The following is a 115,343-nucleotide window of genomic DNA, read 5'->3' as shown; positions in this document are numbered from 1 at the left end:
GTGCCTGCTAGACCAACTGCGCGCGCACCGCGTCCACCGTGCGAATCGGCGATAACCAAATCTTCGTCGCCCAAAGTGCGCGGGGCGCCGTCGAGTGTACGCAGGATTTCCCCAGCTTTCGCGCGGCGCACGATCAATGGCGCAACTGTTTTGTTGAGGTCATAGGCGTGAAGCGGTTGCCCCAGATCGAGCATCACATAATTCGTTGCATCAACCACCAGTGAAATCGGGCGCATACCAGCCGCCGTGAGCCTATCTTGCATCCACTGTGGCGACTGCGCACTGGCATCAATACCACGCACAATGCGCGTGACGAAACGTGAGCATCCAGGCACGCCGTGAATCGGAGCGTCGTCGGCAATCTCAACAGCGAAACCCTCGTTATTTACTGCAGGCACATTCTTTGCCGCGGCAGATTCCAGCGCAGGGTCTGTAAATTGAGCGCCCGTGGAATGGGAATACTCACGAGCCACGCCGCGCATCGAGAAACAATAGCCACGATCAGGGGTGATGTTGATTTCCAAGACTTCATCGTTAAGCCCAAGGAAACCGAGCACGTCACTACCGATGGCTGGAATGCCGCGCTCGCGTGCTTCGTCGTCGTTATGCGCAAGCACAATAATTCCATCGTGGTCATTGCCCAGGCCAAGCTCACGCTGCGAGCAAATCATACCGTCAGAAATGTGTCCGTAAGTCTTGCGAGCTGCAATCTTAAAATCGCCAGGCAGCACGGCACCAGGCAGCGAAACTACGACGTAGTCACCCTCCACGAAGTTATGCGCCCCGCAAATAATTCCGCGCGATGGCAGTTCAGACGGCTCTTTCCCCTCACCAGGTGCATCGTTATGCACACCGACGTCGACGCGGCAGTAATTGATGAGCTTTCCGTTGGATTGTTCGTTCTTTTCGAGCGTCAATACCTTGCCGACGACGATCGGTCCAGTTACTTCTGAACGGTGGATCGTCTCTTCTTCCAAACCTACCTTTACCAGTGCAGCAGCTAATTCCTCAGCACTGAGATCCGCAGGCACGTCAACGTGCTGACGCAGCCAATCTAGTGGAATACGTGGCATCAGTTTCCCCTTCCCGTGGTGCTGAATTGCAAAGAGAACCGAATATCGCCCTCAACCATATCGCGCATATCCGCGATCCCATGCCGGAGCATCAGCGTGCGCTCAATACCCATACCGAATGCAAAACCGGTGTATTCATCTGGATTAATACCCGCATTGCGCAAAACTTCAGGATTAACCATGCCGCAGCCTCCCCATTCAATCCAGCCTGGACCGCCCTTCTTCAATGGGAACCACAAATCCATCTCCGCTGATGGCTCAGTGAATGGGAAGAACGACGGGCGCAAACGCGTCTTTGCTTCCGGGCCAAACATTGCCTTAGCAAAATGGTCAAGCGTGCCTTTGAGGTGCTCCATCGTCAATCCTTTATCAACGGCAAGGCCTTCAATCTGGTGGAACACTGGCGTATGAGTAGCGTCGAGCGCATCAGTGCGATACACCTTACCTGGGCAGGCAATATAAACAGGCGCTCCGCGCGAAAGCAGCGTGTGCGACTGCACAGGCGAGGTGTGCGTGCGCAGTACCAGCCCTGGTTGCGCGGCGATCGGCTGTGCAGATTGAGACTCTGAGCTCACGTGTTCCACGCCTGCCACATAGAAAGTATCTTGCATCTGCCGCGCTGGATGATCAGGACCGAAATTGAGCGCATCGAAATTAAACCACTCGTGTTCAACTTCTGGACCTTCAACAACGTCCCAACCCATTCCGATAAAGAAATCCGAAACGTCCTCCAAGAGCACATTGAGCGGATGACGTGCACCAAGAGGCGCTCGGCGCGTAGGCACAGTCACATCGACCGTCTCTTCAGCGAGCATACGCGCCTCATTGAGGGCTTCGATGCGCTCAGTGGCTTGAGCTAAAGCACTGCTGATTTCTTTTCGTGCAGCGCCTAAGAGCTTACCTGCCGTAGGTTTAAGCTCTTTGTCCAAATTTTTGATTGCCATATTGGCGCGCGTGATTGGCGCAGCATCACCCATATGGCATAGACGAGCTTCTTTGAGCTCATCTAGGCTGTTGGCAGCATCGAATGCAGCGCAGGCTGAGCGCACCGCTGCTGCGATTCCCGTTTCGTCTAATGGACTGAGATCCATGATTACCTTTCACATAAACGTGACATTTCGGAGTAATAAATAATCCATACCTGCACTAGTCTACCGAGCTATAAGCCAACACGCGAAGCGCGTTCATTTCGTGATTGTTCTTTCCCTTTCGCGCACATAGATGCACACATATGGTTAGAAATCTTACGATTGTATTTATGAGCACTGCATTGTTTTGTGGACTAACCACCATCGACGTAACCCAGCACGTGACGGAAGTTCCACAGGCTAATCAAAAGATTGTTTCGCATCAAACCCTGCTTGATGTGGGAGGTCCAGCCGCAAATGCTGCTCGCACTGCCGCAGCTCTTGGCGTCCCTGCTCGTTTAGTGACTCTGCTGGGCGACACTCCCCTCGCACGTCTGGCCCTGGAAAAGCTCTTTGCTGAGGGTATTGAAGTTATTGATCTTGCTGCGGATTCAGAGTTTCCAGTGTCCACCGTTTTTGTGGACGACGCCGGAATGCGCACCGTCGTCTCGCGCAACAATCCCAATCGGAAATTTCGCAACCCTGACGTCTCGATTCTCGACGACGTCGTAATCCTCGAAATCGACGGCCACCTGCCACAGCTGCAAAAATTATTTGCGGAACGTTGTAAAGACGCCGGTATTCCGGTTATTTTTGACGGTGGCTCGTGGAAAGCGGGAACGGAAGAACTCTTACCGCTCTCTACGCACGTTATTCTTTCACAAGATTTCGTGCACCCCGGCTCTACTCAAGAACTCACCTTTGATTATTTGCGCGGCTATGATTTTCAGCTTCTCGCGCAGTCTGCCGGAGAGCAACCAGTACACGCCATTGCTGGTCAGCAAGAGGTACAGATCCAAGTTCCGCGCGTTGCTGTGAAAGATACCCTTGGCGCAGGCGATGTGTTGCATGGCTCTTTTACGGCTTTTCTCCCCCAAGCCTCAAATCCGCTCACTGCTTTGCGAGAAGCAATCGCTTTTGCAAGCAAATCTACGAAATACAGCGGAGTTCTGGGCTGGCTCGATGCGGAGTCTGAGCTTTAATAAGAATCAGAATCGCGCTTTCTCCCAGGCAATAAGCCTATTTCTCCCAGGTATCACGCCCATTTTCACACGTAACACTGCAGCACGTAACGCGATGCCACTATCCGTATTATCGCAACTGCCCTGTTACCGCAACCGTGCACGTTATCGCGCCTGCGCCTGCGCAGACGCATAGAGACACAAGGTCGTAGCCATAGCCACATTGAGCGATTCAGTGTGCCCCCACATAGGCACGGACACAATATAATCAGCTAATTTGCGCTGCTCATCCGTAAAACCGTGCGCTTCATTGCCAACCAACCACAAGGTTCTCGCCCGCAAATCTAGGCCTTCTACCGCGCGACCCTCAAAATGTGCTTGGCAAGCGGCGTCGGAAAGATCATTGAGCTTGTACTGGCCTGCGCCGTCGGCAAGTAGAACAATAAAACCGTGCGCGTGAGCACGCTCCACGACGTCACCAGCATGTTCGTCTTCAATAATCGGAAGATGAAAAACCGAACCCACCGAGGAACGAATGACTTTCGGATTGCTCGCGTCCACCGAACCATGCCCAAGGACGACGGCGTTCGCTCCCGCTGCGTCCGCGGAGCGAATAATCGTGCCCACGTTTCCGGGATCGGAACCATTGACCGCCATCACAAGCAATTGCGACTGTGCAAAGATCTCATCAAGGTCTGGCTCGTCGGCAATATTCATCACGGCAAGAATTCCTTGTGCGTCCGAACTGAGTCGGTTACACAATTCTTCGCTAAGGATGTGCGTATAAGGATCGTGCCGCTTCAAAAGCTCGTCAATATCCCGATGAGCATTGAGAGCAGCGTTAGTGGCATAAACGTCTCTGATCAGCTCAGGAGCAAATTTCAGCAGCTCACGAACAGCCTGCGGCCCCTCAACTACGGCTTGCACATAACGGTACCGGTTTGAACGACGAAACAGCCCAAGAACTTTCTTGAGCTGTCCCGTCATTTCCTCTATATGATTACGAGGCATGTGCAGCTTTGAATTGTGCCAAAGTTGGCGCGTTGAGATCCTTTTCAGAAATCTGCGAACGATCATTCACATCAATAGGAAGCGGCCATTCGATGCCCAATTCTGGGTCGAGTGGCGTCAGTGCCGAACCCGGCATGCCTGGCTTCCACTCCTGGTCAAAGAAGTAGATGTACTCGGAATCGGCGCTCTCGCCTGCTGCTTGGAATCCGTTACACACGCCATTTGGAACGAGCACCATCACACCTGGCTTGATACGCACGGTTTCGACTGCGCCAAAAGTGGGTGAATCGGGACGAATATCAACGTATGCTCCAAAGACTTCGCCAGAAGCCACCGTCACGAGCTTAGTCATTGCTTCGGCATGTAAGCCGCGCACCGCTCCCCGGTGAGTCAACGTGTTATTGCACTGCTCGAACGAGGATACGATGCCGTTTTCTTTCAGCCAGGAAAAACGGAATAGCTCGCGAATCGTGCCGCGCTCGTCCGTGATCTGCTTCGGTGTGATGATCTTAAGACCATCAATCTTGCTTTCTTTGATGCTGGCATCAATAATCTCAACCACGTTTTCTCCTTGAGTCTCGTTGTTCGCCTACAATTCTCGCACACCTAGTGGCGAGTTCCCAAAGGTACACTCAGCTTTCGCGGTATTTTTTCTCGATCTCATCAGTAATCGCACCTGCGTTGATAAGGTCGCGCAGCATGTAGGCCGAGGGCTTTGGCTTGCGTTCAAGAGTTTCACGGTCAAGATAGACGACGCCGAAACGCGGTTCCATTCCGTCAGACCATTCCCAGTTGTCTACGAAGCACCAGTGGTAATAACGCTCGATAGGCAAGTTGCTGCCAAGGATTTCTTTCAAATGATCAAGAATAAACGAGCACCGGAATTTTTCTAAATGCGAGGAATCTCCGTTATCCGCCGTGCCGTTTTCAGTAATCCAGATGGGAAGTCGGTAGCGTCCATAGAGCTCACGTGCCGCAATCGCTACTCCTTGTGGATAGATTTCCCAGCCCAAATCGGTTGTGGGAACGCCTGGGAATACGCCGTCGTCAAGACCTCTTACGGCAGTGCGGGAGTAGTAATTAATAGCGATGACGTCGCAGTAGCGGCCAGGCTTGATACCCACCGGTTTCCCGAGGAAGCGTCCAAATTTCCCGCTGAAAAAGGCTTCTTCGATTTCACGATGAAATAGCTGCTCATTTATGCGCGTGAAGATCTGGTGCAAGGGATTCTTTGGATTGAGAGGTGCGAAAACGCGCCGATGATGGGCGAAACCTACGCAAGCGACGCGCTCTCCGGCGTCGATCCGCTCGTGAATCAGCTGATAGGCCTTGATGTGGGCAACTGCGAGATTTCGCAGTGTAGAACGCAAGTTTTTCCAGCTCTTGCCATTAACAATAGGGCCGTAGTCGAATAAGTACGCCTGAGTGGCGTAGACGTTCGGCTCGTTTATAGTGATCCAGTCACTCACCACTGGTCCGAGATACTCGAGCACGCGCTCCACAAATTCAATAAAGTAACGAATATTTTCTTGCTTGTTGAATGCCCCTAGTTCTTCAAACCACAGCGGGTGTCCAAAATGGTGGAGCGTCACCAATGGATGAATTCCCTTAGCAATAAGATCGTCAATCTCTTCCCGATAACGCGCCAGCGCGGCGTCGTCAAACGCTCTAAACTCTGGCTCAATGCGCGCCCAATCCACACCAATACGTGCCGTTTGCAGATTGAGATCAGCCATGATCTGGTTGTCTTCGCGCCATCTGCGCCAGTGATCTGTGGTGGGATTCGGACTGGTGCCATCGGCCACTTTACCTGGGGTTTCAGCCCACACATGCCACGTTGAACGCGGCAACGAACCTTCAATTTGCAGCGCTGCCGATCCAATACCAATCATTATATTTCCAAGTGGATAGGTGTGTTTTCCCAAAATATTTCCTCGCTAACAGCTCATATACAAGCGCACCTTTGCGCCAAGATTCTGTCCATTTTGCAATATTGTAGCAATTTCGAAAGCTTAGCGCTCGGTTTTCTCGCTGCACTTCATGCCTATGCGTATGCTCAAGGGAGCAGAGCAGGTGCTTAGGATAACTGCACATAGGTACAAAATGCGCTACGAGTGCAAACTACACACGGGCACAAAACTGCGTACAGATACGAATATGCACGCAAATACGCAAGTATGCACGCATACGAAAGTGGCTCGAAATCCTCAGATTTCGAGCCACTGCCAGATCAAGTAACCGCTCAGGCTACAGGTGCGTTGACGTCCTCAGGCAGAGCCTTACGAGCCATTTCAACGATTGCAGCAAATGCTGGAGCATCGTTCACAGCGAGCTCAGCGAGCATACGACGATCAACCTCGATACCTGCAAGCTTAAGGCCTTGCATGAAGCGGTTGTAGGTCATACCATTTGCGCGTGATGCAGCATTGATACGAGCGATCCAAAGCTTGCGGAACTCGTTCTTGCGCACCTTGCGATCGCGGTAGTTGTACACCATTGAGTGTGTAACTTGTTCCTTTGCCTTGCGGTAAAGGCGCGAACGCTGACCACGGTAGCCTGATGCGCGCTCAAGCGTAGTGCGACGCTTCTTCTTGGAATTTACGGCGTTCTTTACGCGTGCCATCTTCTATTTCTCCTTGTTCCTAAAGCTTCTTCAGCGACCCAGCAGCTTCTTAACCTGCTTCACATCTGCACGTGCTACCAGCTGATCCGAGGACAGACGGCGAGTGCGACGCGATGACTTGTGCTCAAGAAGGTGGCGCTTACCCGCCTGCTCACGCATGAGCTTTCCCTTGCCGGTCACGCGGAAGCGCTTCTTAGCTCCGGAGTGTGTCTTCATCTTTGGCATTTTCATGCTCCCTCTAGCTGCTCAACGCAGCAATAAGTACTCCTCATGGGAGTGTGTTCGTGTTTGCTTTACCCGAAATTACTCAGCGTTAACGTCGTCGGCTGGTGCTTGCTCGCCGTGTTCCGTTTTGCCTGCAACGCGCTCGTTATTCTTTTGAGCGCGGCGAGCTTCGTTCGCACGGCGGTTTTCCCGCTCTGCTTCACGACGACGGCGCTGATCCGATTTAGCTTCAGACTTACGTCGAATCGGGGCAAGTACCATGACCATCGCGCGACCATCTACTCGTGGAGCTGATTCCACAATGCCGTTTTCTGCAGCATCTTGTGAAATTCTTTCCATCAAGCGCAGACCTTGCTCTGGTCGTGACTGCTCACGCCCACGGAAGCGCAATTGAATCTTGACTTTGTCTCCACCATCAAGGAATTTGAGGATTCGCTTGAGTTTGGTTTCGTAGTCATGCTGGTCAATCTTCAAACCGATACGAATTTCTTTTAGCTGTGTATTGGCCTGATTACGACGTGCATCTCGTGCCTTTTGGGCTGCCTCATACTTGAATTTTCCGTAGTCCATCAGCTTCGCAACTGGCGGCTTGGCATCTGGGGCAACCTCTACAAGATCGAGATTAGCTTCCTGAGCGAGACGCAGCGCGTTTTCAATACGAACTACTCCGACTTGCTCGCCACCTGGGCCAACAAGACGCACTTCAGGCACGTTAATTCGATCATTGACTCTTGGCTCGTTGATAATTGCTCCTCTAACTTCGAGTGCGACGCGCACGGAGTCCAGAGGGCATACGGCGCTAACCGTATTTCCAAAACCCGGTTCCTAATCGAGTGGAACCCAGGTGGGATTTCTCCGCTTGCGTTCCGGCAATCTGCCGGTCGGTCGGATATAACACTACCAGCACAGACGAGATTCACCAAGAATTTAGCCACATTTAGCGTTCACTTTGCCGTGAGTTTCCCCACTGCCCCACACTGGGAGCTTCGCATGCACGCTACAGTCGCTACCTCAGTGAGTCTCAGGCACCGGCGCTACTTCCAGCACGTCAAGGCGTGAGCGCACGTAGTCGATCTCTTCGATCCCTCGCAATAACTGCGAGATAGCCATTTTGGCATGCTCTAAAGCAGTACCTTGTGGCACATGCACATACACTTGCGCAATATTTGCAGGCTGCGGGTGCACGCTCAACCTCCACGAGTACCCGGCCTGAGCTAGGTACTGCTCTAAAAGGTCCACAATTTTCGGATCGTGCCACGGCGCTACCCATTCCACTCTAGCTGCCAGCGAAATCACAGCAGAGCGCCCTAAACACATCTGGTGTGCAGAACCGGGGTCAAGCACGATCAATCCCCCAGAACGCCGCACTGCTAGTTGCGCCAGTTCAGAAGCTCGCAAAGGAGCGGGTCGAGCCGCAGGCGCAAATTCAGCCAAGGCTTGCGCACTGGTAAACATCGGCGTCGCCTGCCGCCCTCCAGGAAAATCTACGAGCACGAAATCTTGGGAGTCCACGCTGCGCGGATCTGGTCTTTTTTCGTGTGGTATCACCGAACCATCACTGGTTCTTCCTGGGTGTTCGTGCGGGAAAACCGCCATAAAGACTCGATCCAAGCAGCTCACAAGACGTTCAGCACGAAAACGTAGCTCTGCATCCAAGGCTTGCGTCACAGATTCAGTGCGCGCACCGTCGTCGCCTGCGAAAGGATTGGGAGCTAATAAACGATCAATATCAGGCAAAAATCCTATCCTTCTGCAACAACGAGAGCTTGTTCTAGAGTCATTTTTCCAGCGTATAAGGCTTTTCCAACGATAGCACCCTCCACACCAACGTCGGTCAGCTCACGCAAAGCGCGCAAATCTTCTAAGTCAGACACTCCACCGGAAGCGACCACCGGGCGATCCGTCGCCTGGCAAACCCGCCGCAGTAGCTCCACGTTTGGCCCGCGCAAGGTACCGTCTTTCTCAACGTCAGTGACGACGTAACGCGCGCAACCGGCGTCGTCCAGACGTTGAAGCACCTCCCACAGATTTCCGCCCTCAGACGTCCACCCACGTCCAGCAAGCGTTTCGCCACGCACGTCGAGACCGACGGCGATCTGCTCGCCGTATCGTTCAATGGCACGAGCCGTCCACTGTGGGTTTTCGAGCGCCGCGGTGCCAAGATTAACGCGCGCAGCGCCAGCTTCAATAGCGCGTGCCAGCGAAGCGTCATCGCGAATACCACCTGATACCTCGATATTCACGCCCTGCACATCGCGTACGATTCGCGCCAACAGCTCGTGATTTGATCCGCGCCCGAAAGCCGCATCGAGGTCAACCAGGTGAATCCAAGACGCTCCTGCAGCTATGAAATTTGCTACTGCTTGCGCCGGATCGCCATAGGACTCTTCCGTGCCAGCTTCCCCCTGGAGCAACCGCACAGCCTGGCCATTCACTACGTCAACGGCCGGCAGCAATTGAAGTTTTTTCATGAGATTCTCTCTTAGTAGTAGCCGAGTCAGTCTTTCCCAATGCCTTGTCACAAGGTCTTAAGCCAGTTTTCGAGCAGGTGCAAGCCAGCATCAGCCGATTTTTCCGGATGGAATTGGGTGGCGCACAATGCACCGTTTTCCACAGCAGCCACAAAATCCCCGTAATGATTGGCATAAGACACGATCGGCGGCGCAAAAACCTCCGCTTCATCAGCCATCTGTGCTGCGGGATCGCTTTGCACCGCATAGGAATGTACGAAATAGAAGCGTTCATTCTCAATGCCAGAAAATAAGGCAGAATCATTGCCAGGACGCACCTGCGACCAGCCCATATGAGGAACTACTGGAGCTTCAAGTATATCCACGGACCCGCGCCACTGAGCTAATCCGTCATGCGCCCCAAATTCTGTGCCACGGTCAAACATAATTTGCAAGCCCACGCAGATACCAAATACCGCCTGGCCGCCGGCCAGCCGCCGTTCAATCATCCGATCAGCTCGCACAGCGCGAATTTTGTTCATCACTGCCGCAAATGCACCCACACCGGGCACTACCAGCCCATCGGCGTTCATGACCAGCTCTGGTTGAGCGGTTAGTTCAACGTTGGCACCTACATGTTCCAGTGCGCGCACCACCGAGCGCACGTTGCCAGTATCGGCATCCAACACCACAATCTTGTGCATTTAGTCGTCGTCTCCAGTGCGGTCGTTCCCGAAAAATTGATTTTGTAGCTCGGGCGGTAGCTCGCTGGTGTGGAGAGCTCCTTTGAGTTCAGCAACTGGCGCAGCTCCCAAGATTATCTGTTCAATGATTGGATCGAGTGAATTGAGCAGTAATCCAGGTGCGATTTCGTCTCCCAGTTTTTGATCAATCACTCTCCGTGCCGTAACCAGGCCAGATACGCCCGGTTCCCCACCGACGTCGTCGCCCAACTCTGCGCTGATAAGCACCACTCCGTAGCCTGGCGCCATTCGAGACAGGTGCGCCGCAATCGCGGTAGGCTCGTTCGGATCTTGAGTGGCATCCTGGGGGTGCGTTCCTGCCGCGCTTTGTGAAGTCACGTCACCTCCGAATTCAGGATCGCCGCCCAGAAGTTCTGCGATATCCCAGTCATCAAAAGTCGGCACCGGAACGTCACGAACTACGATTACTCCCGAATGGGTTTGCAATACGTGCACATCCACCTTATGTATTGCCAAAATTGCTGCCACAACCTCTGGCTTATCAAAAGGTGTGAGCACCACAATACGTTTACGTGAGCTCACAGCGCACCTTTCGTTGACGGAACGCCCTCAACGCGATCATCGCATGCCACAGCAGCGCGCAAAGCTCGCGCAAGTGCTTTGAACTGCGCTTCTACAATATGGTGCGGGTCGCGCCCATAGAGGAGTTCGATATGCAAGCAAATCCCGGCGTTGTAGGCCAAAGACTCGAAAAAGTGGCGCGTCATGGAACCGGTGAAATGTCCGCCTATCAAGTGATATTCCTGCCCGACTGGCTCACCGCGATGCACCACGTATGGCCGCCCTGCCACATCGACGACGGCGCGTGCCAGAGCTTCGTCGAGAGGAACGAGAGCATCGCCAAAACGGGCAATTCCCGTTTTATCGCCAAGTGCTGTTTGGAGAGCTTGTCCAAGGCAAATTGCCGTATCTTCAACAGTGTGGTGCACGTCGATATGAACATCGCCCTTAGCCTGAACGCGCAAGTCGATCAGGGAATGTTTACCCAGCGCAGTGAGCATATGGTCGAAGAATGGCACGCCGGTATCAACATCGGTGCGCCCGTGCCCATCGAGATTAATTTCTACCGAAATCGCCGACTCGGATGTTTCTCGGGCAAAACTCGCAATCCGCTCACTCATGGTTGCGCCTTTCTCAGAATTCCTTGCTTTTGTATAGTGCTAGGTTAGCGTTTTCAGTTTACATGTGGTCGACATGCGCCTTGTGCAGCGCCGAGAGGAAACGTTCGTTTTCGGCTGGCGTACCAACGCTCACTCGTAACCAGCCGTCCGGCCCAACTTCCCTAATCAGCACGCCTTCGTTAAGTAAATCTTGCCATGTTTGGTGACGATTAGCGATTTTGCCAAAAAGCACAAAATTCGCATCTGACAGTGCAATCTCAAAGCCCATTTCTTGCAATGAGTGAGCTAGTGAGTCGCGGTCGGCGCGGATTTGTGCCACTTGCTCCATCAATGCTGATCGATTTGCCAGGGCTGCTGAGGCGGCGGCCTGCGTGATGGCGGAAAGATGATACGGCAAGCGCACGAGCATAATCTGCTCAATGATCGATTTTGCCGCAACCATATAACCCAATCGCAATCCAGCAGCACCGAAGGCCTTCGACATAGTCCTCGTAACAATGAGGTGCTCGTAGCGCTCAAGCAGCTCTAAGGCACTAGGCACACCTGCTCGTCGAAATTCTGCATAGGCTTCGTCGACCACGACGATCGTCGCGGTGCGGCGTGCAGGAACGCCGTCGTCGTCAGTAACACAGACGTCGGTATCGCGCGTCACCGCATTGTCTCGCGTTGCGGCGCGCCGTGCAGGAACGTCGGCGGTCATGAGCGGACCAGACTCGCGTGTGAGCTCGAGAATTTCACGCAACTCAGCTTCGCTTAACGCGGTACCGGTTGGATTGTTTGGTGAGGCAAGAAAGACGACGCTCGGGTGGTGAACGTCAAGCACTCGCCGTATTTCGTCAAAATCAAGTGAGAAGTCCGGTTTGCGCGTGCCAGCAACCCACGTGCTGAATGAATCGCGTACATATTCGGGATACATCGAATAACTGGGCAAAAAACTTGCCACCACACGCTGCGGTCCAGCAAAGGCCTGCAAAATATGCATCATGATCTCGTTGGAACCATTAGCAGCCCAGACCAAATCGGGGGCAATTCGCACGCCAGACTCCTCCGCAAGGTAATCAGAGAGGTCGCACCGAAGCTTTGAAAAATCGCGGTCTGGGTAGCGGTTGAGATCTTTTATGGCCGCGGTAACGGAAGCACTGATCGCCTCGCACAGATCGCTTGAGGGCGAATATGGGTTTTCGTTCACATTAAGACGCACGGGTACGTCGAGTTGTGGAGCGCCATACGGTGATTGCCCACGTAGATCGGCACGGAAGGGCAAAAATACGTCCCGAGTTGGGTTTGTTTCTTGCTCCAAGGTAAGCCTCCCCTTGCTGGTATTAATTGAAAAAACTCAATATTTTCGAACTATGAACAATGTTAGCGCGTGTAATAATTGCGTGGATGACAATACAGATGTTGAGACTTTGGAAGTCATTGAGGCTCAAGACGGTGCGATGAATTCGCGGCTCAACTGGTTGCGTGCCGGAGTGCTCGGTGCCAACGACGGTATTGTGTCGACCGCTGGTCTGGTAGTTGGCGTTGCTGGTGCAGCCGTTAATTCCCACGCCCTTTTCGTATCTGGCGTGGCGGGTCTTGTTGCAGGCGCGCTATCAATGGCTGCCGGTGAGTTTGTGTCTGTTTCTACACAGCGCGATTCGGAACGGGCAGCGCTTGTACGGCAACGTAAAGCTATTGCGAAAGATCCGGTTGGTTCACAGCGCAGACTGGCTGGAATTATTGCCGGGCATGGAGTGTCCAAGTTTTTGGCAAGTCGTATGGCAAGTGAGTTGAGTCGTACAGATCAAGACGCCGAAGCTGCGCATGCTCGCTTTGAATTGGGCATCGATCCAGATGAGCTTACGAATCCTTGGCATGCTGCGCTTGCCTCGATGGCAGCCTTTGCGCTTGGCGCGATTATCCCGCTGCTTGCTATTTTGCTTAGCCCTACGCAGTGGGCGGTAACTATCACGGTGATTGCTGTGAGCGTTTCTTTAACGATCACTGGAGTGGTATCGGCAAAACTCGGCGAAGCCCCAGTGATACCCGCAACGATTAGGAATATTGTGTGGGGCAATATCGCCATGATCGTCACATACGGTATTGGTTCTTTGGTGGGCGGTTTGGTGCCAGCATAAAGGACTCAACCAACTCTGCTATGACGAACTACACTCGACCGATTTGCCGCTTTATTGCGCCAAATCGGTCGAGTCGCAATCATCTAAAACTGGTTGCTGATCCGCACTTCCAACGACTGCGCATGCGCCGGTAAATCCTCGTCCACAGCAACCGCAGCCAAAGCTGGATACATTCCACTCATCGCCTCGCGGGTGTATTCAATTTCCTGCACTGGCTTAATAAAGGCCATCACGTTGAGCCCCGCAGCAAAACGAGCAGTGCCACCCGTAGGCAGCACATGGTTCGATCCCGCCATATAGTCACCCAATGGAACCGGCGAAAATGCGCCAACGAAAATCGCACCTGCATTATGAATCTTCTGCGCCACGTCGCGCGCCTGCGCGGTGTGAATCTCTAAGTGTTCAGCGCCATAAGCATTAGCAACCTGCACCGACTGCCCCAAATCACTTGTGATAACCACACCAGACTGCGGTCCACTCAAAGCCGTACGCACACGCTGTGAATGCTTAGTCTGCGCAACTTGCTGCTCTAATGCTTCCTCTACCTTGGATACTAAATCGAGCGAATGAGTAATCAGTACCGAAGCAGCGCAAGGATCGTGCTCAGCCTGAGAAATTAAATCAGCAGCCACATACTCGGGGCATGCCACTTCATCAGCAATAATAGCGATTTCCGTAGTGCCAGCTTCGGCGTCAATTCCCACCACGCCATGCACTGCACGCTTCGCCGCCGCCACATAAATATTGCCTGGTCCGGTCACCACATCTACAGGCTCGCACAGCACCTCGCCGTCTACCTGCACATCAGCACCGCGTGCGCCATAAGCAAACATCGCAATCGCTTGCGCCCCACCCACGGCATACACTTCCGAAATGCCCAACAGCTTACACGCCGCCAAAATTGTGGGGTGTGGCAATCCACCAAATTCTTTTTGAGGTGGCGAAGCCAAAGCGATCGTCTCCACGCCTGCTACCTGCGCTGCCACCGCATTGTGAATCACCGACGAAGGATAAACTGCTAAACCACCAGGCACGTACAGACCCACGCGCTTCACCGGAATCCATCGTTGGCGCACCACGCCACCAGGCACGATCTGCGTCTCTTGCGGTTGCGGTAACTGTGCCTCATGTCCACGGCGATTGTGGTCAATCGACATCAACAAAGCCTCACGCAGATCGGCGCTCAGCTCTGCCTCGGCGCGGTCAAGCGCCTCTTGTCGCACACGCAGATACTCAGGACGCACGCCGTCGAAACGCTCGGCCAGATCACGTAAGGCAACCGCACCGGCGTCGCGAACAGATTCAATAATCGGAGCCACTGCCTCCAAAGCACGCTCGATATTCAACTCTGCACGCGGCAAAGCCTGCGCAAGCTCCGCCTGCGTTAAGTTACGTCCGCGAAGATCTACCTGATTGAGCATCACAGTTACCTTTCCCTCACCGTATCAACGGCCGTACCAAATCTGCGGTCACGGTTAGCGTACCGGCAAATGCAATCCCACAGATGCCGACGATCAAAATCTGGCCACGGCACATCCACAAACATAAACTCCGCATAACTCGACTGCCACAACATAAAATTCGAAATGCGCTGCTCGCCACCAGTGCGAATAAACAAATCCACTGGTGGAAGCTGTGGCTGATAGAGGTTGCGTGAAATAGTCTCTGGGGTGATACGATCCGCTTTCAAGTCACCGCGTGCCACCCGAGCTGCAATATTGCGCACCGCGTCCGTCACCTCGGCCTGGCCGCCGTAGTTCACACAAAAATTCACGGTGATGACGTCGTTCCCCCGGGTGAGTTCCTCAGCTTCTTTCAGCTCTTTTATTACAGACTTCCACAGGCGCGGCTTCCTGCCTGACCACAGGATTTTCACGCCCCACGAGTTGAGCTCATCCCGACGCCGATGGATTACGTCGCGCGAATAGCCCATGAGGAACGCTACTTCTTGCGGTGAACGCCGCCAGTTCTCGGTGGAAAAAGCGTAAACGGACACCACCCGCACGCCCACTTCTATTGCGCCAGCTATCACGTCCATCAACGATAGCTCACCTGCTTTATGCCCCTCAGTGCGTGGCAAGTTGCGCGCATTTGCCCAGCGTCCGTTTCCGTCCATCACAATGGCGATATGCTCTGGCACCTGCTGGCGCTCCATCTGCGGAGCGCACTCACCCGATGAATGTGCTGGTGGAGAAATATAACTGGCGTTCATGAAATCAACCTACTATCTACATACTTCAAGGAGCGCACCTGCTTTTCCATATGCCACTGCAAATACGCGCTAATAATAGCACCAGCGCTCTTTCGGGTGGGTTCATCAGCGAGAGCCGCGATCTTCCAATCCCCTGAAATCAGTGCGCCGAGCAGCTGCCAGGTTTCGACGCTCGGAATAGCACAGCCCGCCGGGCGGCAATCGACGCAGACGGCACCGCCGATATGCACATTCAGCGCTTCATGCGGCCCTTCCACCCCGCATCGGGCGCATTCGAAAACTGCAAATTCCCATCCCGAATACTTCATCGCCCGCAAAATATAGGAATAGAGAATCAAATCTTGGTGGTGAGCACCGGTGGCCATCGCGTGAAGTGCACCGTGAAGCAGCAGGTACTGGGCAAGATCAGGATCGCCTTCTGAGGGCATCAGCTGATCAGCAGTTTCTAGCAAAGCGCTCGCAGCCGTGTAGAGATCATAATTCGTGATAATCGCGCGGTGATACTCATTGAGCGTTTCCACCTGCGTGATCACATCGAGCGTTCGCCCATAATAGAGCTGCACATCAACATGAGAAAAAGGTTCTAAGCGCGCCCCAAAACGTGATTTGGTTTTACGCACGCCTTTCGCAATGCCCCGGATTTTCCCGTGTTCACGCGAAAACATCGTGATAATACGATCTGCTTCACCCAAATCGTGGGTGCGAAGCACAATCGCTTGGTCACGATAGGTTTTGTTCATTTTTCTAGAATATCCCTAAATTGGCCAAAACACGGTATTTGAAATATCTTTTTGCGATGTTTCAATGCGGATTCGCTTAACTTTTGATCACCGTGTCACTCACGTGCCGCGCGCATAGCCACTCCTTAGCGAAGCGCCCGATTCACCGCCGACACAATCGCGTTAAATGCAGCGCGAATCGTAGAAGAATCTACGCCTACGCCCCACAAGATTTGGCCGCCGATATTGCACTCCACATACGATGCAGCCCGGGCGTCCCCACCGGCAGACATCGCGTGTTCCACGTAATCCAAAATCTCAATCTCAATGCCGAGTTGAGCAATGGCACGTACGAATGCATCAATCGGGCCATTTCCAGCCGCTTCAACCGTCCGATCTTCGCGCGCTGACTCATCTCCATCATTTAGCGCAACTGGCTGGGAAATCGTGACGGTCAAAACGGTCCGTGCGCCGTCGTCGTCAGCCCAAATATTGGTACCACGCAGCGCATACTTACCCCACGGCTGCAAATCAGGTGCCAGAGTGTACGGCAAGAACTCGTCGGTAAAAATACGCCACAGCTGGTCGGCGGTGATCTCGCCGCCAAAGCGATCCGTATAACGCTGCACGATTCTCGCCAACTCGATTTGCAAACGTCGCGGCAAATCCATGCCGTGCACGGCGGACATCAAATATGCAATGCCGCCCTTGCCAGACTGCGAATTTACCCGCACCACGGCCTCGTAGCTGCGCCCAACGTCTTGCGGATCAATCGGCAAGTACGGCACATTCCACACCACCGCGTTTTCATCGCCTCCTGCTTGGGCAACCGCTTTAGCTCGTGCTGCAAATCCCTTTTTGATCGCGTCTTGATGTGAGCCCGAGAACGAGGTATACACCAAATCACCAGCGTAAGGGGTGCGCGGCGGCACGTCCATATTCGTGCAGTGCTCTACCGTGCGCCGGATCTCGTCAATATTCGAAATATCGAGCTGTGGATCAACACCGCTGGAAAACAGATTCAAAGCCACCGTAATAAGATCGACGTTGCCGGTGCGCTCGCCGTGCCCAAACAGGCAGCCCTCTACCCGATCAACGCCAGCAAGCAAGGCTAACTCAGTGGTGGCCACACCCGTGCCGCGATCATTGTGGTTGTGGGCCGAAAGCGCCACGAATTCGCGCCGCGAAAGATTGCGACTCATCCATTCAATCTGATCAGCATAAACATTGGGCGTGCAGCGCTCGACCGTGGTTGGCAGATTCAGAATAATCTCGCGGTCGTGATCTGGTTGCCACACGTCCATCACTGCTTCGCACACTTCCAGCGCAAAATCCAGCTCAGTATCCACAAAAATTTCTGGTGAGTACTCAAATCCGGCAATCGTGGTATCGTCGAGCGTCTTTTCCATATAGGCGAGCACTTCTTGCGTGCCCGAGACCGCCAAGTGCTTCGTCTGCTCACGGTCATTATTAAAGACGACGGAGCGGAAAGTTGGCGACGTCGCGTTATACAGATGCACAGTGGCTCGCGGCAGACCCTGCAATGCGTCAATAGTGCGGTGAATAATCTCTGGGCGAGACTGTGTGAGCACTGAGATCGTCACATCTTCTGGGACGAGATCGTCCTGCACCAAGGATCGCACAAAATCCCAATCGGTTTGTGAAGCAGCCGGAAATCCCACCTCAATTTCTTTGATGCCAATGCCCACAAGCAACTGGAAAATCTTACGTTTTTGCTCGGGATTCATCGGCTCAATCAACGACTGATTGCCGTCACGCAAATCAGTTGAAAGCCACCGTGGCGCGCGAGTAATTCTATTATTCGGCCAGGTGCGATCTGGCAACGCTATCGGATTGGCATCAAGAAAATGTTGGTACTTTGAGATTGGCATCGACGAATTGCTCTGTGCCCGATTGAAACCTTGGGTTTTCATAACTCTCCTATATGTAGCTCGTTCGTGGATCGACGCCAGTTACCCGCGGAGAGGAGTCGATCTAGCGAACCTCGCCGCGGCGATTTAGAAGAAACATCCCCAAAATATACATATCTCTACCTTAAGATAAAATGCGCCGATAAGCATATTGGCTCAAATCGTGGGATATCTGCGGAAAGTAGGCGAATAGCCACGTAGGTAGTTGCCAAGGTTCAGGGCAATGGCCAGTACTTGCGCGATTGCCAGCATTCCGGCGATTGCCAGTATTCGGGCAAAAGCAAAATTTTGCGCGAGAGCGCGAGCTTGCGCTTTAGAATCCGAGCCGACCCAGCAGCTTTGGATTACGCTGCCAGTCCTTAGCAACTTTCACACGAATATCTAAGTAAACCGGACGACCCAGCAGGCGCTCGATATTGTGCCGTGCCTCTTGCCCAACTTTCTTCAGCCGCGCGCCCCCGGTACCAATCACAATACCTTTTTGCGAATCTCGTTCTACAAACACAGAAGCGTGAATAGCCAAAATCGGCTCACCTTTACCGCCAGCGCGTTCGCGTTCTTCCATTTCTTCAATGACGACGGCGATCGAGTGCGGAAGTTCGTGGCGCACGTCCGAAAGCGAGGCTTCACGAATCATTTCCGCAATCAAATCTTCTTCCGTTTCATCAGTAACTGCATCGCGCGGATAAAGCGGTGGAGACAGCGGCATTCTTTCCAAAAGCAAAGAAGTGAGCAGCTCGATTTGATCTCCCTTTACCGCAGAAATTGGCACAATTTCGGCAAAATCGGCATAAAACTCTTGTATCGAAATGAGCTTAGTTGCTAAGGCTTCTCGCGAAATTTTGTCGCATTTCGTAATCACGGCAACGATCGGTGCTTTTGTCTGCTTGACCAAATTCAAGAGGAAACGATCCCCAGGGCCGATCTTCTCATCCGCAGGCAAACACAGTGCCACACAATCGACGTCTGCCAAGGATTCGTGCACCATATCGTTCAAGCGCTCGCCGAGCAATGTGCGCGGACGGTGCAAACCAGGGGTGTCAACAATGATGAGCTGACCTTCTTCGCGATTGACAATGCCACGGATCACACGCCTCGTGGTTTCTGGTTGATTCGCAGTAATAGCGATCTTCTGCCCCACGAGCGCATTTGTGAGAGTGGACTTCCCCGCATTAGGACGCCCTACAATCGCGGTGAATCCCGCACGAAAATCCTCTGGCCACGAATCATTCATCAATATTTTCCTCTGGTGCTAGTGAAGCAATAATTGTTGCAAGACGTTTACGTCTGCCTTCAAAACGATCTGCTGCCAATTCTAAGCCCTGCACTTTCGTGCGCGAACCCGTAATCGGAACCCGACCCAAAGCTTTCGCAAGCAGACCACCGGCGGTGTCTACATCGTCGTCTTCAATACTCAAACCGAAAAGCTCGCCCAAATCATCAATCGGCAAACGTGCAGGTACACGGAACGTACCATCGTCCAGAGCCTCAACTTCTGGATGAGCCACATCGTGTTCATCAACCATCTCACCCACAAGCTCTTCAAGCAAATCCTCGATGGTCACTAAGCCAGCAATGCCGCCGTATTCGTCCACCACAAGTGCAATATGCACCGAATTCGCCTGCATCTCGTGCAAAAGCGCATCGACCATCTTCGTTTCAGGCACGAACACAGGCTTGCGCATCACGTCTGCCACGGTGATCTCTTTGGGATTGACGCGATGGTGAACGCGCCGAATCGCGTCCTTAAGATAAAGCACGCCACGCAGATCGTCCACCGAATCGCCAATCACCGGCACGCGCGAAAAGCCTGACCTCGCAAACAGCGAAAATGCCCGATCCACGGATTCATCCTCGCCAATCGAAATCATATCCGTGCGCGGAACCATCACTTCGCGCACTCGCGTGCGGGAAAGCTCGAACACCGAATGAAGAAGCGAGCGCTCGTCGTCTTCAATCGCTTCGGATTCTGAAACGCGCTCCACCATCAAAGCGAGCTGATCTTCGTTTTCGTTCTCTCGCTCTTCGTCGTCCACCGCTTCTCGACGACCCACAAACACGGCCGTGAGCTTAGTTAATGCCCACAAAAGATAATTGACGCTGCGGATCACTCCCAAGGGGTGTTTACGGCCAAAAGAACCAGGGAATATAAAAGACACAATCGCACTGCCAGCAGCAATAACAGCGAGTGAAAGCGCGAGCAAAAGCCAAAAATTTTGTGTGAAACGATTGAGAGCAGCAGCGGTGGAAATAGCGAAAATAGCAGCAAAAATAACGCGGGCGCCGTGGGTTGCCGTGATAGCGCAAACGCGCTCATGCACGATTTTCGCAATGTACTTACCGCCCACACCCTGCGCTGCAGCTTCAGCAGCTTCGGAGCGAGTTAGCCGATTGACCGCAGTCGCAATAACGCCCGTATACGACATCGCACACAGCGAGAGCACAGCAATAATAATTTCCACGCTGAGCGGGATCGAAGCAAAATCACTCACAGTACGTCACCTAATCAATGGTTGGCGCGATGTCGTCGATGTCGCCAAAATCGCGAATAGGCTCGTTCGGGTTTTGCGGTTTGCGAGCCAAAAAGCTCAAAAGCAAGCGGCGTTGCAGATCAAACATTTCTTTGCGCTCGTCCTCTTCCTCATGGTCATAACCGAGGAGATGGAGCACGCCATGCGTTGTGAGCAGCAGAATTTCTTCCATAGTTGCATGCCCAGACCGCAAAGCTTGCCGCGCAGCAACCTGTGGGCAAATCGCAATATCGCCCAAAATTCCCTCAACCGGCTCTTGCCCTGGCGGAGTTGGACGCAGCTCATCCATCGGGAATGACATCACGTCAGTTGGGCCTTCCAAATCCATCCATTCGACGTGCAGCTGTGCCATCGCAGATTCGTCAAGCAGCACAATGTTGAGGTCTGCCTGCGGATGCACGCGCATCTGGTCGAAAAGCCAGGTTCCTAATTCGGAGATTTCCTCCAGATTCGGAGCCGGCTCAAACGACGATTCATCATTAACTTCAATCATTGTTCATCATTCCATCGAGCATAGGCGTCAATAATATCGGCCACTAGGCGGTGACGCACGACGTCTGCCGAACCGAGTTCAGAAAACTTGATTCCATCCACTTCCCGCAAAATGCGGCGCACTAGTAGCAGACCCGATTGTACTTTACCGGGCAGATCAATTTGAGTGATGTCGCCAGTAACTACCATTTTCGAGCCAAAGCCAAGGCGGGTTAAGAACATCTTCATCTGCTCGGGAGTGGTGTTTTGCGCCTCGTCCAAAATAATGAAAGCATCATTGAGCGTGCGCCCGCGCATATACGCCAGCGGCGCTACTTCAATAGTTCCCGCTGCCATCAGCTTTGGAATCGCGTCAGGATCCACCATATCGTGCAGCGCATCGTAAAGCGGACGCACATAAGGATCAATCTTGTCGTTGAGTGAACCAGGCAAGAAACCGAGTGATTCTCCAGCTTCCACAGCAGGGCGCGTCAAGATAATGCGCGAGACTTCTTTCTTTTGCAAAGCAACCACTGCCTTTGCCATGGCAAGATAGGTTTTACCTGTACCAGCTGGGCCGATGCCAAAAATCACGGTATTTTCATCGATCGCGTCCACATAAGCTTTTTGACCGAGTGTTTTAGGCCGAATCGTCTTGCCGCGCGCCGTCAAAATATCGGCGTTGAGCAGCTCGGTTGGTCGTGTCATCCCGGATTTCGTCATAGAAATTGCCCGCTCCACGGCATCGACCGTCAGGTGCTCTCCCAGCGATACGACGGCGATCAGCTCCGAAATCAACTCAATAGCTAGATCGACGTTCGCCGCATCCCCGGTGATTGAAATCGAGTGCCCACGCACATGCAAAGTAGCAGGTGCAAGGCCTTTTTCAAGAACTCGCAAAACTCCATCGCTGTGACCAAGCAAGCTGATCATGGGAATTCTATCTGGAACGGTAACTGTTCGCTGTATGTGTGCGTCGTTCGTCATCAATTCAATCTTACCTCAGATCGCGAGATCTAAGCGTCACTGAAAGCCCGCAAAACGGCAATTGCCCACGATCCAGCCGTAGCGGATCGCAAAACGTGTTGACCAAGCAGCACAGTTTGCGCACCGGCAGCCGTAAACATCGCAATCTCCTCCGCAGTAATTCCGCCCTCCGGCCCCACAATTACACTCACATGAGCAGGCAGTAAGCGCATGCCTGTCGCAGTTTTTGAAGGACGCCCCTGCTCTGAGCGCAACTGTTGCAAGCTCTGCACTAAAGAAACCGTTGCTTCTTCATGACACACAAATACGAGGCCGCCATCTGCTACCCACTGAGCTATTTTTCCAGCTAGTTCGCGCGATTTGAGCACTTCGCTCACCACGGGCACATAAGATCGCCGCGATTGCTTGGCAGCCGCATCAGCCGTAAGCTGCCATTTTGCAGCTCCCTTAGCTGCTTTGCCAGATTGACTCCACGTAACGATCGCCCGCTGTGACTCCCATGGAATTACCTCATCTACACCAAATTCGGTAGACGTTTCCACAGCTTGCTCATCGCGCCCACCTTTAGCGAGCGCCTGCACCAAAGTAATCGCAGTATCGGGCCGAGATTCTTGCACTACCTCTCGAGCAATACCGGCGAGCTGGCTTTTCGCAACGTCATTGACTTCGATCCTCACCCGCAAACCTTGGGCGTTCACCACGTCAATAAGCTCCCCGCAGCGCGTGCGACGCACAGTGGCTGCGTGGCGAGCTTCCTCACCAGAGAGCACGACGACGTCGCCCACCTGGGCAAACGTCATGTTGCGGTCTATATACACAGGTAGCGTCACTGTATGCCGCCTAAATCAGCTGGATGCGCTGCCGACGACGCGGGCAAAAAGAGCAAAGAGAACGCATTTTTTCCAAGCATGAGTTAGATCCCCATAAACTTATCTTTCAGGCGCGAAAACACCGAACCAGTTTCAGAAATCATTCTTGCCCCTGGCGATTCTTCTCCGCGCAACTTAGCTAGCTGCTCAATCAAGGCGCGCTGCTCGTCGTCGAGCTTAGTTGGAGTTTTCACCTGAACGGTAATCTTAAGATCGCCACGGCCGCGGCGATGCAAGCGGCCAACACCCATACCGTCGAGCCGCACCTCCGTACCAGACTGCGTACCTGGTGCAATATGTACCTTTTGCTCACCATCAAAAGTATCGATATCAAGCTCAGTGCCCAACACCGCACTCGTCATCGGAACTTCCAGCGTGGCGTGCAGATCGTCACCGCGCCGCACAAATACCGGATCTTTCTCCACATAAACCTCAGCGAAAAGATCGCCTGGCATACCACCGGCTACACCGGCGTCTCCCTGCCCAGTGAGCCGAATCCGCATGCCCTCTTCAACACCGGCCGGAACTTTCACAGTGACTGACTTCTTCGAACGCACGCGTCCCTCACCAGAGCACTCCCCACATGGGGTGACGATCTGCGTGCCGTAACCTTGACAAGCACCGCAAGCGGACGTCGTCATCATCTGACCGAAAAGCGAATTGGTGACTCGCTGCACCGAACCTGAACCGCCACACTGTACACACGTCACCGGTTGCGTGCCCGGCGCCGTCATCATGCCCCGACACTCCGGGCACTCAGCAGCAACATCAACAGTGATGGGTTTATCTACTCCGAAGACGACGTCCTCCAGAGTGAGATTCATGCGCACGAGCGAATCGGCACCGCGCTGAGCTCGAGAAATTGGTCCACGTTGAGCTGCGCCACCGCCGAAAAAGGTTGAGAAGATATCTTCAAAGCCAAAGCCGCCTGCCGCCCCGGCGCCCCCACCACGCAACGCATCTTCGCCGCCCATGTCGTACATGCGCCGCTTTTCTTCATTAGAGAGCACATCATAAGCGCTGGTCACATCTTTAAAGCGCTCTGCACCATCAGGGCCAGCCACATCTGGATGAAGTTTACGCGCTAACTTGCGATACGCTTTTTTGATATCTTCTTGCGAGGCGTCTCGCGACACACCAAGGATTTCGTAGTAGTCGGCCACTGAATGCTTTACCTATCTTTACTGTTGTTCTGTCTGTATTAAAAATCTGATCTTGTGCAAAAGTCTTGCTAGTTTTGCCGCAAAATCTCCGACAAATACGTCGCAATCGCATGCACACTCGATATCGCGCCTGGATAATCCATCCTCGTTGGGCCAATAATTCCCAAGCTGGCAATCGTCTGATCTGCGGTATTGCCATAGCCGGAGGACACAATTGACGTTTCAGCCAGCTCCTCGGCATCGTTTTCCTTGCCAATTCGCACATGCAGCCCTTCACCCTGCTTGGCCAGCAATTTCATCAACACCACTTGCTCTTCGAGCACGTCAAGGATCGGAGCAATCGAATTATGAAATTCCACGTTATAACGGCTGAGATTTCCGGTTCCAGCCACCACCACGCGCTCTTCAACCTCATTGAGCAGGGCGCCTTGCAAGACATCCACAATCTTTCGAGCAAAATCCTGGATATGCGCTGGACACTGCTCAAGAAGTTTAATTGCAGCTGAACCCAAAGCCTTTAGTTGCAGTCCGGTTAAATGCTCGTTGATAGCCAGGCGCACATCATCGAGAGTTGCATCATTGACCGGCTGCGTATGCTCGATAGTGCGTTGCTCCACACGCCCTGCATCAGTGATCATCACAATGAGAATCAGCCGTTCAGTGAGCGTCACAAGTTCAACATGGCGTAATGTGGTACGCCGTAAAGACGGATACTGCACTACCGCAACTTGTTGAGTGATCTGCGCCAAAAGCCGCACGGTGCGATCTAAAACGTCGTCTAAATCCACGGCTTCGCGCAAAATTCGCTCAATAGCGAGCCGCTCACCAGCAGAAAGAGGCTTTATCTGCGCCAGCGAATCAACAAAAGCTCGGTATCCAGCATCAGTTGGGATGCGACCAGCAGATGTGTGAGGTTGCACGATTAGTCCGGCTTCTTCCAGCTGCGCCATATCGTTGCGGATCGTGGCTGGGGAAACGTGTAAGCCGTGGCGTTCCACCACCGCTTTTGATCCCACAGGTTCCCTCGTGGAAACGTAATCTTCCACGATTGCGTTGAGCACGATTCGACGCCGTTCGTCTGGTGTTCCCATCAAGGTCCCCCTTTCAACGTCCCACAGTTTCACAGTTTCACAATTCCACAGTTTCACAAACAAGTTTGAGCAATTACCCAAGCTCGGCAATAACCTGAACATTGCACTCAAAGTATCCGAGTGCTAATTCTACGCTTTTCTGACCCCAACACGCATCTGCGCAACGTCCGATTGGTCACCCCTTTTTCGCGTCCGGTGATTTAATCTAGTGTGGTGAACTCAAGATTTACCAACCGCCACCCCTCAGGGCGCGAAATTCATCGACACCAAGACGCCGAGGCACCCGCACCGATTTTCCGCAATGCGAACGATCGCTATGGAGACGACGTTCTCACAGCTGATCCCTTACGCAAACCAAAGCCCCGCCAGATTCACGCTGAAGTTGGCTTGCTTTTAGAGGACGTTCAAACTGGCTACGTTGGTGAAGTAGTTCGCGTACACAAGGTCGCAGGACAGTGGCAGATGGTGCTCGAAGATGGAAACTTCAAACAGCGTTCCTTTCCACTCGGCCCCGGTTTTTGGCTTGAAGGCCAGCCCGTCGTCGTCATCGAACCGAAAGCGCAGCCACAACGAAACGGATCGCGGCAATACAACGGAACGCAGCCGCGCGTCGTCGCAGGAAAATACGTCACTGCATCGGGATCATTGCACGTCGAACACAAGGCGAGGGTGGCACGCCCATCTCGAATCTGGGTTGAGGGCAAACACGACGCCGAGCTCATTTCGAAAATATGGGGTGAAGATCTCGCTTATGAGGGAATCATGATCGAAGAGCTGTTTGGAGCCGACCACCTGATGGACGTGCTCAAGGTATTCTCCCCCTCAGACCAACACCGCGCAGGAGTGCTGCTCGATCACCTCCTGCCCGGAACGAAAGAATGGCATATTGCCCAAGAAGCAATGAAACTTCCGGGCGTGCTTGTGCTCGGCCATCCGTATATTGACGTGTGGCAGGCCGTAAAACCGCGCACTATAGGCATTTCGAGCTGGCCAGATGTGCCGCGCGGTGAGGATATAAAAATCGGCACTCTCGCACGGCTCGGTTGGGTGCACGCTGACGCGCACGACGTCGGGCTCGGCTGGCAGCGCATTCTCGATTCGGTAAAGTCCTATACCGATCTCGAGCCGGCGTTGCTCGGCAGAATGGAAGAGCTGATCGATTTCGTGAGCGCCGGGCTATAGGTGTTAAAACCGCAGCTATTGACGCAGCACCCAGCGCTATAACTTCACGATCTGCGCCAGCGCACTTTTAATCGTTTTAATCTCCGCAACCAATTCTGAATCAAAGTCCTGAGCTGGAATAATTGCACTTGCAGTATTGCCATTGGTATAGATTGCTACCACGTTTGCCTGGGAGTTTGCCCATTCCAGCAGCGCAGAATCTTCGTGCAGCTCAGCTGGGCTTTGCGTGGTATAAAAACTCCAGCGCTTTTGTGAGGCTTCGAGTGGCTGCGACGCTTTTACCGGCATCGGCGTCGGCATAAAACCAACTGGAAGCGTAAATGAATCGGTAACGCAAAGGATTTGCCCGAATGTTTTCTCACTGCCGTCTGCCAAAAGTGGCGAATCCACGGTGATAACTTGATATGCGTCCTGCTCACCAACAAGAACACGCGCACTTCGCCAGTTCTGAGCAGAGCGTCCACTCATAGCATCATGAGCAGCGGCATTGACCAAAAAGGGCCACAGTGAAACATCTGGCTGTTCACCAATGAGGAATAAGCGCGCGTCTTTCACGATATCTTTGTGCGAAATCTTCTCTTTGCGTAACTGTGCAATGAGTCGAGTACGCTCGTCCCAAGCGCCGCGCGTCTTCGGTGAGAGCCCAATAAAGAGCGCCCAACCTAAAGTTCCTGCAAAAAGCACGATCAGCAAGACTTTTATGTACATATCGCCCATAAGCTTCTCAACTCCTCATATCTGTGCGAATATTGCGCTGCGTGTGGAATATTCTTATTACCAAAGCTCACGAATAACAGTATCGGCAAGTAAACGCCCTTTTTGGGTGAGCACAATTTTTCCGCTCAAAGCTTGATGTGGATCAATCAGTGCGTCGCTCATCAACCCCGCCACCACGTGTGCAGGCGTGCTGGTCGGAACCTCAATGCCACTCGAGAGCCGCACGCCCATCATAATGTGTTCCTCCCGGCGCTCTACCTCGGTAAGAATCTCGCGTCCAGCTGCTGGACTCGCAGGTTGATCGTCAGCGTTGGCACTCAAACGCTGAGCGTACGCCAAAGGATGCTTCACATTCCAAAAGCGAGTTCCATTGATATGCGAATGTGCACCTGGCCCGTATCCCCACCAGTTGTCATTGCGCCAATAATGCATATTGTGCTGGCATTCTTCCCCGGGCTTTGCCCAATTTGAAATCTCGTACCACTGTAGCCCCGCCGCAGAAAACCGCTCATCAGCCAACACGTATTTATCTGCTAATTCTTCCGGATCGGGTTCGTAAATTTCCCCGCGCCGCAACTGTGCACCCATCTTCGTGCCCAGTTCAATCGTCAGTGCATACGCCGATATATGCGCTGGTTCAAGCGCTAAGGCAGCCTCAACGGATTCCTCCCACTGCTTCATGGACTCCCCCGGCGCACCATAAATCAGATCGATCGAATAGCGCAGGCCAAGCTCTTGTGCCCACGTTGCGACCTTTTCAACTTGCCCTTGGGTGTGAGCGCGATCAAGGGTGGCCAAAACCTGGGGTTCTGCCGATTGCATACCGCAAGATATCCGGGTAAATCCGGCGTCCTTGAGCTGGGCCAAATAATCTTTGGTCAACGTTTCTGGGTTTGCTTCGGTTGTAACCTCTGCCCCTGCAGCCAGTGCGAATACGCTCGTCAAGTCGTGAAAAATACCTAGCAATTCGGACGCCGGCAGCATCGTCGGTGTACCGCCACCAAAAAACACTGTGCGCAGCGGGCTACTTTGATCGCCTACATCTAAAACTCGCCGGGATAATTCGATCTCTTTGTACAGCGTTTGCCGAAAATCAGTAAGCGCAGCGCCTTTTCCAAAGTTGAGATTCGTGTAGGTGTTGAAATCGCAATACCCACACCGAACTCGGCAAAAAGGTATATGAAGATAGGCCGAAAAACCTCCACCGACGTTCGGTTCAGGCAATGTACCATCAGCAGGAGCTGCTTCACCCTCAGGAAGCTCAGCCAAGTTGTGCCATTCCACGCCGCGAGCTTGGCGGACGTTCACCACCACGATCTGCGAGTACTGTTTCCCCACGGGCGACGGCGCTCACCCACGGATCCTCAGGCACCTCGGCGTCGTCAATACCCAGGTTGTTACGTACGGCGACGACGTCGTGGACGGAGCGATTCGCTTCCAGACCGCGCTGTTCAAAACGAGTCATCACTCGCTCATCAAACCGTGGCGCAAAGCCGCCCTGGTAAATACCTTCATCGGTAAAATCAATGTTTTGACCAGCATAAGGATTTCTAAACCACGGCGATTCAGCAACCACATCTCGCATCTGCCAAGCGTAGTTATCCCAGTCCGTAGCCATTCGCCAAATGCCCTCAGGTGGCAAAACCGCAGCTACTGTATGGGCGAAAGCCGGTGAAACGATCCTGCGTTTACGATGTTTCTTCTTCCGCCACGGATCCGGAAAGAAAGTCCACACTTGTGCAGCGTACTGACGCTGAGCGTCGTCGCCGCGAACACCGAAAATAATCGGCAAGGCTTGAGCAGCGTCCAATTCAGCGATCTTTACGTTGTCTAATTCTGCGCGCGACACCGCATTTACGCAGCGTGCAACCCCTGGCGCCCAAGCTTCAAAGGCCAAAAAATCCCATTCGGGGTGAAGTGTGGCAGCATGAACTAGCTGCTCTCCAGAGCCCGGCCCGACTTCCACCACAATTGGCGCTTCCCTGCCAAAAACGGCAGCCAAATCGATACGAGAGTCGGCCGCAATCGTTGCTTGCCCAATACCTTTTTCAAACGGGAGCAGGTACTTCTCAGCGTGTGCTTCCATGACTTTTTCGTACTTATCGCCTAGGCGCTTTCCACGCAGCGAAAAAGACATAATACGCCCGTAATTCACCGGCTGTGTTTCGTTATCAACCACTTACTTCTTCTTACTCTCTGGCATTTCAGAACTAAGAGCTGCCACGAAAGCCTCTTGCGGCACGTCGATTCGACCAATCGACTTCATGCGCTTCTTGCCCTCTTTTTGCTTCTCAAGCAGCTTGCGCTTACGGCTAACGTCGCCACCATAGCACTTGGCCAATACGTCTTTGCGCAAAGCACGAATCGTCTCACGAGCGATCACTCGTGAGCCAACGGCCGCCTGAATCGGAATCTCGAACTGCTGGCGCGGAATAAGCGTCTTGAGCTTGGCAGCCATTTCAACGCCATAGGAATAGGCGCTATCGCGGTGCACAATCGCGGAGAATGCGTCCACAGTTTCGTGGTTGAGCAAAATGTTGACTTTCACCAAATCTGCAGCTTGTTCGCCTTCTTCCTTATAATCCAAGGAAGCGTAACCTTTTGTGCGCGATTTTAACTGATCGAAGAAGTCCGTAACGATTTCTGCCAATGGGAGCTCATAGCGCAGTTCTACGCGATCTTCGGAAAGATAATCCATACCTTTCATATTTCCGCGTCGTTGCTGGCACAGTTCCATCACAGTGCCCACGTACTCTTTTGGAGTCAAAATTGTGGCGTCAACCAGCGGTTCGATAACTTCCTTGATCTTGCCCTCTGGGAATTCCGACGGGTTAGATACCTTGACTTCCTCACCAGCGTCAGTGATAACCCGATAATTTACTGAGGGCGCCGTGGCGATCAGATCGAGATCGAACTCGCGAGCCAAACGCTCCGTAATAATCTCCAAATGAAGCAAACCCAAAAAGCCGCATCGGTAACCGAAGCCCAGCGCCACAGAGGTCTCCGGCTCATAGGTGAGCGCGGCGTCGTTGAGCTTAAGTTTATCTAACGCATCGCGCAAAGCCGGGTAGTCTGATCCGTCGATCGGATATAAACCAGAGAACACCATCGGCTTGGGATCCTGATAACCAGAAAGAGCTTGGCCTGCGGGCTTACTCAAATCGGTGATGGTATCGCCCACACGCGATTGACGCACGTCTTTCACACCGGTAATGAGGTACCCTACCTCGCCCACGCCCAGGCCTTTCGATGGCATTGGCTCAGGTGAAATCACACCAATTTCCAAAAGTTCGTGTGTCTGCTTGGTAGACATCATCTGAATGCGCTGGCGCGGACGCAAATTTCCATCCACCACACGCACGTAGGTCACAACTCCACGGTAGGTGTCGTATACGGAATCGAAGATCATAGCGCGAGTTTCGGCATCGGCGTCGCCAACTGGAGGCGGCACCTCACCCACAATCCGGTCAAGCAGCACGTCCACGCCCTCGCCCGTCTTACCTGAAACGCGAATACAATCTTCTGGTTCACAACCGATGAGCGAAGCGAGCTCCACAGCGTATTTATCCGGGTTAGCTGCGGGAAGATCAATTTTATTGAGCACTGGAATGATGGCGAGATCATTTTCGATCGCCATATACAAATTGGCAAGAGTCTGAGCTTCGATTCCTTGCGCCGCGTCCACCAGCAGAATTGCTCCCTCACAAGCCGCAAGCGACCGTGAAACTTCATAAGAGAAATCGACGTGCCCCGGCGTATCGATCATATTAAGGGCATAGGCCGCACCATCAACAGTCCAGGGCATGCGCACCGCTTGCGACTTAATCGTAATTCCGCGTTCGCGCTCAATATCCATCCGATCGAGATACTGCGCGCGCATATCTCGTTCAGAGAGTACACCGGTGAGCTGGAGCATGCGGTCTGCCAGGGTTGATTTCCCGTGGTCAATATGGGCAATGATGCAGAAATTACGAATGCGATCTGCGGCAGTTGCTGCCGGCTCAATCTGCTTGATCTGCTCTGACGTACTTACAGGCACGGAACTCCTTAACTTATGTTTCTCAGGTATAAGGCTACCAGCGCACGCCATTTGCCCCGATCTTCACTGATGTGATTTTAGCATCCGCGCCGAACATCACTGCAAAACTTCGCGCTCCCACACTAGCTTCTAACACTAAGAGCAGTGCAAATGCTAGAATCTTTCTTGGTTTTACGCATAGTGCATATTCAACACATTTGCACGTTGAACGTGCCTTGCATGCGTTCAACGCATCTTGCGTGCGCAATATAACGTACACGATACGGCGAAGGAGCTAGTAGTGGCAGTATTCATGGACTCTTGGTCCAACCAAGACGGTCTTGACCGTGTGAGCAAGCTTTTTGCAGATCAGTTTGGAGGTGAGCCTGAGCAGGTTTGGGCAGCTCCTGGTCGAGTGAATATTATCGGTGAACACACCGACTATAACGAGGGCTTGTGCTTGCCTATCGCGCTCAATCACCGCACGTTTGCTGCCATTTCTTTTCGTCACGACGACGTCGTCCGCGTTGCCTCACGCCTCGATTCCGTCCATATCTGGGAGGGTAAGCTCAGCGACATCGGCCCTAACTCCCCCGATTCCTGGGCTTCCTATGCTGTTGGCCCAGCCTGGGCGCTCGGTGTGGCGCATGGTTTCGACGCCGCTATCGATTCGTGCGTACCGACGGGAGCTGGGTTATCGTCGTCGGCTGCTATCGAATGTGCGGTGGGCTCAGCTTTCGTACCAACCGAAACACAAGCGCAGCGCAAAGAGCTTGCAAGCGCTTGCGTAACCTCGGAAAACGTCGTTTCTGGTGCGGCAACGGGAGGTTTGGATCAATCTGCGTCGATGCTGTGTACGCAAGGAAATGCCCTCTACCTCGACTGCCGATCTTGGGAAACTCGCAGCATCCCTTTCGATATGTCCAAATTTGATCTCTCCCTGTTGGTGATTGATACGCGCGCCACACATTCTCTCAATGACGGCCAGTACGAAAAGCGACGCCGTTCTTGCGAAGAAGCAGCTCAATTACTTGGCGTAGATTCCTTGCGCGAAGCTACGCTTGATGACTTAAGCCGACTCGAGGGCGTGTTATTGCAGCGTGCGCGCCATGTGGTGACGGAAATTCAGCGTGTGCGCGACGTCGTCGCTCTTCTCGAAGCAGAACGCCCGCACGAAATCGGCCCGCTCCTCAACGCCTCTCACGCCTCACTTCGCGACGATTACGAAGTCTCGTGCGCCGAGTTGGACGTGGCGGTAGAAAGTGCCACAACTGCTGGAGCTTTGGGTGCTCGCATGACCGGCGGCGGTTTTGGCGGTTCAGCTATCGCTCTCGTTCCAAATTCGGCTTTCGACGCCGTAACGAGCGCAGTTGAAAAAGCTTTTGCTGATCACGGATTCGCATCGCCACATTTCCTACGCACTATTGCAGCTCAAGGAGCAGAAAGGGTCCAAGCATGAGTGCACTCGAACACGCCCGCCAAAAAATGATTGACGACGGCGCTGGTCACATCGCCGTGAAAGTCTTTGAAGAGTACTTTTATCAGCTCGAACAAGGCAGCACCGGATTGATTCCTGAATCGACTATTGAGCCACTCACCTCCGTTGATGATCTGACTGCGGTAGATATCGATCCACAAGTGGCTAAGAAAGCTCTGGGGCAAACCGTGTTCTTAAAGCTCAATGGTGGTTTAGGTACGTCGATGGGCTTGGCAAAAGCTAAATCCTTACTACCAGTTCGCGACGGTATGACGTTCCTCGACATCATCTTTGCGCAGATTCGCGATGCACGACGCCGCAGCGGCAAAGAAGTGCCGCTGATGCTCATGAACTCCTTCCGAACCCACAGCGATACTGCGTGCTTATTCCCAGACGACCTCAAAGTTGAGGGGATCCCAGTTGATTTTGTGCAAGGACGCGAGCCGAAACTATTAGTAGATTCTCTTGAGCCAGTTACCTGGCCACGCGATCCTGAGCTCGAATGGTGCCCGCCAGGGCACGGTGATATTTTCACCTCGCTTGCTCAATCAGACCTGCTCACCACACTGCTCGATCAGGGTTTGCGCTATTTCACCACGTCAAACGCTGATAACCTCGGCGCTTTCCCATCGGCACAGCTCGCTGGTTGGTTTAGCGAAAGTGGCGCCTCCTACACCCCTGAGCTGTGCACTCGCACTTTGGCCGATCTTAAAGGTGGGCATTTGGCACGGCGCAAATCCGATGGTCAGATTATTTTGCGTGACACGGCGCAAACCCCACCAGAGGATATGCATTTCTTTACCGATCAGTATCGCCACCCTTATTTCCACACCAACAACCTCTGGTTCAATATCGAGGCATTGCGTGACTTACTGCGGCGCACAGGCGGCGTAGTGAACCTGCCGCTCATTAGAAATAAGAAACACGTCGATCCAACTGATAAGACCTCACCTGAGGTATATCAGATCGAATGCGCAAGTGGAGCGATCGTAAGCTCATTTTCTGATTCGCGCCCGATCCTGGTGGGTCGCGAGAGATTTTTGCCGGTTAAGACCACCAATGATCTTTTTGCGATCCGCTCAGATAGTTACGATTTTGGTGCAGATGCGAGGCTGCGACTCAACCGAGAGCAGGCGCCAATTGCGCGACTCGATCCACAGTATTTCGCCATGATTTCAGATTTTGAGCTTCGCACGAAAAATCTTCCCTCTACGGCGAATCTCGACTCCATCGAAGTCACTGGAGATTATTTCTTTGATGGAACCGAGAAATTAGCGGGAGACGTGCACATCCACGCATAATCGTGGGAATATAGGAATATGGGTATTCCGCAAAAAATCATCGGCGCAGATGAAACAGTCGTGTTTCATCTGCGCGAGCACGTCAAAGCAATTTTGCTCAATATCATCGGTGCGATTGCCGTATTGATACTCGCATGTGCCGCTACCTATTTCTTGCCTGAATCGCGCCCGGCATGGGTGCTATGGCTGCTTTGGGTGGTAGTGGCAATTTGTGTGGGCGCGATCTTCGTAGTGCCATGGCTCAAATGGTATACCAGTACCTACACGATCACATCGCGCAGAATCATCACCAGAAGCGGAATTTTCGCCAAGACCGGCCACGATATTCCCCTATCGCGTATCTCAAATGTGAATTATGAACTCGACTTCATAGATCGCTTTTTCGGTTGTGGCACACTCATTTTCGAAACGTCAGCCGGAAATCCCCTTGAGCTAAAAGATATTCCGCACATCGAAGATATCCACGTGCGTTTGACTGAAATGCTCTTCGAGTCACCGGACAACACCAACTATCGAACAATCGAGGATGAATGAATCTCCAGCCATTCTTCAAACGCCTTATTACCAATTTAGGTAAGAGCCTCATACGCGAGCTGACGCGCAAGCGCTCCACTGGAAGCGAATCCTCTCGCAACTCCCAGACGACGCGCGGTGCCGCACGCAAGCCGGTCACACCGGCGTCGTCAACAGAAGGGAACTCCTCGGAGCTCAGACAAGTGAGGCGCTGGAACATTGCGAAGAACGGTCTGCCGAATTTCGAATATAGGCCAGATAACGACGCCGTGCCCGATCCTGGCGAAGTAGTCTGGACGTGGATTCCCTATGAAGAGAATAACGGTGAGGGTAAGGATCGCCCAGTATTGGTTGTGGCTGTAGTCGGAGAAACTGCTATCTGCGCACAAATGACTTCCAAAGATCATGCACACAGCTCGCTTTACCAGGACGAATACCATCGGTGGTGGCTCGATTTAGGCAGTGGAAACTGGGATCGAGACAACCGCGCCTCAGAAGTACGTCTCGACATTCTCTGGCAAGTTCCGTTTACCGAAGTACGTAGAATCGGCGGATTTCTCGAGAAAAATCGCTATTTGCGAGTGATCGCAGCTCTCAAGGAGATTCACAAATAATCGCGAGAGAGCGCACGTGACGCGTTGCACCAGCATCTGGTGTGGTATTCGTTGGAATTACAGGAAAAAGCTGGTAGAGTTTTCCATTGGACTTTGCACCTGGTCGGGTCGCGAGTCCGGCCTGATCCATAACCACGGGTGTCCCCACGCCTGGCAGTCCGGAGATGGCAACCTCTCACCGACCGTATCCGTTCGCATCTGCGAAAAATCGAAAGAGTTAAACAGTGGCAAATATTAAGTCCCAGAAGAAGCGTATCAAGACCAACGAGAAGCGTCGTATCCGCAACAAGGCCTACAAGTCTGAGCTAAAGACCCTCGTTCGTAAGACGCGCGAAGCTATTGCTGCCGGTGATGCTGAGACCGCTACCGCGGAACTGCGCATTGCAAGCCGCAAGCTGGACAAAGCTGTATCTAAGGGCATTATCCACAAGAACCAAGCTGCTAACCGCAAGTCAAAGCTTGCCAAGCAGGTTGCTGCTCTTGGAGAGAAAGCCTGATTCGATAACTTTCCGTTGGCTGAGTCTTCGACTCTCCTAACGCGAACTCTGGTGAGGGTGGTACGGAACGTTCCGTACCACCCTCACCAGTATCTTGAAACTGATATTTGCGCAACAAACAGTGGCTTCATGATACGCACTAGCTGGGCAGAGCCCCGATGTTCACTGTGCCTGACGCGCTTCCCAAGCGGAACGCACCATATCCGCTAGTGTATGGCGCATTTTCCAGTTGATATCGCGTGCAGCAGCTTGCCCATCAGCCACGATACGAGCAGGATCGCCAGGGCGCCGAGCAGCAATAATGGGATCAAAATCTATTCCGGTAACCTGTGCGATCTCGTGCATGATCTGCGCAACCGACGAACCTTCGCCAGAACCAAGGTTATAGGCCGGAAGTAAATCTTTCCCAGCTTCTAAAGCTTGCGCAGCGGCAACATGTGACACCGCCAAATCAGCGACGTGAATATAATCGCGCACGCAAGTGCCATCTGGGGTTGGATAGTCATTTCCGTTAATTTGAGGTCGCTCACCAGCTAATAAACGGTCAAACACAATTGGGAATAGATTGTGTGGACTGCGATCATACACGTCAGTACCAGCCGAACCAACCACGTTGAAATAACGCAAATTCGTATAGCGCCACTGCGGATCAACCGCCCGCATATCAGCCGCAAGCCACTCTCCAATGAACTTGGTCTGCCCATAAGGCGATTCCGGTGCGAGTGGGCAATCTTCGGTCACCATGTCCACCTGAGGAGTGCCATACACAGACGCTGAGGAAGAGAAAACGTAGTTGTGCACACCGGCGTCGTACATCGCTGACAACAGCGAAACGAGACCCGTAACGTTCTGATTGTAGGTATGCAGCGGCCGTTTAACTGATTCACCAGCATATTTGTAGCCAGCAATCGACATCACACCAGTGATGTCGTGCGTTTCAAATACCTTGGCCAACCGATCGTCGTCGAGGATTGATCCCTCTACAAATGGCGTATTATCGGGCACAAACTGGCGCAGTCCAGTGGAAAGATCATCATAAACTACTACGTCCATGCCAGCGTCGTGAAATGCCCGCACAACGTGAGCACCAATATACCCTGCTCCTCCAGTAACCAACCACGCCATCTCAATTCACCTTTCGCTTCGTTGCGTGTGCATAACATCGCTGATCAACACGTCATTTGTACCTTACAGTAAATACCATAGCCCACGTAACCAGTATCTATAGAATCGGTCCACGATCAACGGAATTAAAAATATGGGAGCTTCGATCGCTAGTATCGAAACTCCCATATTCTCGCTGGTTCACTATAGCGCAGCGATTATCTGCTCAACCGTTGCTTTAGCGTCGCCCAAAAGCATCTGTGAATTCTCATTGAAGAATAATGGGTTCTGCACGCCTGCATAACCGGCATTACCCATCGAACGCTTAAAGACGATCACATTCTTCGCTTCCCAGACCTTGAGTACCGGCATGCCAGCAATAGGCGAACCAGGCTCCTCAGCTGCTGGATTAACGGTATCGTTTGCGCCGATCACCAGCACGACATCGATATCAGCGAAATCGTCATTCACTTCGTCCATTTCAAGCACGATATCGTATGGCACCTTGGCTTCGGCCAAAAGCACGTTCATATGCCCAGGTAGACGACCCGCAACAGGGTGAATACCGAAAGTCACTTCAACGCCCTGGGCACGCAAACGCGAGGTCAAATCCGCAACTGGATACTGAGCCTGGGCCACCGCCATGCCATAGCCAGGGGTAATCATCACTTTGCGCGCATCTTTGAGCATTTGCGCAACGTCCGCAGCCGTCGTCTCCCGATGCTCGCCATAATCACGATCATCAGTACCGGCAGCGCCGTCCGTACCAAAGCCGCCCAAAATCACCGAAACAAACGAACGATTCATAGCCTTGCACATGATGTAACTCAAATAAGCACCCGAGGAGCCAACCAGAGCACCCGTAATAATAAGCAAGTCGTTGCTCAGGGTGAAGCCAGCCATCGCAGCAGCCCAGCCAGAGTAGGAGTTGAGCATCGAAACCACCACAGGCATGTCTCCGCCGCCGATAGCAGCTACTAGGTGCAGTCCGAGGGCCAGCGCAATAATTGTGAGAAGAATGAGCGGAATCAGCCCCATGCCGATTGTTCTTGTATGAGCAAACCAGATAATGAGGCCGATGCTCAGCACAATTGCACCAAGATTGAGCCAGTTGCGGCCAGGTAACGTCAGCGGCGCCCCTTTAATCCGAGCCGAGAGCTTCAAGAAAGCCACAATAGAGCCCGTGAGCGTCACAGCGCCGATAAATACAGCTAGACCGACTTCTCCCATGTGGAACGCATTTTCAGGGCTATCAGATCCTGGCGTGATGAAAAAGGAATTATATCCAACCAACACCGCAGCAAGACCCACAAATGAATGCAACAGCGCGATGAGCTCTGGCATTCCCGTCATTTCCACGTTCTTGGCCTTGTAGATGCCAACCGCACCGCCGATTCCCATTGCCACAACGATCAGGAAGAACGACATCATCGGTTCATTGTCAAAGGCGATGACCACCAGGATTGTTGCCAGCAGAGCAATTCCCATTCCGACGACGCCGAAAAGGTTACCTCGACGCGCCGTCTCCTGTTTGGAGAGTCCAGCCAGCGCAAGAATAAAGAGAAGAGCTGCACAAACGTATGTCAGCGATTGAAAATCAATTGAAAACTGCTGAAAAAATGAAAGGGTACCCATGCTCAGCTCCTCTGGAACATCTTAAGCATTCGATGAGTTACCGTGAATCCACCGAATACGTTGATTGACGCAACGACAATTGCGAAGAACGTTAATACCTTCACTGCCACCGAATCCGCCGGAACTTGCAACAGCGCACCTACCACGATGATTCCCGAAATCGCGTTAGTGACCGACATAAGCGGAGTATGAAGCGAATGAGTCACTGAAGTGATCACATAGAATCCCACCACCACAGCGAGCGCGAACACAATGAAGTGGCTGGTCATACCCGCAGGCGCCGTCATGATCAAAGCTGCGAATATCGCGCCAGCAACGATCATCCACCAGTTTTTGGCGATCCAGCTCTTTTCCGGTTCGGGTTCCACCTGCGCTGCCGGTTCTGTTTTCTTAGCCGCCGGAGCTGCAGATACCTGCACTGGCGGAGGCGGAAAGAGAATATCGTTATTGAGCGTTACCGTCATTTGGCGCACGACGACGTCGTCCAGATCCAGGTGTAGCACGCCGTCCTTCTCCGGCGTCGTCAGTTTGAAGAAATTGACGAGGTTTTGACCGTACAGCTGCGAAGCTTGTGCAGGAAGTCTGCCAGCCAAATCGGTATATCCCACGATAATGACGCCGTTTTCGGTGGTAATTACTTCACCCGGAACCGTTAGCTCACAGTTACCACCATTTGCGGCAGCCATATCTACAACTACCGAGCCAGGCTTCATATTCGCAATCGCTTGTGCATCAAGCAAAATCGGCGATTTACGCCCAGGAATATTCGCCGTGGTGATCACGACGTCGGACGCAGCCGCTTGCTCAGCGTAAAGCTTCGCTGCCGCCGCAGCCTGATCCGCCGTCATTTCCTTTGCATAGCCGTCAGATGACTCTTGGGCGGGAGCCGGAATCGCCACAAAATTTGCGCCCATCGACTCTACTTGTTCCGCCGTCTCTTGACGAACATCCGTAGCGTTGACGATTGCACCCATCGAATTTGCCGTACCGATCGCGGCAAGGCCAGCCACGCCGGCACCAATCACATAGACAGTTGCTGGCGGCATCTTTCCTGCTGCCGTGACTTGCCCGGTGAAAAGGCGTCCAAACTGTGCAGCCGCCTCAATAACAGCGCGGTAACCAGCGATATTGGCCATCGAAGACAGCACGTCCATCGACTGAGCACGTGAAATACGCGGAACCATGTCCATCGCCAAGCCCGTAATCCCCCGCTGTGCCAAAGCTTGCAGAGTTTGCTCATTACGGCCAGGAGCCATCCGTGCAACGAGCGTGGCACCGTTCCTCATTTTGTCTAAATACTCGGTTGGCGGAGTATCAAGGGCGAATACGATATCCGCATCCCAGACTTCGTCCGTCTCAACGATCTTTGCACCAGCTTCTTGATACAGATGATCTGGAAAACTCGCGCGATCACCAGCGCCTCGCTCAATCACTAATTCGTATCCGAGCTTAATCAGTTTTCCAACCGTATCTGGAGTGGCGGCTACCAATGCCTGCGAAGCATCGGGCTCACGCGGTACACCAATTTGCACAGTGTCTCCTAACCATGGATTGTGTGAAGCACTATAAAATCGCTTCATTTTCGCCACTTCTAAGGTTAGCCCAGATTTGTCTCTTTATCGAGATATTTTTAGCGCCGGTTGTTTTAGACCTGCCCAGAGCGAATTAACGAATACGCCGAGCGCGGCCGACCGCGAGAATTGCGCGCTCCACAGCGTATGCGGTATCGCGCGATCCACCCTTGACGTCGGCATCGGCGCGAGCGATCTCGCAAATTGCCTGAGCCAGCCCTTCAGCACTCCAGTACCGCAGTTCGCGCTTGGCACGATCCCGCTGCCACTGCCGCATCGTATCTTTCACACCCAGTTTCGAGGAGCGCTCGCCCAGAACCAATGCCATCGACCGGAATTTGAGAGCTAGTGAGGACACGATACTTACAGGCGAAGTGCCGGTAGCCATCGCATGACGAGCCAATTCGACAGCACGCCCCACATCACCAGTGACCAATGCATCAGCGACACGGTACCCATTCGCCTCTATACGTCCAGAAAAATACTTGTGGACGTCGTCGTCGTTAATATCTCCTGGGATATCCGCCAAAAGCTGGTTCGTAGCTGACAGCAACTCACGCAGATCAGACCCCAAGGCATCGACGAGTGCTTCGGCCGCGGATTTCGAAATCTTCCGCTTTTGTGCCGCAACATCTGCGCATACGGCATTTATCTTTGCAGCTGGTGAAGTCACTGCCTCAATCTTGATGGCCGGCACATGAGCAGCGTTAAGTTTATCGAGCAATTTCTTGCCACGCACACCGCCATTATGGCGGAAAATGACCACTACATCGGGCTCTGGCGACTCGATATAGCTGAGCGAATCAGCTAAAAATGCATCTGTTGCTTGCTCCGCATTAGGAATAACGATCGCCCTCGGCTCGCCGAACAAGGTGGGAGTCGTGTGTAGCTGCAGCTCTCCTCCGTTATACTCCCCTGCATCAAGCACCGAGATGTCAGTGTTTGGATCGCGAGCGCGCAGTTGTTGCTTCAGATGATCCGTAGCTCGCTCACCGTAGACGGGCTCACCCGATTGGATCAAAATTAGAGGTTTGAGTTCAAGAGAATCCCATGCTGCCATAGGTTTATTATTCCACGGGAATTAGCCTGCGTCGAAGCAGGAAGCTTCCACCTCGCCATGCCCAATTTTTATAGTTTTGCACTCGAGTGTTGTCAGATACATTGGCGCGTCCCAGATTTTGTGAGCTTCTTCTGTCGGATGTCCGTACGTGTTTTCGCCTACCGATACAAGGGTAATTTTAGGCTTATAGGCTTTCGCAAGACGCGCGGATTGGTCTTTTGCACCGTGGTGCGAAACGACGACGACGTCTACCTCACTGGCTTCGTTACTCAAGTCATCTTGTACGTCTTTGGGCACGTCACTGAGGATTACTGTGTGCAGCGTTGCCGTTTTAGCATCGATCACTAGAGAGTCTCTATTGGTGTTTTCTTCGCCACCACTTGCGCTGCGTGGATGAATTATGCGCAACCAATTGTGAAAGGACTGCCCTGCTTTCACACTTTGATAAGGGATATTGTGCCTTGTGATCGTACGCATTAAAGGTTCGGAGTTATAGAGCGGATAAGGGTTGGTGCTCAACCATATTTCTTTGACCTCGATCTTTCCGATGATGGCTGATGCTCCTCCAATATGATCAAGATCGAAATGACTCAAGATGAGCAGGTCGATGGTAGTGATGGAGTTGTCATTGAGGCAGCTGGCAATTTTGCTTGGGTCTTTGCCTACGTCGACGAGCACAGTATCTGAACTCGCGCGTAAGAGCATAGCTGAACCTTGCCCGACGTCGCATTGGATAATTTCCCAATCTGCGATTTGCGTTGGTGAAACCGGCAAGACAAGCTTGTGCACGCCTAAGATCGCTGCTAGAAATACCAACCCAAGAAAGGCAATCTGTGCCGGCGCTGCACCTCTCTGCCATGCAGTGATCGGAGTGATGAACGGAAGAAATTTGCTTTTAAAAGCAGCGTAAAAGCTTTGAGTTCGAAGGTGAATTTTGCGCCTAGTTCGCGTTCCTATGATTGCCTTGGCTCTCGCTCTGGTTCTTGGGCGTACTCGCGCTAGCCCAATGAGTCCGAAAAGAAGCAATAGATGGGAGAGGAACACGATGATCGTGGGTATATGCGAAGCAGGAAAGTACTCGATCACACCAACTACGTAGATGATCCATCGACTGCATATATATGCTCCCCACACGAAGAGAGTCGCAATGTGCGGTGCAAAGCTCACCACAGTTAATGCGGCTAATCCGCAAATAGTGAGGGGAGCTACCACTGGGGCAATCACCATGTTTGCCAACACTCCCCAGATAGACATACTCGATTGCATAGTGAAGATAACCGGAAGAGTCGATATTGATGCGATCAGAGGTATTGCGATGAGCTCAGCACACCACAATGGCATAATCACAGATATTCGCTGAGCTAACTGCGAACCTCCACTGACTATGCCGAAAGTGGCAAGCACTGAGAGAATAAAACCTATTTGGGTACTCAGCTGCGGATTGACAAAACACACCACAATAACAGTGGTAGCAAGAAGCGCTATAGCGTCTCTCGGGCGGCGCATTCCCACACCGAATACAACGAATAATCCCATGTAGAGTGCCCTGAGCACTGAGGCACTTGGCCCCACGATGAGCGTGAGAACTGTGATAGTCAAGGCTCCAAATATCGCTGCTAACCATGCGCGCCGCTGCCCAAGGACGCTAAAGACAGCTAGCAAGAGAATAGAAATATGCGAACCTGACACAGCCGTTAAGTGCGACAAACTCTGGTTTTTCATACTTCGCCGCATATCGTCCGACAGCTGCGAATCATCACCAAGCACAATTCCTTGTACTAAGGCGCTCGCATCTGTTTCTGAGGATTCAATGCCGGCTAACACATCGGCAAAATCACCGTGAATCCGGTTGATGAAAACGCTGATCAAAGATGGTTCACCATTGACGGAAATGTGTTCAGCTGCGATTACTAATTGGCACGTCTGCTTGCTCTTACCCATACGTATCTGACCGCGAACCCTTATTGGATCGCCAATATTAAAGTGTTGGTTAGCACCCGGTGAGATGCGCAGGCACGCACTTTGCCTCGACGCGCGTCCGTCGAGTTCAATGCTGGCAATGTTGTAGCTGCTAAATGCGCGCATCTTCCGTTCTTTGCCAGATATCGACGCTTGCACTGTAACTGAGGCGTTCTTTGTGGCAGCTTGAACTAAAGGATCTCTCTCTTGCAGATAGTTGTGAACTGAGTTGTTGCCAATCCCTATACAAAACATGCAAAGAGCCAGCACAGCAATCGATTTAATATTCGCTGTTATAGCGTGGTGATCGCGCGTTTGCTCAGGCCACAACGACGTCGTACCCTGAACAATCTTCCATGCCGCCACAGCGAGGGCAAATGCAGCGCCTAGAGCTATTCCAAGTAGCTTTAATGACGAAATACTAAAGTTGCCAAGATCAGTAATATCGGTGCCCACGATAGTGAGAAACCATAGTATTGCTGCTGGTAGTACTAACCGATAATCGTGCATAAGACGCGATCAAAGACTCAGGTATGGGCGCAATTTCTCAATGGTTTTTGCACCTATGCCACTGATTTCTCCGAGTTGCTCCACGCTGGTGAATTTCCCATGCTGCTTTCTCCACTGCACAATCTGTTGGGCAGTTATTGGCCCAATACCAGGTAAGGTATCGAGTTCTTGCGCGGTTGCCGAGTTGAGTGAAATCTTTTTGTTTGTTTGGGAGCCAGTTTGCGCACCTGCCTGAGAATTTCGTGCGGGTCCTCCGCTATCAGATCCGCCGTTATCCGATTCCCCACTCACAGATCCGCCTGAGCCAGTCGCGCTGCTATTTTCTGCTTGTTCCTCCCCCACGATGGAAATGTGGATATGTGCGCCATCCGTCACTGGCGCTGCAAGATTCACACCATTCATATCTGCGGTTGGGCTTAAGCCACCTGCGGCAGTCACTGCATCATTTATTCGGGCAGGTTCAGCAACTTTGACCACTCCTGGTCGATTCACCGCGCCAGTAACGTATACCACTAAACCGCCTTTATCCGTCTCGGTTTGAGACTGCGTATTGGATTCCTGTTCCGCTACTGCTTTTTGTTGCAGCGCGGGTATCTCTTGCACTGTGCGGTCATTTTGAGCCATTGCCCGCGCAATAGTAATGGCCATAGCTACAAAGAGCACGAACAAAAAGACCTTGAGCGCAGAGCCGGAGAGGACGAAACGTGCTTTTCGACCAGGTTGCGTCAATGCCGACGTTTCATCACCCAAGGCAGCTAAAAAGGCGCCTTTCTTGAAGCTCTTTAGTCGCTCTTGCGCTTGGCTGCCTGAAAAATCATCTTTCAGTTCTGAGTGTCTCGTGCGCGGGCTGCGGCGTTTTGGCGGCGTGCGGTGATCTAAGGTTACGACGTCGGGCGCGGCTGCGGCGTCGTTCCTTAAACGAGTATTATTCGTCGCTGTTATTCGCGGTGGTGGCTGATTCATGAATCTATTGTGAGGAGATATATTTATCGACGTCGCGCCCTCGCTGGGTTCTGTGGACTGCCCCTTCACTTCACATCTATGTGGACAAGATTGCAGCAACATTCTTTTTCTCTCGCCTCATCGTGATCCGCACAAGTAGACTGAAACCATGACTAATCCGCAAGATGCCGAACTGGCTCGACTCAAGGCAGAAGCCCTCGCTGCTCAAGCTGCAGCAGCAGAAGCACGTGCAGCAGCAGCGCAAGCACAACTCGAAGCTGCAATGGCGCAAGCACAAACACCCGCATCCGCTACATCAGAAACTCCAGCACCTGAGGCAGCGGCTGAAGCTGACGCTTACGCGCAGGTCATCAGTGAGGGATACACCTTTAGCTCAGCATCGATGACTATAGGGAGCTATTTGAGTAATGGCACGGTAAATCCGAATGTGCATGTGTCTTTGCCACTGGGAATGCTCAACCGGCACGGCGTCGTCGCTGGTGCTACTGGTACAGGAAAGACGCGTACGCTTCAGCTACTTGCAGAGGGACTATCAACAAATGGGGTGCCAGTTTTTCTCACTGACATAAAAGGCGACCTCACTGGGCTTATGGAACCTGGTACCGCGAGCGATAAACTCTTGGCTCGAGTAGCTCAGCAGGGGCAAGACTGGCAGCCAGCCGCCCATCCGGTCGAGTTTTACAGCCTTGGCGGTCAAGGAGCTGGGGTTCCAATCCGCACGAGCGTCACCGATTTTGGACCGATTCTGCTCTCGAAAGTGTTAGGGCTGAACGACACTCAAGAATCAGCATTATCGCTCATTTTCCATTGGGCTGATACCAATAAATTGGCGCTCATCGACTTGGGCGATCTCAAGTCTGTGGTGACGTACTTGAGTTCAGACGACGGGAAAGCCGAGCTCAGCGCCATAGGCGGAATTGCTCCTGCCACTGCCGGAGTTATTTTGCGTGAAATTGCGCAGCTCCAAGCACAAGGCGGCGACGCTTTCTTCGGTGAACCGGCCTTTGACGTCAACCATTTCTTGCGCACCACTAGCGAGGGCCGCGGGATTATTTCCTCCCTTGAACTGCCTGATATTCAAGGTCAATCGGCACTTTTCTCCACGTTTATCATGTGGCTTCTTGCTGAACTATTCCAAGAGCTTCCCGAAGTAGGCGACCTTGAAAAGCCCAAACTCGTCTTTTTCTTTGACGAAGCGCACTTGCTGTTTACTGATGCCACCAAGGAATTCCTCAAGCAAGTGGTGCAGACGGTGCGTCTGATCCGTTCGAAAGGAGTGGGTGTTTTCTTCGTTACGCAAACGCCAAAGGATATTCCCGACGACGTATTGGCCCAGTTAGGTGCCAAAGTTCAGCACGCATTGCGCGCTCACACTCCCAATGATGCAAAAGCCTTACGCGAGACGGTTAAAACCTTCCCAACATCGCCACTTGACTTAGAGAAGTTACTGCCCGCTTTGGGAACAGGCGAAGCTGTTGTGACTTTACTTGATCCCAAGGGTCGTCCAACTCCTGTTGCGCCTATCCGCCTCTGGGCGCCCAGCGCAAATATGGGAACAGCTAATCCTGACGCTGTAAATGCCAAAATTGTGGCTTCGCAGCTATATGCCCAGTATAAAGATGCGGTCAATCCAGAGTCAGCGACCGAATTACTCGAGGCGCGAATACAAAAACAGTCAGAACAAAAAGCCCAGCTTGAAGAGCTAGAAGAGCAAATCGCAACTGAAAAGAAAGCCGCCGAAGCTGAACAAAAGCGCATGGAACGCGAGGCGGCCGCTGAAGAAAAACGGACTGAGCGACGTCGTGACTCATTGATTGACTCAATCGTGCGAACTGCTGGACGCACAATCACACGCGAAATCACCCGTTCTCTCTTCGGAACTCGGCGTCGATAACTGTTGCGATACTTATGCCGGCGTTCATATTGATTGCGCAGGCACAAATGTTGGTTGGGGGGCTTTCACTGTGGTGAAAGCCCCCCAACCAACAACTTATTCAATCATTTAAGCCGCGCTCATACTCCATAAGTGAGCGTCGCCGTGAGCTGCCGAATACCTCCTGGTGCAAGTCGAACACTCGCTTTAGAATCAGCGCGATTAAAAGCATCGGGAAGATGCGATAACGGCTCAAGAGCAATCGAAGCCCGCGAATCACGCGGTAAATTATCTGCAGTAAAAACGTGTACAACTGGCGCATCAGCAGGTTCTTGTGTGAGAGAAACTCGCCCTTGACCAGCTAGGTCACGGATCGTCGTGACCACTACCCCGTCGTCGTCTGGGATTAAACCGCGGAAAGAAGTATCAAACTTCGTCGACCCCATGTAATCGACGATCACCGGCGCTTTCACACCTGCATATGCTGCTTCACCTGCACGCGGAATCAACGCCGAATCAACTAAGATCTTGGTGCGAGCCGGGATTTCAAGCGAAACATTGGAGATCGTCTTATTGCCTGGAAGCTTAATATACGGATGCCAACCTACTGCCAGTGGAATATCAGTTTCCGAGGTATTCCTTGCCGTGATAGTAACCGACAGATGTTCTTCGCCGTCTGCACCCGATTCGAGAGAGAAAGTCACCTCAATAGCAAAGCTGAATGGGTAGCCCTCTTCACCGGAAAACTCATAACCTAGCGTGAGCGTATTATTGGCATTGATCAGCGAAAAATCTTTATCAGCAACCAGTCCATGCAGCGCTTCACCATCTTCATTCAAGGCCAGCTCATAGCTAGAACCGTCAAAAGCATAGCGACCATCTTTGATCCGCCCACACCAGGGTGCCTGAATACGGCTACGAGAAGAAACCGTACCGCTCAATTCTTGCGCGGAGTGGTACCCATCGATAATCTCCACTCCGGCACGTGGCTGCCAAGAAATGAGTGTAGCCCCACGCTCTGCCACAATCGCACGAGCACCCGAACTAGCCTCGATACGCCATGCGGGCATTCCGTCAAAATCAGTTTGCTCAATATGCGCAATATGCGAACTAGCCATATCCGGTTACCTCCCCTAATACATCTTTAAGTGAACTCATTCTAGCTTACTGCATACTTTTTATACAGGGCGTTAAACGGTGGCCGCGTCCACCTATTGGACTCGGCCACCGTTGCAATGTGAAATATGTGCAGAAAATGAGAAGTATTCTTCTGCATTTAACGCTGAGCCTACGCCTCATTCCTGCACGCTACGGCACAATATTGACGAGCTTTGGAGCGCGAACTATCACCTTACGCGGCTCACCTGGAACAAAAGCACGCACGCGCTCAGAGTCCAAAGCCAATTTCACCAACGAGTCCTCGTCAATATCCGCAGGCACGTCAAGCCGGTCGCGCACCTTGCCTTGCACCTGAACGACGCAGATCACAGAGTCGTCGCGCAACAAGGATTCGTCCCAAACTACCGGGAATGGAACATGCGTGATCGATTCATTGTGCCCAAGCTTTGCCCACAATTCTTCAGCAATGTGTGGAGCAACTGGCGCTACCATCTTCACGATTGCTTCAGCAGCCTCACGTGGCACCTCGATTCCAGTGAGGTAATTATTGAACATAATCAACTTGGCAATCGCTGTATTGATGCGCATATTTGCATATTCAGTGGTCACATCAGCGATCGTGCGCGCCAACTGCTTAGCAGTTTCGCCTTCAACCGGCTTATCAACAACAACCAATTCTCCGGTGGTTTCATCGATGATATTTCGCCATAGGCGCTGGAGGAAACGCTGCGAACCAATAACTGCGCGAGTCTCCCACGGACGCGACACATCAAGTGGACCCATCGACATTTCGTACAAGCGGAACGTATCTGCGCCATAGAGCGCACACATGTCATCCGGAGTCACGATATTCTTCAGTGACTTGCCCATCTTGCCGTATTCGCGTTCAACCGGCTCACCTTTCCAGGTGTAGCTCACTTCACCTGAACCATCAGCTGACGGAACTTCCTCAACTTCATCGGCTGGCACATATTGACCACGCGCATCCGTATATGCATAGGCCTGCACATAACCTTGGTTGAACAAGGTATAGAACGGTTCACACGAGGAGACGTGTCCAAGATCGAAAAGCACCTTGTGCCAAAAACGCGCATAGAGCAAGTGCAGAACTGCGTGTTCGACGCCACCCACATACAGATCAGCACCACCAGAGCGCTTCCCCTCACGAGGTCCCATCCAATAAGCTTCATTTTCCGGGGAGATCAAAGCACTCTCATTGTTCGGATCCACATAACGCATCTCATAGAAGCACGAACCTGCCCAGTTTGGCATGGTATTCGTATCGCGCGTATAAGACTTCAAGCCATCGCCAAGATCAAGCTCAACATTCACCCAATCGCGCAAGCGTCCCAACGGCGGCTCTGGCTCCGAATCAGCATCGTCCGGATCAAAAGAACGCGGCGAATAATCCGGAGTGTCAGGCAATTCCACTGGAAGCATCGACTCAGGCAGCGCGTGTACCTGCCCATCGGCGTCGTAAACCACTGGGAACGGCTCACCCCAATAGCGCTGGCGGCTAAAGAGCCAATCACGCAAGCGGAACGAAACCGTTGCGTGCCCCAAGCCCTTCGACTCCAACCACTCAATAATTCTCGCTTTACCTGCGTCTTTATCGAGTCCGTTGAGGGAAACCTCATCGTTGGCCGAATCGATAATTAAACCATCGCCCGTCCAGGCCTCGTCGGTTCCAAAATCAGCAGGTGCCTCAATAGTGCGAATGATGGGCAGCTCAAACTTGGTTGCAAATGCAAAATCGCGCTCGTCATGCGCCGGAACAGCCATAATGGCGCCAGTTCCGTAGCCCATCATTACGTAATCACTGGTAAACACTGGGATTCGCTGTCCATTAACCGGATTGGTGGCAAAGATTCCAGTAAAGACGCCGGTCTTTTCCTTGTCCAAGTCGCTACGGTCCAAATCAGACTTCATCGACGCAGCGCGTTGATAATCAGCTACCGCTTGCCGTGGCGATTGAGCGCCGCCAGTCCATGCCGATTTCACATCCGCGGGCCACACTTGAGGGATATTCTCCTCCACCAACATCGGGTGCTCTGGAGAAATCACCATGAATGTAGCACCAAAAAGCGTATCTGGACGCGTGGTGAAAACAGTGAGAACGGCGTCGCCGCCCTCGTGGTGTGCACAGAAGTCCACCTCAGCGCCGTGAGATTTGCCAATCCAGTTGCGCTGCATCGAACGCACTTTGTCTGGCCAATTCACCATATCGAGATCACCGGCAAGACGATCTGCGTAGGCGGTGATGCGCATCATCCACTGGCGTAGCTCACGCTTAAACACTGGAAAGTTTCCGCGCTCCGAACGTCCATCCGCCGTCACTTCTTCGTTGGCCAGCACCGTTCCCAAACCTGGCGCCCAGTTCACAGGCGCGTAGTCAATATATGCCAGACGACGGGAATTAATCGCCTCATTGCGCTCAGCAACGCTCATATCCGCCCAAGCTTTGCCTTGCGGTGTCGGAATCGTGCCAGCAGCGTAACCCTCAATAAGTTCTGAAATCGGACGAGCGCGACCTTTCGTGCCCTCGATGCGACCAGGTGCATCGTCGTCGTACCACGAGTTGAAAATCTGCAAGAAAATCCACTGCGTCCACTTCATGTAATCCACATCAGTGGTGGCCAAGGAGCGGCGCTTCTCGTGCGAAAGTCCCAAACGACGCAGCTGCTTGCGCATATTGGCAATATTTTCTTCCGTGGTATCGCGCGGATGCGCACCCGTTTGCACAGCATATTGCTCAGCTGGCAGGCCAAAAGCGTCATACCCCATCGTGTAGAGCACGCTCTTACCTTGCATACGCTGGAAACGAGCCACGGTGTCGGTGGCGATGTAACCAAGCGGATGACCCACATGCAGGCCCTTTCCAGATGGGTAAGGGAACATGTCGAGGAGGAAATACGGTTCAGCAGATAGATCTTGAGCCGAATCGGCAAGGTCACCTACCGGATTGGGAGCATTAAAAGTGCCGTGATCATCCCAGTAATTTTGCCATTTAGCTTCGATTTCATTAGCGAGTTCAGCAGTGTATCGATATGGAATCGCTGCTGGTGCTACCTCGTTGCTCATAGTTCTCCTTGAGTTGTTCCAATATGTTTCCCATGATAGTCCAGCGCCGGCTTCGAATTCACATATGTTCACGTGTTGAAGCACAATTCACCAAGGCGCGAGGTATGTATGTCTGTTTTTCGCCGTTCTTACCCAATATACTGTTAGCCATGAGTATTTTTTCGAAGATCATAGACGGTGAATTACCTGGTAGATTCGTTTTTGCCGACGACGTTTGCGTCGCCTTTGCAACTATTGAGCCAGTTGCTCCGGGACACGTTTTGATCGTTCCGCGCCAAGAAGTAGATAAGTTTTCCGACCTCGATCCAGAAATTTTCGCTCGAATGGCAAACGTAGCCCAGATCATCGGTCGCGCTCAAGAACGTGCGTTCCATACCGAGCGCGCGGTTGTTTCGATCCTTGGCTTTGACGTGCCCCATACTCATATTCATGTGGTACCAGCCAATTCGCATGTTCCAGGTGAGCTCGGCAAGGCACAGGCAGCTCCTGCCGAGGAACTAGATGAGGCAATGACTAAACTGCGTACAGCACTCGTGGAACTCGGATATGCCGAGTTTGTGCCCGCACAAATGACGTCCCTGGTCAAGGCCTAATCCTCTAGCCAAGCCCTAAAAGCTTCAGAAAAGCAACTGCCAATCGGACCAGAACCAGACCACGAGCAGGGAAATCATCGCCGCGTACGCAATTGCAGCGATGACGAACCTGTTTCGGACGATGAATCGGCCAATTGGCTCACATGTCGCGCCCAAATGTCCAGCTTGTGCTGTGCGCCCCCAAATCGTAATACTCAGCGGAATCATACACAGCCATACCACCATGCAGAACGGGCAGATGGAATGGGCGATCACCAAGGATTGGTACATAAACCACAATACCCAGGTCATCCCCAGAAACATTGCGCTTGAAAGCGCAATCCATAGCATTTTATGCAGCTTCGAACCCGTCAAAAGCGATAGCGATAGTGCCAGGAGCGCTGCGAAGAACGCCACTCCGATCAGCGAGTTTGAGATGCCAAAGAGCACCTCGTTTTGCCAGGTACCAACCCATTTTCCGCAACCGATCAACGGATTTACATCGCATACGAGTGCGCTTTGTGGATTTTCAAGTTTGGCCTTTTCGGACATCATCAGCGCCATAGCCGCGATAAACGCGATGGCAGATGCAATAGTCATTATCCAGGCGGTACTGCGGTGTGCGCCGCCCTCGCGCTGATGTTCATCGGCATCACCACGCAACTGCGCAAGTCTGCGATCGATTTCTATCTCGCTCAATTCGTGGTTCATAATCTTCACCTATCGTCTAAATATGCTAAAACACCTCTTGAGAGGCAATTTATTGCGCCACTAATACTCGTATTTTGCGAAGATAACACCGTAATGCAAGAGGTTTTGCAAAAGAGAAAGCCGCAAAGACGATCTTAATTTCTTACATAATACAGAAAAATTGACGGTTTCACGCGGACTATTTGCCCAGGCTTTACGCCAAACGATGGACAATCTAGGCGCCACGCATTTTTTCTACGAGATCGCCAATGAACTGTGCCGTATCTTCCCAGCCTGTGACCGCGTGCGTCTCGATCCCCAATCGGAGCACCGGATAATCGTTACCGCCCTCATCGAGCCTATCGCCCACAAACAGCATGTCTGAAATAGGGATTCCCGTTTGTTTTGCCAGTTCAGAAATACCGTAGGCCTTATCGACACCTTTTCTTGTGATGTCTACCGAGGTCGATCCTCCCCCACGAACTTCGAGCTCTGGAAGTAAGGCGGCTACAGCTGCACGCAACCTTTCTTTCTTCTCCCCTGTTGGATCCCAAGCTTTCTTCGCTTCTAAAGGAGCTTCCTGGCCCAAGGCAGAGAATGTGATCTGCGAACCGCGATCTTCGAGGATATTGCCCCAGGTTTTCTCTTCCCAGAGTCCCAGCTCTTTAGCTTGTGTTTCGAGCGCTTCCAGCGCACGCGCGCGTTCGTCGTCGCTCAAATCGCGCACGTAAATTGGCGCCCACGCCCCCTGAATGTAACGCAAATAGCGCGTTCCACACGTCGGCATGAGGTGTAAATGCGCTAATTGTGCACTGTCTGCATCCAAATTATTGATGAGTTGCTTTTCAAACTGCTCAAAGTTCCCGCCCGAAATCACACACACTTGCGCAACCTCAAGCAGCTTCTTCAGCTCTTGCGCCATTTTCGGAGGCAGTGCAGATTTTGAAGGAGCTAGAGTATCATCGAGGTCAAAGGCTATGAGCTGGTAATTCTTCATGATTTAGGCGACTTTCTTTCGGTAGGCTCTAATCTGAGGTGCACCCCAAGCCTTTCGAAGTTTAGGATGAGACCACACATATTTCCAATACATGAGGATGCCATGGACGAAGCACAGGAACAACCGAGCGAGAATCCACGCACTGATTCAGCTGCTAAAACGTCATTTGAGCACGTCGAGCACACCTCCGATCTCGAGATTATTACTGCTCCCGACGACGTTCCAGAATTTCCCGGAGGGCTCGTCACAGTTCCTGCGGGAGCAAGTCGCGTCACGGCAGAAGTGAGAACAGCCGCTGCTTGGTCGTGGCGCATACTCGTGATTGGCGCTGCAGTCTATGCTGCTAGCTGGATGTTCATTACTTTCAGCACCTTGCTTATATCGCTACTCGTGTCGCTGCTCATGGCTGTCATCGCAGAGCCAGTCTCAAGTTGGCTCAAGAAGAAGCTCGGTTTTCCTCCAGCTGCCGCAGCTGCTGCGACTGTATTTGGTCTTTTCCTTATTCTCGCAGGCATTGTGGCCGGTTCAGGCACTGGTCTTTATCAAGGCTTCTCTGATCTTGGAAGCAATCTCGAAGAGGGCATTTCTTCTATCGTTCACTCGTTAAACGACACTTTCCCGAATGCCCAAGATCAAATTTCTCAGGCGTGGTCTTCTCTTCAAGAAACTCTCAAGCAAAATTCAGGCCAGATTGCTGGCGGCGTGATGATGCTAGGTTCATCAATCACCGAGTTCATCACCGGAGCTGTCCTTGTGCTTTTCACCTTGTTTTTCTTCCTCAAGGACGGAAGAGAAATCTGGCAATGGTTTGTGCGCTTGCTTCCAATTCCTTATCGCACAAACGCCAATGAAGCTGGAATTCGCGCTTGGGTGACCATCGGAAATTACACTCGTACCCAAGCGATCGTCGCTTTTGTGGACGCGCTGGGAATCGCTACTATCGCAGTACTTTTTAGCACGCCACTCCCGCTTGCATTCCCTATCGGCGCTCTCGTCTTTTTGGGTGCCTTCGTCCCGATCGTCGGTGCTTTCCTCTCTGGAGCAGTTGCCGTGCTAGTAGTGCTTGTTAATTCTGGCTCTATCTGGATGGCACTTGGCATGCTTTTGGGCGTACTTGTTGTGCAGCAAATTGAAGGTAATATTCTCCAACCGATTTTGCAAGGAAATGCATTGAATATGCACGCTCTGGCAGTGGTCTTCGTCGTCGCTGCCGGATCTGCCATGGCCGGTATCGTCGGAGCGCTGTTCTCGGTTCCTATCGCTGCTGCTCTCAACACCGCCGTCTTGTATCTCAAAGGACATGATACGTTCCCTTACCTCGATGAATGGGAAGATCGTCCTGGCGGCCCACGCCGAGATTTTGAGAGTTACACGGCCGAGTTTTGGCATCATTTCGATACAAAAGTAGCTCAACATCTCTCACCCAAGGAAAAACGGGCAGTTAAACGCGCTAAACTACCGAAACAGACCAGCACACAGTAATCTGTTCATACATGCTGCCTCCGCTGCGGTGGTAGTTAGTTTCAACATTCGAAGGGGAATAATATTATGGCAACACCACACATTGGTGCTGAAAAGGGAGATTTCGCTCCAGCTGTCCTCATGCCTGGTGATCCACGCCGTGCTGAGCGCATGGCTCATCTCTTGATGGACGACGCAAAATTGGTTACGGACGTGCGTGGAATCCTCGGTTTTACTGGCACAGTAAATGGAAAACCGCTCTCAATTATGGCTTCTGGGATGGGACAACCATCCCTGTCGATCTACGTCAATGAATTGTTTATGCATTACGACGTCGAGCGCATCATTCGCGTTGGCACCTGCGGTGGTCTTTCGCCACGAGTCAAGATAGGAGACGTCGTTATTGCTAACGGTGCACACTACGAGGGCGTGATCAACACGTATATTGCACCAAATATCCACTACTCAGCCGTTGCTGATTATCAGCTTGTGCGCGCCGCAGCTGACGCAGCCGCAGGTGATGAGCACGTGGTCGTTGGCCCAGTTGTGTCGCGTGATCGATTCTACGGTGTTGATATGGCCGATAATAAAGCTCTGGCAGACGCTGGCACAATGGGCGTTGAGATGGAAGCTGGCGCGCTTTACGGTCTGGCTGCTCAGTATGGCAAGCAGGCTCTGGCTGTACTAACTGTTTCGGATCATCTCTTCGACTCTTCTCAAGATATGAGTGCTGAAGAGCGCGAAAGCAATTTCCAGCGCGCTCTTAAGCTCGCCGTAGCAGCAGCTCACTGCTGAGATTTCATCGAAGCTACCTCAACATTTCTCTGCGCAAGTGTTGTGTGTGTCCGCATTTATCTCATACAAAGGAAATATGGCGTTGCGGTTATCTGCCAAGATAACCGCTATTCGCCGGCTTTTGTTTGTATTGATAAGCTGAATACCAGCGCACGGAAATACGCGCAGAAATAATCGAGAGACAATCGAGGAGCAATGAATCTTTCAGCAAGCCACGAGGATTATCTCAAGGCAGTGTGGATGATCTCGGAAAGAAATTCTGGACACGTAGCACCTAAAGACATTGCACAGCAGCTCTCGCTGAGCCCCTCGACCGTCTCAGAGGGCATCAAGCGGCTCGTCGCCATGGGACTCGTTTTACACGATCGCTATGGCGACGTGTCGCTTACTCCAGAGGGACGAACCATTGGAGTTGAGATGGTGCGCAAACACCGGCTCATCGAAACTTTTTTAGTTGATGAACTTGGCTATTCTTGGGATGAGGTACACACTGAGGCAGAGTCCCTTGAGCATGCAGTCTCGGATTTATTCATCTCTCGAATTGATGAGCGTCTAGGATTTCCACATCGAGATCCGCATGGAGATCCAATCCCCCGAGCCGACGGCACTACACATCCCGTGCGTACAGAGAATCTTGCACAGCAATGCGCCGGTTCACAAGCAATGGTAGTGCGGGTAGCTGATCATGACCCAGAATTGCTCACCTATGTTGCAGAAATTGGGCTAGTACCTGGCACTTCTTTTGAAGTTACGTCAGTGTCAAGCAGTCTTGGCCTGATGAGTCTTAACACTTCTGCGCGATCTGTTCAGCTCCCACTAACAGTCGCCGAACAAATCTGGGTTTCTGCACTGCCAACTGAGTAATTCATGCAGCCGAGTAATTTTTGCGGCTGAGCACTTTACGTTTCTTGATGTGCGAATGTTAAGACGATCTTCATTCGATCAGGGAAATCTGTGAACGGAAATTCTAATACTGCAATATTAGGTATGACAGTTTTCACATCAGCACTTTCAGAGAAATCTATGCCAGCATTTTTCTTGTAATTTGAGTTCGTATTCATACCTTGATTATGCAAGGCACCTCCTGCCAAAAATGCGTTCTCGCACGTCAAACCCGGTATTCAACCTCGACGTTCAGCGCACTGACTTCCATCGACAAAAATTTGTTCAATATGTGACATGCTCGGGACTAAAGTTGCACAATGCCTATCGGGCATGCGAAAGTAAAGTTGTTCATCCAGAGCAGCAGAGAGACTCGGCTCGAAGAAGCTGCAGCAACCCGTTGAGACGGGTGCTAATGCCGAGATCGATGGGAGTATTCATGATAGAGCTACACGACGTAACGAAGATCTACCCACGCAAAGGGCAAGATTCTGTAGTAGCACTTGATCACTTATCACTTTCGGTACCAGCTCGTTCTATTCATGGCATTGTGGGCGAATCAGGAGCTGGAAAGTCAACGCTTATTCGCTGTTTGACCGCACTTGAGCGTCCTACCTCCGGCTCTATCGAAGTTGATGGTCAAGACCTCACTAAGCTTTCGGAAAAAGACCTGCGTAAAGCGCGTCGAAATATTGGAATGGTCTTTCAAGGTGCAAATTTATTGGACTCTCGCACAGCCGGCGCAAACGTAGCATATCCCCTCAAACTTGCTGGTATTCCAACTGCCGAGCGCAAAGAGCGCGTCAAAGAATTATTTGACTTAGTAGGTTTGTCCGGGCGAGAAAGTTCTTATCCCTCTCAGCTTTCCGGCGGGCAACGCCAACGAGTGGGAATCGCTCGAGCAATCGCCGATGCTCCCGCTGTGCTGCTGGCGGACGAACCGACGTCCGCCCTCGACATGGAAACAACGGAACAGATCTTGGATCTGCTCAAAAGCGTTCGCGACCGAACCGGCGTCACCGTCGTCGTCATCACGCACGAAATGTCAGTCGTGCGAAAAATCTGCGACTCAGTCACTCTCCTAGATTCCGGAAAAATCCTCGAATCTGCGAGCCTTTCGGACGCAGTTGCCGAACCCGAGTCGGCGCTCAGTCTCAAACTCGTTCCGCTACCAAACGTGGATCAAAACGCGCTCTCCGGGCAGAGTGTTATCGACGTATTTTTCACGGCACATCCAGGCGAACCTGCAGGCTCTAAGGTCATCGGGCTCGGATCTCAACTTGGAGCTGATATTGCAGCCGGCCTTTTCGAGACGGTGGGCTCGACGCAGGTATCACGCCTGGCATTGACGCTGCCACATACGAAAGTGCCCGTAGCGCTTCAAGCTTTCGCTGACCACAATATTTATGCAAAGGTGCGTGTAGCATGAGCGGAATTTTTCACGTAACTCCTGCATTTATCATTGGCAGCCAACCGCTTTTGGCCGCTGATAACAGCTGGTTTAATAATCCAGCCATCAAGCAAATGTTGCTACCAGCAACAATCGAAAGCTTGCTGATGATTTTTGTGGCAACATTCTTTACGGTCGTTATCGGACTTCCGCTGGGTGTGATTCTTGCCGAGTCACGCAAAGGCGGAGTGATCCAAAACGTAGTGGTCAATAAACTGCTCGGCACGGTGATTAACCTCGGCCGCGCAATTCCGTTCATCATTTTGGCAATCGTTGTGCTGTTTGCGATTCGTGCACTGCATCTGCCCTGGTTGACGGCGATTGGCTGGCAAGCATTTACCATCGCTCTCGTCGTTTCTGCGATACCTTATTTCGCAAGAATGGTTGAGTCGAATGTGCTCGCCGTCGAATCTGGAAAAGTTGAGGCTGCTCAGATGATGGGGGCTTCCCGCTTCACTGTGATGTGGGGTGTCCTCGTGCGTGAATCTCTGCCTTCAATAATCCAATCGATCACGATCCTCACCATCACGATTATCGGTTATTCAGCGATGGCTTCCGCAGTTGGAGGCGGTGGACTCGGTGCACTTGCTATCAATTACGGCTATCAACGTTATCAGTTTGATGTTATCGTCATTGTAGTTGTGGTAATTCTCGTACTCGTCCAGATCATCCAGATGATTGGAGACATGCTCAGCCGGTTAGTGGATCACCGCTAAGGAACCGCTAACCGGAATCACAGCCAGGGCACCACTGTATCTGCTCTGGAAATCTAAATAGAAATGTTTTCACCCCTAGGGTGAAGTGTACCCACTAAAGGAAAAATCATGCGAAACTTCAAGAAAATTGCACTCATCGGCGCAGTAGCGGCTCTCGCACTTGGCGCTTGTTCCTCCACGGAAGCTAAGGATACGGCAGGAAAGGATGGCGACGGTGTCGTCACACTTACCGTTGGCGCCTCACCTGTTCCACATGCAGATATTTTGCGCTTCATTGACGAAAAGCTCGCTAAAGAGGCCGGAATCGATCTCGAAATCAAAGAATACACTGACTACGTACAACCAAATGTTGCTCTCGACGCCGGTGAACTGAATGCGAACTTCTTCCAGCACGTGCCTTATTTCGATGCTGAGGTCAAAGAAAAAGGTTATAAATTCGAGCATGGCAACGGTGTGCACATCGAACCATATGCGCTTTTCTCAAAGAAATATAAGCGTATCGATGATATCCCCAACGGTGCTCGTATTCTCGTAAATAACGATCCGTCGAACCAGGCGCGTGCGCTTCAATTGCTGGAGCAAAAGGGCTTGATTAAGCTCAAGGAATCGAAGAACCCAACCTTGTTGGATATTATTTCGAGCCCTATCAATGCCAAGGTCGTTGAATCAGAAGCACCAGCTATTCCGGTGCAATTGCCGGATGCCGATGCCGCTGTGATTAACGGAAACTTTGCGCTTGAGGCTGGTCTTGTGCCGTCCAAAGATGCACTCGCCATCGAATCCGGCGAGAATAACCCATACGCCAACGTGCTTGCCTGGAACAAGGATTCCAAGAAAGCCGAAGCAATCGCTAAGCTTGAAAAACTACTCCACAGCCCAGAAGTTGCAAAATTCATCAAGGAAAAGTACCCGAACGGTGAAATCATTCCGGCTTTCTGAGCAGATAATATGCCCGAAAGAAACAACTTATAAAGTTGCTTAATCGGCGGGTGGGGCGGATCAACAACGTTGATCCGCCCCACCCTTTCGTTTGAGCACTTATAATTTGAGCACTTTTAGTTTGACTACTTCGTGGCGTTCAAAACCTTTCAGCAGTCCAAACCTTTCAACGTGCCCGACCATTGGTTGCTATACTTTTCGGACGTTAACCGCCGCGTTTCATGCGCATATTTGTGGATAGCCTCAGGCTCGCCCTACGATCACCACTGCCCGAATTGATGCTGCTATCTCCTCAAGCGAGTGCTCGTTGGGATGGAGTCGCCATGCCAACCCGGCCATCAAAGCAGCACCTAACACACAGTTTGCCGCAATGGCAGGATTTATATCGGCAGCCACCGTTCCTTTTTCTTGCCCTTTAAAGAGAGCATCTTCAATGAGCCGAGAAATATTGCGGTGCCAGGTGCGAGTAGTCTCATACCACGATCGATCGGTGCGAAAGAATTCGGCAGCCAGCAGTTTCGCTGTTCTTTCCTGGTCACGCACCACAATGAGCAGCTCCGTGATCATGGTAGAAACAGCCTGCCAGCCCTCTTGCTCGCCGATAGATTGAGCGAGACGGTCTCGCATACTCTCGAGATAATAATTGAGCAAGGCATCAACTAATCCCGATTTCGAGCCGAAATTGTAGTAGATACTCCCCTTAGCTACCCCTGCAGCAGCAGCAATATCATCTACCGACGTAGACGAAACACTCTTTTCGGCAAATAACTCTAGAGCAGCTTCAAATACTGCTTCCCTAGTATCACCACGACGAGCGGTTCTACCATCGATTTGTTTTGCAGACATTGCGCTACCTTTCCTCATTAGTGCTCAGATAGAAAGTGCCGGATGGAGAGTATTGACGTTCCAGACCCGACGACGCGTCGTCGCAATATTGCTTATAACAACCGATGCCAAGGTCACTGAACCTAGTACTACGATAGCAACTCCGAGCCTAGTTTCCACTCCTCCAGTAATCGTTTCACGCAATCCGTCCACCGCGTAAGTCATGGGCATCCACGGGTGCACAACTTGGAAGAAGCGCGGCGTGACGTCCACCGGATAAGTTCCGCCAGCTGATGCAAGCTGCAACATGAGCAGCACAATCGCAATAAGCTTTCCTGGCGCCGCACCGAATACTGCTTGAATAGCGTGCTGCATCGTCAAGAATGTTATTCCGATAAGCATTGAGAACGCGATGGTTCCCAAAGCGTGCGTATAATTCACACCCACTGCCCAGTGCATCACTCCGAGCATGATAAGAACTTGCCCGGTGAGAATTGCGGCCGCTGGTTGCAAAACGGACGCCACGATACGCCAGCTTGGTGCCGATGTGAGCATCAATCGTGACGGTAGTGGACGCAAAAGCAACCACGTGATCAAGGATCCTACCCACAGAGCCAGCGACATGAAGAACGGCGCAAATCCCTCGCCCCACGAATCGGCTGGATTATTGTTGTGGTTTTCCAAGGCAATAGGCTGAGATATCGTGCTTGCCTGTACTTTCACAAGGTCCGACGACGCCGCAGGAATTTTCGCTGCACCCTCAGCGAGTTTGTTGGCGAGTTCGCCAGCACCGTCAGCTGCTCGTTTTGAACCATCAGCAAGCTGGGTGGCACCGTCAGCGAGGATCTGTGATCCATCGCGGAGTTTCTCTGAACCTTGAGCTAGTTGACCAGTAGCATCTTCAGCTTTTTGTGCTCCTGTGCTGAGTTTACCCAGGCCAGTGTTCAGTTCAACCGATCCTTGATTGAGGGCTTGAGCGCCGCTGGATAGCTCACTTAGTTTTTGTCCAAAAGTTTGTGCGCCTCCGAGCAGCTTCGCCAATCCGGTGTTGAGTGAACCGGCTCCCGCATCAAGTTTCGTCACAGCAGTGACTAGATTTTCGCTGGTCGTTGAGTTCGTTCCGGCATATAGCTGATCAACTCCAGGAACCAACTTGCTATCGACGGCGCTGCTCATTGCCGCCAACGACGGCGCCAAACCAGGCGTTTGTGCCGTGCCGTTAAGGCCATCTGAAAGCTGTTGTGCGCCTTGAGTTGTTTGGGCGATTGCCGCGCGGAATTTCGCTTCTGCTATTTGTTTGGTGAGCGGATCGCCATTTTCAAGAGCCGCGATGAGCGTATCGAGCGAGTTGGTCTGCATAGCGGACAATCCATCTGCCAGCGTTTTTGCGCCTGCTGCAAGTTTTTGAGCACCGGCATTTGCCTGAGTTAAGCTCGGCTGCAAACCTGGGTTGCTCGAATCTCCTGGCACACCGTGCACGCCGTAGTAGAGTTGTTTCGTACCGTCAGCGAGCATTTTCACTTTACCGAGCAACTGAGTGGTGCCGTTATGCAGGGCGGCCGACCCGTCGTTAGCTGTTGAAATTCCTGCTGTGAGCTGTTGAGATCCTTGCGCAAGTAGGCTCGCTCCCCCAGCAACTTTATTAGTACCTGTTACGATTTCGGCACTTCCTGCATGTGCTTTATCGAGACCTGTTTTGAGCTGCGAAGCACCCAAGGCAAGCTGCGAAGCACCTGTTGCCAAGCGTGCAGCTCCAGAGTTAAGAGTTTGCGCACCCTCAGCTAACTGGTTGTTTCCACTGTTAAGCTGCGTGACGCCGTCGCTGAGTTGAGCTGCACCATCGTGAGCTTGGTTGAGGCCGTCATGAGCTTGGCTCAGTCCATTCAGCATCTTGCTCGACACTTCTTCATTAACGGTAGCTGTTAAATGGGTGCGCAGCTCTTTCATTGCATTTTGACCTAAGATTGAGCCAAGCAAGGAGTTTGCATCGTTATAGACGACGTCGATTTTCGCTTGTTCTGGATTTTGTGTACCGAGTGAGACAATACTTGATGAAAAATCTTTCGGAATTTTCATCATGAAGTAGTATTTTCCGCTTTCGATGCCACTCTTCGCGTCCTCGTCATTCGTCACGGTAATATCGAGTGGTTGCTCTTCTTTCAGATGATCGACGACGTCGGAACCGATATGCACGCTTTCGCCTTCCGTCGTCGTCACTGCCACGTCGTCGTTAACAAGAGCGATCGGAAGATCGCTCAAACGCTCGGTTGGATCCCAAAACGCCCACACGTACATCGCGCCGTAAAGTAACGGAATAAGCAGAATGGCCAGGATAGCTGCGCGCGTAAGCGGAAGTCGAAAGAAACGCTTTAGTTCTGTTCCGTGTGTATTCCATGCAAACATTAACGTTCCTCACTCGAGTTGTTCAAAATGACGATATTGTGTGGCATATCTAAAGTGCCTCGCAAGGCTTCTTCCCCTGTTGCTGATGCCACGACAGTCACACCTGTCGAAGTCAAATTTTTGAGAGTTTCCAGCAAGATCGCACGATCGTTATCTTCGTGAAGCGAATCAAGATTGTCGACTGCTAGTATTTGGGGTTTAGCAATCATCGCTAGAGCAATGCGGAAAAGGAGATTATCTAGCTCGCTCAGCTCATAGACGAGGTCTTTTGCACGTGGTATTGGACGCGTGCCAAAGATCGGCGTCAACACTTCACGCACTTTGGCATCGTTGACCCTGGCGATATGAGTCCAGGCTCGGGAATGTATCGAAAGACGTTCACGAATGGTTGCCCCGATGGTCACTTGCTCATCAAGCTGATCAAGATCGTGGATTCCGATTATTTCGGATTCGTTTCGCACTGCTCGCATATCGTGTGGGAGTTCGTGTCCCAGCACGTGGAGCTGCGATTGTTCGGAAAGCTTGAGTCTGCCAGTGAGCGCTAGAAGTAAGGAAGTCCGGCCGGAACCGGCATGGCCAAGAAATAAGGTGAGTGTGCCCGGTTCAATGCTGAAGTCAAGTGGTTCGATAATGGCACCACGTGGACCATTGAGTAATACAGATCGCCCTTCGATCAGAGGAAAATTTTCTGATTCAGTCACGATTCTCTCCATCAAATTGTTTTTGTACTGACTAGTCAGTTCTACATTAGTGCGAAGCTCAGTCGCAAGTTTTTGTAATGTAGGAAACAATCTGCGTGTACTGCAACGGTCGAGCCACTATGCAAGGTGCACATATGGCTGGGGGTGGGGTGGCTTTCCAGCCACCCCACCCCCAGCAGGATTAAGATTCACGCCTACCAGCTGTTTGGCACAGCTGGTAGGCCACAACCTATTATGCGCTTATTCACCCATTCCAGATTGAATGAAATCCACAACAGCAGCAAGAGCTTCCTCTTTTTGCACTCCAGCGGCGCGCACATGCAAAACCTGCCCAAACGTAGCACCAAGAGACATCAAATCCATCATCGAATCAGCCTCAACTGGTTCACGTCCATCACAGCTAATCTCAATAACTGCATCGAATTCAGAGACAAGCTGAGCAAGTTTTCCAGCAGGACGTGCATGCAAGCCGATCTCGTTAACGATCTCAACATCAGCCTCGCAAGCATCAGATTCAGCCCCTCGCACGCTCGCCACGGACGAAACTACCGGCGTCGACGTCACTGAGGATTCGGCGTCGGAACACTCCCCATTACCGCAGCATCCAGCGCCAGGATTCGAAACCACTTCCTCCCCAACAGCTTGCACTTTGGCATTCAGACTCCCCTGAGCGAGCTTCACAACTTGCACCAAATCAGCGCCAGTCGCAGCAGCCACCACGCCCGCCGTAATGCCCTCAACAAAAGGAGCGGCCAAAATGCGAGCATCACTATCGAGCAGCTCAATCGCCGTCTGTGCGCTCATCACAGCTGAGCCCATATCGACGAAAATAACGACGCCGTCACCGCCGTCAACTTCTTCGATAGCGCTCATGATCTGGGTTGCGTCGGTTCCAAAACCGCCGTCGTCCAAACCTGCAGCTATTGCGATGCGCGGGGCATCAGCATGCACCATGATATTTGCCAAATCCACTGCAGCTTCAGCCAGCGCGCGCGAATGAGAAACAACTACGATACCGACGCTCATGCAACGACTCCCGCTAGTGCCTCGAAAAGCATGGTTGCCGACGTCGCCCCAGGATCTTGGTGCCCAATCGAACGATCACCGAGGTAAGAAGCACGACCTTTCTTTGCTAACATCGGAATCGTCGCATCGCGCCCAGCAGTGGCAGCTTCCAAAGCCTTGGGAGCACCAAGTGCCAGATCACCAGCAGCTTCCAAAGCCTCAATCGCAGGGGTCAAAGCATCGACCATCGTCTTATCGCCCAGCTCTGCCTTACCACGGCTAACCAAACCATCCAGTCCCGCACGCAGCGCACCGATAAATACATCGTCCGAAACCTCAGTTTGCGAACCCAGTTCCTTAGCTGCCTTCAAGAAGAACGTGCCATAAAGCGGACCTGACGTGCCGCCAACTTTGGACAGCATCGTCATACCCAAGCCTTTGAGCTGTGCTTCAAGATTCGCAGCGTCAGCCAAGGCCGGCACAGCGGCACTCATACCACGAGCCATATTTCCACCATGATCAGCATCGCCAATCGGTGAATCCAGCTCAGTGAGCATAGCTTGGTTTTCTTGAATGAGCTCGCCAAAACGAGTAATCCATGCGGTAACAAAATCAGTTGTAATCACGGTTTATTCTCCCCACCGCATTCCTGCGGTAACTACTGGTGCATCGAAGTACTTCACCATATCAGAGTCAGCCTTAAGGATCGTCAATGAACATCCCGCCATTTCAAGAGAGGTGATGTAGTTACCCACGAGATTGCGCGAAATCTTCACACCTGCTTCATCAAGCAACGCCTTGACCTCTGCAAAGACGATGTAGAGCTCAAGTAGCGGTGTGCCGCCCATCCCATTGACCATCACGATATTCTCAGAATCGGTGAAGTCCAGATCAGCAAGAATCGGTTCAACAAGCTGACGAGCGATGTCCTTAGCATTCGTGAACTTCTCACGGTGACGTCCTGGCTCGCCGTGAATACCAATGCCGATTTCCATCTCATCATCTGGTAGATCGAAAGTCGGCTTTCCTGCAGCTGGAACTGCACAAGAAGTGAGCGCCATACCCATCGAACGAACGTTATCAGCAACGCGCTGCGCAAGCTCAGCTACCTCATCGAGGCTCTTGCCCTCTTCAGCAGCAGCACCAACAATCTTTTCGAGCAGCACAGTGCCACCGACGCCACGACGACCCGCGGTGTACAACGAATCCTGCACCGCGACGTCGTCTGCCACCACAACCGTGCGCACCTCCACGCCCGTATCCGCAGCTAGCTCTGCCGCCATCTCGAAGTTAATAATATCGCCCGTATAGTTCTTGACGATATGCAAAACTCCTGCGCCGCCGTCTACCTCAGTAGTCGCTGCAAGCATCTGATCCGGCGTTGGCGAGGTGAAAACTTCCCCCGCGCACGCAGCATCGAGCATGCCCAAGCCAACATAGCCACCATGAAGAGGCTCGTGCCCAGAACCTCCACCCGAGATTAACGCAACCTTTCCGGCGTCTTTCTTTACCGAACGGTAAATGACACGATTCTCGTGGTCAACACGCACATTTGAATCAGACGCTTCAATTCCTTTGAGCGCATCTGCAACAACAGTATCTGGAGAGTTGATTAGTTTCTTCATGGTGAAACTCCTTTGTTGTGAAGAAAAACAACGGTCACGGAAATTATTTCACGACTAACACAAAATTGTGTTCGGACGTTCCCGCTATCTCAAGAATGCCTGAAGAAGCGAAATATTTCCACGTCAAAAAACAAAAATATCGAAAATGCCGACTGTCCCGAAAACTAAGATTGAACACACTTTTATCGGAATTCGACTCTACTTGATACTATTAAACAGCTAGTTACCAAATCCGAAATGCGCATTTTAATGTTCACCTGTCATACGAACATTAAGCTGCCGACACAGGGAGTTTTCATGCCGAATCAGGCGCCAATTACCACCATTAACCGAATTGCCGCATGGGGCGTACACGCTTTCACGCTCTCGGGCTTAATGTTTGCTTGCCTGGCAACGCTCTCACTCATTGATCGTGAGATCAAATGGATGTGGTTATGGCTCGGCATCGCCATGGTTATCGACGCCGTTGACGGTACTTTCGCTAGAAAAGCTCGCGTGCAAGAAGTGGTTACGTGGTTTGACGGCGGAATCGTGGACATCGCCATCGACTATCTCACCTGGACTTTTATTCCGGCAGTGTTTATGTATCTTTTCCTGCCGATGGGACCAAAACCACTGGCCATGGCGCTGATGATTCTTATTGTTGTATCGTCAATGTTCTGCTACGCCAATAAGCAGTGGAAATCTAACGATTACTATTTCGTGGGGTTCCCTGCCGCATGGAATATCGTGGCAGTTATTCTTTACGTGCTACAAACAAACTGGATGTTCAACGCCACCACGACTGTGGTTCTCGCAATCCTCACCTTAGTTCCAACCCACTACACTCACCCATTCCGAGTCAAAAAGCTCATGCCATACAATATCGCCGCAATTACGATATGGATTGGCACAGTAGCTGCACTTCTCGTCATGTATCCGAAAGCCCCAACCTGGCTACTGTCTTTGTTCTGGATCAGCGGCGGCTGGTTTATGCTCACTGGCGTGCTGAGAACTATTTTCGGGCAAGATCCTCAACCTCAAAAGAATCGCTAACTATCTGCGAAACTTTCTTATCTCTCCCCCACCGATACAATTCAATGGCAATAGCAGCCACAATAAAACCAATGACAATCACATTGACTATCGGCGGGTAATGCTTTCCGTTCGTCCAGAAATAAATATATGGCGCTACAAATGTCGCCATTGCCACCACGAGGCCTGCAAATCTCCTCATCCACGTGCGCCCGGCAAACATTTCAATGAGTGCCCAGGTATACGGAACAGCCGTAAAGACGTCCAAGGACCACAGCACCCATACATTCCCGTGGAAATGCGGCACAAAAACGACTGGTAATGCACGCAAACTCGAATAAATAAACACTACGAGATACGCGATAAATTTGGGCGATCGAAACATTCTAAAAAATAGCGATCTCTCGACGATATTCACCTCTGCTTGTTTAAGCAGAGAAAAATTCTCCGATGCGATGCCTTTCGAGTCGATCCCCTCGAGGTGGTTGCGCACCCATTCGCGTTGCGAATCAGTTCCGGAAAGAAGCTTCTTTAACAGTTTGTTTGGACTGACGACGACGGGCGTCACCAGCGACGCCGCAGGAAAACGATGCCGCAAATGCTCAGGTACCTCGAATGCATCACCGGCAATTCGCACAATATCAGCGCCAAGTGCAGCTTGAAGTCGGGTTATGTGTTCCGTCTCCACTACGGCCACCCACAACAAGATTCGCCGAGCCACCGCATATTTCAGTTCTTGTCCGATAGCTGCGCCGGTGGACGTGTCAAGATCCTCCACGTCATTGAGAATGTCCATTTCCACAACTTGCGCAGAGTTGAGCGAGCCGATTCGATCGGCCCCCGATTCGGCGACAATCACCTGCGGGTCGAAACGCACTTGTGACAGCAGCGGGACATCAACTATGGAGTAGAGCGTAAACACTCTCCTAGAGTGCCATAATTCTATTCTCAACTACAATCATGACCTGCCGTGTTTACCTATTCGCTTAACAAATCACATTCATGGCGCTGGCTGCGTGTTTGGTGTGCGGATGCGCGGATGCTGGTTCGCAGACGCGGGCTGGACGGCGTGCTTGTGCTACGGGTGCAGGTTGGACGGTGTGTTTGTGCTACAGGCACGGGCTGGACGGTAGGCTCGCATTTGGCTGCGGGTAAGGCGCCCACCCAAACCGGCACAATACGCGAAACGAGGGGTCTGAATGACCGTAATCATTCAGACCCCTCGATTTGGTGGAGCATAGGGGATTCGAACCCCTGACCTCTTCCATGCCATGGAAGCGCGCTACCAACTGCGCCAATGCCCCGCGGACTTGATTAATATTACTCAGCTAATCCAGGAATTGCCAATTTCTCGCTATAGGTTATGTGGTGAAACAGCTCACGTGGTTTGCGCAGCATACCACGTGAGCATCAGCCAATCTGGCATCTGCGAAGCCAGCAGCCGTCAGCGCCAGACGTTTTCCAATTCGTCGCTGGCCATCTCGCTTAAATTATACGAGCACAATCGCCACGGAGGATTTGCCCCTTCTCGCGGTTTCAAAACCGCCCACCGGCAGTTGTCAAGGCCCTGAATACCAGCCCATACACTCGGATTCATCCCCAGCAAGGCCATGATTCCATTGACGATCGAGCCACCATGAGCAACGAATATCAACGTCTGCCCATCAGCAGCGTCACGCACAGCGTCCTCAACGAGCTCTTTTACTCGTATACCGCAGTGTTCGCGAGTTTCAACTCCCACATCCTGCGGCTCATGGCCTGAACGCCACTGCTGCCACTGCTGTGGCCATTTATCGCGAATTTCGTCAGAGGTTAGCCCCTCCCACACACCGTAGCACCGCTCGCGCAATTGTGGTGTCACCTGCGGAATTATCCCTGTTAAATCACTGAGAAACTGCGCAGTCTCTCGCGCACGCCCCAAATCAGAGACGTAAATCTTATCTGGATTTAACTTCGCTAACTCCGGCGCCACCGTCTGCGCCTGTGACCGTCCTTTTTCATTTAACGGAATATCTGAAGAGCCTTGAATTCTTCCTTGAAGATTCAAATCTGTTTGACCGTGACGCCAAAATACAATCTGCTGTACCGGCACAAATTTTCCTTACTCAGTACCCAAATCCGAAAAATCAAAATACTGCGACATCGAAGATTCCTGATATTCAGGATCAGCCACGATATCAGCAGGCAATTCTATTTCTGGACAATCGCCCCACAGTTTCTCAAGAGCATAGAACTCACGATCCTCGTCTTGCTGCACATGCACCATGAGGTCGCCGAAATCGAGCAGCACCCAATGGGCTTCCCCATCAAGACCTTCTCTGCGCAAGCGGTCATGACCCGCTTTTTCAACAGCTTCTTCAACAGTATCAACGATTGCTCGCACCTGCCGTTCTGAAGAACCAGACACAACCAAAAATGCGTCAGTAAGCACGAGCCGTTCCGAGACGTCAATAGCGGTGATTGAGGTAGCTTTCAATTCTGCAGCAGCACGTGCAGCCACAATGGTCATGTCGATAGAGGTAGCAGAAGCGCTCACAATTGCCTTTCGTAGCAGGGGTATTTCTTAAGTTTTCTCAAAGTTGAAAAACGGTAGTGCCGACGACGATCGCTTGCGTTTCCGTGCCCATGGACAGGAACGACGTCGATACCCACGAGCCGACGAGGTATCCCACGAGTGCACCTATTGCGATAAGCAGGAGCAACCCAATCCAGTTGCGCTTCCCGCTTTCTTCATACACCAGCGATTCTTCCTCAACAGCTTCAGTAACTTCGGCTTTTTGTGAAGCCTCAGGCTCAATAACGGCTTCACTTTCTGCACTGGTCTCGCTCTTGATCGCAAGAGACTCGCCACTAACTGCATCATCTTTACTGAGAACTGCAGACTCTTCCTCTGTCGTATCCGGCACGGAGGTCACACTCTGCTGCGGTGCTGCGTCTTCTGAGTCTTGAGCAACGGCAGGCGAAACTTCTTCGGCCTTTTCATCGGCAGGTGCAGCATCAACTGGCGACACCAAGTCTGCTGCAGCCACCGCATCTGCCGGCGACGCCGCATCTACTTTGCTATCCGTAACCGAGATAACCTCACTGTCACGACGAGTGCGCTCAAGCAAACGTTCACGCAACGACCGCGGCTGCTTTGGCTCGTCGTCGTTATCAAAACGGTTGAAAACGGAAGTGCGGATAGGCTGGTCAGACGTCGAAACCTTTTTTGGCTCATCCGCCACAGAATTCGCAACACGCGATGCTGATTCAGCACTCAGAGCACTCGAGGCACTCTTCTCACTCAAGGCTTCATGCTGCGCAATTGAAACACGCTGCACAGGACTTGGAGACGGAACTGGACTCTTAGCCTGATTCTTATCAGTCTCACTGCGTGCATCATCTGTCTTGGCTTTAGCATGTGATGTTGGCGACTTAACCACAGCTTCGTCGCTGGATTCAGCACTTTTTACCCCAGCGCTACGAGCAGCAAACTCTTTCATAATCGTCTGCTCTGCAGTAGCGTTGCTACGCTCAGCCTCTCGCAGCTCTTTACGTGAGGGACGCCGGAGTCGCAGCTCAGCTGTTTCGCTCAGCGAGGGCGAGTCACTTTCACGCGCTGTTAGTTTCCCCAGCTCACGCAGCTCTTTTCGACTCAAACGTGGAGTCTCACTCATACCAGTTCCTTCCCAGTTCCCTCACCGCGAATCTCATCGTTGTCAACATCAGTATCTTGCTCACGAACCAGAGCTGTTGTAGTAGCCTGATCCTCTTTATATAAATGATACTTGTTTATGTGCTGAACTACCCCATCTGGCACCAAATACCACACCGGGCCTGCTGATCCGGCGCGATTTCGAATATCTGTTGAAGAAATAGCCATCGCCGGAACCTCCAATAAAGTGATTCCATTTTGTGGAAGTCCGGACGTATCCAGTTCATGACCTGGCCGATTTACCCCTACAAAGTGAGCCAGATTCCACAATTCGTCTTGATCCTTCCAACGCAGGATCTGAGGAAGCACATCAGCACCAGTGATGAAAAACAGCTCAGCATCAGGGTAGGCTTTTTTCAAATCGCGCAGCGTATCGATTGTGTACGTAGTGCCCCCACGGTCAATATCTACCCGCGACACCGAAAAGCGAGGATTGTTCGCAGTGGCGATAACGGTCATAAGATACCTGTGTTCAGCAACCGTCACTCGCCGGTCTTTTTTGAAAGGCTGCTCACCAGTGGGCACGAACACCACTTCATCGAGGTCAAAATGATGTTGTACTTCGGACGCCGCCACTAAGTGACCATGATGGATCGGGTCGAATGTGCCGCCCATAATGCCAATCCGACGCCGCGGATGATCCACCGTGTTGATTCCATCGCTAATCTCGGACATGCCCATCCCCTGTCACGATCCACATTGTGCTTGTGAGCGCCGTGAGTCCCATCGGCCCACGCACATGCAATTTTTGCGTGGAAATACCGATCTCCGCTCCAAAACCGAACTGCCCGCCGTCGGTAAATCGAGTCGAAGCATTAATCATCACTGCTGCCGAGTCCACATTATTGACGAACCGCTCAATAACTTTCTCATCTTGGGAGATGATCGCCTCAGTATGCCCCGTGGAATATGTCCGAATATGTTCGATAGCTTCTTCAACGTTGCCCACAATACGCACAGCGATCTCTTTAGCAAGATACTCAGTGTCCCAATCGCGGGCGCAAGCTGGGATAAGCTTCAGCGACTTTGGAGCCAAACGCACCGCTTCGACGTCAGCGTGAACCGTAACGTAATTTTTGGCAAATACGTCATAGATACGCGGCAAAAAGGCTTGTGCGACGTCGGCGTGAACCAGTAATTTTTCGGCCGCATTGCACACGCCCACTCGACTCAATTTCGCATTTTCAACGATTGCCACGGCTTTATTGAGGTCAGCATATTTGTCTACGTAAATATGACAGTTCCCGACACCGGTTTCAATAACTGGCACCGTCGCCGTTTCGATTACTGTTTTGATAAGTCCAGCTCCCCCACGCGGAATGATCAGATCTACCAGTCCACGGGCTCGCATGAGGGCAGTTGCTCCCTCGCGTCCAAATTCGTCAATCGTGTTGACCAAATCCGGATCCCCGCCACCACTGCGAATTGCCGTTTTCATCGAAGCCACGAGCGCTTCATTAGTGTGTATAGCTGCGCTACCTCCGCGCAAGACGACGGCGTTTCCAGATTTGAGTGCAAGTACAGCTGCGTCCACAGTCACGTTTGGGCGAGCTTCATAAATCATTCCGACGACGCCGATCGCCACACGTTTGCAGGTGAGAGCAAGTCCATTTGGCAACGTCGTTTCACTGAGGATCTCACCGACCGGATCAGGGAGTTTTATAACATCTCGCACCGATTGTGCGATTGATTCGATTCGGCGTTGATCGAGGTAAAGGCGATCAAGGAGTCCCTCACTCATACCTTGCTCACGACCAGCGAGCATATCGCGAGCATTAGCTTCTTCGATAAGCGGAGCATCTACAAGCAGCTGATGTGCAATTTGGGCGAGTAACGTGTTCTTCGCTTCGGTTGACATTGACCGCGCCGCAAAAGAGGCCGACTTCGCACGAGAAGCGATATCTCTAACTTGTCCATCAACTGGCAAGATGTGATCAGCTTGGGAGGTGATTTCTTCCATAGCTCAATTTTAGTGGAATACATGAATTATCTGTGCGTTTTAACTCATGATAAAGGTAACGAAGGATTCGCCTTTGATACGTCTACGAAAGGAAGCTATGGCTACGCTGGAAGTTACAAGTGAGAATTTTGCACAAACAGTTGAAGAAGGCACCGTGCTTCTGGACTTTTGGGCAGCATGGTGTGGTCCGTGCCGGCAGTTTGGACCAATCTTTGAAGATGCTTCGGAGCGTCATCCTGATATTAAATTTGGCAAGGTAGATACGGAAGCTCAAGCCGATCTCGCTCAGGCTTTCAACATCATGTCAATCCCAACTCTGATGGTTTTCCGGGACGGCATTCGCATTTACGAAGGCGCTGGTGCACTCGACAAGAACGCACTTGATGACCTAATTGAACAGGCACAAAATTTGGATATGGACGAAGTTCGCAAGCAAATTGCACAAAATGAGCAGTGAGCAAGATAAGAACTAATTTTCCTGAATCAATCCTGGTGGGGACGCTTTTCGTGGCGTCCCCACCAGTCTTTGGATCATTTTTATCAACAGCGCGAGATATTCACGAACAAAATGCACCGCGTATCAACATTACGCATTCTTATTAACAGCTCTCATTGCACCTATTCGAATACTATTTCGTGACATCTGTTAAGTAACGGCCTTAATATCCAAAATGCGCGCATTTTTCCTGATCATAGACTTTTGAGAATTCTTCCCTTTACGACACACGAACAATTCAATTGAAAATTCATCAACTTAACATTGCTTAATCACTTCCTTGTTGACAGTCTGATCACAACTTAAACGTGACGCTCCAATACTCAACGACGAGTCCACGTTTTTGCGACAGACGAATAAACACATACGAAATACAACGTTGTACGTTCGAAAACCGTAACTCTGAACTACATTTCGAACTCATAAGCGCAAGGAGATAGGTATGACCCATTCAGTACCTAACAGGACTGATATTCAAAGTGGCGACTCAAGCCGCATTGAAAAACTCACGAAAACCAACTTTGGCAAACTGATGCCGTTGCTCGTGATCGTGTACATCATCAGCTTCATCGATCGAACCAATATCGGTATGGCTAAAGAAGCACTCGGTGCTGATATCGGATTGTCTGCAGGAGCTTACGGCCTCGGCGCAGGACTCTTCTTCCTTTGCTACGCAGTGTTGGAAATTCCATCAAACCTGATCATGCACAAAGTAGGTGCACGGTTCTGGATCACACGAATCATGGTGACTTGGGGACTTATTTCGATGGCCATGGCACTCGTGTGGAACGACACCTCGTTCTACGTCCTGCGCGTCCTCCTCGGCGCTGCGGAAGCAGGCCTATATCCAGGCATTATCCTCTACATTTCTTACTGGTTCCCACAGAAATTCCGTCCGCGCGCTATCGGAATCTTCCTCCTTGGCGTCTCAATCGCTAATATCGTTGGCGCACCGCTAGCTGGTCTTCTCCTCCAAATGGATGGCCTTGGCGGCCTGCATGGATGGCAGTGGATGTTCATTCTTGAAGGCGCACCAGCAGTAATCCTCGCACTCCTCGTGTGGAAGATGCTCCCCGACTCACCTCGTGAAGCAAAATGGCTCACCGACGACGATAAGTCACTTATCGAACGAGTCATCGCATCCGAAGACGTCGGCGAAAAGTCGCAGCACAACGATCTGCGTTCGCTTGGTCCAGTTGTAGCCGATCCGATCATTTGGCTCGTTGTACTGGCATATTTCACGCATCAGATTGCTGTATATTCGCTGTCTTACTTCCTGCCTACCATGATCAAGTCCTACGACGCACACATGAGCACACTTACGGTCGGCTTCATTACCGCAATTCCGTGGATTGCAGCAGCGCTCGGCTCATGGTTCTTGCCGCGCTACGCCGTCGGCCTCAAGAAATCAAAGCTTATGGCATCGGCAGGATTCGTCACTGTAGCTGTCGGACTCACGATTGCTGCGCTCACGTCAACAAATATCTGGATCGCGGTAATTGGTTTCTTCATTGCAGCTTCGCAACTCTTCGTTATCCAGTCGATTCTCTTCACTTTCCCTCAGCAGCGCTTCTCGGGAGCAACTGCTGCTGCAGCCGTGGCATTCATGAATATGTGCGGATTGGCAGGAGGCTTCCTCGGCCCTACCGTCATGGGTTACCTTGAAGAATCAACCGGCAATAAGCTTGCAGGCTTGTGGTTCATCATCGGTGCTGTTCTCATCGGCTCCTTGCTCGTATGGGGACTGCGCTACCGCACTCAAACTGCAACGCGTCAGAGCAGCGAATCGCTCTAAAGCCAGAAATATCTGAATCTGGCCAGAAAACTTTGTTTGTGGATGGTATGAGATCGGTGGGCGGTAATGCGTACGCATTACCGCCCACCAGCACAATCAGCACCTATCGAACACCGTAGAATCACGAAGCTTGCCTCACCTCAAGCGATAAACAATGCTCTCTCAAGCTGTATGCATATTTCTATTGCCCATCAAAGGTGTGAAAATTACTCAATTTTGGAAGTTCATCGTCGATTTTAGTGCGCTCTTTCATCAGCGGCAGCACACCTCGCAAAACCGAAGCTAAATCGGTAGGAAGAGACGCAGGCACAAAAACGATACCGTCTGCTGCCCCAGTTGCCACCCAAGATTCGATAGCATCAGCCACATCATAGACGGTTCCGGTAACTGAAGAAATGCCGTCGAAAAGTGGCTTGTGGTTGATATCAGCGATCAGCACAGCGCGTTCTTGCGCAGCCTGGCGCGATGCAGAAATGACGATACCAACATCGACAAACACCAAAATTTCCCGCTGCTTCTTTGCCGCATAATCACGCAGCTGCGTGCGCAGTTTCTGCGCTGCCAACGGCTCTGCAGTCTTAACCCGCACAATATCAGCAAAAGCGGCAATCTCTTTGACGTGCCCGAGTGCAAAAGCTGGATCAGCAGTGATAACAGTGACCTTGACGCCAGCGTCTCGAGCAATTTGCGCCATCTTCGATAGCTCAGAAAAATCTGACGTTGCATTGACCTGTAATTCTAGCGAAGAACAGCGCTCATACTCCCCTGCCAGCGCTTGCGTGCCAGCTTCCACAAACTTCAACAGTGGAGGTACCTCAACAGAAATACCACCCGATGCTATATTGAGAAGCTTGGAAGCGGCCTTAACACCGTCCAATGCCCGGTCATGTTGCTGATCAGACGACGTATGAAAAGACCGGTTGAGCGTGACAAAATCTAAACCACCCTCCAGCGCTGCTTTCACTGACGAAGCGAGTCGCGGAAAATTCACATGATCAACAGCAACATCGTGCCCATATTCATCGAGCATTTCACTCGGCATAGCGCCGAGCATTGACAGATCAATCCCAATCCAAGCGGTGGCCACGTGGCGTTCAACCATGATTTCACCCTTAACAGGTGAAAGAGACTCATCAATGAAACAGTCCGCTGAAACAGGAAGTTCCAAAGTCATCTAGATCCTTCTCCCCATTTTCACTAGAAATAGCGCCCAATTTAATATGATTCTAGCAAACCAGATCGTCGACATGAATTATTGGACGCGGTGCCCGCCCTCGCTGTACACCGTCAACAAGGCCTGCAAACTCCTCAACCTCACCGTTCGAAAAAGCAACCATACCTACCGCAATACGTTGACCAGTGCTTTCACAGACTTCAACCATATCTCCAGCAGCAAAAGATCCGCGAACTGCCTTAATACCAACTGCCAATAACGACGCGCCGCCACTACGCAAGGCGTGCGCAGCGCCGTCGTCGACAATCAAAGTGCCACTAATACGCGCCGAATATTTCATCCAAAGCGACCGCGCGCTCGTCCGGCGCCCTCGTGGCACGAACCACGTTCCAACCTGCTCGCCCTCTAATGCGCGCCGCAAAGAATCAGTGGAAACCAGCAATGTTCCGATCCCACCGGCTGTTGCAATATCTGCCGCAGCAACTTTCGTACGCATTCCACCAGTACCAACGTCGGACCCCTTGCCTGTAATACGCAAATTCTCGAGCTGAGCCATACTCAAAACTTCGCTGATGAGCACCGAGTCAGGCAGATTCGGTGGGCCTGAAAACAGCCCCTCCACATCGGTACACAGTACCAACGCCGTCGCATCTACCAAATGAGCTACCAACGCAGCGAGCCGATCATTATCGCCAAAGCGCAGATCGTCGGAGACTACCGCGTCGTTTTCATTCACAATCGGCACAACGCCATGATGCAATAACCGTTTCAAAGAGCCTTGCGCATTAGCATAATGACGACGGTCAATCACGTCGTCCGGAGTCAAAAGTACCTGGCCAATCGTGATCCCATAACTAGCAAACTTGGTCGCATAGGCGTGCATCAACCGCGACTGCCCTACCATCGCCGCAGCTTGCTGATCGCGCACATTTTTCGGCCGCGAATTGAACCCGAGCGGCTTGATACCCGCTGCAACCGCACCAGACGATACCAACAGCACTTCCTGCCCGCGCGCACGCGCAAGAGCGACGACGTCCACCAGCTCAGCGAGCCGAGTCTCATCGAGCGAACCATCCGGTGCCGTCAAAGAAGAAGAACCAACTTTAATAACAATCCGGGAAGCGGCACCGAGCAGCTTCCGATTGGACAATAGCGGCTTCATAATCTTTCTCTATCTCAACTACGCCAGCTCAATATCGCTGACTCCGCGGTTCCACCGCCCGGCAAATCCCGCAATCGCAAGAATGACCGGGACTTATTCGTCGTCTGAATTCGGATCAGTCCAGTGCCCTGCTTCGCGTTCCATCCACAGCTCTTGACGAGCAGCCTCTTTCGCATCCATCATCTCGTGATAAGCAGCTTTACGCTCTTTACGCGTTGCACGCTGATTCTCCGCCAAACGCAGATCCGTGCCACGCGGTCCGAGTAACTCTGCACCAGCAGACATCATCGGCTCCCAATCGAAAATCATTCCATCAGTCTCAGAGCCGATCACGACCATATCCCCTGCACGCGCTCCGGCTGCCGTGAGCTGCTTTTCAATTCCCAGCATATTGAGACGATCAGCAAGGTAACCCACCGCTTCGTCGTTTGAAAAATCGGTCTGATGCACCCAGCGTTCAGGTTTCACGCCACGAATCTGATAGAAATCTTGCCCGTCCTTGTGACGCTTAGTAATGGTGAATCCAGAAGATTCTTGACCAGAAACAGGACGAATAATCGGGCGTTCTTCGCGCTGCATAGCCTCGTTTTCACGCTCACGAACTGCCTTGATAATAGTGGCTAAACCAAATCCGAGCTCTCGCAGTCCTTCGTGTGAAACCGCTGAAATCTCAAAAACAGGAAGTTTACGCGCTTTGAGCTCATCTTTGACAAAATCTGCAAGCTCACGCGCCTCCGGCACATCCACTTTGTTGAGCACAATAACTCGTGGGCGCTCCATGAGCGGGATTCGACCCTCAATCGGTGGAATCTGCTGTGAATACGCCGCAAGTTCAGCTTCAATCGTATCCAGATCAGAGATCGGATCGCGGCCCGGCTCTAAAGTGGCACAATCAAGCACGTGCACAATCGTCGCACAACGTTCAATATGACGCAAAAATTCGAGACCTAAACCTTTCCCCTCCGAAGCACCAGGAATCAGACCAGGTACATCGGCAATGGTGAAACGCAAATCTCCGGCTTCAACCACGCCGAGATTCGGAACGAGCGTAGTGAAAGGATAGTCGGCAATCTTAGGGCGAGCAGAACTCATTGCCGCGATCAGCGAGGACTTTCCCGCCGATGGGAAACCAACAAGCGCCACATCAGCTACGGATTTCAGTTCGAGCACGACGTCGAGAATGTCGCCCTCTTCGCCAAGCAGGGCAAATCCGGGGGCTTTGCGCTTTGGCGAAGCGAGCGCTGCATTGCCCAGACCGCCCTGGCCACCCTCAGCGACGATATATTCAGCACCAATGCCGACCAGATCAGCCAGAATATTGCCGTCACGATCTTTGACCACCGTGCCATCTGGAACGCTCACGTAGAGATTTTCACCGCGCTTGCCATGGCGCATATCTCCTGCACCAGGAGCACCATTTTCTGCTTTCAAATGTGGGCTGTGATGAAGATGGAGCAGCGTCGTCTCTTGACCGTCAACGCGCAGGATAATATCGCCACCGTGCCCACCATTGGCGCCATCAGGACCACCGAGCGGCTTAAATTTTTCTCGGTGCACCGAAGCGCAACCGTTGCCGCCTTTTCCTGCTTCGAGGTGGAGCGTTACGCGATCTACAAAGCTTGCCATTCTTCAATCCTTAAATATAAAACAAGGGGCGGAGAGCACTGCCCTCCACCCCTAGAGTTTTAATCGACCGTTTCCGGTCAATTCAATCGCTCAGGCATCAGCCAAAACGACGTTAACAACCTTGCGATCACGACGAACACCGAATTCCACGGTTCCCTCTGCGAGCGCGAAAAGGGTGTCATCCTTGCCGCGGCCAACATTGGCACCCGGGTGGAAGTGGGTACCGCGCTGACGCACGATGATCTCACCAGCGTTGACGAATTGACCGCCAAAACGCTTCACACCGAGTCGCTGGGCATTAGAGTCGCGACCGTTATTCGAGGAGCTGGCGCCCTTCTTATGTGCCATGTTTCCTGACCTGCTCTCTTACTTTAAGCTCGTTGAACGGATGATCCCGAAGGACCCAGATCACTTAATGCCGGTGATCTTAAGACGGGTCAGCTTCTGGCGATGACCCTGGCGCTTGCGGTAACCAGTCTTGTTCTTGTACTTGATGATGGTGATCTTTGGACCCTTCTCATCGCGAACAATTTCAGCGGTAACCTTAGCGGAAATACCATCGGCGGCAGTGGTGACCTTGTCACCGTCGACGAGCATGATCGGCTCTAGCTCGACCTTGTCGCCAGCTTCGCCTGCCATCTTGTCCACAACGACGATAGATCCGACGGACACCTTCTCCTGGCGGCCGCCTGCCTTCACAATCGCGTAAACCACGTTCTGCTCATCTCTGTCGATACGGCTGCATTCACTAGTGGAATGCACTTGAAAATTTATTGGCACGAAACAACGCGCCGACACACCAGCTTACTTAGCTTCACCATAGAGAACAAGCTCAGAAAGGGCGATAATCGCCACATTATCAAACTTGCACTCCTGGCAAAGTTACCAAGCCAATGTTTTAACTAGCCCAGTTTAATCAAAATTAGTCTTTTTTGGAAACTGGGAAGCTCATTATTGCCGATGTTGGCGACGTGCTGGGCGTAATGATCCCCGACGACGTGACCCTCCTACGCGTTCGAGCAGCAGGTTTGTCGCTCGAAACCGTCGAAGTTTCCTTGGTCACTACCGGCTTCTTCCGACGCCCGTTTCCTCGCTTTTCCTCAGTTGCACCCGTCTCCTGTGCCGACGACGTCGCCACGGGTGGTACAGTCGCCGCAGGTGCCGCAAGTACACCTGGAGCGTTATCGGACGCTGGAGCTGGCGCATCTTGTGCCGACGACGTCTGCCCTGTTCCATTCACCTCTGCACTAGCTGATCCAGCGCGACGAGACGCACCCTGCGTTTTCCGGGTGCGCTCTTTGGACTTAGTCTCGCGCTGTTTACGCTTTCCACCTGAGGCTTTCTCAGCGGACGAATCTGACGCAGGCACACTTGTGATGCCGTCAGAACTGCGCTCAGTCTCGCCTGCACCGCCAGGGCGGTTACCGTCGTCTTCATGTTTGTGCGCAGCGGCAGCAGCGATCGAGGCCAAAGCCGCTTTTACTTCAGCTTGCTTTGGATCAGGCACAGCTTCGGTTTTGGCCTTCTTATGAGGTGCTTTGCGAACCTCGGGTTCACTATCTGCGCCATCGCCCTTTTCAACCGGGTTATCGTGTGTGATATACCCACGCCCTTCGCAAACCTGGCAGGTGGTAGAGAACGCCTCCACAAGCCCTTGCCCGACTCGTTTACGAGTCATCTGCACAAGCCCAAGTGAGGTAACTTCGGCTACCTGATGGCGGGTACGATCACGCCCCAGACATTCAATAAGGCGGCGCAAGACCAGATCACGGTTCACTTCAAGAACCATGTCGATGAAATCGATAACGATAATTCCACCGATATCCCGCAAGCGCAGCTGACGCACGATTTCTTCAGCAGCTTCAAGGTTATTACGTGTCACAGTCTCTTCGAGAGTTCCACCAGAACCTGTGAACTTACCAGTGTTGACGTCAATGACCGTCATCGCCTCAGTTCGATCAATAACAAGCGATCCACCTGAGGGCAGGAAAACTTTCCGATCAAAAGCTTTCGCAAGCTGTTCATCTACTCGGAAAACCGAGAAAATATCTTGCTTTTCTTCCCAATGCACGAGGCGGTCTTCCAATTCTGGCGAGAGCTCATGCACGTATTCGTAGATCGTATTCCACGTGTTGTCGCCCTCAACTTTCAAAGCGTTGAAGTCCTCGTTGAACACATCTCGAATAACGCGCACTGCAAGTTCAGGCTCACCCTTGAGCAAAGACGGAGCATTCTTAGTGCTCTTTGCCTTGGCTTGAATGTCCTCCCACGTCTTGCTCAAGCGCTCCACATCGTTGCGCAGTTGCTCGTCGCTAGCTCCCTCCGCAGCAGTGCGCACAATCACTCCATGCTCCGGTGGCACTACTTCCTTGAGAATCTTCTTCAAACGCATGCGCTCTTTTTCAGGGAGTTTACGCGAAATACCCGTCATAGCCCCCTGCGGCACGAGCACCAAATGGCGTCCTGCTAAAGTGATCTGCGCTGTCAAACGTGCGCCTTTGTGACCAATCGGATCCTTGGTTACCTGCACCAATACCGTATCGCCAGACTTCAACGCATCTTCAATGCGGCGTGGCATTCCGTCCATTCCGGCGGCTTCCCAATTGACTTCGCCAGCATATAGAACAGCGTTTCTGCCTTTACCAATATCGACGAAAGCCGCTTCCATCGACGGAAGCACGTTTTGCACACGCCCCAAGTACACATTGCCCACCATCGAGCTTTGCGTGTGGCGTGCGACGTAATGCTCCACCAAAACGCCGTCTTCAATAACAGCAATTTGATTGAGTCCGTTTTGCTCGCGTACGAGCATTTCCCGATTTACAGACTCACGGCGAGCAAGAAACTCTGATTCAGAAATGGACTGACGACGGCGTCCAGCTTCGCGTCCCTCCTTGCGGCGCTGACGTTTCGCTTCCAATCGCGTTGAGCCGTGCGGCGCAGTTACTTCGTCCGAGACTTCAGCCGAAGAACGTCGACGACGACGTCGCACCGTCGCACCAGATTCCGTCACCGCTACTGAACTCTCGTTCAAGGACTCATCCCCGGCTTTGTTGGGAGCCTCAGTTTTCGCTTTGTCAGCCGATGCGGTGCGCTTGCGCTGACGAGTTCGTTTAACAGGTTCAACTGTTTGCTCCTCGGAAGTGACCTCCTCAGCGGGCGTGACATTTATGTCCTCACTAGAGCGGCCACCACGGCTTCCACGTCGAGACTTACGCGCACCTTCTGGTGCTGGCGTCTGTGGTTCATCTGCCGATGGAGCAAGAGCGTCTTGAGCGACTTCATCTTGCTGTTCATCAGCTTTTTTACGCCGGCTTCGACGTGCCTGAACAGCTCGTGTAACGTCTGGTTCTTGGAACAGAAGCGTCGTCATTGGAGCTACTGGTTCAACGCGCGCCGGCAGCTCAACTTCTTCACCAGAAGAGAAAGTCACGACTAATGGAGCGGTCTTTTTCTGCCCCCGGGTGTTGCCTTGAGCTTCGTTGGTGGTTGAGCTTGTATCGGCTTTTTCCACTGCAGATTTTGGTTTAGACTCTGCCTTTTTCGCAGTGGCTCTTGCAGTATTTTTTCGCTTACGAGCGGGTAAAACGATACCCAAATCCGTGTGTTCAACGTCGGACGTATCAGCATCATGAGCTTTCGCATATGCGAGCTCAGCTAGGGATTCAGCAACTGATTCTGCTGCTTCTTCAGGCGTCGGTTTCTTAGGACGCGACTTAGGCGCATTAGCGGAAGTTTTTTTGGCCAACGTCGTTCGCGTTGAGCGAGTGCGCGTCGTCGTCTTCTTTTGTGCAGGCTTCTTTTCCGTTGAAGCGTTATCTTCCAGTTCTCGAGCTTCGTTTTCCTCAGCCATGAACATTCTCCTATGGCAGCCGCAAGATGTGCATCTTCATCAACACGCTGCAATTATGTAGGCCGCAACCCGCAAGTTGCGGAAATCTATGATCGACCTTAGTCCGGCAGCAACGCTCATGCGGCGCACAGGAAACTAAGGGCTTAACGAATCGATGCATGATTCGTCTCCACATTCATTCTACACAGTTATTTCAATAAGGTGGAATGAACAGTCATATGAACACCCGGAACAGTCACACGAGTAGCAGGTCCGATAGGAATAATATTCTTGCGCGAGATCCTGTTAGGCCGCACCGTTAATAGAAATTTGCTATTCTCAAATACGGCATTTATTCCTCACGAAATAACTTCGCGACACGTTGTTCGTTAAAATCCGCCAAAACCCGTGGGTTTAATGGAATAATAAGGCGTAAGACCTAGAGAAACGGCTATAAAAAGTAGAAATAAGCCATGACTTTAGGCCATGATTAAAGAAAGGTTAGCTACACCTTATTATCTTCACCACGGGTGTTGGTTCGCGTGAAGTTGCGGTACTCCACAACTTGACGCAGACGGATATCCTGAGACGACAATCCGGTGTGAGCTACTCATTGCAACTGCGAGTACCCTTTGCTGTATGTGCAGCCTCTGATTTTCGGAAGCTGCACAGCTCACAGAGCACGAACAGTTACAAATCGTCTGTCAGTTTAGGTCGCACGAAAGGTTAACAAGGTGGAAGCCCTCGACCTCGCACGGTGGCAGTTCGGTATCACAACGGTATATCACTTTATTTTGGTACCGTTGACGATCGGACTCTCTCCACTCGTCGCTATCATGCAGACCAAATGGCTCAAGAGCGGAGACACTAAGTGGCTCAAACTCTCCGAGTTCTTTGGAAAAATTCTGCTCATCAACTTTGCACTCGGTGTTGCTACCGGTATCGTTCAAGAATTCCAGTTCGGAATGAACTGGTCGGAGTACTCGCGCTACGTGGGAGACATCTTCGGTGCTCCACTAGCTTTTGAAGCTCTGCTCGCATTCTTCCTCGAGTCAACCTTCCTCGGCGTATGGATTTTCGGCCGCGGTCGCATCAGTCCAAAAGCACATACGCTATCCATCTGGCTCTTCGCCATTGGAACCAACCTCTCGGCTATGTTTATCCTGGCCGCAAACTCATTTATGCAAAATCCAGTTGGAGCTGTGTACAACCCAGAAACGGGTCGTGCAGAACTCGACGGAGCTAAAGGCTTCATTGAAGTAATCTTCTCACCTACTTCGCTTTACGCCTTTGCGCACACAATCACAGCATCACTACTCGTTGCAGGTTCGCTCATTGCGGGCGTATCGATGTGGTGGCTCGTTCGCACTGCCAAGGCTGGAAATGTTACTGAAGCTAATGAGTACTGGAAGCCTGCAGCTCGTTTCGGTTTCGTCACCATGCTTATTGCCAGCATTTTGGTCATTTCAACTGGTCACTTCATGGGTCAGCACATCTATCAAGCACAGCCTACGAAGATGATCGCCGCCATGGGCATTTCTGAATCTACCGAATCAGCTAAGCTCGGACTCCTCATGACAAGCACTGAACTAAAAGAAGGTTCAGTCATTGAAGTTCCGATTCCTGGCCTTGAATCCTTTATGGTGACCAACCATTTCTCTGGACCAGAATCCAAGCTCATTGGTGCAAAAGAGATCAACGAGAAGTATCAAAAGTTCTTCTCCAGTGACGGCACTTATTCTGCAGATCAGAACTATATGCCCAATCCTTTTGTAGCTTTCTATTCGTTCCGTATCATGATGGGACTCGGCTTTGCTTCGGCAGCACTGTCAATCCTCGGACTGTGGATTACCCGCAAGGATAAGCTCACCACTTCTTCTGGCTTGGCAAAACTCTTCGTCTGGACGATACCATTCCCATTCTTGGCTTCAACATTTGGTTGGATCCTCACCGAAATGGGTCGTCAGCCTTGGGTTGTTTACCCGAACTTTGAGGCTCAGCCGAACACGGCGCCGTCGCAAATGATTCGTCAGCTCACTGACTTTGGCGTGTCACAAAACGTACTCCCAATCGAAGTACTGCTCTCAATGGTGATCTTCACCTTGCTCTACGCTGCACTGGGCGTGGTGTGGTTCATCCTGGTCAAGCGCTATGCGGTCGAAGGCATCAATACTCACAAGGTGATCAACACCGATGTGATTGATGCTTCTGATCCGCATGCTAAGTTGAGCTTCGTTTACTGAGGATAGGAAAAGACGATGGAACTTTCATTCTTGCAACTTATCTGGTTTATCCTCATCATCGTTCTATGGATCGGCTATGTGACTTTGGAGGGATTCGGCTTCGGCACCGGCATGCTTCTCAAGGTTCTCCCGAAGAACGATAAAGAACGCCGACTCACTCTCAACACGATCGGTCCGCACTGGGACGGAAATGAAGTATTCCTGCTCACTGCTGGCGGTGCTACTTTTGCAGCATTCCCTGAATGGTATGCCACGATGTTCTCCGGAATGTACATGGCGCTCGTGCTTGTGCTTGTGCTCCTCATCGTTCGTATCTCGGCGATTGAGTGGCGCGGCAAGGTCAACTCAGCTAAGTGGCGCAACGTCTGGGATAACCTTCACAGTGGATCAGCATGGCTCGTAACGTTCCTGTGGGGCGTGGCTTTCGCTAATCTCGTGCAGGGCATGGCAATTCAAATTGGCCACTACAAGGCCGGCACTTTCGTGCCAGCTGATCCTAATGGCATTGATTCTGCTCTCTCATCGGGAGCGAAGCACTTCTTGACAGATGGTTTCTTCTCCTTGCTCACTCCATTCACCATTCTTGGTGGAGTGATGCTTGTGGCTCTGTACCTCACCCATGGAGCGCTTTGGCTTGCACTCAAGACGCGCGGAGACTACCGCCAGCGGGCGCTTGACTTCGCAAAGAAGTCGTCACTCGTGTCTACGGGTATCACCGCAGTTTGGGCGCTTTGGGGTAACTTCGCGTACTCGGTCTCCCCGATGTTCTCGCTCATTCCACTCGCACTCGCTGCCGTACTGTTGATCGCCTCGGCACTCGTCACCTTGAAAGGGAACGAGAAATTGGCTTTCTTCTTGCACTTTGGAGCACTTGCGATGGCAGTTGTGTACATTTTCTCCACTTTCGGAGCAAATGCACTCAAGTCCTCGATCAACGCGGCTTATAACCTCACCTTGGTGCAGGCATCTGCTACTGCTCCAACTCATACGGTTATGCTCATTGCCGCAGTAGTCTTTGTGCCGATTGTGCTCAGCTACACGGTGTGGTCTTATCTGAAGTTCTCCCAGCGGATGTCAGTCGACAATATCCCAGACGAGAACGCTGGTCTTGACCTCAAGAAGATTCGCCAATTCGAAAATGCGCACGCCTAAAAATGCGCATATCTGATTGAGTTCACCCAACTCATATTGTGGGGAGCAGCCTCAGTAGGCTGCTCCCCACAATTGTGAATTACCATTGGTATAGGATGCCTATATCTACAAGAGGAGAGACTGTGAGGCCCTTCGACCCGCGGCTAATAAAATATGCGAAAGAGACGAGAAGTTACATTTTCTTTCTCGTGTTTATCGGTTTCCTGCAAACTCTCTTCATTGCAGCACAAACTATTTTGCTCGCAGCAGCGCTGAGTCCTATTTTTTATGGCACGGGCACTATCAAAGACACAGCTTTCTCCATTGCGTGGATCGGGATTATTTTCGCAGCTCGCGCGAGCCTTGATTACCTACAGAAAGCCTATGGTCACCGATCCGCAATCCGTGTAATCTCCGCCTTGCGAACTGCGGTGCTCGATCACAGCGGAGAACTCGGAATTCGCTGGCTATCAGCAGGAAATACCACTCGCGTCGTCACGCTAGTTACCCGCGGTTTAGACGATCTCGAAGCCTATTTCGTATCTTTCCTCCCCCAGCTCTTCCTGTGTGGCACAACCATTCCGGCACTTATCGCAATCATCTTTTATCTCGACTGGCTCTCGGCAATAGCCATCGTATTGTGCATCCCACTCATTCCAATCTTCATGATCCTCATAGGCAAGCTCACCTCAAAGTATTCGAGCCAACGCCTGCAATCAATGCAAAAACTCGGCACCCAGCTACTCGATCTCCTCGCCGGGCTCTCCACACTCAAAGCATTAGGCAGAGAAAAAGGTCCTTATCAACGAGTAAAACTACTCGGCAATGCATTCGCCGAAAAAACTATGCAGACGCTTTACGTAGCATTTCTCTCGGGCGCAGCACTTGAATTCCTGGCCACGCTGTCTACGGCAATCGTCGCAGTTGAGATCGGCTTTCGTATGGTGGGCGGAAACGTGCTGCTCTCAACTGGCCTGGTGGTCATCATGCTCACCCCTGAAGTATTCAAACCACTGCGTGAAGTTGGCACACAATTTCACGCTTCAGCCGATGGCATCGCCGCCGCCGAACAAGCTTTTAGTATTCTCGAAGAGAAATTACCAGCGCATTCATACACAGTTCGATGCCCGGATCTGGCACATAACAACATTACTTTCAATGGGCTGAGCATCTACGCCCCCGGCCGCGCCACCGTCGCCCCTGCCCAGCTCAATGCTTCAATCGTGCCTGGCACAATCACAGTTTTACGCGGATCCTCTGGAGCAGGAAAAACTACTGCAGTACACGCTCTACTAGGATTGATCTGCCCTGATGAAGGCGAGATAACGATCGGTTCAACACCTTTGAGCGTTATTGAGCGGTCCTCACTGTGGGAGCAAATCGTCTGGGTGCCACAACGCCCCGTCCTCGTACCAGGTACGATACTTGAAAATCTCGGCCTCAGCTTAGAAACTGACTCCCAAACCCTCGAAACCGCCGCTCAACAAACTGGATTTATCGACGTCGTCCGCTCTCTTCGCGACGGATGGAATACAGTGATCGGGCAAGGCGGCGTGGGACTATCTGTGGGACAACGCCAACGTCTGGCACTCACGCGGGCCTTGCTGCACGAAGCTCCGCTCGTGATTCTCGATGAACCATCTGCTCACCTTGATGCAGTGAGTGAAGAATACGTGCGAACCGCCATTCAGCACATGAAAGAGCAGGGAAAAACGGTACTAGTAATCGCACACCGCGCTGTTCTCACCAAGATTGCCGATACAGTGATCAAGGTTCGCTCCGGCAACCGAAATATCGATGAGGCGCTTGCATTGGCACTCCAAGAACACCGTGATGCATCAGTTCACTCCCATGCAGTGCAAAAAGTCGATTACGCACTGCCGCAAGCTTGGGAAGGGGAAGGGCAAAACCGATGAAACGAATATTCACGAGCAACAGCATTATTACCAAAGATGAACGCCAAGCTCTCCGCCAAGCTCTTAAACTCCTCAATATCAGCAAAAAACGTTTTGCCCTCTCGACCCTCTTCGGCACTGGAGCAGTCGGCTCAGGAATCGGACTCGGCGCGGTATCTGCCTGGTTGATTGCGCGAGCAGCACAACTGCCCCCGGTGCTCGATCTCTCGGTTGCAGCAACCGGCGTGCGAGCATTTGGCGTCGGCAAAGCAATATTTCGCTATGTTGAGCGCATCTCTTCGCATTGGATCGCCCTCAATGGAATGGCGCGAATCCGCACGGAGGTCTATGCGCAACTCGCTGACTCCCCGACCGACGTCGTGACCTCAATTCGCCGTGGCGACCTGCTCGCTCGCACTGGCACCGACGTCGACGAATTGGGAAACGTGGTGGTTAAATCTTTACTTCCAGCAGCTGTTGCGCTTTTAACGGGTATTATTTCAGTTGCGATTGTGGCAGCGTTGTCGCCGCTGATCGGTTTGATTCTTGCTCTCATGCTTATTGCCGACGGCGTTATCGGCCCGTTGCTTTCCATGTATGGCGCTCGGCAAGCCGAGATAGATCAGATTCACAACCGGGCTCGCCTCAATGCTTCTGCGCTGACGATGCTTGAATCGGCAGCTGAACTGCGTGTTTCTGGAAAACTCAGCGATGCGCAGCGCGCACAGCAGGAGATTGAGCAAGACATCCAAAGGAGTCGCGATATATCGGCAAAACCGCAGGCCTTAGCTGGAATCGTTGGCATAATCGCTATGGGAGTATCCATCGTGAGCGCGCTTATCATCGGCAGTGTGCAGGTTCACCAGGGCACGCTTTCGACGATTAACCTCGTGGTGTGTACGCTCACCCCGCTTGCAGCATTTGAAGCCACTCAAAAACTTTCCGACGCCGGAATTCAACTCGTGCGTTCAAGTAGAGCAGCCTTGCGCGTGATGGAGCTGCTGAGCCACACACAAATTCAACAAGCTGCATCGGCTACTACCAAGCTGCATGCGGATTCACTCGCCGCTGCGCAGGATTTCGCTGGCCAAGACGCGAGCGCACAACCAAAGCCTCACGCACAGCCGATGCATCAAGCGCGACCAAAGCCTCAAGAAAGCGCCGATGCCCGTGGCACAGAGCCGCCTCCAGCTAACATCCCCCAGCTCATAGCCGAAAATCTCACGGTCGGCTGGCCAAAGGGACCCAATATCGCTGGTCCGGTTTCGCTAGAGCTTCACCCTGGAAAAAGTATCGCGATCGTGGGAACGTCAGGTATTGGCAAATCCACCGTGCTCTATACACTGGCAGGAATGCTCACTCCCCGCGATGGAAGCGTCACCTTAGACGGACGCGAGATTCACGCAATACCGCGAGACGAGATTTCGCGACATCTCATTTTCACTGCTGAAGATGCGCATATTTTCGAAACGTCGGTGCTAGAAAATATTCGAGTTGCCCGAGCGGATGTAGACGAAACACAGGCGATAGCTTTGCTCGAACGCGCAGGTCTTGCACAGTGGCTAGGCGAGCTACCTGAGGGCGTACACACCGTCGTCGGCACAGATGCGCAAACGATCTCTGGTGGGGAACGACGCCGGCTGCTTCTGGCGCGTGCGTTCGCTTCCGGAGCACAATTCTTGCTTCTCGACGAGCCCGGTGAGCACCTCGATTCGCAGACCGCCGACGCGTTAATCCGCGATTTGCTCAAGACGAGCAAAACCGAAAGCAACACTGGCATCATTTTGGTAACACATCGGCTCAGTGCTCTGAGCGAGGCTGATGAAGTCATTCTTTTAGGTGATTCACCTGCACAGATTATCGCCCGTGGCACCCACGAAGAATTACTCAACACCATCGACACGTATCGTTGGGCTGTTGAGCAGGAAGAGGAGTAAAACACTCATGACGTATTGTTCAATATCAGATGTGTTACTGAAAGCGCTTGAGCTCACCGGAAAATTGGATCGACGCTCAGCTTTGCAGTACTTCGTAGACACGGCATGTGAGCTAACAGGCGCGCGTTACTCAGCCTTGGGCGTGCTCGATTCGCATGGTGAAACCGTTGAATTTTTCCAATGTGGGCTTCCGGATCGGTTGGTGGGCACGATTGGTCAGCCTCCGCGCGGTCACGGCTTGTTTGCCGATATTCCGGCACATGGCTATCTCAAAATTGATGATCTCGCCGAGTACATGCATCTTTCTGGTTATCCGCATGGTCATCCGCACATGCGCAACTTCCTCGGCGTGATCGTGCCGGTTAATGAACAGATTTGGGGCCGGCTCTATTTGGCCGACAAAGAATCCGGATTCACTGATGAAGACGGAAAAAACATGGAATTATTTGCGCAGGCTGCGGCTATTGCGGTGAAGAATTCGCGCCTTTATGCCGAGTCTCAAAATCGCGCCCGATGGCTCACTTCGTCGCAAAATATCGTTTCTTCGCTGCTCGAGGGCTCAGATGAGGAAGAAGCTCTTCAAGTTATTGCTGAGCAAATGCGTATTGCTGCTAAGGCAGACAACGCCTTAATGATCTTGCCCTCCATTCAAGATACTTGGGTGTGTGAGATCGTGGCTGGTGAGGGAGCTTCCGATTTCCTCGGTGTAAACTTCCCACGCTCAGGACGTGCACAAACAGTGATACGTGAGCAGGCGGGAGTGGTTATTGACTCCATGCAAAGGCTTTCGGTGGTGCGAGTTGAGCAACTGCGCCGTTTTGGAGCCGCTCTGTACGCCCCCTTGGTTTCAAAAGGAATTGGTCTTGGCGTCATTATTTTGTTGCGCAAACCGGGGCAAAGCGAGTTTGATCTGCATGATTTGTCGATGGCCGAGAATGTGGCGAAACAGGCTGCGATTGCTCTTGAGCTGGCCGATGCTCGTCATTCGAAAGAGCTAGCTGCTGAGCTTGATGAGCGTGCGCGTATTTCGCGCGATCTGCATGATCTTGCTATTCAGCAGCTCTTCGCTTCAGGTATGCATATCACTGCGGTGAAAGAAGATCTTGGCGAAAAAGTTGATTCGCCCGAAATTTCCCAAGCGCTCGATAATGCTATTTGGGCGATTGATGAGTCGGTGTCGCAGATTCGAAAGATTGTGCAATCTTTGCGCGATGATTCTTCGCCGGCAGCGCTCGTGGATCGTCTCCAACACGAGACGTCCGTCGCTTTACAATCGCTCGGTTTTGCTCCCTCTTTGCTCATCACTTGGCATGGAGAAACTATTGGTGAAGATTTTGACGTCACTCGCATCGATAATGCAGTAGGTTCGGATGTTTCCGACGACGTCGTGGCCGTTGTGCGTGAAGGCTTAAGTAACGTGGCACGCCATGCCCATGCTTCATCTGTATCGGTTGAAGTGAGCGTCACTGCTGATACTATCCAAGTTAGTGTGATCGACGACGGCGTAGGGCTAGCACCGTCCCTCTCGCGGCGCTCTGGTCTTTCCAATTTGGCCGCTCGAGCACGGCGTCATCACGGAGATTTTGAAATCGGACCTGATCCGCAAACTGGCAAGCTCAAGATGTGTTGGCAAGCGTCCTTGCGATGAGCCGGTTTATAGCATTGCAGCTTACGCAATAAGTTGGTTATAAAGTGGGTTTGGTGCGGTAGGTAAAAACCTACCGCACCAAACCCACTACGTTCAGTTTTTATATCAGTGGCCTTGCACGCCTCGGTGAGCATGCCCGCAACTGCATTAGTACAATATCAATTCGCCTGATTGCGCCAGCCGGCTGCCCGCTGCCCTGCCACCCAAGCAGCTACCTGGGTGCGGCGTTGCATGCCCATCTTAGCGAGCAGCGACGTGATGTGATTCTTCACCGTCTTTTCTGCTACACCGAGTTTCTCGCCAATCTCACGGTTCGATAGACCATCCCCGATGAGATCGAGTACTTTACGCTCAGATGGAGTCAATTCAGCAGTTGGGTCGTCGTGATCGGCACGGCGTCGCGTCACAGTGCGCTCGTCGAGGAGAACTCGCCCATTCGCAACAGCTCGAATTACTTCAGTAATTTCCGCACCGCGCACTGATTTGAGCAGGTAGGCTTTTGCTCCTGCTTCCAAAGATTCTGACAGCGCGTCGTCGTCGTCAAAAGAGGTGAGCACGATGCAACGGGTGCTGGGAGAACGCTCGCTGAGCTGCTCGATAATATCGATGCCCGTGCCATCTGGGAGACGAAGATCAACAAGTGCAACCTCAGGATTCATCAACTCAGCACGACGCACAGCTTCAGCTACCGTTCCTGCTTCAGCGATAACTTTCAATCCTTCTGCACGATCAACCACTTCAGCAATGCCGCGACGCACGACTTCGTGATCGTCAATAATCATCACATTGACTACGCCATTTTCTTCAGTCACAAGTTTTCCTAACTACAGTCGAGATTGACACTTTGGGCAAGAATACGATGATCTTCCCATAAACTTTTCTCTGATTAAAATTTTGCCACACCTTGGGCAAGCATGCCCATCTCGACCATAAACATTCAGCGATCGGGAAAAATACCCCGAGGATCCATTCACATTTACATAAAGAGAGTCAAAAGAGGTACCACCCACTTCTACCGCACGTGCCATAACCTGAGCGCTTGCTTTCAACACCTCCAAAATCTTCCCCGCCGGCAGGTCGCTCGCGAGAACCGCACCATGTACTTGAGCCATAAATAGTGCTTCATCAGCATAAATATTGCCCACCCCAGATGCGAAACTCTGATCGAGAAGCAAAGATTTTATCGCAACACGTCGCTGTTGAGCACGAGCAACTAAATCGGCAAAATCGCAGTGCGGATCGAGTAAATCACGTCCAATATGAGCAGCCGAAGCAGGAATAAGCGCTCGATCACTCCCACAACCGCCGCCATAACCATCGGGAGTCGGAACGAAAACATCTGCTCGCAGATACCCAAACGTGCGCTGATCAACAAAATCGAGCTGCGTACCGTCGTCGAAATAAAACGCAGCACGCTGGTGTTTGAACTCTCCGCCACCGATGCGGAACTGCCCTGACATCCCCAAATGCGCCACCAGGCACTGCTGGCCAAAATCGAACCATAGAAATTTTCCACGACGCACAACCGCCACCACACTGTGCCCTGCCAGATGAGCTAGACCCTGCGGTGAATGACGAATAACTCGCTCGCCAAAAGTGTCGACACGAATAATTTGTTTGCCAAGAACATGCGGTTCAAGACCGCGGCGAATCGTCTCAACTTCGGGCAATTCAGGCATGGCCTAGCGGTTCTCCGCCATCGAGTACGAAGTAGGCGTTTTGGCAGGCAGCGAGCTTCGCATTTTTTTGCGACGTCGCTTCCCCACTTCCCCACAGATCCTCACCAAAATACACAAATGCCGTGTATTCACGAGCGTGATCAGGGCCGCGTCCCTCAATGCGATACGAGATTTCCTCACGAATTCCCAGAGCACGTGCTTTTTCTTCGACGGCGGTGCGCCAATCTAGCGCAGGTCCCATCTTCGTTGCGTCGGCAATCTTGGGATTAATATGGCGTTCTACAATCTCGCGCGTCACATCAATGCCGTGATCAAGATACGTAGCTGCGATAAGCGCCTCGACCGTGTCAGAGAGAATCGAGTCCTTATTGCGCCCACCACTGCGTTCTTCTCCAATTCCAAGCCGAATGTAATCGCCTACTCCCAGTTCCCGCGCAACTTCAGCCAATGCGCGCTCCGAAACCGCTGCAGATTTAATCTTCGACATATCGCCCTCAGTGGAATCGTCAAAGTCCTGAAAGATGCGATCAGCTGCGAAAAAACCGAGAACGGAATCACCGAGAAACTCGAGTCGCTCATTGTGTAAAGACTCGTGTTCAAAAGCCCAGGATCGGTGCGTTAAAGCCAGCTCCAACAACTGTGGATCAATGCTGACGCCCCATTTTTCAAGCAGTGGAATACGATCTTTTTTATGCATTGTTCTCTTTTACTTCGAGTTCAGCAGCCAAAGCAGCAAGGCCGTCAAAACGCGGATCGAGGAATTCATGGGCATGATCATCAGGTAAATCGCTCCAACGCTCGCCGCACTCTTGGCATAATCCATCACAGTCCGGCTCGCACAGCGGAGTGAAAGGCATGCTGAGCACCAGAGCATCACGCAAGATCGGTTCTAGATCGATGTGATCGTCCTCAATGAGCGGAAGATCGTTCGCTTCCTCATCGCCTTCTTCTTCCAAAGCCTTTGCACTTTCAGGATAAAACACCAGTTCAGCAACAGACTCGTGGACGTTATCGTGCAAATCAATAAGGCAGCGAGAACAGCGTCCTTGCAGCTGCGCATCAACGCTTCCCTGCACGAGCACACCCTCTTGAACAGACTGAAAAGACAGATCAGCCCTCAATTCACTGCCCGGAATTACTTCCATAAGCTCAATACCAAAATCTTGCGGAGTTTCAAACACGTAGTCATAATGCCGAATGGATCCCTCTTGACGAGGTAAATCCAATATCGACACCACAAAAGGAGATCGTAGATCCACGGTAGCGCCCCTCTCTAAATAATCGTATTGTGCCTGTTAGTCTTGTAAATCTTCGTGCTCGTCGTAGGCTTCGCTGGCAACGTCGTCGTCTCGTCGATCAGCAATGAGGCCACGTCCGGCGGCAATCTGATGCTGAATCGTATCAAGCTCATTTTGAATGCTTACCAATTCCTGAGCTAGATGTTCCAAAGCAGCGTCGGAGTACTCGTCTGCGCCACGCTTGACGCGATCAGCCTTAGATTTGGCTTCGTCAAGAATACGGGCAGACTGCGATTTTGCCGCAATCGTAATCGAATCCTGCGAAACCAGACGCGATGCTTGCTCGCGCGCCTCAGCCAAAATCTGATCTGCTTCTTGGTTAGCTTGATCAACAATCTCCTCAGCCCGCTCACGTGCTTCATCCGAAACCGCAGCCGCGTCTTGAAGCACCGAATCAGCTGCCACAATCTGCGATGGCACAATATCGCGAGCAGTGTTGAGCAAATCGAGAATCTCGCTTCGATTCACCAGCACTGATGCCGAAAGTGGCATGGCCTTCGCATTCTCCACTAAACCAGTGATTTCTTCTAAAATCTCTAGCAGTGATGCTCCCGTTTCATCAATATTGTGTGAGGTCATTGTGATTCCACTTTCTTTTTGAGTGCTAAAGCAACATTATGAGGAACAAGATCCTCAATCGGCCCACCGTGCGAGGCAATATCTTTGACAAACGACGAAGCCACATGTCCCAAAGCCGGATCTCCCATAATAAAAATCGTTTCGATCCCAGACAAATGCCGATTGAGCAACGACATCGCCTGTTCAGCATCGTAGTCAGCTGCACCACGCAGCCCTTTCACTATCGCCGCCGCACCCCGATCAGCTGCAAAATCAGCGATGAGGCCGTCCACAAATTCAACACTAACCCCATCAATATCGCAAACCGCGCCTTGAGCTAAACGCAAGCGTTCGTCGTCGGAAAAAAAATATTTCTTCTGAGCATTGCGCGCAACAGCCACAATAACCTCGTCAAACATCCCACGGGCGCGCCGAACCACGTCAACGTGACCGAACGTGATGGGATCGTACGATCCAGGGCAAACAGCTATAGTCATATTTCTATGTTATGCCCTATCTCGGAACGAATCGCACTCCACACTCTGGTGTCGCCCCATTTGCGATCATCATCCAAGTGATAACCTGCTGGCCACTGCGGTTCAGGAGATTTCTTATCGCGCTCAACCACGAGCATGCCGTCCTCGGCAAGATGCATCACCGCCAGCCCCAAGACCAGCGCAAGATCGTCCTCCGAGAGCGCATACGGCGGATCAATAAGGATCAAATCAAAAGTTGGTAGGCCTTGGCTCGCGAGGTACGTCTCTGCTTTTTGGTTCTGCACCTCTACGTTAAGCCCGGTCAATCGCGCATTTTCTACAATCACTTTCGACGCCGCGCTGGCCGCTTCCACGCAAACCACGCGTTTCGCACCACGCGAGAGCGCTTCAAGCCCTAACGCACCCGATCCCGCATACAAGTCGAGCACGACGCAATCGCGGATGTATCCGAAGTGGTCAAGGCGCGAAAACAAGGCCTCACGCACTCGCTCCGACGTGGGCCGAGTACCACTTTTAGGCACACGAAGATTCCGCCCGCCTGCTATACCCGAAACAATGCGCGTCATCGTCAGCCTTTCTCTAAGTAGGAAGTCTCAGAACTGCCCTCAAGTTCGTTTACTTCACGTGCCAGCTGGGCATTCGTAGTTAAATCAGGATCGTGAGCGACCAGCTCAACGGCAAATTCTTTGGCTTGAGCGATAATAGTTTCGTCCTTTATCACGCTCAAAAAACGCAAAGAGCTGCGCTGACCCGATTGCTGTGAGCCAAGCACATCACCTTCAGAACGTAGTTCAACGTCAGTGCGCGCCAGCTCAAAACCGTTCGTTGTGCCGGAGAACGCCTCCAAACGAGCATGCGCGACCGTACCCTCAGGAGCAGCGTGAACAGCCAAACACAAACTCGGCCTAGTACCGCGTCCAATTCGCCCACGCAACTGGTGCAACTGTGAAAGCCCAAAGCGATCGGCGTCCATAATCACCATCAGCGAAGCGTTGGGGTTATCCACGCCCACCTCAATGATTGTCGTCGAAATGAGCACCTGCACCTGCCCATTCGCAAAATCAGCCATAATGCGCTCTTTTTCCGCACCAGGCATTCGCCCATGTAGAGCTGCGATTTTAACGCCGTTTAAGCGCGGATTCACACGCAAGTCGCTCAGCGTAGTTTCTACCGATGCGAGTTCGCGGTTTGGGTCCGCTTCAAAGGGAGCAAAGGCTTGCATCGATTCATTGCCGACGACGCCGCTGCGCACGCCGTCGTCTTCCGCTTCCGTTGCAGAAATACGCGGGCAGACGACGTAAACCTGGCCGCCGTCGTCGATCTCTTCCCTGGCCCGCTCCCAAATTCTCTCGATCCAGGTCTCTTTCCAAGCCGGAACGAGCGCAGTGGATATTGCTGCGCGCCCGCGTGGAAGTTCATCGAGGGTGGAAACGTTCAAATCGCCGAAAGACGTCATGGCAACTGTGCGCGGGATTGGAGTTGCAGTCATCACCAACATATGCGCACCTTTCGCCAGCTTATCGCGCTGATCTACGCCAAATCGATGCTGTTCATCAACAATGAGCAAGCCCAAAAACGGTATTTGCACGTGGTCTTGAATGAGCGCATGCGTGCCGATAATAAATTGCGCCTGACCAGATGCGATGCGCAACAGTGCACTGCGTTTATCTTTCGCACTCATCGAACCGGTGAGTAGCTCCACGCAAATCGCCTGCTCAGGAGCACCGAGCAAACCGCCGTCGGCAAGCTCTCCCATCAGTTTCTTGACGGAGTTCAGATGTTGCTGAGCTAAAACTTCGGTGGGTGCGAGTAAAACGGCTTGCTTGCCCGCGTCGATTGCTTGCAAAATTGCCCGCACTGCAACCGCGGTTTTACCTGCTCCTACGTCTCCTTGTAGCAGACGACGCATGGGCACGTCAGATTCCAAGTCGTGCGCAATTTCCTCACCAACGTTGCGTTGCCCTGCCGTGAGCTCGAACGGTAGCGAAGCGTCAAAGGCGGCCAATACGCCGTCACGACGACGTTTGCACGCAGGCGCGGGAACAGCTCGCGCCCGATGTGCACGCCGCGCTAACACGATCTGGAGCAGCGCAGCTTCTTCATACTTCATTCTGCGCTCGGCTGCGCGCCAATTTTCTTCGTTTGCTGGCTGGTGAAGCAATCGTATCGCTTCCAGACGTGAGGGTAGATCGTGCTCTTTGCGCCATGCTGGCGGAAGCGGGTCTGGGAGAACGTCCTCGTTCAATTGTGGCAAGACGATCTCCACAGCTCGCGCGATCTGCCATGAAGGCACTTTTTGTGCAGCGTGGTAGATAGGAATCGGCCGCGCAAGCTCTTCGGCGTCGACTTCGGCGTACTCGTCTATCAACTCATATTCGGGGTGAGTGAGCTGCAAAGTACCACGGTAAGAAGAGACAGTGCCCGAGAATATGGCGAGCACACCCGGCTCTAACTTCATGGTATGGAATTTGAGCGGACGCTCGTGTTTGGCAAAGAATGTGAGCTCAAGTTCGTGCAGACCCTCCCCGATCTGCACGGTGAGTATAAATCCGCGGCGATTATTCATCGGGCGAATATTTGCCTCTAGTACCCGCGCGACGACGGTGACCGAATCCCCCTCATTCACAGCTTGAATTGGCATCAGTTCGCCACGTTTTGCGAGCCGAAATGGGATGTGGAAAATGAGATCGCCGACCGTGTGTAATTCGAGTTTCGCAAGGGCTTTTGCTGATCGACTACCTAGATAGCGTTCGAGTGGTGCGGAAAGAATGCCCTGTTCCTCGGACTGCAGCGCCGGGGAATCGTATTCACTCACATCCTTTTCTTTCACACTTCAAGGATACCTGTAGCGAAGAGACTTTGGTGATTCGTGACTGATCGGCAATCCGTCGGATACGAACGTGCCCAATGCCACTGGTTTTCCCGCTTGGTGATTCCCGGCGTTGTGCGATAGTATTTTTCAGTTGCCATTTTGGTACCGGACGACGATCGCGTCCGATAAAACGAACGAAGGAGAAAACCGTGGCCTCTGTATGTGACGTCTGCGGCAAGGGCCCGGGCTTCGGCAAGAGCGTCTCGCACTCCCACGTGCGTACCAGCCGTCGCTGGAACCCGAACATTCAGCGTGTTCGCGCACTCGTTAAGGGTGCTCCTAAGCGTCTGAATGTGTGCACCTCCTGCCTTAAGGCTGGTAAGGTAACCCGCAATATCTGATTGCAAATAAACGCTAAAAGCCCCGCCTAACGGCGGGGCTTTTTGTTTTACCGCTGCTGGTGTTGGTGTGTCTGAGGTGGGCGTGGCGTTCCAGTGCGCCTGACCGTCGAAATTTGGTGTGGATTTTGCAAGATCTCGATATATGTGCAGATGTGTGCAAAACTGCCCCAAAAGTGCGTCGGAGGGTCGGCATGTCGGCGGGCATGTTGGGGTCTTGTTGGGGTCTTGTTGGGGTCTTGCCGCCGGCCCGTTCCGGTGCGCCGCCTAAAACGCCACTTTTCCTCTCCAAAAATGACCTCCCAACTGCAGCATTTGCGCACCTCGTCCCAAAAAGCAAGATAAGAATCTCGACATTTGACGCTCGTAATACACTAATAACACGCAAAATAAGATTTCACGGCAGGTCAAAGGACTACCATGCACTCGCAAACACAAGCACAGGAGCATACACAGCTCGAACGTAGGCTAACTAGCGCCCAAATTTCTATGATCGCACTATCTGGAGCACTTGGAACTGGTCTATTTCTCGGTGCTGGCTCAACCATCGCCCACGCCGGACCAGCCACGATCATATCTTATGCTTTAGCTGGTTGTTTGGCACTTTCAGTGGTCTGGGCTTTGGCAGAAATGGTTAGTGCCCACCCTGTACCGGGCGGACACGGCGCTATTGCGGCAACGCATCTCGGCAAACTCGGAGGCTACGTCACTCGTTGGAATTTTGCGATCACAATGCTCACCGCAGTGGGTGCTGAAGTGACGGCCGCAGCAACTTATTTCCAGTACTGGTTTCCGAATCTCAACCTTGGACTCGGCACCGTACTTTGTTCGCTCTTCATCGTCGCCCTCAACCTAGCCACAGTTCGCCTCTACGGCTCGTCTGAGTACTGGTTCTCTATGATAAAGGTCACGGCGATTATCGTCTTTATTATTCTTGGGCTTGCTGTAGTTTTTACGGGCTGGCCAAGTCAAAATGAACCGCTCGGATTCGTGAATCTCACTGCTGGCGACGGCGGTTTCGCACCTCATGGCATCACCGGAATTCTTCTCGCGTCCTGTATGGCAGTATTCAGCTTCGGTGGCGTAGAGAACGTGTCCGTTTCTGCAGCTGAAAGCGAGAATCCTGAACGCGATATTCCACGTGCTGCGTCTACGATGATCTGGCGTCTGCTCATTTTCTACATCTTTGCAATTGCGGTGATTGTGGCACTTCAACCGTGGACCACTACCGTTGCTGAATCTGGCCAAGCTGATTCCTCGCCTTTCGTCAAGGTGCTTGATTCGGCGGGATTTGCCAGCGCGGGGCACGTGATGAACGCTATTCTCATCGTCGCAGCTCTCTCGGCCGCTAATGGATGTCTCTACACCGGCTCTCGCATGATCCACTCCTTGGCACTTGACGGCATGGCTCCCCGTTTTGCTGCGCGCACTACCGAGCAGGGGGCACCACGAGGTGCAGTTGCCATCGCTACGCTGTGTTTCTTCATCGCATCCGCACTCGCGATTTTCAGCCCCAATAGTGCATTCATGAGTCTCTACGGTGCAGCAACGGTTGGAATTCTCGTCACGTGGGTGATGGTGATGCTCACCCATCTTAAGTTCCGCAAACACTGGGACGAGCACGGACTTCCTCGCCCGCCTGCCCGTCTATTGGGAGCTCCTGTGATTAATATCGTGGTGATAGTGGCATGTGCTGCGATTTTCATCGCGTTACGCACGATGCTTCCGGTGGTCTGGACGGCTGGAATTCCCTACCTCATACTCCTGGTGGTCTCTTATTTCATCGTGAATTCAGTTTCCAAGCTGCCCGATCCCGCACCACTGCAGATTGGCAGCCAAAACGATTCACAATAAAGTGCACTGTCTCGAGGAGAGATTCACCAACTGAGTTTTACTCAATTTTGTGCCCCTTAGCTAGTACTGCACTCGCTAAGGGGCACTTTGCTGCGTTTTGCACATAGTTGGCCTCTTTCACCTAATTGTGAAAATGATCCCAACCGCCGGCGGCTGCGTATTCAGCTCCACCGACGCTCACCCGCCCGTTCATATCAGGAGCTTTTACCTGCCCGATCACAGTGAATCCATCTGGAACTGGAGCGTTCGCTTTCATCGTTGCAATGAATCCGTGGTCTTCCCCGCCTTCACATAGCCACAGACGACGGTCTGCCGCCAGTCTTCCTGCAGCTTTACCAAGCGGGCCGAGGTAGTTACGCAAAGCTTTTTCGTCGATGTCTATCCATACGCGAGAGCGCCGCGCAATGCGATGCGTATCTTTGATTAGTCCATCGGATACGTCCATCATTGCCGTCAAACATCCGGTTTTTGCGGCATTTAACGCGATTTCGAGTGGCGGTTTTGGGCGCAAGAAGTCATCAATTAATGCCGATAAATCAGGCTCTACATTCTCTCGGTTGTAGCCGGCTTCAAGTAGAGCCATTCCAGCCATACCACGCCCGATCACCCCAGCGTGGATCAGTAAATCACCTGGTCGAGCACCAGATCTCAAGATCGGCGTCTCCACATCACCGAGTACCGTAACCGAAATGGAGATATACTCCCCACGCACAAGATCGCCTCCATCAACGCCTACCTCAAGCGGTTCGCAGGCATCGCGCATACCTCGTGCGAAATCGAGCAGCCATTCCATTTCAGTATCTGCCGGAAAAGCAATCCCTACAGCCAAAGTTCGCGGTATTGCGCCCATAGCAACCGAATCGGCTAGATTTTGTGTAGCTGCCCGGTAGCCGACGTCATAGCCGGTAGACCAATCAGTCCTAAAATGTACATTTTCATTGAGGAGATCAACCGAAATCGCTGTTTTGTGTGGAAAATCGAGCACTGCACAATCATCGCCACTGGGCACCACAATATTTCTTGCTTGTGGCAACACTTTGACTAGCTTGGCAATTATTTCATCTTCAGAAAGCTCATTTACACGCATATGTCAATCATGCCATTAGCCTCATGAATGGCGCTATATTGTGGCTCTTTGCGAGTAAAAGCAGATGATACATGCTCGGAAAAGCTGTGTGGCTCGCACCTTTTGGTGCGAGCCACACAGGCACGATTAACGCATCGCAAAAATTACTTTGTGTTTGCGTTGACGAAATCTACGAATGCCTCGATCCAGGACTTCAAGAATTCCTTGGCATCGGCATTAGCTTCACCCTCTGCAAGGCCAGTAGTGAGGGCGTTAATATAACCTTCTGGCTGTCCCATGAGCTTCACGTTGAAGAATTGAAGCATTGCACGCAAGGACTGCTGCCCTGCTGCTGTGCCAATGCCTGATGGCGAAGCACCGATGGTAGCAATTACCTTGCCGCCAAGTGCCCATTCTCCATATGGGCGAGAGCTCCACTCGATTGCATTGTGCAGTGGTGCGGAGAAGCTACGGTTGTGTTCAGGGGTCACGAGGATAACGCCGTCTGCACTGGAAAGCAGGTCTTTAAAGTCGCGAGCAACTTGTGGGAAATCGGAGTCATAATCGCGGCTGTAGAGCGGAAGATCTTTGATCGAAGCTTCCACCATTTCCACACCTTGAGGTGCTAGTTCGCGCAGTTCATTGGCGAGTCGACGGTTGATCGAATCTTCAGAAAGTGAACCAACAATATATACAATCTTCATAACTATCACATACCTTTTGTTTGTAACGTGCTTACATAAACAACTTTACTTGTGTTTTCACACTACAGCACTGTTAGTTTAATATTCAACTATTCATTCTTGAGTTCGCTCACAGTAAAATAAATCTGTGAGGAACAACTGCTCCGATCAGCAAAATAACCAGCGACCAGCACAATTAACTAGCAACCGGCACAAACCGACCCGCGCAGCCAACAAGCGATCAGCCCGAGCCAACAATCCGCACCAACCGATCAACTTAACCAATCAGTGCAGACCGGTACCGCGCTCCAACGCCAAAGAAATGAGCTCATCAACAAGCTCTACATAGCTCAAACCCGCTTTTTCCCACATGACCGGGTACATCGAAAATGGCGTAAATCCTGGCATCGTATTAATCTCGTTGACCAGCACATCGCCAGCATCAGTCAAGAAGAAATCAACGCGAGTGAGCCCCTCACACTCAAAAGCATCAAAGGCCTTAACCGCCATCTGCCGCATATGCTCCGCAGTTGCCGGATCAACATCAGCTGGCACCTGCATGCGCAAACCATCAGTATCAATGTACTTGTGTTCAAAATCGTAGAACGTCGCATCCTGCTGAGCTAGCACCACTTCACCAAGAATCGCGGCTCGACTCGGCTCATCGCCGTGCCCGCCGAGCACCGCACATTCGATTTCTCGCCCGTTAATCCCCTGCTCGATCACTACCTTCGGATCAACTTCGTGAGCACGCTCCACAGCAGCTTCAAGCTCATCAAGGGTATCCACACGCGAAATGCCCAGCGAGGAACCAGCACGCGCAGGCTTCACAAACACAGGGAATTGCAGTTTGGACACGTCATCAATAACCTCGGCACGCTGCGTATTCCAGCGGCGCCGATTTGCCACCACGTAGGGCCCAATCGGAATCCCGGCAGATTCCAATACGACTTTCATGAAGCCTTTGTCCATGCCAGCCGCCGAAGCGAACACACCACAACCAACATAAGGAATATTGGCCATGTCGAGCAGACCTTGAATAGTCCCGTCTTCGCCAAACGGGCCATGCAACAACGGAAACACAACGTCTACAGCGCCTAAAGAGCGCAGTACGCGAGCGTCGTCGTCCGCTGATACCACCAAAATCTCCTGCGTGCCATCGCCCGGCGATAGAACTACGCGCTCATCACTCGGCGGCACTTCCGTTGATGCCCCATTAAGCTGCAGTTTCGCCGGATCTGTCTCACCCGGCACCCAGCTTCCGTCCTTGCGGATTGCGATAGAGACGACGTCGTAGCGCCCCTTATCGAGCGCTGCCATCACAGCGCCCGCAGTTGCGCAGGAAATCGGGTGCTCACCTGAGGTTCCACCGTAGATCAAGGCAATGCGGATTTTTTGCGATTCGTTGGTCATGGAATTAATCCTACCGTTGTAAAAATTTTAATAAAACGATCGACATAGCTCACTCATCACAATGATTCTCAGCGTGTCAATCGCGGCGCCGCCACTCCCGTTATGCTTTCTCCACATTGGCACCAAGGGCGTGCAATTTGTGCATGAAATGCTCATACCCACGGTTGATAATATCGATACCGTGCACCGTCGATTCGCCTTCAGCCGCCAAAGCGGCGATCAAATGGGAGAAGCCGCCACGCAGATCAGGCACTTCAATATCTGCACCTTTGAGGTGTGTAGGGCCTTGAATCACCGCAGAATGGAAGTAATTTTCACGCCCAAACCGGCACTGTTTTGAGCCCAAGCACTCGCTGTACACCTGGATATGAGCACCCATCTGGTTGAGCGCTTCAGTGAAACCAAATCGGTTCTCGTAAACCGTTTCATGCACAATCGACACACCGACTGCCTGCGTCAATGCCACAACCATTGGCTGTTGCCAGTCAGTCATAAATCCAGGGTGCACATCGGTTTCAATCGGCAACGACTTCAACTCCGTGCCCGGATGCCAAAAGCGGATACCGTCGTCATAAATGTCAAACTTACCTCCAACTTTGCGGAACACGTTGAGGAAATTCATCATCGATTCTTGTTGTGCGCCGCGCACAGTAATATCACCTTTAGTGGCCAGAGCAGCACACGCCCAAGAGCCAGCTTCAATGCGATCTGCCAGCGCCGTATGCCGGTAGCCATGCAGCTCACGCACGCCCTCAATATGGATCGTGCGATCGGTGTCCACAGTGATCAAAGCACCCATTTTCTGCAAAACAGCAATGAGATCCATAATTTCTGGCTCAACAGCCGCACCCGTCAACTCGGTAACGCCGCGCGCACGAACTGCGGCGAGAAGAGTCTGTTCCGTGGCACCCACGGAGGGATACGGCAAGTGAACTTTCTTTGCTTTCAATCCGTTGGGAGCCGTAAGGTGCAAACCCAAATCTTCAACCGAACGGCGGGCACCAAAATCTTCCAAAACGGCCAAATGGAAATCAACCGGACGATCCCCGATGTGGCATCCACCCAGATCGGGAATAAATGCCTCACCTAGTGCGTGCAGCAACGGGCCACAAAAAAGAATCGGAATCCGCGACGATCCCGCAAGTGCCTCAACTTCTGCCGGATCTGGCAGATGAATCTTGCCTGGCGTAATCTCAAGTACGCCAGCTTCTTGGTCGTAGTTAACTTCCGCGCCATGTGCGCGTAGCAATTGACTCACCACATCGACGTCGCGGATCAATGGCACATTTCGTAAAACGGACGTTTCCTCTGTGAGGAGCGCGGCAACCATGGCCTTCGAAACAAAATTCTTCGCGCCACGCACCGTGATTTCGCCTTGCAGTGGATGCCCACCCACGACTTTCAAAACGCCACTAGACATTCATTACTCCTTCTTCGCTTGAACCCCTCAAGCGAATACCGAATACCACAATACAGGCTAACCACCGATATGAGGCACAGTCAGAGTGCTAAGTTTACCACGTAGCGCAATTTTAGGTAGCTGCGAGTCGCATTATGCCAGGGTTTAAGCCTGTACCAGGGTTTAAGAGCACTGTGCGAGTATTTAGGCGTCGCCCAGCTGTTTGAGTTCCACCCAGATGTTTGAACATCTCACAGCTGCGCAAGCCGAGAACTGCCACCTAAGTCTCGAACTGCTGCGCAAATCTCAAACAGTCGCTTAAGCCTCATCGGGTCTCGCTGAGACGATGTCAACCGGTGGCAGATGCTTGGCCGGAAGCGTCTGCGGCTTAAAGACCTGCCGTTTCGCTTCAAATTCCGCAATCGCATCGGCATCGCGCAAGGTTAGACTAATATCGTCCAAACCTTCCATCAAACGCCAGCGCGTATAGTCATCAATCTCAAATCTGCACGTAAATTGGCCAGCTTGCAGCGTACGCTCCTCGAGATTTACCTGCACTTGCGTGCCCGGCTCTGTTTCGAGAATCTTCCACAGCTGCTCGACGTCTTCTTGACTCACCACGCCAGCGAGCAACCCTTGCTTACCAGAGTTACCACGGAAAATATCTGCAAACCGCGGAGCGAATACCGCCTTGAAGCCGTAGTCTTTGAGCGCCCACACCGCGTGCTCACGCGAGGAGCCGGTGCCAAAATCTCGCCCGGCAATCAGTACCGTGCCATGCTTGTATTCTCCCTTGTTAAGCACAAAATTCGGATCACTTCGCCAAGCCGCAAATAGCGCATCTTCAAAACCTGTGCGCGAAATTCGCTTGAGATAAACCGCAGGTATGATCTGATCTGTGTCTACATTAGAACGGCGTAGCGGCACTCCAACGCCCGTGTGTGAAATAAATTTCTCCATCTGCACCACTAACTCCTAGTTCGTTTCCAACAAGTCCGACGGCGCTGCCAAAGTTCCCCGAATCGCCGTTGCGGCAGCTACGAGTGGAGAAACGAGGTGGGTGCGTCCGCCTTTTCCTTGCCGCCCCTCAAAGTTGCGGTTAGAGGTCGACGCCGCGCGCTCACCTGGCGCCAATTGGTCCGGATTCATTCCCAGGCACATCGAGCAGCCTGCATTGCGCCACTCCGCTCCGAAATCTTTGAAGATCAGATCAAGCCCCTCCGCTTCGGCCTGTAGCCGGACGCGAGCCGAACCTGGTACCACAAGTACACGAACGCCGTCGGCCTTTTTCTTGCCCTCAATAATCTTGGCGACGCTGCGCAAATCTTCAATGCGCCCGTTTGTACACGAGCCAATAAACACCGTGTCTACTGGGATTTCTTTCATCGGAGTTCCGGGCACCAATCCCATGTACTCGAGCGCACGCTCGGCCGCATGTCGTTTCGTTTCATCCGCAATATCGGCAGGATCAGGAACAGTACTGGAAATCGGCACGCCCTGGCCAGGGTTCGTTCCCCAGGTCACAAACGGTTCCAAGGTGGAAGCGTCGAGATCTACTTCGACGTCGAACACGGCGTCGTCGTCCGAACGTAAGGTGCGCCAGTAGGCAACGGCTTCATCCCACTGCTCGCCCTGCGGCGCATGCGGCTTTCCCTTGATGTATTCGAATGTAACGTCGTCTGGCGCGATCATTCCAGCGCGCGCACCTGCTTCAATAGACATGTTGCAGATGGTCATACGCGCTTCCATCGACAACTTGCGGATTGCTTCCCCGCGATACTCAAGCACATAGCCTTGTCCACCGTTTGTGCCGATTTGAGCGATAACCGCCAAGATAATGTCTTTGGCGGTTGTGCCCGGTTTGAGTTCTCCGTGAATATTGACTGCCATCGTCTTGAAAGGAGTGAGCGGAAGCGTTTGAGTGGCGAGCACATGCTCTACTTCTGAGGTACCAATACCAAAGGCCAAGGCGCCAAAAGCACCATGCGTCGACGTGTGCGAATCACCGCAAACAATCGTCATGCCCGGTTGCGTGAGACCGAGCTGGGGGCCAACCACGTGCACGATGCCTTGGTCGGCGTCGCCGAGCGAATGGATACGAACCCCAAAATCCTGTGCGTTCTTGCGCAAGGTGTCGATTTGAATACGCGAAATCGGGTCAGCAATCGGCAGGTCAATGTTGAGAGTTGGCGTATTGTGATCTTCGGTGGCAATCGTAAGATCCGGCCTGCGCACCTTACGCCCAGCGATCCGCAAGCCCTCAAACGCTTGCGGACTGGTGACTTCGTGGCACAGGTGGAGGTCGATATACAACAAATCTGGCGCACCGTCGTTACCACGTTTAACTATGTGGTGATCCCACACTTTTTGAGCGAGTGTTTGAGCCATTTTCCCTATTTCTTTCGTACGTTTTCTGCAAGTTTTCTAAAAGTCTTGTGTTCATACGTATCTCTTACACATAGACTGGTAAAATTTTTTACGTGTCACACTTGCGTCTCAACGTTTGGGATGGCAATATCATTGCATGGACGCAATTGATTCTGGCAGCGGTGTAGGTGTATTAGATAAAGCCGCCATGGTGCTTGGTGCTCTCGAAGCAGGACCATTGACGCTTGCCCAACTCGTCACCGCGACTCATTTAGCACGGCCAACAGCACACCGCTTAGCTGTGGCACTCGAACATCACCGGCTGGTTGCCCGCGATATGCAAGGGCGTTTCGTGCTCGGCCCGCGCCTAACTGAACTCGCTTCCGCGGCTGGCGAAGATCGCCTCCTCGCGGCTGCAAACCCCGTCCTGATTGCACTTCGCGATCACACCGGCGAATCTGCCCAGCTCTACCGGCGCCAAGGCGACCAGCGAATCTGTGTTGCCGCAGCAGAACGCGCCATGGGATTGCGCGATTCGATCCCAGTTGGTGCCACGCTTTCCATGCTCGCCGGCTCTGCCGCACAAATTCTCCTGGCATGGGAAGAACCAGATCGTCTCCATCGTGGTTTGCACGGCGCCCAATTCACTGCCACCGTTCTTTCCGCCGTCCGACGCCGCGGTTGGTCGCAGTCGGTTGGCGAACGCGAGGCAGGTGTGGCATCAATTTCCGCGCCTGTACGCGGTCCCTCCGGCCGCGTGATTGCCGCCGTCTCCATCTCGGGACCAATTGAACGAATGGGCCGCCAGCCGGGACGCCAGCACGCTGCCGCCGTCGTCACCGCTGCAAACCGCCTCACCGAAGTACTCAAGCGCACCGAAGGTATCTAAACCATGAAGAAAACCCTCTTAGTGACCAATGATTTCCCGCCGCGTGCAGGTGGAATTCAAACATTCCTGGAGGGCTTTGTTGGCGAGCTTGATCCCGCTCAGCTCGTTGTTTACGCCTCTACTCCCCCAGATACTGAGTCTGAATCGGGAGCCGAGGCCGCCGCACGTTACGATGCTTCAGTTCCGTATACGGTGGTGCGCTATCCAGGTACGATGATGCTGCCGATCCCTGCGGTGCAGAAAAAAATGCAGGAACTCATCGTTGAGCACGAGGTTCACAATGTTTGGTTTGGTGCGGCGGCGCCTTTGGGATTGATGGCGAATGCCGCCCGTAAAGCAGGCGCTCAGCAAGTCATTTCGACGACGCACGGGCACGAAATCGGGTGGTCCATGATTCCGGGTGCTCGTGCGTTATTGCGCAAAGTTTTCCACGACGCCGATGTGGTCACCTATCTCACGCAGGCCACACTCAAACGCTTGCGTCCTTGCATTGGTGACACACAAATTATGCAGCTACACGGCGCAATCAATCCTGAGGCATTCGCCTTCGATAGCGACGCTAAGGAGCGCCTGCGCAACCGCTACGGCATTGCGCAAGACGCAAGAGTGGTGGTGTGTATTTCGCGCCTGGTAGAGCGCAAAGGCCAAGACAAGCTGATCCTCGCCTGGGAGCGGATCGTTCAGCGCTTTCCCGGCACGAAGCTGCTCATCGTGGGCAAGGGGCCTTACGGGGAGAAATTACAGGCTTTAGCAGCAGAATCGAAAGCTTGCGCCGATATCATTTTCACCGGCGAAGTACCTTATGCAGAATTGGCTGCTCATTACTCGGTTGGCGATGTATTTGCTATGCCGTGCCGCACTCGTGGTGGCGGCTTGGATATTGAGGGCTTGGGCATTGTGTATTTAGAAGCATATGCAGCTGGTTTGCCGGTGGTGGCAGGCGATTCTGGTGGCGCGCCAGAAGCCGTGATCGACGGTAAAACTGGTCTCGTTGTGAATGGCAACGAAGTGGACGCAATCGCGCAAGCACTCGAATACCTGTTGGATGACCCGCAACGCGCCGAAGCAATGGGAGCTGCTGGCCATGCTTGGGTTGATCAGCATTGGCGCTGGTCAGACGTGGCGCGTCCGCTGGTGCAGTTGCTTTCTTAGGGTATTGAGTGGCTAGTGAGCCGAGCGCTTTCCTTAACTTAGGCGATTTGGGGGCACATGCCGCAATAATTGATCGATACCCAAAGATTCGCATGGGTTAGGGCACGCATTGTCAGTCACCCACATGGCCCGCCGAAAAATTTTATTTTCAACCCTGTAGAATATCTGTATGACCATAGAAAATAACCCATTACTACAGAAATCCGACTTACCTTATGAACTCCCCCATTGGGAGCTAATTAAGCCCGAACATATTGTTCCTGCAGTTGAATACGCAGCTAAAGCAGAGCGCGAAGCTTGGGAACAGATAGCTTCCGCCACCTGCGCACCTACCGTTGAAAATACTGTAGAAGCACTCGAAAATGCCGGAGAACTCCTCGAGTCGGTACTCAACACCGGTTTTACGTTGATCAGTTCGGTTGGTGGAGAAGAGTTTGAAAAAGTTGAAGCTCAGATCGGACCGATGATGTCTGAGCACTACAACGCTTTTTATCTTGACGAACGCATCTATCAACGCCTACGCCAGCTCGATCTGAGCACCGCGGATTCCGAAACGCGCCATTATGCCCAAGAACTGCTCAACGACTTCGAACAGCGTGGTGTGGCACTTGAGCCAGAGCAGAAGGATGCTTTGTGCAAACTCGATGCGAAACTTTCAGAAGCAGAAATCGCTTTTGGCCAGCGGGTCGTGCAGGCGATGAGCGACAACGAGCTAGTTCTAGAAGATCAGGAGCTCCTGGCAGGTTTGAGCGCAGAGAAGATCGCTTCGTTCACTGCCGATGACGGCACGGTTCGTCTCCCGTTGGAGAACTTCACGAATCAGCCTGTACAGACGGAGCTGGAGAATCCCGCGGCTCGCGCGGCTTTGCTCGCTGCATCTATGAGTCGTGGCTTGGGCGAGCATGCAAGCTCAGACACGCGCGAACTCGTGTTGAAGATTGCTCGGCTGCGAGCTGAACGCGCTGAGCTGCTTGGCTATCCACATCATTCGCAAGTTGTGGCTGCGCGAGGAATGGCAAAAGATTCTGAGGCGATCTCGCAGCTTTTACTTTCGGTAGCGAAGCCTGCTGTAACTGCAGCTGAATACGAAGCGGTGAAGCTGGCACAAATGGCGAAAAATGCGGGTCAAGCTGAGGAATTTTCCGCAGCGGATTGGACGTACTACCAGGAGAAACTTCGAGCTGGCTTGGGTCTAGATGACGCTGCAATGGCACCGTATTTCTCGCTTGAAAACGTGGTGGAAAATGGTATTTTCTTTGCCGCCCATGAGCTCTACGGTTTGGATTTTGTTGAGCGCCCGGAGCTTAAAGGCTATCTCCCCAGTGTTCGCACCTGGGAAGTTGTGAATGAAGACGGCGTTGGGATCGCTTTGTTCCAAGCCGATTTTTATCGCCGTAAGGGCAAGCATGGTGGCGCTTGGATGCATGAGATTGTGGCGGGTTCAGGTTTGAGTGGTAAGAAGCCACTCATTATGAATAACTGCAATTTTGATGAGCCTGCTGAGGGTGAGCCATGCCTGCTCACCTGGGACAACGTGATCACTGTATTCCATGAGTTTGGCCATGCGCTTCATGGCATCTTGACGAATACGAAGTATCGTTCAACGTCGGGCACTCACGTTCCGCGCGATTTTGTGGAAACACCGTCGCAGCTCAATGAGATGTGGGCTTACAACCCGCAAGTGCTTGCTCGCTACGCTGTGCACTATCGCACTGGCGAACCTCTCCCCGAGCACCTCGTCAAGGCACTGTCGGAGTCAAAGACCTTTGGTCAGGCTTTTGAAACCACGGAGTTACTCGCTTCGGCTCTTTTGGATCAAGCTTGGCACCGTATCTCCTCGCAAGAGATTCCGGCTAGCGTCGAGGATTTCGAAAAAGTGGCTTTGGAGGAGTTCGGAGTCGATTGTGAGCTGATTCCACCGCGCTATCGCTCTACATATTTCAATCACACGTTCGGTGGCGGCTACGATGCTGGCTATTATTCCTATATCTGGGCTGAGGTATTGGCGGCAGATATTGAGAATTGGTTTAAGACGTCGGCTGCTATTGACGGCGATGGCGGTTTGAATCGCGAAGCTGGCGAACGGGTTAAGTCTGAGATTCTCTCGCGAGGAAATTCTCGCCCACCGATGGAATCTTTCCGCGCCTTGCTTGGACGCGACCCACGCCCAGAAGCTATCTTGGAACGCCGTGGCTTAGCTTAAAACTCTGCTCGTGGTTGGCGCGTGCCATTCTTGCTCAATGGTACGCTCCAACCACAAGCTATCAAGCGCAATTCTTGGTGCAAAACCCGCAACTACTGCACATATATCGAGAAGTTGCGAAAACCGCCCCAACTTTCCGAAACCTTCAAGCACTAGGTACGCGAAAAGTGGGCTCAAGTTTCAAAACTTGAGCCCACCTTGTGCGCTGTACCCCGTACCGGATTTGAACCGGTGTTACCGCCGTGAGAGGGCGACGTCCTAGGCCGCTAGACGAACGGGGCCTATATGATCACGAACAATGTCGTGATATTTATAATCCTCAACACCAACAGAGTCAGCATTGAGGATTCGTACCCCGTACCGGATTTGAACCGGTGTTACCGCCGTGAGAGGGCGACGTCCTAGGCCGCTAGACGAACGGGGCCAAACGCGAAAAACGCGGAAGAATCATCTTCTTCGCTGGGGTACCAGGACTCGAACCTAGACTAAAGGAACCAGAAACCTTCGTGCTGCCAATTACACCATACCCCATGGTGGTTTGCAGTCTTGTGAACTGCAACGGAATATTATCTTACGCAGAAACCCACCTAGACGCAAACCACAGACTACGTGAGCGTACTCACGCAGAAAGTTCGGCCCGGAAACGGTTGATACGCTTCACTGCTTCGTCTTTACCAAGCAGTGCGATTGAGTCAATCACCGGCAAGGAAACGTTCGTTCCCGTCATCGCCACGAACAGCGGCGCGTATGCAAAGCGGGGCTTAACTTCCATCCCTTGCACAACCTTAGCATCAAACACTTCTTTGATCGCCTCAGCGGTGAAATCCTCCAAGCCAGCGAAAATATCCGCCGCTTTATCCAGCACAGCTGCAGTGGTTTCTTTTAACTTCGCCACAGCCTTTTCATCGTATTCCAATTCATCGGCGGACTTAAACAAGAATGCCATGAGTGCCGGAGCTTCACCCAAAAGCTGGATGCGAGTTTGCACCAATGGAGCCGCACCGTCAAGCAAACGCTGGGCTTCGGCGTCGAGCTCCTCGTAGCGATCAGCGGCCACGAGGCCCTCGCGATGCAAGAACGGCACCAAACGATCGCGCAGGTCAAGAACGTCCAGGCGGCGAATATGCTCAGCGTTAATTGCGATACATTTCTTATCATCAAAACGCGCGGGGTTTGGATTAACATCCGTCACGTCAAAAGCCTGCGCCATTTCTTCGCGGGAGAAGATGTCGTTATCCGGAGAAATCGACCAGCCCAGTAGCGCTAGATAGTTAATCAATCCCTCAGGAATCATGCCACGATCACGGTGGAGCAAAAGATTAGACTCAGGATCGCGCTTAGAGAGTTTCTTGTTCCCCTCACCCATCACATAAGGCAAATGCCCAAATAACGGCATTTCCTTTGCAATACCAAGCTCAAGCAACGCACGGTAGAGCACGATCTGGCGCGGGGTGGACGAAAGCAGATCCTCACCACGCAGCACGTGGTTGATCTCCATCAAAGCGTCGTCAACCGGATTGGTAAGAGTGTAAAGCGGATCGCCATTGGCTCGCACGATCACATAATCAGGCACCGATCCTGCCTTAAACGTGATATCTCCACGCACGAGATCGGTGAAGGTGATGTCCTCATCAGGCATGCGGATACGCAGCACCGGCTCTCGTCCCTCAGCACGGTACGCAGCTTTCTGCTCCTCAGTGAGGTCACGATCGAATCCGTCATAACCTAGCTTCGGATCTTCACCCTTGGCACGGTGACGCTCCTCAACTTCCTCTGGAGTGGAGAACGACTCATATGCATAGCCCGCTTCGAGCAACTTCGCTGCTACATCACGGTAAATATCCATGCGCTGCGACTGCCGGTAAGGTTCGTGTGGGCCGCCAAGCTCCGCACCTTCGTCCCAGTCCAAGCCTAACCAGCGCAAAGAGTCAATAATCTGGTTGTACGACTCTTGGGAGTCGCGTGCCGCATCGGTATCTTCAATACGGAAAACGAAAGTGCCACCAGTGTGACGCGCATATGCCCAGTTAAATAGGCAGGTACGCACCATTCCCACGTGTGGGGTACCGGTTGGCGAAGGACAAAATCTCACTCGGACGTTTTCGCCCGTCATAGCTACATTATTCATCACTTTTAGTTTACTCCTATTTGAGAGCGAGCTCCTACTTCGGGATGCCCGCTCGGCTTTGGTTTCGGTACGCCCTGTTAGCTGCAGCGCGCCCGGCTGCCCCACGCTCTGCTACGAAGCCACCACCGGGTTACGCAAATCGCCCATGTCACCAATGCTCACGACGACGTCGTCCCCAGTAGCAATCTCCACCGGTTCAAGTGCGTCGCCAAGAAGGATCACATCACCCGGTAACAAACTGAACACCTGCGAAACTTTGGCCACATATTCAGCCACTTTATCGGCGTCTACGTCAATCGTGCCGCGCAATACGGCGTCGTTAATCTCGGAAAAGACCTCATACTCCCCCGCTTCGAACGCCGTATCGATCACCAGGCCAAGCGGGCAAGAAGTGTCAAAAGCAAACGCCTGAGCTGGCGAATCTTGCGCAAAATCTGGCGCACAAATCGCATTGGCCATCGTGTAACCGAAAATCACGTCAGCAACGCGCTCAGGCGGAACGTCGCGACACGGCCGCGAAATGACTACAGCGAGATTAGGGGCGCTGGTCACGCGACTTGCCCACTGTGGAACAACCACTGGCACGTCCACGCCCACTACCGAAGTATTCGGCTTGAGATAGAGCTTTGCAGCCGACGGCGTCGCCATGTTCTGCACAAAACTCGTGGTGCTGCCCACCACTTTAGAACGCGGAAGCATCGGCGCCACAAGACGCGCTTCGTCGCTATTAAATACCTGGCCTGTCTGTTCAATTCCTGAGTAAAGCGGGTCACCTGCGATAACGTGATAACGCTGGGCAGGTTCCTCAATAACAGCGAAGCGTGGGCCTTGTTCTAAAGAAAGTCGCGCAATTTTCATGATTCAAGCCTAAACCACAAACGATGTTATGCCACAATATCAAGGTGACGATTTTATCTCCCGACGAATGGATACCTCGCTGGTTACACCATGATGAGCAGAGCCGCGCCCGAACTGCGGACCACATCGCGCGTCGCAAGCGCGGCGAAAAGAATCCCTTAGAGGACTTTTTGTGGAACTACTATCCGCTCCGCCCCGGTCGTTTCCATACATGGTATCCGGGTATTGACGACGACGGTGCAGTAGCGCTCCAGCGTCCGGCGTCGTCGCTTTCAGATGCACGCGCATACTGGAGCAAAATCGTACAATCGCGCTGGTTTTGCCATTCCGACGACGAAACGTACTGTTACCTTGACCTCGAAGCGTTCACGCAGCACAGAGCGCACGGGATCAGTTTTCTGCGCACATTGCTGAGAAAAGTGCAAGATACTCAGCCAGTCTTTGGATGTTTGGGCTGGCACGAATGGGCTATGGCGTACAAAATCGACACTCTGCGGCACCCGCTCCCTTTGCGGCTCGGCACTGAGACGACAAATACGCTCGTGGAGCAAGCACACATTCGCTGCACACATTTTGACGCTTATCAGTTTTTTAGTCCAGCAGCTGTAGAGCTCAACACGGTTAAACCAACCTACGATTCAGTTTTGGAATTCGAGCAGCCCGGATGCATCCACGTGAGTATGGACTTGTTGCGCGCCTGTATCCAGCTTGGGCCGCTTATTCCTGGCGAGCTCTTGATTGAAAGTTACGATCTAGCACTGCGAGCACGCACGATCG

105 protein-coding genes, 4 tRNA genes and 1 riboswitch (2 of these 110 only partly in view) are annotated in these 115,343 nt (G+C 52.3%); of the genes, 30 read left to right on the top strand and 79 right to left on the bottom strand.

What is annotated here, in order from left to right; all coding sequences use genetic code 11:
• Together pheT and pheS are read right to left on the bottom strand one after the other, a co-directional pair.
• Positions 1-1,073 carry the beginning of a phenylalanine--tRNA ligase subunit beta gene (gene pheT / locus JOD55_RS05730; protein ID WP_204399098.1) on the bottom strand. It extends 1,540 nt beyond the left edge of the window, so the window shows 1,073 of its 2,613 coding nt (coding positions 1-1,073); its start codon is at positions 1,071-1,073; the stop codon falls past the left edge of the window.
• The gene (gene pheS / locus JOD55_RS05725) at positions 1,073-2,164 is read right to left on the bottom strand and encodes a phenylalanine--tRNA ligase subunit alpha (RefSeq protein ID WP_204399097.1); all 1,092 of its coding nucleotides are present in this window, start codon (positions 2,162-2,164) and stop codon (positions 1,073-1,075) included. Before pheS ends, pheT begins: the two co-directional genes overlap by 1 nt.
• Positions 2,165-2,331: 167 nt before the next feature.
• On the opposite strand from pheS, the gene JOD55_RS05720 reads away from it, so the two are divergent.
• Positions 2,332-3,183 (top strand): PfkB family carbohydrate kinase, encoded by an 852-nt coding sequence (locus JOD55_RS05720; RefSeq protein ID WP_204399096.1) that lies wholly within the window; start codon positions 2,332-2,334, stop codon positions 3,181-3,183.
• A gap of 144 nt (positions 3,184-3,327) precedes the next feature.
• On the opposite strand, the gene JOD55_RS05715 is transcribed toward JOD55_RS05720, so the two are convergent.
• The 12 genes from JOD55_RS05715 to JOD55_RS05660 form a co-directional block, all read right to left on the bottom strand.
• Positions 3,328-4,149 carry a TrmH family RNA methyltransferase gene (locus tag JOD55_RS05715; RefSeq protein WP_204399095.1) on the bottom strand — a complete coding sequence of 274 codons (822 nt, stop codon included), beginning with the start codon at positions 4,147-4,149 and terminating at the stop codon, positions 3,328-3,330.
• Positions 4,150-4,162: 13 nt separating this feature from the next.
• Positions 4,163-4,735, bottom strand: coding sequence for a dTDP-4-dehydrorhamnose 3,5-epimerase family protein (locus JOD55_RS05710; protein WP_204399094.1), 573 nt, complete (start codon positions 4,733-4,735; stop codon positions 4,163-4,165).
• 70 nt (positions 4,736-4,805) lie between these two features.
• Positions 4,806-6,065, bottom strand: a complete 1,260-nt coding sequence (locus tag JOD55_RS05705) for a glycoside hydrolase family 1 protein (RefSeq protein WP_204399093.1) — start codon at positions 6,063-6,065, stop codon at positions 4,806-4,808.
• A gap of 350 nt (positions 6,066-6,415) precedes the next feature.
• Positions 6,416-6,796: a 50S ribosomal protein L20 gene (rplT, locus tag JOD55_RS05700; protein ID WP_131280403.1), complete on the bottom strand. Its 381-nt coding sequence runs from the start codon at positions 6,794-6,796 to the stop codon at positions 6,416-6,418.
• A 30-nt stretch (positions 6,797-6,826) separates the two neighbouring features.
• Entirely contained in the window at positions 6,827-7,021 is a 195-nt protein-coding gene (gene rpmI, locus JOD55_RS05695) for a 50S ribosomal protein L35 (protein WP_204399092.1), read from the bottom strand.
• A 78-nt stretch (positions 7,022-7,099) separates the two neighbouring features.
• On the bottom strand, positions 7,100-7,798 hold the full coding sequence (gene infC, locus JOD55_RS05690) for a translation initiation factor IF-3 (RefSeq protein WP_338022206.1): 699 nt from the start codon (positions 7,796-7,798) through the stop codon (positions 7,100-7,102).
• 234 nt (positions 7,799-8,032) lie between these two features.
• Complete coding sequence (locus tag JOD55_RS05685; RefSeq protein ID WP_204399091.1) at positions 8,033-8,758, bottom strand: SseB family protein; 726 nt, start codon at positions 8,756-8,758, stop codon at positions 8,033-8,035.
• Positions 8,759-8,763: 5 nt separating this feature from the next.
• Positions 8,764-9,492 carry a bifunctional 1-(5-phosphoribosyl)-5-((5-phosphoribosylamino)methylideneamino)imidazole-4-carboxamide isomerase/phosphoribosylanthranilate isomerase PriA gene (priA, locus tag JOD55_RS05680; protein WP_204399090.1) on the bottom strand — a complete coding sequence of 243 codons (729 nt, stop codon included), beginning with the start codon at positions 9,490-9,492 and terminating at the stop codon, positions 8,764-8,766.
• A gap of 47 nt (positions 9,493-9,539) precedes the next feature.
• Positions 9,540-10,175, bottom strand: coding sequence for an imidazole glycerol phosphate synthase subunit HisH (gene hisH / locus JOD55_RS05675; protein ID WP_204399089.1), 636 nt, complete (start codon positions 10,173-10,175; stop codon positions 9,540-9,542).
• On the bottom strand, positions 10,176-10,757 hold the full coding sequence (locus JOD55_RS05670; RefSeq protein ID WP_204399088.1) for a hypothetical protein: 582 nt from the start codon (positions 10,755-10,757) through the stop codon (positions 10,176-10,178).
• On the bottom strand, positions 10,754-11,356 hold the full coding sequence (gene hisB, locus JOD55_RS05665; RefSeq protein ID WP_204399087.1) for an imidazoleglycerol-phosphate dehydratase HisB: 603 nt from the start codon (positions 11,354-11,356) through the stop codon (positions 10,754-10,756). Before hisB ends, JOD55_RS05670 begins: the two co-directional genes overlap by 4 nt.
• 58 nt (positions 11,357-11,414) lie before the next feature.
• Entirely contained in the window at positions 11,415-12,656 is a 1,242-nt protein-coding gene (locus tag JOD55_RS05660; RefSeq protein ID WP_204399086.1) for a histidinol-phosphate transaminase, read from the bottom strand.
• An 82-nt stretch (positions 12,657-12,738) separates the two neighbouring features.
• Between JOD55_RS05660 and JOD55_RS05655 the strand changes: the two genes are divergently transcribed.
• Entirely contained in the window at positions 12,739-13,476 is a 738-nt protein-coding gene (locus JOD55_RS05655) for a VIT1/CCC1 transporter family protein (RefSeq protein ID WP_338022204.1), read from the top strand.
• 83 nt (positions 13,477-13,559) lie between these two features.
• On the opposite strand, the gene hisD is transcribed toward JOD55_RS05655, so the two are convergent.
• From hisD to hrcA, 11 genes are all read right to left on the bottom strand, one after another.
• Positions 13,560-14,897, bottom strand: coding sequence for a histidinol dehydrogenase (hisD, locus tag JOD55_RS05650; protein WP_204399084.1), 1,338 nt, complete (start codon positions 14,895-14,897; stop codon positions 13,560-13,562).
• A gap of 5 nt (positions 14,898-14,902) precedes the next feature.
• Positions 14,903-15,688: an isoprenyl transferase gene (locus tag JOD55_RS05645; RefSeq protein WP_204399083.1), complete on the bottom strand. Its 786-nt coding sequence runs from the start codon at positions 15,686-15,688 to the stop codon at positions 14,903-14,905.
• The gene (gene recO, locus JOD55_RS05640) at positions 15,685-16,428 is read right to left on the bottom strand and encodes a DNA repair protein RecO (protein WP_204399082.1); all 744 of its coding nucleotides are present in this window, start codon (positions 16,426-16,428) and stop codon (positions 15,685-15,687) included. Before recO ends, JOD55_RS05645 begins: the two co-directional genes overlap by 4 nt.
• 125 nt (positions 16,429-16,553) lie before the next feature.
• Positions 16,554-18,341: a 2-isopropylmalate synthase gene (gene leuA / locus JOD55_RS05635; RefSeq protein ID WP_420827025.1), complete on the bottom strand. Its 1,788-nt coding sequence runs from the start codon at positions 18,339-18,341 to the stop codon at positions 16,554-16,556.
• 310 nt (positions 18,342-18,651) lie between these two features.
• A complete protein-coding gene (era, locus tag JOD55_RS05630; protein ID WP_204399081.1) occupies positions 18,652-19,572 on the bottom strand; it encodes a GTPase Era in 921 nt (306 codons plus the stop codon).
• Positions 19,565-20,830, bottom strand: coding sequence for a CBS domain-containing protein (locus tag JOD55_RS09345; RefSeq protein ID WP_204399080.1), 1,266 nt, complete (start codon positions 20,828-20,830; stop codon positions 19,565-19,567). Before JOD55_RS09345 ends, era begins: the two co-directional genes overlap by 8 nt.
• 10 nt (positions 20,831-20,840) lie before the next feature.
• Positions 20,841-21,362, bottom strand: a complete 522-nt coding sequence (gene ybeY / locus JOD55_RS05620; RefSeq protein ID WP_204399079.1) for an rRNA maturation RNase YbeY — start codon at positions 21,360-21,362, stop codon at positions 20,841-20,843.
• Positions 21,359-22,327, bottom strand: coding sequence for a PhoH family protein (locus JOD55_RS05615; RefSeq protein ID WP_204399078.1), 969 nt, complete (start codon positions 22,325-22,327; stop codon positions 21,359-21,361). Before JOD55_RS05615 ends, ybeY begins: the two co-directional genes overlap by 4 nt.
• Before the next feature lie 29 nt (positions 22,328-22,356).
• A complete protein-coding gene (locus JOD55_RS05610; RefSeq protein ID WP_338022252.1) occupies positions 22,357-23,145 on the bottom strand; it encodes a 16S rRNA (uracil(1498)-N(3))-methyltransferase in 789 nt (262 codons plus the stop codon).
• Positions 23,146-23,240: 95 nt separating this feature from the next.
• Positions 23,241-24,359, bottom strand: coding sequence for a molecular chaperone DnaJ (gene dnaJ, locus JOD55_RS05605; RefSeq protein WP_204399076.1), 1,119 nt, complete (start codon positions 24,357-24,359; stop codon positions 23,241-23,243).
• Positions 24,360-24,427: 68 nt separating this feature from the next.
• Entirely contained in the window at positions 24,428-25,450 is a 1,023-nt protein-coding gene (hrcA, locus tag JOD55_RS05600) for a heat-inducible transcriptional repressor HrcA (RefSeq protein ID WP_204399075.1), read from the bottom strand.
• Positions 25,451-25,663: 213 nt separating this feature from the next.
• On the opposite strand from hrcA, the gene JOD55_RS05595 reads away from it, so the two are divergent.
• Positions 25,664-26,632, top strand: a complete 969-nt coding sequence (locus JOD55_RS05595; protein WP_338022203.1) for a DUF3097 family protein — start codon at positions 25,664-25,666, stop codon at positions 26,630-26,632.
• A 36-nt stretch (positions 26,633-26,668) separates the two neighbouring features.
• Here JOD55_RS05595 and JOD55_RS05590 read toward each other — a convergent pair whose 3' ends face one another.
• From JOD55_RS05590 to lepA, 4 genes are read right to left on the bottom strand one after another with little or no spacing between them, the layout of a single operon-like run.
• On the bottom strand, positions 26,669-27,349 hold the full coding sequence (locus JOD55_RS05590; protein WP_204399074.1) for a hypothetical protein: 681 nt from the start codon (positions 27,347-27,349) through the stop codon (positions 26,669-26,671).
• 57 nt (positions 27,350-27,406) lie between these two features.
• Entirely contained in the window at positions 27,407-28,687 is a 1,281-nt protein-coding gene (gene hemW, locus JOD55_RS05585) for a radical SAM family heme chaperone HemW (RefSeq protein ID WP_338022202.1), read from the bottom strand.
• Complete coding sequence (trmB, locus tag JOD55_RS05580) at positions 28,611-29,528, bottom strand: tRNA (guanosine(46)-N7)-methyltransferase TrmB (protein WP_338022201.1); 918 nt, start codon at positions 29,526-29,528, stop codon at positions 28,611-28,613. The genes hemW and trmB overlap by 77 nt, the downstream gene beginning before the upstream one ends.
• Positions 29,529-31,439 carry a translation elongation factor 4 gene (gene lepA / locus JOD55_RS05575; protein ID WP_204399073.1) on the bottom strand — a complete coding sequence of 637 codons (1,911 nt, stop codon included), beginning with the start codon at positions 31,437-31,439 and terminating at the stop codon, positions 29,529-29,531.
• A 229-nt stretch (positions 31,440-31,668) separates the two neighbouring features.
• Here lepA and galK point away from each other — a divergent pair, with 229 nt between their 5' ends.
• The 4 genes from galK to JOD55_RS05555 are packed head-to-tail and all read left to right on the top strand — an operon-like array spanning position 31,669 to position 35,272.
• Positions 31,669-32,826, top strand: coding sequence for a galactokinase (gene galK / locus JOD55_RS05570; protein WP_338022200.1), 1,158 nt, complete (start codon positions 31,669-31,671; stop codon positions 32,824-32,826).
• Entirely contained in the window at positions 32,823-34,145 is a 1,323-nt protein-coding gene (locus JOD55_RS05565; protein WP_204399072.1) for a UTP--glucose-1-phosphate uridylyltransferase, read from the top strand. Before galK ends, JOD55_RS05565 begins: the two co-directional genes overlap by 4 nt.
• Positions 34,146-34,163: 18 nt before the next feature.
• On the top strand, positions 34,164-34,679 hold the full coding sequence (locus JOD55_RS05560) for a PH domain-containing protein (protein WP_204399071.1): 516 nt from the start codon (positions 34,164-34,166) through the stop codon (positions 34,677-34,679).
• The gene (locus JOD55_RS05555) at positions 34,676-35,272 is read left to right on the top strand and encodes a type II toxin-antitoxin system PemK/MazF family toxin (protein WP_204399070.1); all 597 of its coding nucleotides are present in this window, start codon (positions 34,676-34,678) and stop codon (positions 35,270-35,272) included. Before JOD55_RS05560 ends, JOD55_RS05555 begins: the two co-directional genes overlap by 4 nt.
• On the opposite strand, the gene JOD55_RS05550 is transcribed toward JOD55_RS05555, so the two are convergent.
• Complete coding sequence (locus tag JOD55_RS05550) at positions 35,253-35,408, bottom strand: hypothetical protein (protein WP_204399069.1); 156 nt, start codon at positions 35,406-35,408, stop codon at positions 35,253-35,255. The two genes, JOD55_RS05555 and JOD55_RS05550, sit on opposite strands and share 20 nt — an antisense overlap.
• 88 nt (positions 35,409-35,496) lie before the next feature.
• On the opposite strand from JOD55_RS05550, the gene rpsT reads away from it, so the two are divergent.
• The gene (gene rpsT, locus JOD55_RS05545) at positions 35,497-35,769 is read left to right on the top strand and encodes a 30S ribosomal protein S20 (RefSeq protein WP_131280475.1); all 273 of its coding nucleotides are present in this window, start codon (positions 35,497-35,499) and stop codon (positions 35,767-35,769) included.
• Between the two features lie 162 nt (positions 35,770-35,931).
• Here rpsT and galE read toward each other — a convergent pair whose 3' ends face one another.
• The 6 genes from galE to JOD55_RS05515 all read right to left on the bottom strand — a co-directional run bounded on the left by galE (position 35,932) and on the right by JOD55_RS05515 (position 44,571).
• The gene (galE, locus tag JOD55_RS05540; RefSeq protein ID WP_204399068.1) at positions 35,932-36,894 is read right to left on the bottom strand and encodes a UDP-glucose 4-epimerase GalE; all 963 of its coding nucleotides are present in this window, start codon (positions 36,892-36,894) and stop codon (positions 35,932-35,934) included.
• Between the two features lie 183 nt (positions 36,895-37,077).
• The gene (pntB, locus tag JOD55_RS05535; protein WP_204399067.1) at positions 37,078-38,508 is read right to left on the bottom strand and encodes a Re/Si-specific NAD(P)(+) transhydrogenase subunit beta; all 1,431 of its coding nucleotides are present in this window, start codon (positions 38,506-38,508) and stop codon (positions 37,078-37,080) included.
• A gap of 2 nt (positions 38,509-38,510) precedes the next feature.
• Positions 38,511-40,040, bottom strand: coding sequence for a Re/Si-specific NAD(P)(+) transhydrogenase subunit alpha (locus JOD55_RS05530; RefSeq protein WP_204399066.1), 1,530 nt, complete (start codon positions 40,038-40,040; stop codon positions 38,511-38,513).
• 133 nt (positions 40,041-40,173) lie between these two features.
• Positions 40,174-41,139 carry a DNA polymerase III subunit delta gene (gene holA / locus JOD55_RS05525; RefSeq protein WP_204399065.1) on the bottom strand — a complete coding sequence of 322 codons (966 nt, stop codon included), beginning with the start codon at positions 41,137-41,139 and terminating at the stop codon, positions 40,174-40,176.
• Between the two features lie 21 nt (positions 41,140-41,160).
• Entirely contained in the window at positions 41,161-43,554 is a 2,394-nt protein-coding gene (locus JOD55_RS05520) for a ComEC/Rec2 family competence protein (protein ID WP_204399064.1), read from the bottom strand.
• A 63-nt stretch (positions 43,555-43,617) separates the two neighbouring features.
• Positions 43,618-44,571, bottom strand: a complete 954-nt coding sequence (locus JOD55_RS05515) for a ComEA family DNA-binding protein (RefSeq protein WP_204399063.1) — start codon at positions 44,569-44,571, stop codon at positions 43,618-43,620.
• 148 nt (positions 44,572-44,719) lie between these two features.
• On the opposite strand from JOD55_RS05515, the gene JOD55_RS05510 reads away from it, so the two are divergent.
• Complete coding sequence (locus tag JOD55_RS05510) at positions 44,720-46,465, top strand: helicase HerA-like domain-containing protein (protein WP_204399062.1); 1,746 nt, start codon at positions 44,720-44,722, stop codon at positions 46,463-46,465.
• 119 nt (positions 46,466-46,584) lie between these two features.
• Here JOD55_RS05510 and JOD55_RS05505 read toward each other — a convergent pair whose 3' ends face one another.
• Positions 46,585-47,562, bottom strand: a complete 978-nt coding sequence (locus JOD55_RS05505) for an aldose 1-epimerase (protein ID WP_204399061.1) — start codon at positions 47,560-47,562, stop codon at positions 46,585-46,587.
• 190 nt (positions 47,563-47,752) lie between these two features.
• Complete coding sequence (gene leuS, locus JOD55_RS05500) at positions 47,753-50,644, bottom strand: leucine--tRNA ligase (RefSeq protein WP_204399060.1); 2,892 nt, start codon at positions 50,642-50,644, stop codon at positions 47,753-47,755.
• Between the two features lie 149 nt (positions 50,645-50,793).
• On the opposite strand from leuS, the gene JOD55_RS05495 reads away from it, so the two are divergent.
• Positions 50,794-51,237, top strand: coding sequence for an HIT family protein (locus JOD55_RS05495; RefSeq protein ID WP_204399059.1), 444 nt, complete (start codon positions 50,794-50,796; stop codon positions 51,235-51,237).
• A gap of 24 nt (positions 51,238-51,261) precedes the next feature.
• Here the strand turns inward: JOD55_RS05495 and JOD55_RS05490 are convergent, their stop codons facing one another.
• The gene (locus JOD55_RS05490) at positions 51,262-51,927 is read right to left on the bottom strand and encodes a vitamin K epoxide reductase family protein (protein ID WP_204399058.1); all 666 of its coding nucleotides are present in this window, start codon (positions 51,925-51,927) and stop codon (positions 51,262-51,264) included.
• Positions 51,928-52,141: 214 nt separating this feature from the next.
• A complete protein-coding gene (locus JOD55_RS05485) occupies positions 52,142-52,903 on the bottom strand; it encodes an HAD-IIB family hydrolase (protein ID WP_204399057.1) in 762 nt (253 codons plus the stop codon).
• A 102-nt stretch (positions 52,904-53,005) separates the two neighbouring features.
• Here JOD55_RS05485 and JOD55_RS05480 point away from each other — a divergent pair, with 102 nt between their 5' ends.
• The 3 genes from JOD55_RS05480 to JOD55_RS05470 all read left to right on the top strand — a co-directional run bounded on the left by JOD55_RS05480 (position 53,006) and on the right by JOD55_RS05470 (position 56,023).
• A complete protein-coding gene (locus JOD55_RS05480) occupies positions 53,006-54,385 on the top strand; it encodes an AI-2E family transporter (RefSeq protein WP_204399056.1) in 1,380 nt (459 codons plus the stop codon).
• Positions 54,386-54,451: 66 nt separating this feature from the next.
• Entirely contained in the window at positions 54,452-55,159 is a 708-nt protein-coding gene (deoD, locus tag JOD55_RS05475) for a purine-nucleoside phosphorylase (RefSeq protein WP_204399055.1), read from the top strand.
• A 195-nt stretch (positions 55,160-55,354) separates the two neighbouring features.
• On the top strand, positions 55,355-56,023 hold the full coding sequence (locus JOD55_RS05470) for a metal-dependent transcriptional regulator (RefSeq protein WP_204399054.1): 669 nt from the start codon (positions 55,355-55,357) through the stop codon (positions 56,021-56,023).
• 35 nt (positions 56,024-56,058) lie between these two features.
• Here the strand turns inward: JOD55_RS05470 and JOD55_RS05465 are convergent, their stop codons facing one another.
• A complete protein-coding gene (locus JOD55_RS05465; protein ID WP_204399053.1) occupies positions 56,059-56,220 on the bottom strand; it encodes a hypothetical protein in 162 nt (53 codons plus the stop codon).
• A gap of 169 nt (positions 56,221-56,389) precedes the next feature.
• Positions 56,390-56,475, top strand: a riboswitch (SAM riboswitch).
• Between the two features lie 5 nt (positions 56,476-56,480).
• Here JOD55_RS05465 and JOD55_RS05460 point away from each other — a divergent pair.
• The 3 genes from JOD55_RS05460 to JOD55_RS05450 all read left to right on the top strand — a co-directional run bounded on the left by JOD55_RS05460 (position 56,481) and on the right by JOD55_RS05450 (position 59,146).
• Positions 56,481-57,470: a methionine ABC transporter ATP-binding protein gene (locus tag JOD55_RS05460; protein ID WP_204399052.1), complete on the top strand. Its 990-nt coding sequence runs from the start codon at positions 56,481-56,483 to the stop codon at positions 57,468-57,470.
• Positions 57,467-58,207 (top strand): methionine ABC transporter permease, encoded by a 741-nt coding sequence (locus JOD55_RS05455; RefSeq protein ID WP_204399051.1) that lies wholly within the window; start codon positions 57,467-57,469, stop codon positions 58,205-58,207. The genes JOD55_RS05460 and JOD55_RS05455 overlap by 4 nt, the downstream gene beginning before the upstream one ends.
• Positions 58,208-58,315: 108 nt before the next feature.
• Complete coding sequence (locus tag JOD55_RS05450) at positions 58,316-59,146, top strand: MetQ/NlpA family ABC transporter substrate-binding protein (protein ID WP_204399050.1); 831 nt, start codon at positions 58,316-58,318, stop codon at positions 59,144-59,146.
• 243 nt (positions 59,147-59,389) lie between these two features.
• Here JOD55_RS05450 and JOD55_RS05445 read toward each other — a convergent pair whose 3' ends face one another.
• The 6 genes from JOD55_RS05445 to dhaK all read right to left on the bottom strand — a co-directional run bounded on the left by JOD55_RS05445 (position 59,390) and on the right by dhaK (position 65,705).
• Positions 59,390-59,992 (bottom strand): TetR/AcrR family transcriptional regulator, encoded by a 603-nt coding sequence (locus tag JOD55_RS05445; protein WP_204399049.1) that lies wholly within the window; start codon positions 59,990-59,992, stop codon positions 59,390-59,392.
• A gap of 24 nt (positions 59,993-60,016) precedes the next feature.
• On the bottom strand, positions 60,017-62,374 hold the full coding sequence (locus tag JOD55_RS05440; RefSeq protein ID WP_204399048.1) for a YhgE/Pip domain-containing protein: 2,358 nt from the start codon (positions 62,372-62,374) through the stop codon (positions 60,017-60,019).
• Positions 62,374-63,075 (bottom strand): ATP-binding cassette domain-containing protein, encoded by a 702-nt coding sequence (locus JOD55_RS05435; RefSeq protein ID WP_204399047.1) that lies wholly within the window; start codon positions 63,073-63,075, stop codon positions 62,374-62,376. The genes JOD55_RS05440 and JOD55_RS05435 overlap by 1 nt, the downstream gene beginning before the upstream one ends.
• A gap of 240 nt (positions 63,076-63,315) precedes the next feature.
• Positions 63,316-64,101, bottom strand: a complete 786-nt coding sequence (dhaM, locus tag JOD55_RS05430) for a dihydroxyacetone kinase phosphoryl donor subunit DhaM (protein ID WP_204399046.1) — start codon at positions 64,099-64,101, stop codon at positions 63,316-63,318.
• On the bottom strand, positions 64,098-64,706 hold the full coding sequence (gene dhaL / locus JOD55_RS05425; protein WP_204399045.1) for a dihydroxyacetone kinase subunit DhaL: 609 nt from the start codon (positions 64,704-64,706) through the stop codon (positions 64,098-64,100). The genes dhaM and dhaL overlap by 4 nt, the downstream gene beginning before the upstream one ends.
• 3 nt (positions 64,707-64,709) lie before the next feature.
• Entirely contained in the window at positions 64,710-65,705 is a 996-nt protein-coding gene (dhaK, locus tag JOD55_RS05420; protein WP_204399044.1) for a dihydroxyacetone kinase subunit DhaK, read from the bottom strand.
• 297 nt (positions 65,706-66,002) lie between these two features.
• Here dhaK and JOD55_RS05415 point away from each other — a divergent pair, with 297 nt between their 5' ends.
• Positions 66,003-66,740, top strand: coding sequence for a CDP-alcohol phosphatidyltransferase family protein (locus tag JOD55_RS05415; protein WP_204399043.1), 738 nt, complete (start codon positions 66,003-66,005; stop codon positions 66,738-66,740).
• Here the strand turns inward: JOD55_RS05415 and JOD55_RS05410 are convergent.
• The 7 genes from JOD55_RS05410 to JOD55_RS05380 all read right to left on the bottom strand — a co-directional run bounded on the left by JOD55_RS05410 (position 66,700) and on the right by JOD55_RS05380 (position 72,373).
• Positions 66,700-67,641 (bottom strand): hypothetical protein, encoded by a 942-nt coding sequence (locus tag JOD55_RS05410; RefSeq protein WP_204399042.1) that lies wholly within the window; start codon positions 67,639-67,641, stop codon positions 66,700-66,702. The genes JOD55_RS05415 and JOD55_RS05410 overlap by 41 nt on opposite strands.
• 306 nt (positions 67,642-67,947) lie before the next feature.
• Positions 67,948-68,023: transfer RNA gene (locus JOD55_RS05405), tRNA-Ala, on the bottom strand.
• Positions 68,024-68,163: 140 nt separating this feature from the next.
• On the bottom strand, positions 68,164-68,811 hold the full coding sequence (locus tag JOD55_RS05400) for a histidine phosphatase family protein (protein ID WP_204399041.1): 648 nt from the start codon (positions 68,809-68,811) through the stop codon (positions 68,164-68,166).
• Positions 68,812-68,820: 9 nt separating this feature from the next.
• Positions 68,821-69,255 (bottom strand): ribosome silencing factor, encoded by a 435-nt coding sequence (gene rsfS / locus JOD55_RS05395; RefSeq protein WP_204399040.1) that lies wholly within the window; start codon positions 69,253-69,255, stop codon positions 68,821-68,823.
• Positions 69,256-69,292: 37 nt separating this feature from the next.
• Positions 69,293-70,375 (bottom strand): hypothetical protein, encoded by a 1,083-nt coding sequence (locus tag JOD55_RS05390; RefSeq protein ID WP_204399039.1) that lies wholly within the window; start codon positions 70,373-70,375, stop codon positions 69,293-69,295.
• Positions 70,372-71,088 carry a nicotinate-nucleotide adenylyltransferase gene (nadD, locus tag JOD55_RS05385; protein ID WP_338022199.1) on the bottom strand — a complete coding sequence of 239 codons (717 nt, stop codon included), beginning with the start codon at positions 71,086-71,088 and terminating at the stop codon, positions 70,372-70,374. The genes JOD55_RS05390 and nadD overlap by 4 nt, the downstream gene beginning before the upstream one ends.
• Positions 71,075-72,373, bottom strand: a complete 1,299-nt coding sequence (locus JOD55_RS05380; protein ID WP_204399037.1) for a glutamate-5-semialdehyde dehydrogenase — start codon at positions 72,371-72,373, stop codon at positions 71,075-71,077. Before JOD55_RS05380 ends, nadD begins: the two co-directional genes overlap by 14 nt.
• Positions 72,374-72,470: 97 nt before the next feature.
• On the opposite strand from JOD55_RS05380, the gene trxA reads away from it, so the two are divergent.
• On the top strand, positions 72,471-72,830 hold the full coding sequence (gene trxA / locus JOD55_RS05375; protein WP_204399036.1) for a thioredoxin: 360 nt from the start codon (positions 72,471-72,473) through the stop codon (positions 72,828-72,830).
• Positions 72,831-73,311: 481 nt separating this feature from the next.
• Complete coding sequence (locus JOD55_RS05370; protein WP_204399035.1) at positions 73,312-74,664, top strand: MFS transporter; 1,353 nt, start codon at positions 73,312-73,314, stop codon at positions 74,662-74,664.
• Positions 74,665-74,845: 181 nt separating this feature from the next.
• Here the strand turns inward: JOD55_RS05370 and JOD55_RS05365 are convergent, their stop codons facing one another.
• The 6 genes from JOD55_RS05365 to JOD55_RS05340 form a co-directional block, all read right to left on the bottom strand.
• On the bottom strand, positions 74,846-75,838 hold the full coding sequence (locus JOD55_RS05365; RefSeq protein WP_204399034.1) for an LLM class oxidoreductase: 993 nt from the start codon (positions 75,836-75,838) through the stop codon (positions 74,846-74,848).
• Between the two features lie 52 nt (positions 75,839-75,890).
• The gene (gene proB, locus JOD55_RS05360) at positions 75,891-77,000 is read right to left on the bottom strand and encodes a glutamate 5-kinase (RefSeq protein WP_204399033.1); all 1,110 of its coding nucleotides are present in this window, start codon (positions 76,998-77,000) and stop codon (positions 75,891-75,893) included.
• A gap of 93 nt (positions 77,001-77,093) precedes the next feature.
• A complete protein-coding gene (obgE, locus tag JOD55_RS05355; protein ID WP_204399032.1) occupies positions 77,094-78,626 on the bottom strand; it encodes a GTPase ObgE in 1,533 nt (510 codons plus the stop codon).
• Between the two features lie 90 nt (positions 78,627-78,716).
• Positions 78,717-78,974, bottom strand: a complete 258-nt coding sequence (gene rpmA, locus JOD55_RS05350; protein ID WP_204399031.1) for a 50S ribosomal protein L27 — start codon at positions 78,972-78,974, stop codon at positions 78,717-78,719.
• Positions 78,975-79,034: 60 nt separating this feature from the next.
• Entirely contained in the window at positions 79,035-79,340 is a 306-nt protein-coding gene (gene rplU, locus JOD55_RS05345) for a 50S ribosomal protein L21 (RefSeq protein ID WP_131281045.1), read from the bottom strand.
• Positions 79,341-79,548: 208 nt separating this feature from the next.
• The gene (locus tag JOD55_RS05340; RefSeq protein WP_204399030.1) at positions 79,549-82,479 is read right to left on the bottom strand and encodes an Rne/Rng family ribonuclease; all 2,931 of its coding nucleotides are present in this window, start codon (positions 82,477-82,479) and stop codon (positions 79,549-79,551) included.
• Between the two features lie 713 nt (positions 82,480-83,192).
• On the opposite strand from JOD55_RS05340, the gene JOD55_RS05335 reads away from it, so the two are divergent.
• From JOD55_RS05335 to JOD55_RS05315, 5 genes are all read left to right on the top strand, one after another.
• Positions 83,193-84,701, top strand: a complete 1,509-nt coding sequence (locus JOD55_RS05335) for a cytochrome ubiquinol oxidase subunit I (protein ID WP_204399029.1) — start codon at positions 83,193-83,195, stop codon at positions 84,699-84,701.
• Positions 84,702-84,716: 15 nt separating this feature from the next.
• Positions 84,717-85,853 (top strand): cytochrome d ubiquinol oxidase subunit II, encoded by a 1,137-nt coding sequence (cydB, locus tag JOD55_RS05330; RefSeq protein WP_204399028.1) that lies wholly within the window; start codon positions 84,717-84,719, stop codon positions 85,851-85,853.
• A 122-nt stretch (positions 85,854-85,975) separates the two neighbouring features.
• Complete coding sequence (gene cydD / locus JOD55_RS05325) at positions 85,976-87,748, top strand: thiol reductant ABC exporter subunit CydD (RefSeq protein ID WP_204399027.1); 1,773 nt, start codon at positions 85,976-85,978, stop codon at positions 87,746-87,748.
• Positions 87,745-89,664: a thiol reductant ABC exporter subunit CydC gene (gene cydC, locus JOD55_RS05320; RefSeq protein ID WP_204399026.1), complete on the top strand. Its 1,920-nt coding sequence runs from the start codon at positions 87,745-87,747 to the stop codon at positions 89,662-89,664. Before cydD ends, cydC begins: the two co-directional genes overlap by 4 nt.
• Before the next feature lie 7 nt (positions 89,665-89,671).
• Complete coding sequence (locus JOD55_RS05315) at positions 89,672-91,312, top strand: GAF domain-containing sensor histidine kinase (RefSeq protein WP_204399025.1); 1,641 nt, start codon at positions 89,672-89,674, stop codon at positions 91,310-91,312.
• 158 nt (positions 91,313-91,470) lie between these two features.
• Here JOD55_RS05315 and JOD55_RS05310 read toward each other — a convergent pair whose 3' ends face one another.
• From JOD55_RS05310 to JOD55_RS05275, 8 genes are read right to left on the bottom strand one after another with little or no spacing between them, the layout of a single operon-like run.
• Positions 91,471-92,094, bottom strand: coding sequence for a response regulator (locus JOD55_RS05310; protein WP_131281047.1), 624 nt, complete (start codon positions 92,092-92,094; stop codon positions 91,471-91,473).
• A gap of 42 nt (positions 92,095-92,136) precedes the next feature.
• A complete protein-coding gene (gene mutM, locus JOD55_RS05305) occupies positions 92,137-92,991 on the bottom strand; it encodes a bifunctional DNA-formamidopyrimidine glycosylase/DNA-(apurinic or apyrimidinic site) lyase (protein ID WP_204399024.1) in 855 nt (284 codons plus the stop codon).
• The gene (gene rnc / locus JOD55_RS05300) at positions 92,984-93,688 is read right to left on the bottom strand and encodes a ribonuclease III (protein WP_204399023.1); all 705 of its coding nucleotides are present in this window, start codon (positions 93,686-93,688) and stop codon (positions 92,984-92,986) included. The genes mutM and rnc overlap by 8 nt, the downstream gene beginning before the upstream one ends.
• Positions 93,681-94,250 (bottom strand): YceD family protein, encoded by a 570-nt coding sequence (locus JOD55_RS05295; RefSeq protein ID WP_204399022.1) that lies wholly within the window; start codon positions 94,248-94,250, stop codon positions 93,681-93,683. Before JOD55_RS05295 ends, rnc begins: the two co-directional genes overlap by 8 nt.
• 36 nt (positions 94,251-94,286) lie before the next feature.
• Positions 94,287-94,868 carry a hypothetical protein gene (locus JOD55_RS05290; protein WP_204399021.1) on the bottom strand — a complete coding sequence of 194 codons (582 nt, stop codon included), beginning with the start codon at positions 94,866-94,868 and terminating at the stop codon, positions 94,287-94,289.
• The gene (gene coaD / locus JOD55_RS05285) at positions 94,865-95,344 is read right to left on the bottom strand and encodes a pantetheine-phosphate adenylyltransferase (RefSeq protein ID WP_204399020.1); all 480 of its coding nucleotides are present in this window, start codon (positions 95,342-95,344) and stop codon (positions 94,865-94,867) included. The genes JOD55_RS05290 and coaD overlap by 4 nt, the downstream gene beginning before the upstream one ends.
• Positions 95,341-95,910, bottom strand: coding sequence for a 16S rRNA (guanine(966)-N(2))-methyltransferase RsmD (gene rsmD, locus JOD55_RS05280; protein ID WP_204399019.1), 570 nt, complete (start codon positions 95,908-95,910; stop codon positions 95,341-95,343). Before rsmD ends, coaD begins: the two co-directional genes overlap by 4 nt.
• A gap of 2 nt (positions 95,911-95,912) precedes the next feature.
• Positions 95,913-98,174 (bottom strand): DEAD/DEAH box helicase, encoded by a 2,262-nt coding sequence (locus JOD55_RS05275; protein WP_204399018.1) that lies wholly within the window; start codon positions 98,172-98,174, stop codon positions 95,913-95,915.
• Positions 98,175-98,365: 191 nt separating this feature from the next.
• Here JOD55_RS05275 and rpmB point away from each other — a divergent pair, with 191 nt between their 5' ends.
• Both rpmB and JOD55_RS05265 read left to right on the top strand, forming a co-directional pair.
• Positions 98,366-98,557 (top strand): 50S ribosomal protein L28, encoded by a 192-nt coding sequence (gene rpmB / locus JOD55_RS05270; protein WP_084707328.1) that lies wholly within the window; start codon positions 98,366-98,368, stop codon positions 98,555-98,557.
• Between the two features lie 417 nt (positions 98,558-98,974).
• Positions 98,975-100,408 (top strand): amino acid permease, encoded by a 1,434-nt coding sequence (locus JOD55_RS05265; RefSeq protein WP_239538968.1) that lies wholly within the window; start codon positions 98,975-98,977, stop codon positions 100,406-100,408.
• A gap of 121 nt (positions 100,409-100,529) precedes the next feature.
• On the opposite strand, the gene thiL is transcribed toward JOD55_RS05265, so the two are convergent.
• The 6 genes from thiL to leuC form a co-directional block, all read right to left on the bottom strand.
• Positions 100,530-101,495 carry a thiamine-phosphate kinase gene (gene thiL / locus JOD55_RS05260; RefSeq protein ID WP_204399017.1) on the bottom strand — a complete coding sequence of 322 codons (966 nt, stop codon included), beginning with the start codon at positions 101,493-101,495 and terminating at the stop codon, positions 100,530-100,532.
• Between the two features lie 143 nt (positions 101,496-101,638).
• Positions 101,639-102,178, bottom strand: a complete 540-nt coding sequence (locus tag JOD55_RS05255; RefSeq protein WP_204399016.1) for an NADPH-dependent FMN reductase — start codon at positions 102,176-102,178, stop codon at positions 101,639-101,641.
• A gap of 264 nt (positions 102,179-102,442) precedes the next feature.
• Complete coding sequence (locus JOD55_RS05250) at positions 102,443-103,570, bottom strand: D-alanine--D-alanine ligase family protein (RefSeq protein ID WP_204399015.1); 1,128 nt, start codon at positions 103,568-103,570, stop codon at positions 102,443-102,445.
• A 100-nt stretch (positions 103,571-103,670) separates the two neighbouring features.
• A complete protein-coding gene (gene murA, locus JOD55_RS05245; protein ID WP_204399014.1) occupies positions 103,671-104,990 on the bottom strand; it encodes a UDP-N-acetylglucosamine 1-carboxyvinyltransferase in 1,320 nt (439 codons plus the stop codon).
• Between the two features lie 297 nt (positions 104,991-105,287).
• Complete coding sequence (gene leuD / locus JOD55_RS05240) at positions 105,288-105,929, bottom strand: 3-isopropylmalate dehydratase small subunit (protein ID WP_204399013.1); 642 nt, start codon at positions 105,927-105,929, stop codon at positions 105,288-105,290.
• Between the two features lie 15 nt (positions 105,930-105,944).
• Positions 105,945-107,357, bottom strand: a complete 1,413-nt coding sequence (gene leuC / locus JOD55_RS05235) for a 3-isopropylmalate dehydratase large subunit (RefSeq protein WP_204399012.1) — start codon at positions 107,355-107,357, stop codon at positions 105,945-105,947.
• 136 nt (positions 107,358-107,493) lie between these two features.
• Here leuC and JOD55_RS05230 point away from each other — a divergent pair, with 136 nt between their 5' ends.
• From JOD55_RS05230 to JOD55_RS05220, 3 genes are all read left to right on the top strand, one after another.
• Entirely contained in the window at positions 107,494-108,225 is a 732-nt protein-coding gene (locus JOD55_RS05230) for an IclR family transcriptional regulator (protein WP_239538967.1), read from the top strand.
• Between the two features lie 3 nt (positions 108,226-108,228).
• Positions 108,229-109,377 carry a glycosyltransferase family 4 protein gene (locus tag JOD55_RS05225; RefSeq protein WP_204399011.1) on the top strand — a complete coding sequence of 383 codons (1,149 nt, stop codon included), beginning with the start codon at positions 108,229-108,231 and terminating at the stop codon, positions 109,375-109,377.
• A 169-nt stretch (positions 109,378-109,546) separates the two neighbouring features.
• Positions 109,547-111,580: a M3 family metallopeptidase gene (locus tag JOD55_RS05220; RefSeq protein WP_204399010.1), complete on the top strand. Its 2,034-nt coding sequence runs from the start codon at positions 109,547-109,549 to the stop codon at positions 111,578-111,580.
• Between the two features lie 208 nt (positions 111,581-111,788).
• Here the strand turns inward: JOD55_RS05220 and JOD55_RS05215 are convergent.
• From JOD55_RS05215 to JOD55_RS05195, 5 genes are all read right to left on the bottom strand, one after another.
• Positions 111,789-111,861 (bottom strand) — tRNA-Glu (locus JOD55_RS05215).
• A 70-nt stretch (positions 111,862-111,931) separates the two neighbouring features.
• A tRNA-Glu gene (locus JOD55_RS05210) sits at positions 111,932-112,004 on the bottom strand.
• 35 nt (positions 112,005-112,039) lie between these two features.
• Positions 112,040-112,111 (bottom strand) — tRNA-Gln (locus JOD55_RS05205).
• A gap of 88 nt (positions 112,112-112,199) precedes the next feature.
• Entirely contained in the window at positions 112,200-113,708 is a 1,509-nt protein-coding gene (gene gltX / locus JOD55_RS05200; protein ID WP_204399009.1) for a glutamate--tRNA ligase, read from the bottom strand.
• A gap of 111 nt (positions 113,709-113,819) precedes the next feature.
• Entirely contained in the window at positions 113,820-114,566 is a 747-nt protein-coding gene (locus JOD55_RS05195) for a fumarylacetoacetate hydrolase family protein (RefSeq protein ID WP_204399008.1), read from the bottom strand.
• A 44-nt stretch (positions 114,567-114,610) separates the two neighbouring features.
• On the opposite strand from JOD55_RS05195, the gene JOD55_RS05190 reads away from it, so the two are divergent.
• Positions 114,611-115,343, top strand: partial view of a 3-methyladenine DNA glycosylase gene (locus JOD55_RS05190; protein ID WP_204399007.1) — the 5' portion only. The gene runs 173 nt beyond the window's last position; the window shows 733 of its 906 coding nt (coding positions 1-733); it begins with the start codon at positions 114,611-114,613; its stop codon lies off the right edge, out of view.

Source organism: Arcanobacterium pluranimalium, from assembly GCF_016907845.1.
Taxonomy (GTDB): domain Bacteria; phylum Actinomycetota; class Actinomycetes; order Actinomycetales; family Actinomycetaceae; genus Arcanobacterium_A; species Arcanobacterium_A pluranimalium.
Note: the sequence above shows the minus strand (reverse complement) of the source record. Positions and strands in the feature narration are given on the sequence as shown.

Bases quoted from the DNA above. Each gene is read 5' to 3' on its own strand.
- JOD55_RS05195 (WP_204399008.1), bottom strand. From the start codon at position 114,566: ATGAAAATTGCGCGACTTTCTTTAGAACAAGGCCCACGCTTCGCTGTT.
- rpmI (WP_204399092.1), bottom strand. From the start codon at position 7,021: ATGCCAAAGATGAAGACACACTCCGGAGCTAAGAAGCGCTTCCGCGTG.
- ybeY (WP_204399079.1), bottom strand. From the start codon at position 21,362: ATGATTGAAGTTAATGATGAATCGTCGTTTGAGCCGGCTCCGAATCTG.
- hisH (WP_204399089.1), bottom strand. From the start codon at position 10,175: ATGCACAAGATTGTGGTGTTGGATGCCGATACTGGCAACGTGCGCTCG.
- JOD55_RS05555 (WP_204399070.1), top strand. From the start codon at position 34,676: ATGAATCTCCAGCCATTCTTCAAACGCCTTATTACCAATTTAGGTAAG.
- rpmA (WP_204399031.1), bottom strand. From the start codon at position 78,974: ATGGCACATAAGAAGGGCGCCAGCTCCTCGAATAACGGTCGCGACTCT.
- pntB (WP_204399067.1), bottom strand. From the start codon at position 38,508: ATGGGTACCCTTTCATTTTTTCAGCAGTTTTCAATTGATTTTCAATCG.
- holA (WP_204399065.1), bottom strand. From the start codon at position 41,139: ATGGCAGCATGGGATTCTCTTGAACTCAAACCTCTAATTTTGATCCAA.
- leuS (WP_204399060.1), bottom strand. From the start codon at position 50,644: ATGAGCAACGAGGTAGCACCAGCAGCGATTCCATATCGATACACTGCT.
- JOD55_RS05510 (WP_204399062.1), top strand. From the start codon at position 44,720: ATGACTAATCCGCAAGATGCCGAACTGGCTCGACTCAAGGCAGAAGCC.
- thiL (WP_204399017.1), bottom strand. From the start codon at position 101,495: ATGCGTGTAAATGAGCTTTCTGAAGATGAAATAATTGCCAAGCTAGTC.
- JOD55_RS05455 (WP_204399051.1), top strand. From the start codon at position 57,467: ATGAGCGGAATTTTTCACGTAACTCCTGCATTTATCATTGGCAGCCAA.
- JOD55_RS05645 (WP_204399083.1), bottom strand. From the start codon at position 15,688: ATGAACGCCAGTTATATTTCTCCACCAGCACATTCATCGGGTGAGTGC.
- pheS (WP_204399097.1), bottom strand. From the start codon at position 2,164: ATGGATCTCAGTCCATTAGACGAAACGGGAATCGCAGCAGCGGTGCGC.
- JOD55_RS05615 (WP_204399078.1), bottom strand. From the start codon at position 22,327: ATGACGAACGACGCACACATACAGCGAACAGTTACCGTTCCAGATAGA.
- JOD55_RS05465 (WP_204399053.1), bottom strand. From the start codon at position 56,220: ATGAATACGAACTCAAATTACAAGAAAAATGCTGGCATAGATTTCTCT.
- priA (WP_204399090.1), bottom strand. From the start codon at position 9,492: ATGAAAAAACTTCAATTGCTGCCGGCCGTTGACGTAGTGAATGGCCAG.
- JOD55_RS05560 (WP_204399071.1), top strand. From the start codon at position 34,164: ATGGGTATTCCGCAAAAAATCATCGGCGCAGATGAAACAGTCGTGTTT.
- JOD55_RS05370 (WP_204399035.1), top strand. From the start codon at position 73,312: ATGACCCATTCAGTACCTAACAGGACTGATATTCAAAGTGGCGACTCA.
- nadD (WP_338022199.1), bottom strand. From the start codon at position 71,088: ATGTCCGAGATTAGCGATGGAATCAACACGGTGGATCATCCGCGGCGT.
- JOD55_RS05415 (WP_204399043.1), top strand. From the start codon at position 66,003: ATGCCGAATCAGGCGCCAATTACCACCATTAACCGAATTGCCGCATGG.
- leuD (WP_204399013.1), bottom strand. From the start codon at position 105,929: ATGGAGAAATTTATTTCACACACGGGCGTTGGAGTGCCGCTACGCCGT.
- JOD55_RS05255 (WP_204399016.1), bottom strand. From the start codon at position 102,178: ATGAAGATTGTATATATTGTTGGTTCACTTTCTGAAGATTCGATCAAC.
- murA (WP_204399014.1), bottom strand. From the start codon at position 104,990: ATGTCTAGTGGCGTTTTGAAAGTCGTGGGTGGGCATCCACTGCAAGGC.
- JOD55_RS05380 (WP_204399037.1), bottom strand. From the start codon at position 72,373: ATGGAAGAAATCACCTCCCAAGCTGATCACATCTTGCCAGTTGATGGA.
- JOD55_RS05450 (WP_204399050.1), top strand. From the start codon at position 58,316: ATGCGAAACTTCAAGAAAATTGCACTCATCGGCGCAGTAGCGGCTCTC.
- rnc (WP_204399023.1), bottom strand. From the start codon at position 93,688: ATGCATAAAAAAGATCGTATTCCACTGCTTGAAAAATGGGGCGTCAGC.
- JOD55_RS05715 (WP_204399095.1), bottom strand. From the start codon at position 4,149: ATGACGGGACAGCTCAAGAAAGTTCTTGGGCTGTTTCGTCGTTCAAAC.
- JOD55_RS05505 (WP_204399061.1), bottom strand. From the start codon at position 47,562: ATGGCTAGTTCGCATATTGCGCATATTGAGCAAACTGATTTTGACGGA.
- cydC (WP_204399026.1), top strand. From the start codon at position 87,745: ATGAAACGAATATTCACGAGCAACAGCATTATTACCAAAGATGAACGC.
- era (WP_204399081.1), bottom strand. From the start codon at position 19,572: ATGAATGATTCGTGGCCAGAGGATTTTCGTGCGGGATTCACCGCGATT.
- JOD55_RS05445 (WP_204399049.1), bottom strand. From the start codon at position 59,992: ATGTCTGCAAAACAAATCGATGGTAGAACCGCTCGTCGTGGTGATACT.
- leuA (WP_420827025.1), bottom strand. From the start codon at position 18,341: ATGAAAACCCAAGGTTTCAATCGGGCACAGAGCAATTCGTCGATGCCA.
- JOD55_RS05365 (WP_204399034.1), bottom strand. From the start codon at position 75,838: ATGACTTTGGAACTTCCTGTTTCAGCGGACTGTTTCATTGATGAGTCT.
- JOD55_RS05470 (WP_204399054.1), top strand. From the start codon at position 55,355: ATGAATCTTTCAGCAAGCCACGAGGATTATCTCAAGGCAGTGTGGATG.
- JOD55_RS05310 (WP_131281047.1), bottom strand. From the start codon at position 92,094: ATGATTATTGACGATCACGAAGTCGTGCGTCGCGGCATTGCTGAAGTG.
- deoD (WP_204399055.1), top strand. From the start codon at position 54,452: ATGGCAACACCACACATTGGTGCTGAAAAGGGAGATTTCGCTCCAGCT.
- gltX (WP_204399009.1), bottom strand. From the start codon at position 113,708: ATGAATAATGTAGCTATGACGGGCGAAAACGTCCGAGTGAGATTTTGT.
- rplT (WP_131280403.1), bottom strand. From the start codon at position 6,796: ATGGCACGCGTAAAGAACGCCGTAAATTCCAAGAAGAAGCGTCGCACT.
- hisD (WP_204399084.1), bottom strand. From the start codon at position 14,897: ATGCTCAATCAGGTAGATCTTCGCGGACGTAACTTAACGCAGGCGGAG.
- JOD55_RS05590 (WP_204399074.1), bottom strand. From the start codon at position 27,349: ATGGGCGATATGTACATAAAAGTCTTGCTGATCGTGCTTTTTGCAGGA.
- obgE (WP_204399032.1), bottom strand. From the start codon at position 78,626: ATGGCAAGCTTTGTAGATCGCGTAACGCTCCACCTCGAAGCAGGAAAA.
- recO (WP_204399082.1), bottom strand. From the start codon at position 16,428: ATGAACAAAACCTATCGTGACCAAGCGATTGTGCTTCGCACCCACGAT.
- JOD55_RS05440 (WP_204399048.1), bottom strand. From the start codon at position 62,374: ATGTTTGCATGGAATACACACGGAACAGAACTAAAGCGTTTCTTTCGA.
- JOD55_RS05265 (WP_239538968.1), top strand. From the start codon at position 98,975: ATGCACTCGCAAACACAAGCACAGGAGCATACACAGCTCGAACGTAGG.
- JOD55_RS05720 (WP_204399096.1), top strand. From the start codon at position 2,332: ATGAGCACTGCATTGTTTTGTGGACTAACCACCATCGACGTAACCCAG.
- mutM (WP_204399024.1), bottom strand. From the start codon at position 92,991: ATGCCTGAATTGCCCGAAGTTGAGACGATTCGCCGCGGTCTTGAACCG.
- hrcA (WP_204399075.1), bottom strand. From the start codon at position 25,450: ATGGGAACACCAGACGAACGGCGTCGAATCGTGCTCAACGCAATCGTG.
- JOD55_RS05220 (WP_204399010.1), top strand. From the start codon at position 109,547: ATGACCATAGAAAATAACCCATTACTACAGAAATCCGACTTACCTTAT.
- JOD55_RS05290 (WP_204399021.1), bottom strand. From the start codon at position 94,868: ATGACCTCACACAATATTGATGAAACGGGAGCATCACTGCTAGAGATT.
- JOD55_RS05390 (WP_204399039.1), bottom strand. From the start codon at position 70,375: ATGAGTGAGACTCCACGTTTGAGTCGAAAAGAGCTGCGTGAGCTGGGG.
- galE (WP_204399068.1), bottom strand. From the start codon at position 36,894: ATGGCGTGGTTGGTTACTGGAGGAGCAGGGTATATTGGTGCTCACGTT.
- JOD55_RS05230 (WP_239538967.1), top strand. From the start codon at position 107,494: ATGGACGCAATTGATTCTGGCAGCGGTGTAGGTGTATTAGATAAAGCC.
- JOD55_RS05480 (WP_204399056.1), top strand. From the start codon at position 53,006: ATGGACGAAGCACAGGAACAACCGAGCGAGAATCCACGCACTGATTCA.
- leuC (WP_204399012.1), bottom strand. From the start codon at position 107,357: ATGGCTCAAACACTCGCTCAAAAAGTGTGGGATCACCACATAGTTAAA.
- JOD55_RS05485 (WP_204399057.1), bottom strand. From the start codon at position 52,903: ATGAAGAATTACCAGCTCATAGCCTTTGACCTCGATGATACTCTAGCT.
- JOD55_RS05315 (WP_204399025.1), top strand. From the start codon at position 89,672: ATGACGTATTGTTCAATATCAGATGTGTTACTGAAAGCGCTTGAGCTC.
- cydB (WP_204399028.1), top strand. From the start codon at position 84,717: ATGGAACTTTCATTCTTGCAACTTATCTGGTTTATCCTCATCATCGTT.
- JOD55_RS05495 (WP_204399059.1), top strand. From the start codon at position 50,794: ATGAGTATTTTTTCGAAGATCATAGACGGTGAATTACCTGGTAGATTC.
- hisB (WP_204399087.1), bottom strand. From the start codon at position 11,356: ATGAGTGAGCGGATTGCGAGTTTTGCCCGAGAAACATCCGAGTCGGCG.
- dhaM (WP_204399046.1), bottom strand. From the start codon at position 64,101: ATGAGCGTCGGTATCGTAGTTGTTTCTCATTCGCGCGCGCTGGCTGAA.
- rsmD (WP_204399019.1), bottom strand. From the start codon at position 95,910: ATGACGCGCATTGTTTCGGGTATAGCAGGCGGGCGGAATCTTCGTGTG.
- JOD55_RS05340 (WP_204399030.1), bottom strand. From the start codon at position 82,479: ATGGCTGAGGAAAACGAAGCTCGAGAACTGGAAGATAACGCTTCAACG.
- JOD55_RS05705 (WP_204399093.1), bottom strand. From the start codon at position 6,065: ATGATTGGTATTGGATCGGCAGCGCTGCAAATTGAAGGTTCGTTGCCG.
- trxA (WP_204399036.1), top strand. From the start codon at position 72,471: ATGGCTACGCTGGAAGTTACAAGTGAGAATTTTGCACAAACAGTTGAA.
- JOD55_RS05515 (WP_204399063.1), bottom strand. From the start codon at position 44,571: ATGAATCAGCCACCACCGCGAATAACAGCGACGAATAATACTCGTTTA.
- JOD55_RS05460 (WP_204399052.1), top strand. From the start codon at position 56,481: ATGATAGAGCTACACGACGTAACGAAGATCTACCCACGCAAAGGGCAA.
- lepA (WP_204399073.1), bottom strand. From the start codon at position 31,439: ATGGCGTGCGCTGGTAGCCTTATACCTGAGAAACATAAGTTAAGGAGT.
- JOD55_RS05250 (WP_204399015.1), bottom strand. From the start codon at position 103,570: ATGACCAACGAATCGCAAAAAATCCGCATTGCCTTGATCTACGGTGGA.
- coaD (WP_204399020.1), bottom strand. From the start codon at position 95,344: ATGACTATAGCTGTTTGCCCTGGATCGTACGATCCCATCACGTTCGGT.
- JOD55_RS05490 (WP_204399058.1), bottom strand. From the start codon at position 51,927: ATGAACCACGAATTGAGCGAGATAGAAATCGATCGCAGACTTGCGCAG.
- dhaK (WP_204399044.1), bottom strand. From the start codon at position 65,705: ATGAAGAAACTAATCAACTCTCCAGATACTGTTGTTGCAGATGCGCTC.
- JOD55_RS05565 (WP_204399072.1), top strand. From the start codon at position 32,823: ATGAGTGCACTCGAACACGCCCGCCAAAAAATGATTGACGACGGCGCT.
- proB (WP_204399033.1), bottom strand. From the start codon at position 77,000: ATGAAGCCGCTATTGTCCAATCGGAAGCTGCTCGGTGCCGCTTCCCGG.
- JOD55_RS05225 (WP_204399011.1), top strand. From the start codon at position 108,229: ATGAAGAAAACCCTCTTAGTGACCAATGATTTCCCGCCGCGTGCAGGT.